The organism is Acidiferrimicrobium sp. IK (assembly GCF_025499425.1).
GTDB lineage: Bacteria > Actinomycetota > Acidimicrobiia > Acidimicrobiales > Palsa-688 > Acidiferrimicrobium.
Map to the genome: position 1 here is coordinate 342,920 of NZ_JAIMCB010000003.1, position 86,747 is coordinate 429,666.

Consider the following 86,747-nt stretch of genomic DNA (forward strand, 5'->3'; position numbering starts at 1 on the left):
CCGAACACCGGGTGTCGGCCTCGGAGAAGGGAAGCGAAGCGTTGTTCGATCTCGATGACCTGAAGAAGAACACTGCGAGGCTCGATGTGTCAGGCATCGACTTCGCCACGTTCGGGGACCAGCCGCTGTCGGCGGGAGGACTGCGGTGCCTGCGCTACATGCACGACGTGGAGTACCACACCGTCTGCTACATGCGCGACCTGCTTGTCACCAAGGCCCACCAGGACCACGAGATCGCCTCGTTCCTGACTTTTTGGTGCTTCGAGGAGTACTGGCACGGAGAAGCGATCGGGCAGGTCCTAAAGGCCCACGAGGAAGGAGCCCACGCCGAGCGGGTCCAGCCCCTGAGGGCCCGGATCCGGCGCCGGGAGGCGTTCAAGCCGTGGCTGCACTCGCTCGGCTCGATGATCGCGGGACGGGAGTGGCTGGCGGTGCACATGACTTGGGGCGCGGTCAACGAGTGGAGCACCCAGGCCGGCTACGCCCGGCTGATCGCCGCCGAACGCCACCCGGTCCTGACCGACCTCCTCAAGCGGATCATGCGCCAGGAGGGCCGTCACATCGACTTCTACGCAACCCACGCACGGGCCGCGCTGGCGTCGAGCGGCCGGGCCCAGCGTCTGGTCCGCTTCGCCCTCGAACGGGCATGGTCACCTGTGGGCGCCGGGGTGATGCCCGCGGAGGAAGTCGACCACCTGACCCGGTTCCTCTTCACCGGGTCGGACGGGATGGCCGCCGCGCAACGCATCGACCGCCAGATCGACCGCCTGCCGGGCCTGGGAGGCCTCTCTCTGCTCGAGCGCTCCATCACCGCCCGGGCCGCCTGAGCGCGCCGGCGGCCTGAGCGCGCTGCCTCCTGAGCGCGCCGCGGCCTGGTCGCGCCGCGACCTGATCGCCTGCCCGACGCCCCGCTGTAGCCTGGTCGGCGCTTTGGCCTCGACCTCCACCCGCTCCGACCTCCGTTCCGTCGCCCGCAGCCCGCTCGGGCCGCTGGTGGCTGTGGCCCCCGCCCGCCTGGGCGCCGGCCGGATCGCGAGCTGGACCGACAGCGGCGAAGCGGCAGGAGTGGCCTACCTGAACGGGCTGCGCCGGGCCGGCGCCCTCCCAGCCGTCGTCGGCGGCCCGACCGGCGCCGCCGCCGAAGCGATCCTGGCGCCCTTCGCCGGCGTGGTCCTGCTCGGGGGCGGCGACTTGGACCCGCTCCACTACGGCGAGTCCCCCCACCCGGCCACCTACGGCGTCGACGTCGAGAGGGACCACTTCGAGCTGGGCCTGGCCCGTCACGCGCTGGAAGCCGGGATCCCGCTGCTGGCGATCTGCCGGGGGCTCCAGGTGCTCAACGTGGCCATGGGAGGCACCCTCCACCAGCATCTCCCTGACCTCGACGGCGCTGACGTCCACGGCGTTCCGATCGGCGCCGGTGACCCCGCGCTCCACCGCGTCGACGTGGCGCCCGGCAGCCGCCTGGCCGCCATCGAGGGGCGCGGCGGGCGTCTCGACAAGTGCGTGTCGATTCACCACCAAGCCGTCGCCGAGGTTGGCGCCGGTCTGGTCGTCACCGCCCGCAGCGCCGACGGTGTAGTCGAGGCGCTCGAGACCCCGTCGTCGGCCGCCGGGTGGTGCGTGGCGGTTCAGTGGCACCCGGAGCGCTCGGCTGCGACCGACCCGGCCCAGCAAGCCATCTTCGACGCGTTCGTCGACGCCGCCCGCTGATCCGTGGGCACCCGGCGAGCACCCGCGGGACGGGCAGGACGGGAGTCCGGTCCCCGCCAGCCGGTACCCCGAGGCGCGGCTGCGCTCGAACGCGACTTGGACCAGCTCACGCTCCAGCTCGGCGACCGGGTGGCCGCCGGTGGTGACGCGCTCGGGCGGCTGCCCGACGGGCGGGTGGTGTTCTGCGAGGGCGGCCTGCCCGGCGAGACGGTCCGCATCGAGCTGGTGGCCCAGCGTCGGGACTTCGCGCGCGCTCGCGTCGTGGCGGTCGACGGCCCGTCTCCAGAGCGCGTCGTCGCGCCCTGCCCCCACGCCCGGGCCGGGTGCGGCGGCTGCCAGTGGCAGCACCTCGCGGTAGACGCCCAGCTGCGCCACAAGGTGGAAGTGGTCGCAGACAGCTGGCGGCGCCTGGCTCGCATGGAGCCTCCCGGGGGGCCACCGCCCCGGCAGGTCGACCCCGGCGGCTACCGGACCACGCTGCGCCTGGCCGTCGACGGAGACGGCCGCCCGGCCTACCGGCACCGCCACTCCAACGGGACCGTCGCCCCGGATCACTGTCTCGTGGCGCACCCGCTGCTCGAGGAGCTGATCAGCGGCGTCCGGCTCCGCCCGGGCCGGCCTCCGGAGCGACCCGCCGGGCGCGGCCGGGGTCAGCGCGACCCCCGGGCCCCGGAGATCGGCCTGCGCGTCGGCGTGGCAGGAGGGGAGCGTCTCGTCGTGCCCTCCGGCGGGGCGGTGGTCGTGGAGGCTCCCGTCGACGCGGTCGTCGTCGGCCCCAAGACCGAAGCGCACCTCCACGAGGACGTCGGTGGCCGGCGGTGGCAGGTGGGGGGACGGTCGTTCTTCCAGTCCGGGCCGCAGGCCGCCGGCCTGCTCGCCGAGACCGTCAGCGCGGCCGCCGGCCCGCTGGCGGCCAGCGACACGCTGGTGGACCTCTACGCCGGGGTCGGGCTGCTCGGAGGTGTGGCCGCGGCCCGCGCCGGGTGCCGGCTGGTCGCGGTCGAGTCGTCACCGGGCGCAGCCGCGGACGCGGCCGCCAACCTGGCCGACCTGGACGCCGAGGTGTTCGCCGGCGAGGTCGAGGTGTGGGAGCCGGTCCCGGCCGACGTGGTCATAGCCGACCCGGCCCGCTCCGGGCTGGGCCGCGCCGGCGTGGCCGCGGTGGCCTCCACCGGCGCCGGCCGCGTCGTGCTGGTGAGTTGCGACCCGGCGTCGTGCGCCCGGGACGCGGCGTTGCTGCGCGACGCCGGCTACGGCGCTACGTCGATGGCCATCCTCGACCTCTTTCCCCACACCTTCCACATGGAGGTCGTGACCGCCTTCGAGCGCCCGTAGGCTGGAGCGGTGCCCGAGCTGTGCCTCCTCGAAGTCCACGCCCACCCCGACGACGAGTCGTCCAAAGGGGCCGGGACCGTCGCCCGCTACCACGCCGAGGGAGTCCGCACCGTGCTGGTCACCTGCACCGGCGGCGAGGAAGGCGACATCCTCAACCCGGCCATGGACCGCCCGGGGGTCGTCGAGCGCCTGCCCGAGATCCGCATGGAGGAGCTTAAGGCGGCCACCGACATCATCGGCTACGACGAGGTGGTGATGCTCGGCTACCGGGATTCGGGGATGCCCGACAGCCCCGCCAACGCCAACCCGGCCAGCTTCGCGGCGGCGCCCCTCGACGAGGCCGTCGGCCGGCTGGTCGCGGTGATCCGGCGGGTCCGGCCGCAGGTTCTGGTCACCTACCCTCAGGACCAGTCGGGCTACCCCCATCCCGACCACCTCCGGACCAACGAGATATCGGAGGTGGCCTTCGACGCGGCCGGGGACCCGACCCGTTACCCGGACGCTGGCGAACCGTGGCAGCCCCTCAAGCTGTACTACGTCACCTGGTCGGTCCGGCGCATGGTCGCCCTGCACGAGAAGCACCTGGAGCTCGGGATGGAGTCCCCGGTCAGCGAGGAGCGCCTGGCGCGGGTGGGGGAGGTGCCGCCGCCGACGACGATCATCGACGTCAACGGCTTCAGCCGGGTGACCCGGGAGGCGCTGCTCGCCCACGCCACGCAGGTCGACCCGACGTCGAAGTTCTGGTTCGGGTTGCCGCCGGAGGTGATGGACGGGCTTCACCCCTTCGAGGAGTACACCCTGGCCCGGGACCTGACCGGGCGGCGGCCGCTGGAAGGCGTCGAGGACGACCTGTTCGCCGGGGTCCGCTCGACCCTCGACGGCTCACCGGCCGGCGGCTCACCTGTCGGCGGCGTCGCCAGGGAGGACCGCTGAGGTGGGGGAGGATCAAGCCGGCGATACGGTGGCGCCGCTCGACGAGCAGCTGCAGGCCGCGTTCGGCGCCCTGATCGAAGGCGCGACGCTAGGAGCGTCGGACCTCTCCGGGGCGCTCGCCCTGGTCGTACCGGCCAGCGCCGGCCGGCCGCGCCGGACGCGTTCGGCCCCGCCGGCCGGCACCGAGGGGTCCGGGGCCGCGGCGGAGACCGCTCAGGGCACCCTCGAGATCGAAGGAGGCCGGGTGGTCCGCTGGATCCCCGGGGTCGTCGCGCCAGATGCCGTCGCCACCCTCACCCTGCCCCTCGCCGACGCGCGGGCGCTGCTGGCCGGGGTCGAGGAGCCGAGCGTGCTGTTCATGCAAGGCCGGCTGAAAGCCGACGGGGACATGGCCGCGATCCTCGCTCTCCTCCGGGCTACCGCCGGAGACGGCTACGGTCGCGGGCGTGCCACGCTGGCGGCCTCCGACGGCCGCTGAGCGGGGCGTGCCCCCGGAGGGCCATCCGAACCCGGCGGCGGCTCCGAATGAAGAAGCGATGACCGCATCCCTGCTCGACGCCAGCGACGGCGCCCTGGTAGTCGCCATCGGTCGGTGGCGGGAGGACGCGCTCGCCGAGGCCTACCGGCGCCACGCCGGCGCGGTGTTCGGCTTGGCCCGGCGGGTCCTCAACGACCCGACCCGAGCCGAGGAGATCGTGCAGGAGGTCTTCTTGCGGCTGTGGAACGAGCCGGACCGCTTCGACCCCGAGCGAGGATCGCTGCGTAGCTACCTGCTGGCCCAGACCCACGGCCGGGCCGTCGATCTACTGCGCTCGGAGACCTCCCGGCGAGACCGCGAGCAGCGCGAGGCGCGCTCGGCCGCCGAGGCCGGCTACGACATCGAGCACGAAGTCTGGGACCTGGCGGTCGCCGACCGAGTCAAAGAAGCCCTCGCTACGCTGCCCGAGGACGAGCGCCAGGCCATCCACCTGGCCTACTTCGGCGGGCACACCTACCGGGAGGTGGCCGCACTGCTCAACGCTCCGGAGGGCACGGTGAAAAGTCGCATCCGGGTGGGCCTCAAACGCATGCGCAGCGAGCTCGGCGATGTGGGGGTGGGAGCATGAGCGACTCTCGGCCGGTGACCCACGAGGACATCCAGGCCCTGCTCGGGGCGTACGCCCTCGACGCGGTGGCGCCCGACGAAGCCGAGCTGGTCGCCCGCCACCTCGAGGTGTGCCCCCGGTGCCGGGCCGAGGTTCAGGAGCACCGGGAGGTGGCTGGCCTGCTCGGCTACGCCGGCCAGGAAGCCCCCGCCGGCCTTTGGGACCGCATCACCGCCAGCATGCAAGAGGCCCCGCCCGCGCTGCGCCTGCAGCGCGTCGGCGACGACGCCTTCCCCAGCGCTCCCGGCTCGGAGGGCGCCGCGGCGCCCGGCCGGGCTGCGGGTGGCGTCGCTGCGCGACCCCAGGGAGCGGGCGCCGGCGGACCTAGGGGCGGCGCGCGGTACCAGACGCTGCGGGTGCGGGCTCTGGCCGCCCTCGCGGTGGCCGCGGCGGTTGCCGTTGCGGTCCTCGGGGTGCAAGTCGCCCGCCTAGACCACCGGACCTCGACCATCAGCCACGAGGTCTCGCTCGGGACCCCGTCGATGAGCGCGGTCACCCAGGCCCTCTCCGTCCCCGGCGCCCGCAAGGTGATCCTCCGGCCCGTCGCCGACGGCCAGACCGTCAACGCGGTCATCCTCCCTGGAGGCCAGGGCTACCTCTACGACGCCAAGCTCAGCGCGCTGCCCTCCTCCCAGACCTACCAGCTGTGGGGGGTCACGGAGTCGGGCACGGTGTCCTACGGGCTTCTCGGCAGCACCCCGGCGCAGGTGGTCGGGTTCCGGGCCGGTGCCGGGATATCGGCGCTGGCCATCACCGCAGAGGTCGCGGGCGGCGTCGAGCGCTCCACCCACGCCCCGGTCGCGGCCGGCGCGGTGCCGGCGGTCTGACCCCCGCGCCGCGGGTCTGCCGGCGTTTCCTAGCGCGACGTCTGCCGGGTGGATCGCCGCTGATGGCGGCGGATCGCCAGATCGACGAGCTGGTCGACGAGATGCGGGTAGGGCACCCCGGACGCAGCCCACAGCCGGGGGTACATCGAGATCGGCGTGAACCCCGGAAGGGTGTTGATCTCGTTGAGCAGCAGGCGGCCGTCGACGTCGTAGAAGAAGTCGACCCTGGCCATCGCGTCGACTCGCAACGCCCGGCACGCGGCCACCGCGAGGAGGGCCATCTCGTCGGCGACATCCTCGGGGATCGGCGCAGGGACCAGAAGGTCGGCGGTTCCGGAGGTGTACTTGTCGTCGAAGTCGTAGAAGTCGTGGCTGGGTTTGATCTCCCCGACCGTCGAGGTGAGGAGGGGATCGAGGCCGAGCACGCCGATCTCCAGCTCCCGGCCCCGGATCTCCTCCTCGACTACCAGGTAGTCGTCGTAGCGGGCGGCCAGGTCCAGCGCTGCGACCAGCTCCCCGGGGTCCGCAGCCCGGGACACGCCGATGGTGGAGCCCATGTTGGCGGGTTTCACGTACACCGGCCACCCGAGGTCGGCCTCCACCTGCTTGACCAGGCCGGTCACCGCGTCGCGGTCGTGATCGGCGAGGCCGGCGGCGGCGACGCCCAACCACCGGGCCTGGGGCAGCCCGGCCCCGGCGAAGGCGGTCTTGGCCAGTGCTTTGTCCATGGCGGCCGCTGATCCGGCGACCCCGGCGCCGACGTAGGCCACTCCCGCCACCTCGCAGAGCCCCTGCACGGTGCCGTCCTCTCCCATCGGGCCGTGGAGGACGGGCCAGACCACCGTGGTGTGCGCGCCGTCGGCCTGCAACGCCCCGACCGGCTCGAGGGTCGCGGGGATGCGCTGCTGCGCAGCGTCAGCGGGCCATGAGCCGGGCGGCGGGAGGGACGGCAGCGGCCAGCTCCCCGCCAGCAGGACATCGGGTTCGGGCAGCGCGGCGGCGTCGTCGGGTAGGACGGCGAGCAGCGGCGTGGCGTCCACCCACCGGCCGTCGGTCCCGATACCGATGACCTCGATCTGATAGCGGTCGGGGTCGCAGGCGGCCAGGACGTGGCGGGCTGAGACGCACGACACCTCGTGCTCGGCGGAGCGGCCCCCGTAGAGCACGACCAGGCGTATCCGGCCGCCGGGCCGGGGACGGGGGACAGCGTCGACCATGGCCGACCACGCTACTGGCGTCGCCGGCCGGTCCATGGGACCCCGCCCGGTCTGGCGCGCCCGCACCCGCAGCACTGGCATGATCGAGGGCGCATGCGCTGGACCCTCCAACAGCTCGCCGACGCGGTGCACGGCCGGATCGAAGCCGAGCCCCCCGACCCCGACCCCGCTCAGGCCTACGGGCCGGTGACCATCGACTCCCGGGAGGTGACCGCCGGCGCCTTGTTCGTGCCGATCGTCGCCGAGCGCGACGGGCACCAGTTCATCGACGCCGCGCTCCAAGCCGGCGCCGCCGGCTATCTGTTCGTGCCCGGCCACCGAGCGCCCGGCCACCGAGCGCCCGGCCACCGAGCGCCCGGCCACCCAGCCCCCGGTCACCCGGAGCCCGGGCGCCGTGAACCCGGACCGCCTGCTTCGGGTCACGTCGAGCGCCCGGCGGCGGCCATCGCCGTGGCCGATACCGGCGCCGCGCTGCTCGACCTCGGCAGGGCCGCTCGGAGGCGTCTGGAAGGCCCGGTGGTCGGGATCACCGGCTCGGTCGGCAAGACCTCGACCAAGGACCTGGCGGCGGCCGCGCTCGGCGCGGCCCGGCGGGTCACCGCCAGCGCCCGGAGCTTCAACAACGAGCTGGGCGTCCCCCTAACCCTGGCCAACGCAGCCGATGACACCGAAGTGGCAGTCATCGAGATGGGGGCGAGGGGGGTCGGCCACATCGAGTTGCTCTGCGACATCGCCCGCCCCACCATCGCGGTGGTGACCGCAGTGGCCACGGTCCACACCGAGATGTTCGGCGGTCTCGACGCGGTGGCCCGGGCCAAAGGAGAGCTGGTCGAGTCCCTCCCGCCTTCGGGCAGCGCGATCTTGAACGGCGACGACGAGCGGGTCTCGGCGATGGCCGAGCGCACCGACGCGCAAGTGATCAGATACGGCGTCGCAGCCGAGTCGCGGACGCCGGGCCTCGACGTGGTCGCCGAGCAGGTCACCCTCGACGACGACCTCCGGGCCCGTTACGTGCTGCGCTCGCCGTGGGGGAGCACCGAGGTGGCCCTCTCGGTCCGCGGCGCCCATCAGGTGGGCAACTCGCTGGCGGCGATCGCGGTCGCGCTCCTCGTCGGCGTCGACCTCGACGCAGCCGTCGGGGCGCTGGCGACGGCGGCCGCGAGCCCGTGGCGGATGGAACTGGTGACCGCGCCGTCCGGGGCCCAGATCCTCAACGACGCCTACAACGCCAACCCCACTTCCACTGCCGCGGCCCTGCAGGCGCTGGCCCGTCTGCCCGCCTCCCGCCGCATCGCGGTGCTCGGAGCGATGGCCGAGCTCGGCCCCGACGGGCCCGGCGAGCACCGCCGCATCGCCGACTTGGCCGCCCGGCTCGGCATCGAGGTCATCGCCGTCGACACCCCCGATTACGGCCCCGCGCCCGTCGCCGGTGTCGACGGTGCACTGGCCGCAGTAGGGGAGTTGTCGCCCGGCGACGCGGTGCTGGTCAAAGCCAGCCGGGTCGCCGGGCTCGAACGCCTGGCAGCCGAGCTGTCGGACCCCGCCGGGCCGCCGCCTTGAGCGCGCCGCCCTGATCCCGCCACCGGGCGGCGGCGATCCCCCCGGCGGTCCAGCTCACAGGTCCGGGACCGGCAGCTCCAGGTTGGGGGCGATCAGGCCGCCGTCGACCTCGATCACCTTCCCGGTGAGGTAGCGCCCGGCGTCCGACGCCAGGTACACGGCCGCGGCGGCCACCTCCTCGGGCCGGCCCATGCGCCGCAGTGGCGTCGCCTTCTCCAGCGCGGTGCGTATCTCGTCGTTGGCGGCCACCACCTCGAGGGCATCGGTGTGCACCGCGCCGGGCGCGATGGCGTTGACCCGGATCTTCGGGCACAGGTCCATCGCCGACAGCCGGGTGTAGTGGGCCAGCGCGGCCTTGGCCGTCCCGTACGCCGCCAACGCCCGCCCAGGGAGGCGGCCCATCGTCGAGGTGATGTTGACCACCGCGCCGCCCCCGTGGTCGAGCATCACCGGAACGGCCGCGACGGTCAGGACGTGCGCGGTGAGCACGTTGAAGGACAACGCTGCGCTCAGCTCCGCGGCCGAGGTGTCGAGCAGCGCCTTGGGCATCGCCCCCCCAACGTTGTTGACCACGATGTCGAGGCGCCCGAACGCGTCGGCGGCTGTCGCGGCCAGCGCGGCGCACGCGTCGAGGTCGCTCAAGTCGGCGGCGACGACCACCGCCCGCCGCCCCAGCGCGGTGATCGACGCGGCCACTTCCTCCAAGTTGGCGGCGGTGCGCGCCGCGATCACCACGTCGGCGCCTGCTTGCGCGAACGCCAGCGCGGTGGACGCGCCGATGCCCCGCCCGGCGCCGGTCACCACCGCAACCTTGCCGTCGAGCCGGAACAGGTCGAGGATCATCGGCCCGACCGTACCGTCGTCAGCCGAGCGGGCCGCGCTCACAGCACCCGGAACGAGACGCTGGTCGGCCGGCGGACGTACGGGCCGTCGGCGTAGGTCACCCCTTCGGTGTCGACGTCGAAGTCCGGGCAGCGGCCCAGGAGCTCCTCCAGTGCGACCCGGGCCTGGAGTCGGGCCGCCGCCGCCCCGAGGCAGTGGTGAGCGCCGTGGCTGAACGTCAAGATGTTGCGCGGTCGACGCTCGACGTCGAGCTGGTCGGCGTCGTCGCCCCAGTGCTGCTCGTCCCGGTTGGCCGACGCGTAGAGCAGCAGGACCTTGCGGCCGGCCGGGATCGTGACATCACGGACCCGGACGTCCCCGGTGGTGGTACGGGCCAGGGCCTGCACCGGGCAGGTCAGCCGGAGCAGCTCTTCGATCGCGTCGGGCAGCAGCCCGGGGTGGTCGCAGAGCAACCGGCGCTGAGCGGGATGGTCGGCCAGCAACTGCACCGAGCCTCCAAGCAGCCCGGTCGTGGTGTCGTTGCCGCCGGTGACCATCGTGAAGGCGAACCCGAGCACCGCGTCGAGACCAGCGCCGGCAGCGACCATATCGGAGAGGGCGTCCTCGCCCGGATGGCCTTCGCGCCACGCCGCCAGCTGGGTGAAGTACGCGGCGAGGTCGGCCATCGCTGTCGAGGCCCGCGCCAGCGCCGCCGCCGGGTCGCCGGTGGCGTTGGCCGCGACGATCGCGTCGGTCCAGTCGTCGAAATGGTCCCGGTCGCAGCCGGGTACCCCCAGATAGTGGGCCACCACCATGCTCGGGAGCGGCTTGAACAGCGCGGCCACGATGTCGCCGCCGCCGGCATCCGCCAGGGCGTCGATCCGCGACCTCACGAACTCGCGAACCGCCGGCTCGATGCCCGCCACCCGCCGGGGGGTGAACCCCCTGGCGACCAGCCGCCGGAACGCGGAGTGGCCAGGCGGGTCCTGCATCACGAGCGGGGGGCTGTCGACCATGCCCAGCCGCTCCAGCTCCCCGTAGTTGGTCGTGAGACCGTCGGCGGACGAGTAGGTGCGCGAGTCCCGGGCCGCCCACAACACGTCGTCGTAGCGGCTGAGGACCCAGTAATCCCGGTCGGGGTGGCCCGGCGGCTCGACCCGCAAGACCGGGGCCTCCCGCCGCAGGGTCTGGTACATCGGCCACGGGGACCGCCAGGTGGCGGCGGAGGGAGGCACGTAGCGAGGGACGGCCAGCTGCTGCACCCCTCGATACTGGAACCGATCCTCATTCCCGTCAAGAACAAATATTGGTTGATCTACATACATTGGATGCGCTATACAAGTTCTGTGACCACCCAGGCGGACCGGCGGGCGGAGACCCGGCGCATGCTCCTAGAGGCGGCGGCCGATCTGTTCGCCGAGCGCGGCATCGAAGCGTCGAGCATCGATGCCATCGCGGCCGCCGCCGGGCGAACCTCCGGGGCGGTCTACGACCACTTCGGTGGCAAGGAAGGCCTCCTCTACGACCTCCTCCAGGAATGGGTGGACGACGTGGCGGCGGTGGTCGCCGTGGAGATGATGGAGGCCACCACCCTCGAGGAGCGCATGGCGGCCTTGTGGCGCAACGTCAAGCAGCCGCCCAAGGGCGGCGGCCGGTGGATGGCCCTCGAGCACGAGTTGTGGCGCTACGCCACCCGCGACGACGCCGCCCGCCAGCACCTGGCTCGCCGCTACCGGGTCGCCTGGGAGGGCACCGACGCAGCGGTGGCCGCCGGCGGCGACCCCGGCGCGGCGCGGATGGCCGTCGGGCCGGCGATCGTAGGCCTGCTCTTCGGCCTCGAGATGATGCGGCGGGTGGACCCCGCAGCGGTAACCGACGACATGGCCGTCGCCGCGCTGATGGGCGTGGCCCTGGCCGCCCGCCACCACGACAGAGCTCAACCATGACCGACAGCCGCTTTCGAGGAGGACTGGTAGATGCGCACCGCGATATGTGACCAACTGGGCGTGGAGTTCCCGATCTTCGCCTTCACCCATTGCCGCGACGTCGTCGTCGCGGTGGCCCGAGCGGGCGGTTTCGGGGTGCTCGGCGCGGTGGGCTTCAGCCCCGAGCAACTGGAGACCGAGCTGCGCTGGATCGACGAGCACATCGGCGATCGCCCCTACGGCGTCGACATCGTCATCCCCAACAAGTACGAAGGGATGGACGCCGACCTGACCGGCGACGAGCTGGCCGAGATGCTGCGCAAGATGGTGCCTGCCCAGCACCTCGAGTTCGCTCGCTCGCTGCTGGCGGACCACGGCGTGCCGCCGGCCGACGACGGCGACGCCCTGCGGCTGCTCGGCTGGACGGAAGCCACGGCCACACCGCAGGTGACCGTCGCCCTCGCCCATCCGAAGGTGGCGCTCATCGCCAACGCCCTCGGCACGCCGCCGGCGGACATGATCGCTCACATCCACGACGCCGGCCGCAAGGTGGCCGCGCTGTGCGGCTCGCCGTACCAGGCCCGCAAGCACGCCGACGCCGGGGTGGACATCGTGATCGCTCAGGGCGGTGAGGGGGGAGGCCACTGCGGCGACGTCGGTTCGATCGTTCTTTGGCCCCAGGTGGTCAAGGAGGTCGCTCCGGTCCCGGTGCTCGCCGCAGGCGGGATCGGGAGCGGCGCGCAGATCGCCGCGGCGCTGGCCCTTGGCTGCCAGGGGGCGTGGTCAGGCTCGCAGTGGCTGATGGTGGAAGAGGCCCACAACACCCCGGTGCAGCAGGAGACCTACCGACGGGCTACGTCGCGCGACACGGTCCGCAGCCGCAGCTTCACCGGCAAGCCGTGCCGGATGCTGCGCAATGACTGGACCGACGCGTGGGAGCGGGCGGACAGCCCCGACCCCCTGCCGATGCCGCTGCAGTACATGGTGTCGGGCATGGCGGTGGCGGCAACCCACCGCTATCCGGACCAGTCGGTGGACGTGGCGTTCAACCCCATCGGCCAGGTGGTCGGCCAGCTCGAGCGGGTCGAGAAGGCCGGCGCGGTGGTGCGGCGGTGGGTCGAGGAGTACGTCGACGCCGTCGAGCACCTCGACGCGCTCACCGCGGCCGCGCTGGCCCAGTAGTAGCGCCGGCGGCTGGATGCCCTCCCGGCTCACGCTCGCCCCGGCTCAGCGGTTCACCGCGGCGATCACGTGGTCTGCGTAGCGGTGGAGGGCATCGATCTTCTCGGCCAGGGTCTCGGTGTCCGCCTCGACGCCGTAGGGGTTGAAGCGGCTCATACCTCCAGTTACGTGGGTGACGCCCATGTCGGCCAGCCGCTTGACCCCGTCGGGGCTGAAACCCTCGGCGGAGGCTGCGTAGATGGAGAAAGGGAGGTGATCGCGGCCGTAGCGGGCCCGCAGCTCACCGAGGCGGGTGATGCAGCGGGCGAACTCGTCGTCGGGCATTCCGGCGGGCAGCCAGCCGTCTCCGAGGCGCGCCGCCCGCTCGAGGCTGCGCTCGTTGTGCCCGCCGATCAGGATCGGAACGTCCGCGCCCGGCTTCAGCTTGGTGGCGGGAAAGTCGAAGCACTCGCCGTGGTGCTCGTAGTAGTCGCCGGTGGCCAGGCCCCGCACCACCTCGATGCACTCCTCGAAGCGGCGGCCCCGGCCGGCCCACGGGACGCCGCACAGCTCGTAGTCATCGGGCCACGGGCTGATGCCGACGCCGAGCTCCAGCCGGCCGCCGGTCAGGGCTGCCACCGAGGTGGCCTCCTTGGCCAGGATCACCGGGTTGCGCACCGGGAGCTTCAGCACGAACGTGTAGCAATGCAGCGCCGTGGTCGCCGCGCCGATGGCCGCCGCCGCGACCAGCGGCTCGATGAACGGCTTGTTTTCCAGGAACTCCCGGGTCCCGTCGGGATTGTAGGGATAGCTGGAGTCGGAGACCTTCGGGTAGGCCAGGCTGTCGGCCAGGGCCACGCTGTGAAAGCCGGCGTCCTCCGCGGCCTGCGCCAGAGGAATCATAATCGCCGGGTCGATCATCGCTAAGGGCGTCGTAAAGTGCACACCAGGATGATAGAGCTATATGGGGAGAAGATCTATGCTCGGAATGGATAAATATCTGCCTCATCCGGCCCGTGATGCGGCCCGCCGATCGATGAACGCGGTGGAGGCCGGCGACCGGGCCGCGTGGCTGTCGTTGTTCACCCCCGACGCGGTCGTCGCCGACCCGGTCGGGCCGTCGCCTTTCGACCCGGCCGGCCTGGGCCACCATGGGCCGGACGCGATCGCCGGCTTCTACGACAACGTCATCGCCAAGGGTCGGATCTCATTCGCCATCCGGGAGTCGTTCGCGGCCGGGAATGAGTGCGCAAACGTCGGAACGATCACCACGAGATTCGACGACGGGTCGGCGGTCGAAGTGGACCTGGTATCGGTGTACACCGCGGACAGCGACGGACGGCTGGCATCGTTGCGGGCCTACTGGGAGATCGACAACCTCCGCTACCGCTAGCCCCCGAGCGGCACGAGCGACTGCAACTCGCTGTAGGCGTCGAGGCCCTCCCGGCCGAACTCCCGGCCGATCCCCGACGCCTTGAACCCCCCGAAGGGCGCCACGAAGTCCATCGTGTACTGGTTTACGCCGACGGTGCCGGTACGGAGGCGGCGGGCGACGTCCATGCCGGCAGCGCGCTCGGCGGTCCACACCGAGCCGGCCAGGCCGTACTCGCTGTCGTTGGCTATGCGGACCGCGTCGTCGAGGTCCTGGTAGGGGATGACCGTGAGCACCGGCCCGAAGATCTCCTCCCGGGCGATGCGCATCGTGTTGGTCGCGCCGGCGAAGACCGTCGGCTGCACATACCAGCCCCGCTCCAGGCCGGCGGGGCGCCCGGAGCCGCCGGTGGCCACCCGGGCCCCCTCCTCCTCCCCGAGGGCGATGTACTTGGCGACCCGCTCCCGCTGGCGCTGCGAGACCAGGGGCCCGATCTCGGTCGCCGGGTCGGCCGGGTCGCCGACGGTCATCCCGGCGACGGTCTCGGCGAGGGCGTCTACCACCGCGTCGTAGTTGGCCCGGCTGGCGAGGATGCGGGTCTGGGCCACGCACGCCTGGCCGCTGTTCATCAGCGAGGCGAACTTGAGGCCCTCCATCGTCGCGGCCAGATCGGCGTCGTCGAGGATGACCGCCGCCGACTTCCCTCCCAGCTCGAGGCTGCAGCGCTTCAGCTGCTGGCCGCACACCGAGGCGATGGCCCGGCCGGCGGCCGTCGAGCCGGTGAAGGCCACCTTGTCGACGCCGGGATGGGCGACCAGGTGGGCCCCCACTTCCCGGCCGGCCGGGACGATGTTGACCACCCCGGCCGGCACGCCCGCCTCGTGCAGCAACTCGGCGAGGAGATACGCGTCGAGGGGTGTCTCCGGTGCCGGCTTGAGCACGACGGTGCAGCCGGCCAGCAACGCCGGAGCCAGCTTGGACATGGTGACGAACTGCGGGACGTTCCAGGGGACGATGGCGGCCACGACGCCCACCGGAGCCCGCCGGACGGTGACGGGCGAACCGAGCACACCGCTGCGCTGCTCCTCCCACGGGTAGGACGCGGCCACGTCGAGGAACGTGGTCAACATCATCCACGGAGCCGGCGACTGGGCCAGCTGAGAGAACGAGGTCGGGGAGCCCATCTCGGCGGTGATCACGTCGGCCATCTCCGCCATCCTCCCGGCGTAGAGATCGGCGAAGCGACGCACGACCTCCATCCGCTCCTCGGGTGCTCTGGTCGGCCAGTCGGTCGAGTCGAACGCCTTACGGGCCGCGCCCACCGCGGCGTCCATGTCGGCCGCGGCGCCGGCCGGGACCGACGCGATGACCTCCTCGGTGTGGGGTGAAACCACCCGGAAGGTGTCCGCGGTGGCCGGCTTGGCCCAACCGCCGTCGATGTAGAAGGCGTCGTATTGCTCCACCCAGGCAGCTTGATCGGGGCGGCCGGGCCGCATCCAGCGAAACGTGCCGCTGACCGGGACGCCACCGCCCGACGGGGGCGCCGCCGCCGGCGCCGCTTGCTACGGTCCGCCGCGGTGGACCCGAGATACGACACCGGCGCCGAGGACTACCGACATCGGATCCGTGCGTTCCTCCACGATCACCTCCCGCCGGGATGGCAGGGGATCGGCGCGCTGGGCGCCGACGAGGCCGCCGCGTTCAGCGCCGAGTGGCGCAAAACCCTCCACGACCACGGGCTGCTGGCCGCGGCGTGGCCGAAGGAGTACGGGGGCGGTGGCATGACCGCGGTGGAGCAGGTGGTGCTGGTCGAGGAGCTGGTTCGCGCCGGCGCTCCGGGCGGCAACGCCAACGACGTGTTCAGCATCGGGATGGTGGGCAACACCCTCCTGGCGTGGGGAACCGAGGAGCAAAAGCGCCACTACCTGCCGCGGATCCTCTCCGGGGAGGACGTCTGGTGTCAGGGGTACTCCGAGCCCGGGTCGGGCTCGGACCTGGCCAGCCTCCGGTGCCGGGCCGAGCTCCACGACGGCGAGTGGATCATCAACGGGCAGAAGATCTGGACCTCCGCGGCCCACCTGGCCAACATGATCTTCGTGCTGGCCCGCACCGACGGGGAGCAGCGCCGGCACCGGGGGATCACCTTCCTGCTGGTCCCGCTCGACCAGCCGGGGGTGGAGATCCGCCCGATCCGCATGATGACCGGATCGTCGGACTTCAACGAGACGTTCTTCACCGACGCCCGCACGGCCGAGGGCAACGTCGTCGGCGCAGTGGGCGAGGGGTGGGCGGTGGCCATGACATTGCTCGGCTACGAGCGGGGCGAGGCCGCGGCCACCATGCCGATCGTGTTCCGAGACGAGCTGGACCGCCTCAGCGCGCTGGCCCGGGACCGCGGCGCCAACACCGATCCGGGGATCCGCCAACGCCTGGCCCGCAGCTACGCCAGGGTCGAGGTGATGCGGTACTTGGGTCTGCGGACCCTGACCGGCTTCCTCGCCGGCTCCGCCCCCGGGCCGGAGAGCTCGGTGTTCAAGGTGTTCTGGAGCGAGCACCATCAGGAGGTCACCGAGCTGGCGGTCGACATCCTCGGCCCCGACGCTCTGGTCCCCTCGGGCCGGTGGCCCGCCAACGCCTTCCAGAGTGACGACGTGGGAGCCCCCAACAGCTCGGCTTCGTGGGTGGGGACGTTCTTCAACGCCAGGGCCGGCACCATCTACGCCGGGACGTCGCAGATCCAGCGCAACATCATCGGCGAGATGGTCCTCGGCCTCCCCAAGGAGCCGGCCGCCCGATCCTGAAACAAATGATAACGCGTTGCCATCTAGGATATGGTTGGGGGCATGCAGACTGAGTGCGCGGTCCTGTGGGAGATGCACGAGGCGTGGACGGTCGAGCCCGTCGAGCTGGACCCGCCCCGAGCGGGGGAGGTCCTCGTACGGATGGTGGCATCGGGGATGTGCCACTCCGACGAGCACCTCCGCACCGGTGACCTGCCCGGGATCTACCCGATCATCGGCGGCCACGAAGGGGCCGGCGTCGTGGAGGAGGTGGGCCCCGGCGTCACGGTCGTCGCTCCCGGCGACCACGTCGTCTTCGGGTTCATCCCGGCCTGCGGGCAGTGCCCCTCCTGCGCCACCGGCCACAGCAACGTGTGTGACCTGGGGGCGTCGCTCATGGTCGGCCTCCAGCTGGACGGCACCTCCCGCCACCACGCCAGGGGACAGGACCTCTCGACGATGGTGTGCCTCGGCACGTTCGGGCGTCACACCGTGGTCAACCAGGCGTCGTGCGTCAAGATCCCCGAGGACATCCCGCTCGAGCTGGCCTGCCTGGTCGGCTGCGGGGTCACGACCGGATGGGGCTCCGCGGTCTACGCGGCTGGGGTGCAGCCCGGTGACAACGTGGCGGTCATCGGCGTCGGGGGCATCGGGGCCAACGCCATCCAGGGGGCCAGGCTGGCCGGCGCGGAGCGCATCTTTGCCATCGACCCGGTGGTCTTCAAGCAGGAGAGCGCGCCCCGCTTCGGCGCCACCCACACCGCGGCGTCGGTCGAGGAGGCCTTCGAGCTGATCCAGAAAGAGACCTGGGGTCGGATGTGCGACAAGGTCATCTGCACGATGGGCGTCGGGTCGGGCCAGCTCATGGCGTCGATCATGGCGCTGGCCGCGAAGCGGGGACGGGTGGTGGTAACCAACATCCACCCGGCTCTCGACAACGACGTCAACTTGAACCTGTGTGATCTCACGCTGATGGAGAAGCAGATCGTCGGCACGATCTTCGGCTCGGCCAACATCCGCTACGACATCCCCAAGCTCCTCGAGCTGTACCGCCAGGGTCAGCTCGACCTAGAGGGCCTGGTCACCACGACCTATCCCCTCGAGGACATCAACCGCGGCTACGAGGACATGCTCGCGGGAACCAACATCCGCGGGGTGCTGCGCTTCGAGTGAGCTTCACGCCGGGGCGGCCGGCGCCCGCCGAGCCCGGGGCTTGGCCTGCCGCGGGTCGAGCAGGAGGTGGCAGGCCCGCTCCAGGTCCTTGTAGACGTCGGCCATGGTGTAGCGGCCCGAGACCCAGTGCTGGAGCGAGGAGTTCCACACGTGGTCCAGGGTGATGCGGATGTCGGTGGCGGTAGCGGCGTCGACCTCGGTCATCGTCGACTCGAGGATACGCCCGAGCAGGTCGGAAGTCGCCCGGCGGTGATCCGCGGAGCGGGGGTCGTTGGAGTTGGCCGCGATGATGAACGCCTCTGCCAGGCGAGGGTCCCGCTCGAAGGCCCGGGTGGTCCGGCGGAAGAAGTCGTAGGCCCGCTCGGCCATGGTGGCGCCACGGAGCGGTCGGCGGTTCATCTGGGTCTCCACCTCCGACGTCCAGTACCCCCACGCCGCGGCGAGCAGCGCGTCCTTGGAGCTGAAGTAGCGGTACAGGGTGCCCAGGGAGATCCCTGCGTTGGCCGCCGTCTCGCGCATCTGGACCGCGTCGTAGCCGCCCTCGGCGGCCATCTTGATGGTGGTCTGCAGGATCCGCTCCCGGCGCTCGTTTTGCCGGGCCACCAGCCGGGGCCGGGCGGGGGCCGCTGGGGCGCTGGGCACCCCGGGCTGCTCCGGCGGGGTCTTGGGTCGTGCGGGCACGAACCCATTCTCGCAGACCGCGCCGCCGGCAGAGTCGACAAGTCGGTGCCGGCTGACTACATTCTCAGGTGAGAACGCGTTCCTAATCGCGTTCGTGATCTCGGGGAGGGCCTGGTGCGGATCGCGTACACCGACGAGCAGGAGGACCTCCGTCGCGAGTTGCAGTCGTACTTCGCCAAGCTGATGACCGATGAGGTCCGCGACGCCCTCTACTCGGGTACCGGCGACTACGGAGGCGGTGACCTCTACCGGTCACTGGTGCGCCAGATGGGACGCGACGGCTGGTTGGGGATCGGCTGGCCAGCCGAGTACGGAGGCCAGGACCGCTCGATGCTCGACCAGCTGATCTTCACCGACGAGGCCGCGAAGTTCGGGGCTCCCGTCCCGTTCCTCATGGTCAACTCGATCGCCCCGACGATCATGGAGCACGGCAGCGACGAGCAGCGCCGTTTCTTCCTGCCCCGCATTCTCGCCGGCGAGATCCACTTCTCGATCGGTTACTCCGAGCCCGACGCCGGCACCGACCTGGCCGCCCTGCGCACCCGGGCGGAGCGCGACGGCGAGGAATGGGTCATCAACGGGCAGAAGATGTGGACCAGCCTCATCCAGTGGGCCGACTACGTGTGGCTGGCGGCGAGGACCGATCCGGAGTTGCCCCGCCACAAGGGGCTGTCGCTGTTCGTGGTGCCCACTTCGGCGCCGGGGTTCAGCTGGACGCCGGTCCCGACCATCACCGGCACGACGACCAGCCAGACCTTCTACGACAACGTCCGGGTCCCCGCCGACGCTCTCATCGGTGAGCCCAACCGAGGGTGGGGGCTGGTGACCGGGCAGCTCAACCGGGAACGGGTGGCGCTCTGCTCGGCGGCGGGGCTCCAGCAATCCCTCGACGACGTCTTGCGCTGGGCCCGGGCCGCCCGGCTCCCAGACGGCCGGCGGGTCGTCGACCAGGAATGGGTCCGGCTCAACCTGGCCCGGGTCCACGCCAAAGTCGAGTTCCTCAAGCTCATCAACTGGAAGGTGGCGTGGGGCATCGACAAGGGGGTCAGCCCGGCCGACGCGTCGGCGACGAAGGTGTTCGGCACCGAGCTGTCCACCGAGGCCTACCGGCTGCTCATGGAGTGCATCGGCGACGACGCCTGCGTGGAGGCCGGGTCCCCCGGCGCGGTGCTTCGGGGTCGCATCGAGCGGTCGCATCGCTCCGCGCTGATCTTGACCTTCGGTGGGGGCACCAACGAGATCCAACGGGACATCATCGCGATGGTCGGCCTCGGCCTTCCCCGGGCTCCCCGCTAGCGCGCCCCAACGACCGGGATATCAGGGAGGGAGCACTCCACATGGACTTCGAGCTATCCGAGGACCAGCACACGCTGGTCGAACTGACCAGGCGGATCCTGCGGGACAAGGTCACCGACGAGGCCACGCGGGCTGCCGACGCCGAAGCGGACCGTTTCGATCGGGGCCTGTGGGCCGCGCTGGCCGACGCCGGCGTGATCGGCATAGCGCTGCCCGAAGCGGTCGGCGGCGGCGGCCTCGGCGTCATCGAGCAGACCCTGGTCCTCGAGGAGATGGGCCGAGCCCTGGCTCCGGTCCCTGTCCTGGCGTCGATCGTGATGGGCGCGGCCCCGGTGGCCCGCTTCGCCACGCCCGCGCAGCGCGAACGGTGGTTGCCCGGCGCCATCGACGGCACCTGCGTGCTGACGGCGGCGTTCGGCGAGGCCGGCCGCGGCGCCGGCGGCGGGATGCGCACCGACGCCCGCCGCGACGGGACAGGATGGCGGCTGACGGGAGCCAAGACCGCGGTGCCGGCCCTCCCGATCGCCGACGCGGTCGTCGTCCCCGCCGCGGTGGACGGCGGCGTGGCGGTGTTCTTGGTGGCGACCGACGCGCCCGGCGTCGGGGTCGAACGCCAGCGCTCGACGGGCGGCTGGAGTACCGGTGCGCTGACCCTCGACGGCGTGCGCCTCGAAGCCGACGCGGTGCTGGGCGGCGTCGAGCACGGCGCCGCAACCCGCCAGTGGATCCTGCAACGGGCGGTGCTCGGAGTGTGCGCCCACCAGCTGGGAGTCCTCGAGCAGGCGTTGGCGGCCACCGCCGAGTACGCCACCGGGCGGGTGCAGTTCGAACGGCCGATCGCCACCTTCCAGGCCGTCGGGCACCGGCTGGCCGACTGCTACATCGACGTCGAGGCCGCCCGGCTCACTCTGTGGCAGGCCGCCTGGCGGCTCAGCGAGGGCCTCGACGCCGGCGTGGAGGTGGGCGTGGCCAAGTACTGGGCGGCCGAGGCCGGCCACCGGGTGGGACACGCCGCGGTGCACATCCACGGCGGGATGGGAGTAGCGCAGAGCCACTCGCTGCACCGGTACTTCCTCGCGGCCAAGGCCAACGAGTTCCTGCTCGGCGGGGCCACCGAACACCTTCTCGGCGTGGGCGACGCTCTCGCCGCCAGCGACGCGCCGGCCGCCGGATAGCCCGCCCGCCTCGACCCCGCCCGCCTCGACCCCGATCCTGGACCCGAATTGATCCCGACCCCAAAGAGGAACCCGGCATGAGCCAACCCCACCTCCTGACCGAACGCGTCGGGGCCACCCTCGTCGTGACGATGAACCGGCCCGACGCCCGCAACGCGCTCTCCTCCGAGATGCTCGCCCTGCTCGGCGAGGCGTGGGACGAGGTCGACGCCAACCCGGCCATCCGCGTCGCGGTGCTGACCGGTGCCGGCGGCGCCTTTTGCGCCGGCGCCGACTTGAAGGCGATGACCGCCAAGCACCCGGGGGACTCTTTCGCCGCCGGCGATCAGGCGACCCGCGGCATCGCGGATGGGGTCATCAAGCCGCTGCTCAAGGGCTACCGGCTGCGCAAACCGCTGATCGCCGCGGTCGAGGGCGCCGCGGTGGCCGGCGGCACCGAGATCCTGCAGGCCACCGACATACGGGTGGCGGGGGAGAGCGCCCGCTTCGGGGTGTCAGAGGTGAGGTGGTCGCTGTTCCCCCTCGGCGGGTCCACCGTCCGGCTCCGGCGGCAGATCCCCTACACCCTGGCCGCCGACGTGCTGCTCACCGGACGCCACCTGACCGCCCGCGAAGCGCTGGCGATGGGCCTGATCGGGTACGTGGTCCCCGACGGCGGGGCCTTGGGCAGGGCGATGGAGATCGCCGAGGTAGTAGCCGCCAACGGCCCGGTCGCCGTGCAGGCGGTGCTCAAGGCCCTGCGCGAGACCGAAGGGCTCCCCGAGGACGAGGCGATGCGCGTCGAGAGCCGGATCGGCATGGAGGTGTTCATGAGCGAGGACGCCAAAGAGGGGCCGCGAGCGTTCGCCGAGAAGCGGGCCCCGGTCTTCCAGGGTCGCTGAGCTCTCCCGGCGCTCCCGCGCCGGGAGAGCTCAGCCGAGGACCGCGGCGGCGATCCGGCGAAGGTCGTCCACCGAGGTGGCGCCGACCACCAGCATCGTCACGCCGGCGTCCTCCCACATCGCCAGCTCGTCGCGGATGCGCGCCTCGGTCCCCACCAGGGAGATGTCGGCCGCCAGCTGGCGGGGGACCGCGGCGATCGCCTCGTCCCTGCGGCCCTGCAAGAACAGGTCCTGGACCACGTCGGCCTCCCGCTCGTAGCCCATCCGGGCGAACACGTCCTTGTGGAAGTTGACCTCCTTGGCTCCCATTCCTCCGATGTAGAAACCGAGCACCGGGCGCATCGCGTCGAGCGCGCCGTCGCGGTCGTCGGTGACCACCACCGAGCAGTTGGCCGCGATCTCGAAGTGATCGGCCGTCGAGCGGGCCGTGGGCCTGGCGAAGCCCTCGGCCAGCCAGGAACGGTACAGCGGGGCGGCCTTCGGCGAGTAGTAGATCGGGAGCCATCCGTCGGCGATCTCCGCGGCCAGCGCGACGTTCTTCGGTCCCTCGGCGCCGAGCAGGATCGGCAGGTCGGCGCGGCGGGGATGGGTGATCGGCCGCAACGACTTGCCCAACCCGAGCGACCCTTCCCCCCGGTAGGGCAGCGGGTAGTGGGGGCCGGGGCTGGTGACCGGAGCGGCCCTTGCCAGCACCTGACGGACGACGCCGACGTACTCCCTGGTGCGGGCCAGCGGCTTGGCGAAGGGCTGCCCGTACCAGCCCTCGACCACCTGCGGGCCTGACACCCCGAGGCCGAGCACCATCCGGCCGCCGGAGAGATGGTCGAGGGTGAGGGCGTGCATCGCCGTAGAGGCCGGCGTCCGGGCCGCGATCTGGGCGATGGCGGTACCCAGCTTTATCCGCGACGTCGCCGACCCCCACCACGCCAGCGGACCGAAGGCGTCAGACCCCCAAGACTCCGCGGCGAACACGGTGTCAAACCCGAGGGCCTCGGCCGCGGCCACCAGCGATCCGACCCCCTCGGGGGGCGACGCATGCCAGTAACCGAGCTGCAAACCGAGCTTCATCGCGTGTCCTCCCCGACTGCGGTCGGTCCCACCATAGGCCATCCTTGCCGAGAGAAATAGAATGTGTTCTACTCAAGGGGTGACTGAGCCCAGAGCGAGCGAGTCCACCCTCGAGTTCCCGTACATGCGGACGACCGGCCCGGTGATCGGCCCGTTCCTGCGGGCCTTGGCGCAGCGAAAGATTCTCGGCGTCAGGGACCGGCAGGGGCGCGTCGTGGTGCCGCCGGTCGAGTACGACCCGCAAACCGGCGAGGCGTTGGGCGAGGAGATGGTCGAGGTCGGCCCCGAGGGGACTGTCGAGGCGTGGACGTGGGTGGCCGAGCCGCTGGAGAAGCACCCCTTGGACCGTCCGTTCGCGTTCGCCTTGGTCCGGCCCGACGGCGCCGACACCGCGATGGTCCACGCCGTCGACGCCGGCGACGTCGCGGTGATGACCACCGGGATGCGGGTGGCGGCCCGCTTCAGCGAGGAGCCGGCGGGGCGCATCACCGACCTCGCGGCGTGGGAACCGGTGCGGTCGTGAGCGGCGCCGGAGCCAGCGCGGTGACCAAGGAGGACCTGGTGATGAACCATCTGGTCCGCCTGTCGTACCGGGAGGAGCTCTCCCCCAACCTGGACCGGTTCGTCGACGGGCTGCTCGAGGGCAAGCTGGTCGGTCAGCGGTGCCCGTCATGCGCGCGGATGTACGTTCCCTCCAAGGGGTACTGCCCGCTGTGCGTCGTGGCCATGGACGAGTCGGAGGCCGTCGAGGTCGCCCAGGTCGGTACCGTCACCGCCTTCACCGTCATCACGCCGGTGCCGTACTACGGCCAGCAGCAAGTCGATCCGTTCGTCTACGCGTCGGTGCTGCTCGACGGGGTCGACACGCCGATCACCGGGCAGGACATCACCGGGATCCCCCACGAGCAGGTCCGCTCGGGGCTGAGGGTCCGGGCGGTGTGGAAGCCGGTCGAGGAGCGCGACGTCAGCCACATCTCCAACCGGGGATGGGGTGGCCTGGACTCGGTGATCTCGTCGTTCGAGGCCACCGGTGAGCCCGACGCCAGCGAAGACAGCTACGAGGAGTACGCACTGTGACCGTCACCGATATCGCCGTCGTCGGAGTCGCCCAGAGCGCCTCCGTGCGCCGCAGCCGGCTGTCGGAGGCGCAGATACTGGTGCCGACGATCGCCGCCGCCATCGAGCAGGCCGGCATCGACCGCCGGGAGGTCGGCTTCACCTGCTCCGGCAGCTGCGACTACCTGACCGGCGGCCCGTTCGCGTTCGTGTCCAACCTGGAAGCGGCCGGGGCGTGGCCACCCATCGCCGAGTCCCACGTGGAAGCCGACGGGGCCTTCGCCCTCTACGAGGCCTGGGTCCGCCTGCAAGAAGGCGACATCGACGTCGCCCTGGCGTTCGGGTCGGGCAAGTCGTCGCCGTCGCAGCCCTCCGAGGTGTGGGCGCAGCAGCTCGACCCGTACTTCCTTGCGCCGCTCGGGCTCGACCCGCCCTCCCTGGCCGGGCTGCAGGCACGGGCGGTGCTCGACGCCGGCCTGGCCACCGAGCGGGACTTCGCGGAGGTGGTGGCCCGCAGCCGTCGCAACGCGGCGGGCAACCCTCACGCCCAGCTGCGCACCCCCGTAGACGTCGAGGCGCTCCTCTCGCAGCCCTACGTCCGCGACCCGCTGCGCCGCCACGACCTCCCCCCGATCTCCGACGGCGCGGCGGCGGTGGTCCTGGCCCGGGGGGACCGGGCGAGGCAGCTGTGCGAACGGCCGGCGTGGATCAAGGGCTTCGACCATCGAGTGGAGGAGCATCTCCCCGGCCTGCGGGACCTGACCCGCTCGGCGTCGACCAGCCTGGCCGCGGCCAAAGCCGGTTACGACGGCGGCCCGCTCGACGTCGCCGAGGTGTCGGCGACCTTCTCGCCTCAGGAGGGGATCTTGGTGCGGGCACTGGGCCTGGACGGGGACGTGGCGGTCAACCCCTCCGGCGGTCCGCTGGCCGCCAACCCGGTGATGGCCGTCGGGCTGGTCCGCATCATCGAGGCGGCGACGAGGATCATGGACGGACAGGCGCAGCGGGCCCTGGCCCACGTCACGGCGGGGCCGCTGCTGCAACAAAACTTGGTGTGCTACATGGAGGGCGAGCAGTGAAGCAGCCGGTCGCAGTCGTCGGGGTCGGCCAGACCCATTTCAAGAAGCGTCGGGACGACGTCTCGATCGCCGGGCTGATCCGCGAGGCGATCGACCGGGCGCTCCTCGACGCCCAGATGGAGCTTTCGGACATCGACGCGGTGGTCATCGGCAAAGCCCCGGACGCCTTCGAGGGCATCGTGATGCCGGAGCTTTACCTCGCCGGCGCCCTCGGGGCCGCCGGCAAGCCCCTCCTCCGGGTCCACACCGCCGGCTCGGTGGGCGGCTCGACGGTGATCGTGGCCGCCCACCAGGTGATCACGGGCATCCACTCCCGGGTGCTGGCCGTCGCGTGGGAGAAGCAGTCGGAGGGCAACGCCCAGTGGGGCCTGGCCGGCGGCCGGTCGCGAGGGATCGGCGCCGGCGGGGCGTTCGCTCCGTGGATGCGTGCCTACATCCACGACACGAAGGCGCCGGAGCACATCGGCTGGCAGGTCGCGGTCAAGGACCGCCGGGTGGCCGCCAAGAACCCTTACGCCCACCTGAAGATGCCGGACCTGACCATCGAGGAGGTCAGCGAGTCCCCGATGCTGTGGGACCCCATCCGCTTCCACGAGTCCTGCCCGTCGTCGGACGGCGCCTGCGCGCTGGTCATCGCCGACGAGCGCGTCGCGGGGTCGCAGTCGCGCACGCCGGCGTGGATCCACGGCTTGTCGGTGCGCAGCGAGCTGGCCCAGTTCCCCGGTCGCAACCCGGTCCGGGTCCGGGCCGGGGTCGAGTGCGCCCACGACGTCTACGACCAGGCCGGGATCACCGACCCCCGCCGGGAGATCGACATGGCGGAGCTGTACGTGCCGTTCAGCTGGTACGAGCCGATGTGGCTGGAGGGCCATGACATCGCCGGTCACGGCGAGGGCTGGCGGATGGTCGACACCGGCGAGACCGAACTGGGAGGCGCCTTCCCGGTCAACCCGTCCGGCGGGGTGCTCTCCACCAACGCCATCGGCGCCTCGGGGGCGGTGCGCTTCGCCGAGGCTGCGCTGCAGGTGCGGGGCCTCGCCGGCGAGCACCAGGTGGAGGGCGCCCGCACCGCGCTGGCCCAGGCGTACGGGGGTGCCGCCCAGTACTTCGCCATGGGCGTGTTCCGATCCACCCCTCCGGAGTAAGGCCTCGCGCTCCGGCGTGGGCGCTCCGGCTCCGCGGTGAAGTGTCCCCAGGGGCAGGGGCTCCGGAGTGGAGCCCGCGCCCCGAGTGGACCCTCAGGCCAGGCCCAGGACCCGCTCGGCGTTGTGCCGGAGGAACTTCGGCCACACGCTGTCGTGGAGCGGGACGGAGGGCAGTTCCCCGGCGATGCGCTCCAAGGACAGCCCCATCGGGAAGTACCCCGCGTAGAGGACCTTGTCCGCTCCCCGCGAGTTGGCGAAGTCCACCACGGCCTTCGGGTAGTACCGGGGCGCGAAGGCGCTGGTCGAGTAGTACAGGTTGGGCCACTTGAGCATCAACTTGACGATCAGATCGGTCCACGGCTCGCAACCGTGCCGGGTGACAAACACCAGCTCCGGGAAGTCGAAGCACACCTCGTCGATCAACTCGACGTGCTGGGGAGCGAACCGGAGACGGGGTCCCGGCACTCCGGCGCAGCAGAAGATCGGCAACCCGAGCTCGACGCACTTGGCGTAGATCGGGTACATGGTCTTGTCGTTGATCGCCACCTGGGGGAAGGTTCCCGCCGGGAAGGCCGTGACGGCCCGGATGCCGTGGGTCTCGTAGGCCCGGACGATGGCCCGTACTCCGTCCATCCCCGCGTTGGGGTCGCACGCGACGGAGCCGATGAAACGGTCCGGGTGTTTGGCCAGCGCCCGCTCGCCGGTGTCGTCGACGCCGCCCAGGCCGATCAGGCCCCGCTCCACGCCCCAGCGGTCCATCTCCCGCAGCGTGGTGTCCACGGGGTCCGGCGCGTTGCGCAGGGCCTTCTCGGGGACGTCTTTGAACATGTACTCGGCGGGGAACTCGAACTCCTCGCGCGACTGACGGTCTTTGGTCTGCTTGGTGATGAAGGCGTAGGTCTCGGCCATGTCGGCGTGAGGAAAGCCGATCATCGTGTCGATGATGCCGATGCCTTGCGGGAAGGCCATGATGGTCGTCAGCTCCAGTCCGGCGCCTGAGGGCTCAAGCGACCGTCGACAGCTCGGCGGCGGCCTTCAACAAAGCCTCGTTGGGGTCGGCGGGGAGGCGGTCGAGGGGCCGGGCCAGCTCCTCGTGGGTGGGACCGTGGACCGCGGCCAGCGGCGCCAGGGCGTCGAGGTCGAAGTCGTAGAGGCGAGCCGCATTTTCGCCGAGCACGGCGCGCAGCAGCTTCTCGGGGCGTCCAGGCAGCACCTGGCGCAGGTGCTCCCGGCTGAAGGGGTAGGTCCCCTCGTCGTGCGGGTAGTCCGAGCCCCACATGACCCGGTCATTGCCGATCCGCTCGAACGCCGCGACGTCGCTCGGCGTCGGCTGGGACACCCCCATCCACACGTTGCGGGCGAAGTAGCCGCTGGCGTCGAGGCTGAAGTTGAAGTCGTCCCCGAAACGCAACTCGCCGATCCGGCCGGTGGTGCGGACCTGCTCGATCGTGCGGTCGAGGCCGTCGAGCAGGGCCGGCACCCACGCGCAGCCGCTCTCGGTGACCGCCAGGCGCAGCCGGGGGAAGCGCTCGAAGATCCCGCTCAAAATGAACTGCACCAGCGGCCGCTGGGAGTAGAACGGCACCTCGCTGATGTAGAGCAGCATCGACGACGGATAAGCCCCGTAGTCGGGCACGCCGGTGCCGCCGTGCACGTTGATCGGCACCTCCAGGTCCTGGATCACCGCCCACAGCCGGTCGTACACCGGGTCGTAGAGCGGGGGCACCCACTTCGCGTCGGGAGGGATGTTCGGAAGCAGCAAGCCTCCTCGCAGGCCGTGCTCCTTGATGAAGTGGACGTCTTCGATGGCGTCGTCGATGTCGTTCAGGAAGATCTGGCCGATGCCGGCACGCCGTTCGGGGAAGTCGTGGCAGAAATCGACCAGCCACCGGTTGTGGGCCCGGATCCCGGCCAGGCGGTGCCGGTACTCGTCGGGCTTGGGCGGCGCCGCGAAGAGGACGAACGTCGGGAAGAAGGGAGGCACGGTGTTCGGGAAGATGACCTCGCCGACGATGCCGTCCTCGAGCTGCTGGGAGTTGCGCATGTCGTTGTCCCAGTTGCGGTACCGCCGGGTGTCACCGAGGTCCTTGAACGGGTTGCGGTACTTGTCCCGCCAGGCGTCGAAGTCGTCGCGAAGCGCCGGCTCGAGGTATTCCCGGTACGCCGAGTGGCTTCCGCCGGCGTGGCTGTCCGCGGTGATGACGGTGTAACGCACGTCCCCATCATACGAGAACGTGTTCTCGTATGCAACGAGTTACCGGTCGCCGCGCCGGGCGGCTACTGGACCGTGGCGTTGGCCAGCTGCCAACCGCTGCCGTGGCGGGTCAGGTCGATGACCATCCGGGCCCGCTGGGTGCTGGCCGGGTCCTTGCTGTTGGTGACCGCCTCGTTGAGGAACACGTACACGGTGGCCTTGGCCGAGGAGAACGCGCCGATGCCCGCGCCGACGACGGTCCCGGTGGAACCGGCCTTGTACTGGGCGAGCACCGAGCTGAGCGACGCGCTGTCGGTCTTGAAGTTCTTGAAGAACGCCGGCGTGGCCACCGCCTTGATCCGGTCGGAGTAGGCCCCGAAGCTGCTGTAGGAGTACGTGGCGATCAGCGCGGCGTCGGACTTGGCGGCGCTCAGCGCGCTCTGGCGGGCCGACGACAGGGCGTCGTCGTGGCGGACCTGCAGCCCTTCGACCACGACCGCGGCGGCCAGGGCGGCGATGACCGCGGCGGTGACGATCCGGGCGGCCCGGCGCCGGCGTCGGTGTACCGGCACCCACCTACCCGCGTCGCCGGCCTGCTCCCAGCGGGTCTGGAGGTCGTCGGCCGGAGGATCGGTGAGGTGCTCGCTGCCGGCCGCGACGACGGGCTCTTCTCCGAGGGACGCCTCGGACGCGGTGAGTGGCTCTCCGGTGATGGTCATTTTGCAACTCCCGGTACTTGGTTGGCTCCTCTTTGGAGGAGGTTGGGGGCGCTGGTGGTGCAGGTCCGGCCGAGCGTCAGCGTCGACTGGGTGGCGGTGGGTTCGGGGAAGCCCTGCGGGCCGGGCGTGTAGGTGCACACCGGCTCGCTGTCGTTGTAATCAAAGATGGCCTGTGCGCTCCCGTTGCGGACGATGGAGTGCACCGCGTTGAGAGTGCCGGGGAGCGCAGCCAGCAGCGCCTGCACCGCGGCGTTGTCGTCGGAGGTGACCGCCGATAGCGCCGCCCCGTTGGCTGTCAGCTGCTCGAGGACCGCGGTGTTGGTGGCCAGCAGCTGCTGGACCTGGGGGAGCGCGGCGGTCCCCTTGGCGATGAGGGCCTGCAAGTCGCTGTTGGACGCCTTCAACTGCGCGGTGAACGACGCCAGGTTGGTGCCGATCTCGGCGACGTCGGGGTTGGTGGCCGACGCGGTCTGCAGCAGGGTGTGGCCCTGGTCGATGACCGCGGAGGTCTGGGGCTGGACCGCTTGCAGCGTGCTGACCAGGGTCTCGCCGGCCTGGAGGATCGTGTGAAGCTGCGGCCCGGTGCCGCCGAGGGCCGTGGTCAAGGTGGCGAGCAGCTGGCTCAGATCGGCGGTGTTGATCGAGTTGGTGAACGACGCGGTGTTGCGCAGCAGCGTGTCGATGGTGACCGGCAGCGTCGTGGCCGACCGCGGGATCACGCTGCCGGAGTGCAGGTACGGGCCGCCGCCGCGGGTCGGGACCAAGTCGACGTATTGCTCCCCGACAGCGGAGAGGTCGTGGACCACCGCCGCGGTGGCGGCTGGAACCCGGGTCCCGGGATCCAGATCCGCGACCACGTCGACGCCGCCGGGCACCAGTCGCAGTGCCTTTACCCGCCCGACGTCCACCCCCCGGTAGGCGACGTAGGCGCCGACGAACAGGCCACCGCCCCGCCTCACCTGGACGGTGACGGGGAAGGGCTGGGCGCCGATGCGCACTTCGAGCACCGCGAAGATGATGTAGGAGAAGCCGGCGAGGAGGATGGCGACGAGCAGGGCGAGGCGGCCGGCCACGGCGCGGGTCATGGCAGCGACGCTCCCAGGATCGACCCGATGGCGCTTCCCGGCGGGCACTCGGAGGGTGGTGTCGGGGCGGTGCAGCCCAGGATCGGCGCCAGGGCCGGGATCGGCTCCGCGGAGGGGAAGGTGCCGGTGAAGTTGACGTTCAGCTGCACGTAGCCGTTCGGCGCGTCGCGTTCCACGGCTTTGGCCACCTGCGTGAATAGCGACGAGTCGGTCCCGAACTCGTTTTGGGCGCTCTGCAGGGACTGCAGCACCGGGACCGCCTGGCGCACGTCGTCGGCCAGCTGCTGGCCGCTCTCGGCGAGCACGTTGACGACGACCGGGGACAGGGAGTTGATGCCCTGCAGGAGCTGCTGCAGCTGCGAGTTGTCGGCGCTGACCGCGGCCGCCGCCGGTGGCAGCGTCTGCAGGGCGGTGGTGATCGCGCCGGTGCCGTTGTTGAGTTCGGTGACGATGGACCGGGCCGCGTCGAGCGCGGCGTCGAGGTGGGTGTCGTTGCCGGCTAGGGAACCGAGGACGGTGTCGAGATTGGCGATGAGCTGCTGGATCTGGACGTGGTTGCCGCCGAGGATCTGGTTGACGTCCTTGACCACGTCGTGGGCCTGCCCGAGCCCGCTGCCGTAGAGCACCGCGCCCAAGGCGGCAAGGGTGTCGGCGACGGTGGGGGCGGCGCTGGTCGACTCCTCGCCCAGGGTCGTGCCGGGCGTGAGCACCGCTTTGGTCTCGGTGGCGGGCGGGGTCAAAGCGACGTACTCGTCGCCGAGTGGGGAGGCGAACCTGACCTGGGCCGTCGTGCCGGCGGAGAGGGTGGTGCCGGGCGCGATCCGCAGCGTGAGGTGAGCCTTGAAGTCATGGGCCTTTATGGCTGTGACGTGACCGACGACGGCGTCGCCGAGGCGGACCTGGGCGTTGGGCGCCAGGTTCTGGACGTTGGAGAAGGTGGCGTAGATCGGGTAGCCGGACCCGGAGACCGATCCGAGCTGCGGCAAAGACTGGAAGCTGAGTCCGCACCCCGACACGAGGACGGCCGCGGCCGCCACCACAGCCGGTATCCGCGCCCGCCGGGCCGCGGCTGCGGGCCGGAGCGGGGGGTTCACGACGACCTTCCGGAGAGCAGAGCGGAGAGCGACAGGTCGGGTCCGGTGGCGCCGCCGGGCGGGATCCGGAAGCTGGCGACCCCGGCGCCGAACGCGCACACCGGGTCGATCACCGGTGCCTGCGCCTGCTCCACGCTCAACTGCACGGCCCGCTCGAGGAGGTTGCCGCAGATCTGCTGGGTCAGGCCGAGGCTGTTGCGGACCGGGTCGAAGCGCCCCATGATCGCCGGGCCGGTAGGGGTCTGGTGCACGGTGCGAGCCAGGTTCTGCAGGGCGAGCGGCGTGATGTGCAACGCCGAGGCCAGCTGCGACTGCTTGGCGGCCAACGTCGACGCCAGGGTCTCGAGGTTGTTGAGGCTGGCGCCGAAGTTGGCGCTGTTGGTCTGGACGAACGTCGAGACGTCGCCGAGCGCAGTCTGCAGGGCGTTCAACGCGTTGGCCAGGTCGCTGCGATCCCCGTTGAAGTCCGCGGCGACGGCGGCGAAGGTGTTGGTGAAGGACGTGTAGTTGCCCGCGTCGGCGGCCAGCGTGCCGATGAGAGTGCTCAGCTTGGTCAGGGTCTGGCTGAGCCCCGGCGCGTCGGCGGCCAGGTCGTTGACCGCGCTGCTCGTGGCGCCGATCGTGGTGTGCAGCGCCGACCCTTGGCCTCCGAGCTGGACGACCAGCTGGTGGACGAGGGTCGCCAGGGCGCCCTTCTGGTCGATGGCGCTCGGCCCGAGGGCGGTGAAGAGGGAGTTGAGCGATCCGAGGACCTGGTCGACCGACAGCGGTTCGATGGTGCGCGACTCGGGCAGGTGAGTGCCCGCGGCCATGACCGGCCCCCCGCTGTAGGCCGGCGCCAGCTCGACGAAGCGGTCGTTGACGACCTGCGGCGCCATCAGGACCGCCTTGGCCTGCGCCGGGACTTTGATGGCCGCGTTGACCTTCATCGTGATCTCGACGCCGAGCGGCTGCGGTTTGATGGCGGTCACCGTGCCGACCGGGATGCCGAGGACGTCGACGTGGTTGCCGACGTAGAGCCCGGGCGCCTCCGCGAAGGTGGCGGTGTAGACGGTGACGGGATGGCGCCGTCCCCGGACCAGCGCCAGGGTCCCGCCGGCGAGGACCACGACGACCACCGCGCCGGCGATGATCTTCACCAGGCGGGCGGTCACGGCTGGCACCCCGGCGACAAGAGGCTGTAGGGCGGTGTCACGCCCGGCTTGGTGCACTGGGCCACCAGGTGGTCGTCGACCAGCAGCGTCGGGGCGATGGCATCGAAGTACGGTCCTGAGCCGGTGGCGTTGGACAGGTAGGAGGCCAGGCCGCTCAACAGCGGCACGGCCTTGGCCAGGTTGCCCGAGTCGTTGGCCAGCACCCCGGAGACCGTCTTCAGGTTGGTCAGCAGGGCGGAGAGGTTGGCCTGCTTGTTGGTGATGATCTGGCTGACCGCGTTCGACAGGGCGGTGGTGGCGTCGAGGACCTGCTTGATGTCGCTCTGGCGCTCCTGCACGACCTGCAGCACCAAGCCGGCCTGTCCGATGAGGTCCACCAGCTGGCCGCGGTGGTCGTCGAGGGTGGCGACCACCTGGTTGGTCTCGTCGACCAGTTGGGCCAGCTCCGACTGGCGGTTGACGATCACATCGGAGAGCCGGCCCAGTCCCTTGATCACCGCGGCGGTGGCCGACGGGGTGGTGCCAGACAGGTCCTGGGAGACCACGGCCAGCGACTTGGCCAGCTGCCCCTCGTCGATCGAGCCGAGCGTGGTCCCCGCCTGGTCCAGTGTGGAGAGGATCGTGGCGGTGCCCGACGTCCGCCGCAGCGGGATGGTCGCACCGGGCCGGAGGACTCCCGGGCCGGCCGACGCCAGCTGCACGTACTCCTGGCCGAGCGGGGAGAGGATCTTCACGCTCAGCGTGGTGAGCGATCCGAGCTTCAGCCCGGAGCGGATGGTGAAGTCGAGGCGGACCCGGTCCCCGTCGAGGTGGAGGCCGGTGACCGAACCGACCCTCGTGCCCGCGACGGTGACCTGCTCGCCGGGCACCAGGGACCCGGCGTCGGCGAGCTGCGCGTGGTAGGCCGAGTCGTGGTGCAAGAAGCCGATCTTGGAGAAGTCGAGCGCCCCGGCGACGACCGCCAGCACCGCGATCAGCACCATCACGCCTACGTACCTGGGGTTGCGCTCGGCGAAGGGCTTCATGGCGCGCACGTCGCAGTGTGGGCGGAGGGATCCCCTTCGACGCCGCTCGGCGAGACGATGCCGCTCAGGTACGGGAAGTCCTTGATGCCGACCAGCGCGAACACCGAGTTGAGCGCGGACTGGACCGGGTCGGGCAGCAACGGGACGGGCGTGGGGATGGTGATGGCCAGGTTGCAGTAGTAGGCGTTGATGAAGGCGCCGTTTTGGACGACCTTCGCGGCGTGGGTGAGGACGTTGGGCAGCTCGTTGATCGCGGCGGTGATCTGCTGCTGGTTGGCGATCACCGACGAGCTCACCGAGTTGAGCGACGACACCGCGTTCTCGAGCGGCGCTTGCAGGGATCCGGTGAGGCCCGACAGCGCCGAGACGGCCCCGTTGGCGTTGGTCAGCGCCGACGAGAGCAGGCCCCGCTCGCCGCTCAGCTGGCCGCTCAGGGTGTCGAAGTTGGCTACCAGCTGGCCCAGCTGTCCGTTGTGGTCGGCGACGACCTTCAACAGCGACGTCAGGTTGTCGGCCACCGCGTTGATGACCTTTTGGTGGTCGGCCAGGTTGTTGGTCAGGGTCCCGGCCTCGTTGACGAGCGCGGCCAGGCTGCCGGACTGGCCCTGGAAGGTGCCGATGATGTTGGCGGTCAGCTGGTTGACGTCGTCGGGGGTGAGGGCCTGGAACAGCGGCTGGAACCCGTTGAACAGGTCGCTCAGGTCCAGGGCCGGCTTGGTGCGGGTCTCGGGGATGACGCTGCCGGCCCGGAGCGGCGCGGCCGCCGGGCCCGGGACCAGCGTCAGGTTGTGCTGGCCGAAGAGGTTCTCGAACTCGATGTCGGCCTGGGTGGTGCCGGTGAGGGTCTGGTTGGCGTCGACCGCGAAGGTGACCTCCGACTGGGTGACCCCGTGAAGGGTGACGCTTTGCACCCGGCCCACCTTGACGCCGGCGATGCGCACCGGGTCCCCGGCTTGCAGGTCGGACGCGTCGGCGAAGAGCGCGTGGAAGGTGTGCTTGTTGGAGACGTCGAGATTTAGGAGGCTGGCGACGACCACCGCCGAGAGCACCAGCGACACCACTCCGAACAGCGTCAGCCTGGTGAGCAGGCCGGGCAGCGGCAGCGACCGGGCGGTGGTCACGACGCCAGGCTCCCGAGCAGAGTACCCATGATCAGCTCTGACACCCCGGGCTGGGCCGGGGGTCGACCCTCGACGCCGGTCATCGCGGTGGCGGCTGCCTGCATCTGGGCCGCGGTGAGGGGAACCCCAGGGGTCGTCGCCGCGGCGCCCCCGCCCCCCGGGGCGCTGGCGCCCGACGCCGAGCCGGACGGCCCGGCCGCGCTCGACACGGAGCCCCCCGCCGCGCTCGCGGAGCCGGTAGGACAGTTGGGGCCGGGGTCGGCACCGTAGCGGGGGCAGTCGGCCGCGGTGTAGGTGGGCGGGTCCATCTCCGACGCGAACGCCGAGTGGCCGATCTGCTGGCGCTGCCTGGCGTTGAGCACCGGCAGGTCGGCGCCGGCGAGGAACGCGTAGTAGGGGCTCTCGGTGCGTTGGGTCACCGTCGCGGACAGGGCGGGCATGCCCGACGCGCTGAGCGCCGGCAGAAGGGCACTGGCGAGGCCGCGGAGCGCGTCGAGGGTGGTCGGGAGCACTCCCGGCTGCCCGTTGATGTCGCCGAGCAGGGGCGCCAGGTTGACGAGGAACTGGTGGACGGTGGTGCTGATCCCCGAGAGCAGGGTGGCGACGGTCGCCGACGTGCTGGCGCCGCTGGTCATCAGCTGGGCGATGGCCTGCTGCTCGTCGGTGAGGGTCTGGGCCACCGTCCCGGCGTTGCTGGCCACGTCGAGGAGGGCGGGCACCGACGCGCTGAGCCCGTCGAGCACCGGGGTGATCAGGTCGACGTCGCCTTCCAGGGTCGGCAGCTGCGGGGCCAGGCCGGCCAGGTAGCTGTCCAGCGCCCGGATGGCGCTGCTCACCGCCGGGCCCTGCCCGGCCAGCGCGCCCGAAAGAGCGGAGAGGGTCGTGTCGATCTCCGCCGGGTGCAAGCCGATCAGGAGGTTGTTGAGGTCGGTGAGGCTGCCCTGCAGCGACGACGAGCCGGTCCCGGGCGGGATGAGGCTCCCGGCCACCAGGTGGGCCGCCGCGGGGGCCGGGGCCTGCAGGATCACCGCCTCGGTGCCGAACAGCGACGACGGGGCGACCTGCGACACCACGTTGGCCGGGATGTGCCCGATGCTCGACGGCTTGATGCGCAGGGTCACCTCCACGGCGCCGTTGGCCAGGTCGCGCACGACCGGCCCGACCTTGCCGACCGGCACCTGTGCGTACTGCACCGGGGCGTTCGCGTCGACTGGCTGCCCCGGCGGCAGCACCGCCCGCACATCCACATACGAGCTGAACGCCCCGTTGAAGTCCTCCACGATGGTCACCACCGCCCCGAGCAGCACCGCGAGGAACGCCACACCGGCGATGAAGGCGGTGCTGCGACGGCGCTGAGCTCGGTGCCGGCTGGCGGCCAGCTCGGCGTCGTGGTCTCGCCGTGTGCCGGCGCCCGGAGCGGTGGGGGGGTCGAGGGCGATCATCCGGTGAGCTTTATGGCGCTGGTCGACAGGCCGTAGAAGAACATGGTGAGGAGGAGGTCCGACAGGGCCAGCGCGACGATGCTGGCCCGAATGGCCCGCCCGGTCGCGGTGCCGACCTCCTCGGGACCGCCCTTGGTCGTGTAGCCGTAATAGCAGTGGATGATGATGATGATGACGGCGAACACCACGACCTTGAGGACCGAGTCGACGATGTCGATCGGCTGCAGGAAGGCGTGGAAGTAGTGCTGGTAGGTGCCGGTCCCCTCGTGGGCCACCAGCGAGACGGTGAGCTGAGTGGCGAAGTAGGACCCTGACAGCGCGACCAGGTACAGGGGGATGACCGCCATGAGACCGGCAAGGATCCTGGTGGTCACCAGGTAGGGGAGCGACGGCACAGCCATGACGTCGAGCGCGTCGACCTCGTCGCTGATCCGCATGGCGCCCAGCTGGGCGGTGAACTTGCAGCCCATCTGGGACGCCAGGCCGAACCCGGTGATGAGGGGGATCAGCTCACGGGTGTCGCCGTACGCGGCGATCAGCCCGGACAGCGGAGCCAGCCCGATGATCTCTAGGCCCTGGTAGCCCTCCAGGCCGACCTCGATGCCGAGGAACGCGGACAGCACGAACACGACCAGCACGGTGCTGGCCGCGACCGCCAGCACCCGGCCGCCGAAGGTCACGTCGGCCAGCTGGCGGTACACCTCTTGGCGGTGACGGCGGGCGACGGTCGGTACCGAACGGGCCACCTGGTAGAGGAAGAACAGCAGGGCCCCGAACCACTGGACCTGGTCGGAGACCGCGGTCCGGGGGGCTCGGAGCCGGGCCAGGACCAGGCGGGTCCGCTCGGAGCGCCGCTCGCCGGGCGAGGGGATCGGGAGGAGGGGAGGGCTGACCGTCACGGGACCTTCAGAGGGACGATGACGAGGAAGATCTGGGTCAGCACCAAGTCGAGGGTGAACAGCGCCAGGCCGGTGACCACCACCGACTGGTTGACCGCCAGACCCACGCCGACGGGCCCCCGCCGGGCGTTGAGCCCCTTGAAGCAGGCGAGCACGCAGGCCACGAAACCGAACAGGAAGGCCTTGAGGGTCGACTCGATGACGTCCGCGCCCTGGGCGAAGGAGCTGAACGCCTCCAGGTAGCCGCCCGACGTGCCCTTCAGGATGTAGACGTCCGCGGCGTAGGCGGCGAGCAGCCCGGCGAAGGCGACGATCCCGTTCAAGAGGACCGCCACGATGACCCCGGCGAGGAGGCGAGGGGCGACGAGGCGTTCGACGGGGCTCACGCCCATCACTTCCATGGCTGAGATCTCGTCGCGGATGGTCCGCGATCCGAGATCGGCGCAGATGGCGGAACCCCCGGCCCCGGAGAGGATCAGCGCGGTGACGATCGGCGCGACCTCCCGTACGGTTGTCAGGGCGTCAACCGCGCCGGTGAACGACGTGGCGCCGACTTGGCTGGCCAGGCCGCCGACCTCGAGCACGATCACCGCTCCGAAGGGCACCGCGATGAAGATCGTCGGCAAGAACGAAACTGATATCAGCATCCAGCACTGGTCGAGGAACTCCCGCCACGCGAAGCGGCCTCGGATGACCGAGGTGACGGTGACGACGAGAGAGTCGAGGACCAGCGAGCTGATCGTGCCGAACGAGTCGAGCAGCCCCAGCAGATAGGCGCCCACGCTGGCGTCCTCGGCCCGATCCACAGCTGGTAGGAGGGCCGGACCGATCAAGACCGCCCATGTAATAGGGGAGATCCCGGCCAGATCCCGGGGTCCGCTCGGCGTGACAGGGCCACCGTCGTTGCGCCGGCTTACGCGATTGCCTATCTCCCCCATCTACCGCTCCCCCAACAGTGTCCGAGCGTTCGTGCTGGCCCTCGGCGTCCCGACCGCCTTTCCCCAGCGTCGGGCTCGCCCATGTGGTCGATTACTAGAATCTTATTACAGAAATCTGGTTGGGTGAAGGGCGCCTCACGTCCTGGCCGCCGGGCGGCGCTCCCGTCGGGCCGCGGCCCGGCCGGCCCGGCGGCCGAAGAAGGTGGCGTCGCCGAGCGACGTGCCGCTCACGTAGCCCCAAGCCGGGATGCCCGAGGTGGCCCGTCCCGCGGCGAAGAGGCCGGGGATCGGCCCGTCGCTGCCGACCACCTCGCCGTCGACGGTGGTGACCAGCCCCCCGAGGGTGAACACCGCGTAGGGCAGGGCGGAGAGGTCGATGGCCCCGAAGGGCGGGCGCAGAGGCCGGCACCACTCCGGACGCTTGTGGAAGACCGGGTCGCATCCACGGGCGGCGTGCTCGTTGTAGAGGGAGACGGTCGCCTGCAGGGACCCGGTGGGCAGCGACATCTCCGCCTCGAGCTCAGCGACCGATCCCGCGGCCCACGTCGGCCGGGCCCCCCACCTGTCGGCTTCGGGGACCGACTCGAAGATGGCCTCGTCCATCACCAGCGCCACCTTGGCGCCCTGGTGGAAGACCGCCGCTTGGCCGACCCGGCCGGCGTAGGTGTCCTCGTTGATGAAGCGCTGCCCGAACCGGTTGACCGCTATCGACGGGTACAGCAGCGCGGGCACGGTAGGGATAGCCGTCTGGGCCGCGTCCATGCGGCGGGTGAACCCGCCGGCGCCCTGCCCGAGGCGGATGGAGGACCCGTCGTCGCCGTCGGTCCCAAGCGGCATCTGCCCGCAGAGCTGCGGGGCGTGCAACGCCACCATGTCGGGGTTGGCCCCGAAACCGCCCGACGCCAGCACCACCCCCTTGGTGGCCCTCACCGCTAGCTCCTCGCCGAAGCGGCGGATCACCGCCCCGGCCACCGCTCCGTCGGCGTCCGACACCAGCGCCACCACCCGCCCGTCGAGCATGCTGGCCACCCCCGACTCCCGGCACTGGGCGGAGAGGTGCTCCATGAGCTTCCACCCGCCGGAGCGCCGCCCCGGCTTCTTGCCTGACATCTGCGGCACGTGGGCGCGGGGCGCGGGCGGCGCGATCTCGTTGAACGGCCAGGTGTTCTCGCCGCCGCTGTAGGTGAGACCGTCGTCGCCCGGCGGCTCCCAGCACGGCTCAGCGCAAAAGCTGGCCTTGAACGGCACCCCCATGTCGGCCAGCCACGTGAAGTGCTCGACGCTGCCCTCGCAGTACAGGTCGAGGCGCTCCTCGTCGATGCCGGGCCCGGTCGCGGCGGCCAGGAACGCGCGCATCGCCTCGGCGGTGTCCTCGAAGCCGCAGGCCTTCTGCACCGGCGTGCCCCCGCCCAGGTAGATCTCGCCGCCAGCCATGGCGCTAGCCCCGCCGGGGGCACCGGCGCGCTCCACGACGGTGACCTCGGCGCCGGCAGCCGCGGCGCCGATGGCCGCACTGGCTCCCGCCGCGCCGAAACCGACGACCAGCACGTCGGTGGTGGCGTCCCACGCCCGCACCGACGACGCCGGGCGGGGTGCGATGGGTGCGGTGCTCGACAGGGCGGGGATGGTGGTCGCTCCTTCGGTGCTGGCAGTTGCGGGTGGGCGGCGGACAGGATCGGCAGTCGAGGGGGTCAGCCCGCGACCGCGGCGTCGTCGCGCTTGAGGGCCAGGCCCCCCTCGAACGGTCGCGCCCCGAACGCCAGCATCGAGCGGTAGCCGGTCTCCCCGAGCGGCTGGTGCACGTCCTCCAGGCGAGGGCCGATCTCGGCCGCGACCGGCGTCAGGGCGTCCAGGTCGAAGCCGTAGACGCGGGCCGCGTTGCCGGCCAGGATCTTGCGGCACGATGCCTCGGGGACGCCCGACAGGGCCCACTGGATGGCCATCTTGGAGTGGGGGGTGGTGCCCTCCTCGTGGGGGTAGTCGCTTCCCCACATGAGGTGCTCGTCGCCGAGGAGCTTCAACGACCCCAGCTCCCAGGGGCTGAAGGCGCTGGCCCCGAAGTAGCAGTTGCGCCGCACGTACTCGGTCGGGGTGAGGGTCAGCTCGTCGACCGACGACCCCCCGAACATGCCGTAGGTCCGGTTGGCCGCGCTGGTCTTCATGGCAGGGACCATCGCCTCGAGGATCTGCAGCGACCCCTTGACGAACAACGTGCCCTGCTCGGTCGGAGCGAAGCGGAGCCGGGGGTAGCGCTCGAACACGCCAGCGAGGATCAAGTGGGGGACGGTGCGCTGCGCCCACGACGCCATCTCGGTGATCAGCACCGGGTTGGACGCCGGCTGGTCCATGGGCATCTCCGGGCTGCCGGTGCCGCTGTGTTGCACCACGGTCAGGTCGAGGTCCTGGCAGGCGGCCCAGATCGGCTCGTAGCGGGTGTGGAACAGCGGCTCCACGACGTCACCCGGCGAGACCGCGGGGACCAAGATGCCCCCGAAGCAACCCTGCTCGGCCGCCCAGCGGATCTCCCTCAACGCCTCGTCGATGTCGTGGGTGAACACCTGGGCCAGACCCCGCCGGCGGTGCGGCGACAGCGAGCAGAAGTCCACCTGCCAGCGGTTGTGGGCCCGGATGCCGGCCCAGCGAAGCTCCAGCTCGTCGCGCGTCTTCGGCAGCCGGATGGTCACGTTGGGCACCGTCGGGAAGAACGGCGGCACGGTGTTGGGGAACAGCAGCTCGGCGGCCACCCCATCCGCGTCGGCCTCCCGGAGGCGAAGGTCGCTGTCCCAGTTGCGCTTCGCGGTGGCGGTCATGAGGTCGTCGTAGGGGCTGACGTAGGACGCCGCCCACTCCTCGAACCGGTCGTGCAGGGCGGTGGGCAGGTACTGCTTGTAGTCGTGCATCTCCGCCCCGGCGTGGGTGTCGGCGGAGATGACCACGTAGCGGTCGATGGTGTCCCACGTGGTGCTCATGCCGTGATGCCTCCGTCCTGCGCGCTGGTCGCGTGCGTGTGGGTCCACCAGGTGTCGGTGAGTGTCAGGCCTGGTCGTTCCCGACTTTCCATTTCTTCGTAGACCCTCCGATATCCTGTCCGCCGTATCCGCCATTCCCCGTCTTGTTTGACCAGCTCGTCGCGGTAGTAAGCGGCGCCCCGGATGGTGACCTTGCCGCTTTGAGAGATGACCACGTCGTCGAGAGCCCAGGTAGCAGTGGCGGTGGCCGGCCCGGTCAGGTCGATCTCGGGGTGATGCACCCGGTGGCTGGTGATGGTGTCGGCGTCGCCGAGCGTCTGGCGCATGAAGCCGATGATCTCGTCGCGGCTGGAGAAGCACAGCCGCCCGCTGCTGAACGCAGCCTCCGCGTCCGGCGTGAGCGTCTCGGCCATCTCGTCCCACTGCTTGAGGTCCAGCGCCCGGATGTAGCGGTACTTGAGCCGGCAGATGGCGTCCACCTCGATGAGGTCCTGCGGGGTCATCGCCGCCCCCTCAAAGCAGCACGTCGATGGGGCTCTGGCCGAGGGTGGTCAGCGCATAGCTCTGCAGTGACCGGTCGACCGAGTTGGCGGTGTGGTGGCGCCCGGCGTGGGCGTCTCGCCACAGCCGCTGCATCGGGTGCTGGTCGCTGATCACCCCGGCGCCGCTGCGGTCGAACAGGTCGTCGATGGCGGCGATGGCCCGGGCGCTGCCTTGCACCTGGTCCCGGCGAGCCCGGCTGCGGTCGTCGATGCTGATCTGCTCGCCCCGGCTGGCTTTGGCGAACATAGAGGCGACATTGCCGAGCAGCTGGGTGCGGCAGGCGTCGATCTCGCTGGCCGCCCGCCCGAGGGCGGAGAGGGTGTGGGGATCCTCGCTGGCCTTCCCCCAGTTTTTCGACACCCGGACCCGGGTGGACTCGGTGCCCTCCTGAAGTACCCCCTCGGCCATACCGATGATCGACGCGGTGATGGCGTTAGCGAACATCGTCCCGAACGACAGGCGGTACAGCGGTGCGGTGTTGACCGCCAACCCCGGGCTCTTCCAGGAGAACATGTCGATCAGGTTGATGGCACGGTAGTCGGGGACGAAGAGATCCTCGATGATGATGTCGTTGCTGCCGGTGCCCCGCAGGCCCATGGTGTGCCAGGTGTCCTCGATGCGGTAGCCGGTGCGGGGGACCAGCACGTTCCACATCTCCGGGCTCTTGTCCTCCCCCCGGTCGAGCATCACGCCGAGGATCGCCCACTGGCAGTGGTCACAGCCTGAGGAGAAAGCCCAGCGACCGGTGAGGGTGAAGCCGCCGTCTGTTCTCGTCAGGCGCCCTCCGGGCATGTACGACGAGGACACCCACGTGTCGGAATCCTCGCCCCACACCTCCTGCTGGGCCCGGTCGTCGAATAGGGCGACCTGCCACGGGTGGACACCGACGACGCCGCACACCCACCCGGTGGACCCGCAGGCCGACCCGGCGGCCATCACGCCCTCGTAGAACCGGACCGGGTCTCCTTCGAGCCCCCCGTAGCGGCGGGGCTGGAGGATCCGGGTCAGGCCGGTCAGCTTCAGGTCCCGGATGGTCTCGTCAGGGAGCCGGCGGGCCGCTTCGGCCGCTCCGGCCCGCTCTCTGAGCGTCGGGAGGATGGCACGCAGGCGCTCGAGGGCCTCCGCGTCGGTCGTCGGGGCGTCGGCGGCCGACGACTGGGCCCCCGGCCGTTTGGCCTCCCCGACGGCCCCGGTCGTCGACGTTGCTGTGTCAACGCTCAATGGTCTCGTCTCCCCACTTTCCTGGTCGTGCCCGACCCCAGCCGGTACGTGACCTCCACTGTGCCCGCGCCCGGGGCGCGCCGTCCCGGCGGGCGTCCCGGTCAGCGGGACACCCGCCGGGGGGCGCCCGACGCCTGTCGGTACTGTCGCCTCGTGACCGCGACGACGACCGACGAGGCGTTCACCCGGACCAGCCGGGTCATCGAGGACGGCGACGACACCCTGCACTACCACGAGGCCGGATCCGGGCCGCCGCTGCTGCTGCTGCACGGGTCGGGCCCCGGCGTCAGCGCATGGTCGAACTTCGCGGCCAACCTCACGCCCCTGGCCGAGCACTTCCGGGTCATCGCCCTCGACATGCCCGGCTTCGGTCGCTCCGCGTTGCCGGCCCTCGACCGGGCCTATCCCCACATAGCCGCCGACGCGGTGGTCCGCCTCCTCGACCGTCTCGGCATCGAGCGCGTCGATCTCCTCGGCAACTCCTTCGGAGGCTACGTCGCGCTGCAGAGCGCGCTGCACGCACCTGAGCGGGTCGGCCGCCTGGTGCTGTTCGGTCCCGGCGGCCTGTCGGTGCCGACCCTCGCCCCGGACCCGAGCGAGGGGGCCCGTCGTCTGGGCGAGTTCATGATGGCCCCCAGCCGGGGTGCGATGGAAGCGTGGATCGACACGATGGTCGCCAACCGGGCGATGGTCGACGAGGCGCTCATCGACGACCGGATGGAGATGGCGCTTCGGCCCTCAGCCATCCCCAACGCCCTAGCCATCTTCGCGTCGCTCGCTGCCCACCCCGACCCGGTGCCGCTCTGGGCCCGCCTCGACCAGGTCAAGGCACCGGCGCTGGTCCTTTGGGGGCGCGACGACCGGATGATGCCGCTGGAGGGCGGCCTGTTCGGGTTCCGCCGGCTGCGCCGGGCCGAGCTGCACGTCTTCTCCAACTGCGGTCACTGGGTCCAAGTCGAGCGCAAGGCCGAGTTCGAGCGCCTAGTCATCGAGTTCCTGACCCGACCGGCCCGCTGACACCGCGGCCAGCCTCCCACCCCTCCCCGACGACAGAGGAGTCCCACACGATGCCCATCCGATCGCTCGGCTACTTGCGGTTGCGGACCGCGAAGCTCGAAGAGTGGAGGACCTTCGGCACCGACGTGCTCGGGCTGATGCCCGTCGAGGGTCGCACCCCCGGCGCGTTGCACTTCCGGATCGACGACCGGCCTCCGAGGCTGGTCATCCGCCCCTCCGACGGCCCGGGCATCGACGCGCTGGGCTTCGAGGTCGCCGACGACCGGGAGCTGGCCGAGGTGGTCTCCCACGTCAAGGGAGCCGGGATCGGGGTGCTCGACGGCACCGGAGACGAGGCCGCAGAGCGCTGCGTGCAGTCCTTCGTCCGGCTGCAGGATCCCAACGGGACGCCCGTGGAGGTGTACTACGGGCCGGTGCTCGACCACCGCCGCCTGGACACGCCGCTTGTCAGTGGCTTCGTGACCGGGGTGATGGGGATGGGGCACGCGGTGATCGCCGCGCCAGACATGGCCGCCTCCTACCGGTTCTGGACCGAGGTGATGGGCATGCGGATCCGCAGCTCGATGCGCCTGGCGATGGGCCCCGACACGACGATGTCCATCCGGTTCCTCGGTTGCAACCCCCGGCATCACACGGTGGCGCTCATGGAGTCGCCGTTCCCCGGCGACCTGGTGCACTTCATGCTCGAGGTCGAGACCATCGACGACGTGGGGATGCTCCTCGACCGCTGCGAGCAGCGGGGGGTGGCGCTGCAAGCCAGCCTGGGCCGGCACACCAACGACCGGGTCCTGTCGACCTACCTGGTCGGCCCCGAGGACGCGGCCGTTGAGATCGGCACCGGAGGGGTGCGCGTCGATGACGCCACGTGGACCACCGACGAGATCACCAAGGTGAGCTTCTGGGGCCACAAGTTCGTTCCGGCGGCCACGGCCAAGCTGAAAGGCTGAGCGGATCGCTCAGGCGTCGGCCGACGTGACCGCCCGGTCGAGAGCGTGGCGGGCGGCGATCCACCCGAAGACGATGGCCGGCCCGATGGTCGCCCCCGCCCCCGGATAGTCGTTGCCCATCACCGACGCGGAGGTGTTGCCCGTCGCGTACAGCCCGGGGATGACCGTGCCGTCCTCGCGCAGCACCCGAGCGTGCTCGTCGGTGGTCAGGCCGCCCTTCGTGCCCAGGTCGCCGGGGAGCAGCTTGATGGCGTAGAACGGCGGCTTGACCAGCTCGTTGAGGCACGGGTTGGGGAGCGTCGGGTCGCCGTAGTACCGGTCGTAGGCCGACCGGCCGCGGGCGAAGTCGGCGTCCACCCCGGCGCGCGCCGCTTGGTTGAACCGCTCGACCGTCTCGGCCAGCGTGTCGGCGGGCAACCCGGTCTTGGCCGCCAGCTGCTCCCACGACGACGCTTCGACGACGGTCCCGATGGCCTGCCACGACTTCGGGAACGGCTGGCCCGGAAAGATGCCGGCGAAGGTGTAGCGGCGCCTGGCCCGATGGTCCATCAAGAACCAGGCGGGGATGTGGCCGCCCCCGTCGTTGTGCCGGCGGATCTGCTCGTGGACGAAGGTAACGTAGGGCGCCGACTCGTTGGCGAAACGAACCCCGGACTGGTTGACGATGAGCGAGCCGGGAGTCGCCCGCTCCGACACCAAGCAAAACAGCCGTCCTTTCGGCAGCGGGATCACCGGCATCCACCAGGCGTCGTCCATCAAGTCGACCCCGGCGCCGGCGTCGGTCCCGGCTCGGATGCCGTCGCCCCGGTTGGTGGTCGCGCCCATGCTCCAGTCCTCGCTGACCGGGGCCAGGTGCTTGGCTCGCAGCTCCGGGTCGTGGTCGAAGCCGCCGGTGGCCAAAACGACGCCGTTGCGGGCCTCGACGCGCCGGTGCCCGGCGGGGGTGGCGACGACCGCGCCGGTGACCCGGCCCTCACCGTTGGTCACTAGCTCCCGGAGCGGGCTGTGCAGCCAGACCTCGCCGCCGGCGTCGCGAAGCGCCAGGCGTAGCCGGCCGACCAGGGCCTGCCCGCCGGTGACCATGTGGCGGTGCCGCAGCGCGTTGGCCAGCACCCGGCCCGCCCCCCGCAGCAGGGCCTGCTTGCCCAGCCAGGTCCTGGTGACCTGATTGAGGTCGTGGAAATCGGTCGCGGTGATGTACAGGCCGAACGGCGGCTTGAGGGGGCTCGGCGCCAGGGCAGCCTCGTCGGCGCCGAGGAGCCTGGTATCGAAGGGCAACGCCTCGATGCTGCGCCCGTCAGGGCGCCCTCCCGGACGTTCCGGGTGGTAGTCCGAGTACCCCCGACACCAGAAGAAGCGGAGATGCTCGCTGGCGCCCTCCAGGAACTCCAGCGCTCGCGGCGCGCCGTGCACGAAGGCGTCGAGGCGGGCCGCGGGCACCCGGTCACCGACGACCGCGTCGAGGTAGGCGCGCACCGACGCCGGGTCGTCAGCCCGACCGATGCGGGCCAGGGTGGGGTTCCCGGGGGCCCAGATGCCCCCGCCGGAGAGGGCCGTGGTCCCGCCGTAGTGAGAGGCTTTCTCCACGAGCAGGGTCTCGGCGCCTGCGGCGGCGGCGGCCAGGGCGGCGGTGAGGCCCCCCGCTCCGCTGCCCACCACCAGCACATCGACGGAGCGGTCCCAGCCCGGTGTGGCGTCCATGGCGAGGAACTTATGCCGGCCCCGGGACGGCCGGACCCAACCCGTCCCGTCCATCGGGATGGTCGCCGGGGGCGCCGCCGGCGCTCACATCCACTCGCCGGCGACGCCGTCCAGCCAGCGGCGCCACTTCTCGACATCCCACGGTCCGGTTGTGTCGTCGGCCCCGTCGTGGTCGCCCGGCGGCTGCTCCCGGCGGAACAGCTGGCTCCATATGTCCGCCGCGCAGCGTCGTACCAGCGGCACGCACTGGCTGATGTCGAGGGTGTGCGCCGGCCCGCTGACCGACACCGCGGCGATGGCCCGCCCCGCGCCGCGGATCGGGGCCGCGACGCAACGCACCCCCACCGCGTGCTCCTCGTCGTCGAGGGTCCAGTGCGTCGTGCGGGCCGTCACCAGCTGCTGCTCGAGGATGTAGGGCGCGGTGGTGGTCCGCCCGGTGAAGCGCTCCATCGGTGCTCGCAGCACCCGCTGCTGGACATCGGCGCCGCTGAAGCCGAGCAGCGACTTGCCCAGCGCGGTGCAGTGCACGGGGAGCCGGCCCCCGATCCGGGACGGCAGTGAGGGCGCCCTGTGCCCCCACACCTTGTCGATCACCAGCACGTCGTCACCCTCGAGCACTCCGAGGTGGACCGTGTGGCCCGACGCGGCCTGCAGGTCGTGGAGCCACGGCAGCGCCCGCTCCTTCACCGGGGTCCTGGCCGCGACCAGGCTGCCGACCTCGTAGAAGCGGGTACCGAGGCGGTAGCCGAGAGGGGTGCGCTCCAGCCACCCGCCTTCGAGCAGCTGCTCGGCGACGCGGTGCACCGTCGACTTGGGCAGGCCGCAGCGGTCCGTCAGCTCGTTGAGGCAAAGCGACGGGGTCGCTGCGTCGAACGCAGCGACGATGCGGGAGATCCGGTCGAGGACCGAGACGGGTTGGGCGCTTGGCGCCAGCTCTCTCTCCTGGATCACGCGACGGCTCCCCCGGTCAATTGACCCGCCTCTCGGCGCCGGACCAGTACCCGGCCCGCAACGCCTTCTTGTCGGGCTTGCCGAGCGCGGAGACGGGGATCGCCTCCACGAAGTCGACGGACTTGGGCGCGGCGACGGGGCCCTTGCGGATCTTCACCAAGTCGATCAATTCGCTGTCGGCGACGGTCGATCCTGCTTTCCTCACCACGACGGCCTTGACCGCCTCCCCCCACTTGTCGTCGGGGACGCCGATCACTGCGGCCGCGCTCACCCCCGGATGGGTGGTCAGCACGTCCTCCACCTCCCGCGGGAAGATGTTGAAGCCCCCGGTGACGATCATGTCCTTCTTGCGGTCCACGATGGTCAGGTAGCCGAGGTCGTCGGCCTTGGCGATGTCGCCGGTGTGCAACCATCCGCCGGCGAAAGCTTCCGCGGTCTGCTCCGGCTTGTTGAGGTACTCCTTCATGACCAGCGGGCCCTGCACGCAGATCTCGCCGGGCGCTCCGGGCTCGACCGGGTCTCCTGCGTCATCGAGGAGGGCCACGTCCAGCCACGGCACCGGGCGCCCGCAGCTCGCCAGGCGGTCCGGGTCTTCGGCGACGTGCTCTCTTTGGCGCAGCACGGTGATGGTCATCGGGCACTCGGCCTGGCCGTAGTACTGGAAGAAGATCGATCCCAGCCTTTCGATGCCCTCGGCGAGGCGGGTAGGAGACATCGCCGCTGCGCCGTAGTAGATCGTCTGCAGCGAGCGGAGATCAGCCTGGTCCAGCGACGGATGCCCGAGCAGGACATAGATCATCGTAGGTACGAGCATGGTGGCCGTGATGTGGTGACGGGCTATGGCGTCGAGGACCCGGTCGGGGTCGAAGTGGGGGAGCACAACCATCGAGCCACCGCGAAGCAGCGTCGGGATGAAGAACGCGGCGCCTGCGTGGCTGAGCGGGGTGCAGCACAAGAAGCGCATGTCGTCGGGCCAGTCCCACTCCGCCATCTGGATGTTGGTCATGGTGGCCATGCTCAGCTGCGTGCCCACCACCCCCTTGGGCTGGCCGGTGGTACCACCGGTGTAGGCCACCGAGTACGGAGCGCCGGGATCCGAGCGCGCCGGGCGCAGCCGCCGGGATCCGAAGCGGGCGGCGGCGGTCGGCAGGTCCTCGGCCGCGTCTGTGGGGGCCAGGGCGATGACCCGCTTCAGGGTCGGGACCCGCTCCTTGAGCGCCATGGCCCGCTCCTCGTAGGCGTCCGGGTCGTACCAGAGCGTCTCGATGCCCGCGTCCTCGAGGATGTAGGCGTGGTCGTCGAGGGAGGCCATCGGGTGCAGGGGGGTCCCGCGAGTGCCGGCGATCATGCCGGCACCGATCGTGAAGAGCACCTCCGGCCGGTTGGCCGAGAGCGTGGCGGTCGTGCTCCCGGGCGTCAGACCCCACGCCTCGTAGGCCTGGACGTAGCGGCTGATCTGGTCGGCCACCTCGGCTGCGGTTACGTCGCGGCCGTCGATGACCAAAGCCGCGGCCTGCGGGTTGCGGCTCAGGCCCCGGATGAGCAGGTCCGCACCGGACGCCGGCCGGTGCAGAGGCGTGGCGTTTAGGACCGATTCCTCAGCAAGCATGCGTGACCCTCCCTCTCGATGGCCCGAGTATAGTAAGAACACGTTCTCATGTTGTCTGCCATTCGGAGGCCGGGGTTGAGCGCGAGCCGTTCCTCGCACCACGACAGTCGGAGCGCTCCCACGGTGCCCGCCTTGCTGGCGGCCCGCGCCGCGGAGACCCCCGGAGCCGTCGCGGTGGTCGACGGCGACACCGTCCTCACCTACGGAGATCTCGCCGGTCAGGCCCGATCCTTCGCGGCGGGCCTGGTCGAGGCTGGTATCGCAGTAGGCGATCGGGTGGCGATCTGGGCTCCGAACTCCGCGGCGTGGATCGTGTCGATGCTCGGCATCTGGTCGGCGGGCGCGGTGCTGGTCCCGCTCAACACCCGGTACCGGGCTCGGGAGGCGGCGGACATCCTGAGGCGCAGCGGGGCCCGGATGCTGCTCAGCGTCGGGGACTTCCTCGGCCGGGACTACCCCGCGGAGCTGGTCGGCCACGACCTCCCGGCTCTCCGCGACGTCTTGGCGCTCGACGGGCGCGGCGAGGGCCCGGCGCCGGGAGGCCGGCGCCGGCGGTGGGAGGAGGGGTTATCCACCGACCCGGCCGCCACCGCCGAGGTCCTCCGGCGCGTCGAGACCCTCGCCGGCGCCGACGCGATGGACGTGATGTTCACGTCGGGGACGACCGGGCGGCCGAAGGGAGTGCAGGCCGCGCACGGTCCGGTCCTGCGGGCCTACCGGTACTACGCGGATGCCCTCGGCATCCGCGCCGATGACCGGTACCTGCTGGTCAACCCGCTGTTCCACTCGTTCGGATCCCGGGCCGGGGTGGTCGCCGCGCTGTGCGCCGGCGCCAGCATCTTCCCGGTGGCCACCTTCGACCCGGCCCGCGCCGCCGAGCTGATCGCCGGGGCCGGCATAACCGTGCTGCCCGGGCCTCCCACCGTCTACCAGTCCCTGCTCGCGTTGCCTGCCGGCACCAAGGCAACCTTGCGCTCCCTGCGCCTGGCGGTCACCGGGGCGGCCGCGGTGCCGGTAACCCTGCTGGCGAGGATGGCCGACGAGCTCGGCTTCGACACCGTCCTCACCGCGTATGGGCTCACCGAGTGCGGAGGGTTGGTGACCATGTGCCGGGCCGGTGACCCTCCCGAGGTGGTGTCGCGCACCAGCGGCCGGCCGATCCCCGGCGTCGAGATCGCCGTCGTCGACCCCGGCGGGCGCCGCCTGCCCGCAGGCGTCGCCGGGGAGGTGGTGGTGCGCGGCTACGTGGTGATGACCGGGTACGTGGACGATCCCGTCGCCACCAAAGAGGTCCTCGACGACGCCGGCTGGTTGCGGACCGGAGACGTTGGGGTGATCGACGAGGACGGCGGCCTGCGGATCACCGACCGCCTGAAGGACATGTTCATCGTCGGCGGGTTCAACGCCTACCCCGCGGAGATCGAGGCTGCGCTGGTCCGCCACCCGAGCGTGGCGGCCGCCGCGGTGGTAGGGGTGCCAGACACCCGCCTGGGCGAGGTCGGCCACGCGTTCGTCGTGGGCCGCCCCGGCTGTCACGTCGAAGCGGCCGAGGTCTTGGAGTGGTGCAGGGGGGAGCTGGCCAACTTCAAGGTGCCTCGCGCCGTCACGGTGGTCCCGGCGCTGCCTACCAACGCGTCAGGGAAAGTGGTCAAAGACGAGCTGCGCCGGCTGGCCGGCGCCGGAGCGGGAGGGGAGCAATGATCTGCGAGGGAAGGGTGGTGGTGGTCACCGGCGCCGGGCGCGGCATCGGGCGCCAGCACGCGCTGGAGCTGGGCCGCCAGGGCGCGGCGGTGGTCGTCAACGACCTCGGAGCGACCCTCCACGGGGAGGGCAGCACGCCGGGCCCGGCCGAGGAGGTCGCGGCCGAGATCACCGACGGCGGGGGCCGGGCGGTGGTCAACGGCGACGACGTGGCGGACTGGGCCGGCGCGCAGCGCATCGTCTCCACGGCCCTCGACGCGTTCGGGCGCCTCGACGCGGTGGTCAACAACGCCGGCTTCGTGCGGGACCGCATGTTCGCCAACGTCACCGAAGAGGAGTGGGACTCGGTGGTGCGGGTCCACCTGAAGGGGCACTTCTGCGTCGGGCGGGCCGCCGCCGCGTACTGGCGGGACCGGGCCAAGGCCGGCCACCGCCACGACGCTCGCATCGTGAACACCTCGTCGGGGGCCGGGCTGCTCGGCAGCGTCGGGCAGGCCGCGTACTCGGCGGCCAAGGGCGCCATCCTGAGCTTGACGCTGGTGCAGGCCGCGGAGCTCGGCCGCTACGGCGTGACCGCCAACGCCATCGCGCCCTCCGCCCGCACCAGGATGACCGAAGAGGTGTTCGCTGCGACGATGGCCCCGCCCGCGGCGGGAGGCTTCGACCCGATGGACCCGAGCAACATCGCGCCGTTGGTGGCGTGGCTGGCCTCGCCGCTGTCAGCGGGGGTGACGGGCCGGGTGTTCGAGGTGGAAGGCGGCCGCATCGGCGTCGCCGACGGGTGGCAGCACGGCCCGACCGTCGACCTGGGTCGCCGCTGGGACCCCGCCGAGGTCGGCGAAGGCGTCGCCGCGCTCCTGGCCAAGGCGCCCGCGCCCGCCCCGGTCTACGGGGCGGCGGGGTGACCCCCGACCTGGGGGCGTCGGGCGGGCGCCCGGCGGCGCAGGCCGGCCCCTACATAGCCGGCCACGGGCTTCTGGCCGGCAAGGTGGCGCTAGTGACCGCGGCCGCCGGGACCGGTATCGGCTTCGCCACCGCGGAGCGCTTCGTCGAGGAGGGCGCCACCGTGGTGGTCAGCGACGCCCACGAACGGCGGCTAAAAGAGACCGCCGACCGGCTGGGGGAGCTGGCCGGCACCCGTCCGCTGGCGCAGGTGTGCGACGTCACCGACCAAGCCCAAGTCGACGCCCTGTTCCAGGCCGCGTCCGACGCCCACGGGCGGATCGACGTCGTGGTCAACAACGCCGGGCTCGGCGGCACCGCCCCGATAGTCGAAATGACCGACGAGCAGTGGGACCGGGTCCTCGACGTGACCCTAAACGGCACCTTCCGGGCCGTGCGGGCCAGCCTGCTCCACATGCGAGCCCACGGCTCCGGGGTGGTGGTCAACAACGCTTCGGTGCTCGGCTGGCGGGCGCAGGCCGGGCAGGCCCACTACGCCGCGGCCAAGGCCGGGGTCATGGCCCTTACCCGCTGCGCGGCCATCGAGGCCGCCGAGTACGGGGTGCGGGTCAACGCCGTTGCCCCCAGCCTGGCCATGCACCCGTTTTTGGCCAAAGTCACCACCGACGAGGTGCTCGCGCAGCTCACCGCCAGGGAGGCCTTCGGGCGGGCCGCCGAACCGTGGGAGGTGGCCAACGTGATCGTCTTTCTCGCCAGCGACTACTCGAGCTACATGACCGGTGAGGTCGTGAGCGTGAGCAGCCAGCACCCGTGATCGACCTCGGCAACCTCCCCGGCGAGATCGGCGCGACGTTCGGTCCCAGCTCCGACCTGGAGGTCGCGCCCGGCGACGTCGCGGCGTTCGCCCGCGCCACCGGGGCGCCGGTGGCGCCCGGCGACAGGTCCGTCCCGCCGTTCATGCTGCTGGCGCTGGTCAACCGCTTCCTCCCCGAGCTGGTCGCGGTGGACGGCGCCAGCCGCGGCGTCAACTACGGGACCGGCCCGGTCCGCTTCCCGGCTCCCGCCACGGTCGGTGACGTCATCTTCGCCACCGCCTGCCTGCTCGACGCCTCCGACATCGAAGGGGGGGTGCAGGCCACCATCCGGGTGACCGAGCACTGCCGCGGCGGCGACGAGCCGGTGTGCGTGGCCGACACCATCTCGAGGTACCTGCGGTGAGGCCGCCCCGGGTCGTGGTGGTGACCGGCGGTGCCCGCGGGCTCGGCCTCGGTCTGAGCCAGGCTTTCGCGGCGGCGGGCGACACGGTGGTGGCCTGCGGCAGGCGGGCGCCCGGCCCGGCCTTCGACGCCGGCGAGTTCGTCGCCTGCGACGTCCGCCAGCCCGACGAGGTCGATGCCATGATCGCCGCGGTGGCCGACCGGCACGGCCGGGTGGACGTGGTGGTCAACAACGCCGGGGGAGCCCCCTACGCTCCGGCCGCGACCATGAGCCCGCGCCTGTTCGAGCGGGTCATCGGGCTCAACTTGAGCGGGCCGTTCTTCGTCGCCCAGCGGGCCAACCAAGTGATGCAGGGTCAAGAAGACGGCGGGTCGATCATCAACATCGGCTCGGCGGCGGCCGGCCGGCCGTGCCCCGGGACCGCGCCGTACAACGCGGCCAAGGCCGGCCTGGCCGTTTTGGGGCGGAGCCTGGCCATCGAGTGGGCGCCCAAGGTGCGGGTCAACACCGTCACCGTCGGTCTGCTGCTGACCGAGACGTCGGCTGGCACCTACGGCGAGGACCTCGCCGCAGTGGCGTCAACGGTGCCGATGGGCCGCCTCGCGGTCCCCGGCGACGTCGCCGCCGCCTGCTTGTGGCTGGCATCGCCGGGCGCCCGGTACGTGACAGGCGCAGACATCTCGGTGGACGGAGGCGGCGAGACCCCCTCGTTCCTCGCCGCCGTCGTCCGCGCGGAGGAGGTATGAGCGGGTGGATCTGACGTGGAGCGAGGAGGAGGACGCCTTCAGGGGGGAGGCCCGGGCCTGGCTGGAGGCCAACGTGCCGGACCCGCCGCTCCCCTCCGGCGACACGAGAGAAGGGTTCGCGGCCCACCTGGAATGGGAGCGGCGCCTCTTCGCCGGCGGGTGGGCGGCGGTCTCCTGGCCGCAGCGGTACGGGGGACGCGACGCCACGCTGTGGGAATGGCTGATCTTCGAGGAGGAGTACTACCGGGCCCGCGCCCCGCAGCGAGTGACCCAAAACGGCATCTTCCTGCTGGCGCCGTCCGTGTTCGAGTTCGGCACCCCCGAGCAGCAGGACCGGATCCTGCCGCGCATCGCCGCCGCCGAGGACCTGTGGTGCCAAGGGTGGTCCGAGCCCGGCGCCGGCAGCGACCTGGCCGGCATCACCAGCCGGGCGACGCGCTGCGAGGGAGGTTGGCGCCTCGACGGGCAGAAGCTGTGGACCACCCGCGGGGCCTTTTGCACCCATCTCTTCGGGCTGTTCCGCTCCGACCCGGCGGCCGAGCGCCACCGCGGCCTCACCTATTTCCTCGTCCCGCTCGACGCCGAAGGGGTGCGGGTGCGAGGGTTCGGCCGCCTAGACGGCGACGAGGGCTTCGCCGAGGTGTTCTTCGACGACGTGTTCGTCCCCGACGACGCGGTCCTCGGCGACGTCGACCAGGGGTGGTCGGTGGCCATGGCCACGACCGGCTCCGAGCGGGGCCTGACCCTCAGATCCCCCGGCCGGTTCAGCGCGGTGGTCGAACGGCTGTGCCGCCTGTACCGGGCGTCGCCGGCCGGCGCGGCCCGGCGCGAGCGGGTGGTGCAAGGCTGGATGGACGCCGAGGCGTACCGCCTCTTCACGCTGCAGACTGTCACCTCGATCGTGGAGGGCCGACCGCCGGGAGCGGAGTCCAGCCTGAACAAGCTGTGGTGGTCGGAGATGGACGTCCGCCTCCACGAGACAGCCCTCGACCTGCTCGGCGACGCCGCCGAGCTCGACGGCGAGTGGATGAGAGGCTTCGAGTTCGCGCTGGCAGGCCCGATCTACGCGGGCACCAACGAGATCCAGCGCAACATCGCCGCCGAGCGCCTGCTCGGCCTGCCGAGGAGCTGACATGCGATTCGCCCTCGACGACGACGCCCTCGAGGTCAGCGCCGCGGTGGCGTCGTTTTTGACCAAGGAATGCCCGCCGGAGCTGGTCCAAGCCGCGTTCAACGCCGGCGGCCAAGGGCCCGCCGACGACCTGGCCCGCTCGCTGGGCGAGATGGGTGTCCTCGGGATGCTGGCCCCCGCCGGCGCTGGGGGCGCCGGCCTGTCGATGGTGGCCGCCGCCGCGGTGCTGGCCGAGGCCGGCCGGGCGGCCGCGCCGCTTCCCTTGACCGAGACCATCGCGCTGGCCGTCCCGCTGCTCGCCTCGGCCGGCGACCCCACCGGCATCCTCGAGCGCGTCGCCCTCGACGACGAACGGGTCGCGGTCGCCCCCTGCGGCGTGGCGCCCGGCGCCAGCCGGGCCGGCTGGTTCCTCGTCGGTCCCGACCCGGTCCTGTACCGGCGCGACGAGGTGACCCTCGAGCGGCTCGACTCGGTAGACCGGACCCGCGACCTGGCGACGGTCACTCCGGCCGGCCCCGGGATCGTCCTCGAGGGGCGCGGCCCCGGCATGGTCGAGCGCGGCGCCGCGGCGGCGGCCGCCACGCTGCTCGGGCTGGGCCGGGGGATGCTCGACCAGACCGTCGCCTACGTGAAGGACCGCCAGCAGTTCGGCCGGCCGATCGGCAGCTTCCAGGCGGTCAAGCACCGCCTGGCCGACGCTCTACTCCTCCTCGAGCTCGCCGCGCCGCCGGTGTGGGCCGCGGCCCACGCCCTCGACACCGCCTCGCCGGACCTGCCCCGCGCCGCGTCGCTGGCCAAGGCGATGGCCTCCGACGCGGCCACCGCCACCGCCAGGGCGGCCCTGCAGGCGCACGGCGCCATGGGCTACACCGACCAGCATCCCCTTCACCTGTGGCTGAAGCGGACCTGGTGCCTGGCGGCCAGCCACGGAACCGCCCGCTGGCACCGCGACCGCATCGCCGCAGCTCTGCAGCTGTGACCGCAACCCCAAGAACATGGAGCGTGCCATGACCAGTCCCGGGCCCGAGGCCTACATCGTCGACGCCGTCCGCACCCCGGTCGGCCGCCGGGGAGGCGGGCTCGCCGGCGTCCATCCCGCCGATCTGGGAGCCGCCGCCCTCTCGGCCCTGATGGAGCGCACCGGCATCGACCCCGCCGCGGTGGAAGACGTCGTCTTCGGGTGCGTCGACACCGTCGGCCCCCAGGCCGGCGACATCGCCCGCACTTGCTGGCTGGCGGCCGGCCTCCCCGACGAGGTGCCCGGAACGACGGTCGACCGTCAGTGCGGCTCCTCGCAGCAGGCCCTCCACTTCGCGGCGCAGGCGGTGATGAGCGGCACTTCGGATGTGATCGTGGCCGGAGGCGTGCAGCACATGAGCGCAGTGCCGATCAGCACCGCGATGCTCGCCGGCGCCCCGCTCGGTTTCCCCGACCCCTTCACCGGCTCGGTCGGTTGGCGCAACCGCTACGGCACGCAGGAGGTCTCGCAGTTCCGGGCCGCGGAGATGATCGCCGAGAAGTGGGATCTGAGCCGGGACGCCATGGAGGCCTTCGCCCTCGAGTCGCACCGGAGGGCGGTCGAAGCGACCGACGCCGGCCGCTTCGAGGGGGAGATCGTCGCCGTCGGCGGGGTCAGCGCCGACGAGGGGCCCCGCCGGATGGATCCCTCGTCGACCGCCAAGATGCGCTCCCTGCCGCCGCTCACCGCCGACGGGCGCCTGACCGCGGCGCTGTCCAGCCAGATCTCCGACGCGGCCGCCGCCTTGCTCGTCGTCAACGAGCGAGGACTGCGAGACCACGCGCTGGTGCCCAGGGCCCGCATCCACCACCTGAGCGTTCGTGGGGACGACCCGGTGTGGATGCTGACCGCCCCCATCCGCGCCACCGCCCACGCCCTCCAGCGCAGCGGGCTGTCGATGGGCGACATCGACGTGGTCGAGATCAACGAGGCGTTCGCCTCGGTCGTGATGGCGTGGCTGGCCGAGACCGGCGCCGACCCGGCGGTGGTCAACCCCAATGGCGGCGCCATCGCCCTCGGCCACCCTCTCGGCGCGACCGGTGCCCGGCTGATGACGACCCTGCTCGGCGAGCTGGAACGAAGCGGCGGTCGCTACGGCCTGCAGACGATGTGCGAGGGCGGCGGCCAAGCCAACGTCACGATCATCGAGCGGCTCTGAGCGAAGCGGTCGAGGCGACGTTCAAAGCGCGACGCGAGCCGGGCCCCCGAGCCGCTCGAGCGTTGCCTCTGCTTCGGCGACGATCGATCCGACGACCTCCGCCACGGTCGGCAGCTCCCGCAGCGCCCCGACGACCTGGCCGGTCGGGAGGACGCCGGCATCCAGCCGGCCGTCCACCAGCGCAGCCTTCGTCAGCATGGGGGCGTTGGCGGCCATCGCCACCTGCGCCCAGCTCAGGTCGCCGTTGCGTTTCATGGCCAGCCCTTCCCTGAACAGCGCCGGCAGCGGCGTGGAGGTCAGCCGGCGCAACGCCAGCGCGTTGCGGACCGCCCGAGCGGCCGCCCCGAATCCGGGCCGGTCGCCGAGGCCGTCGACCAGCGCGGTCTTGATCACCCGTTGGGGCGCCCCGTCGATGGCCTTCGTCACGACCGTGTCGGTCAGCCCGGCCTGCAGGTAACGAGCCTTCACGTCGTCTGGGACCGTGCTCTCCTTGGTAAGGAGAAATCGGGTTCCCATCGCGATGCCCGCCGCGCCCCAGGCCAGAGCCGCCACCAGCCCCCGCCCGTCGTAGAAGCCGCCGGCGCCGAGCACCGGCAGGTCGACGACGCGGCACACCTGGGGCAGCAGCAGGCTGGTCGGGATGGCGCCGGTGTGGCCGCCGCCCTCGTGGCCCTGCGCGATCACTGCGTCGACGCCGAGGGCGGCCACCTTCTCGGCGTGGCGGGGCGCGGCGATGGTGGGCATGGTCACCACTCCGGCGTCGCGCAGCCTGCCGATGAGCGCCGCGTTGGGAGCCTGGGCGAAGCTGGCGACGCGCACCCCGCGCTGGATCATGATCCCGACTATCCGGTCGATGTCGGCGTGGTCGGAGCGGAGGTTGACGCCGAAGGGCGCATCGGTGCGTTCTTGCACGCTGGCCACCGCCCGGTCCACCTCCGGGACCGACATGGTCGCCGACGCCAGGATGCCGAGACCGCCAGCCGCCGAGGTGGCCGCCGCCAGCCGGGCGCCGGCCACCCATCCCATCCCGGTCTGGACGATCGGGTAGCGGACGCCGAGCAGGTCGCAGATCGGCGTGTGCAGCCGAGCCGCCGCGTGGTCGCCGGCGGGGTGGTCACCGGCGGGGTGGTCGCCGCTCACGCGCTCACCACGACGCACGAACCGTGGCCGAAGAGCCCCTGGTTGATGGTCAGGCCGACCGCTGCGCCCTCCACCTGCCGGCCCGGCGCCTGCCCTCGCAGCTGCCAGGTGATCTCGCACACCTGAGCGATCGCCTGCGCCGGTACCGCCTCACCGAAGCAGGCCAGACCGCCGGAGGGGTTCACCGGTATCCGACCGCCGAGGCTGGTGGCGCCGTCGCGCAGCAGCTTCTCGGCCTCACCCGGCGCGCACAGGCCGATGTCCTCGTACCAGTCCAACTCCAACGCGGTGGACAGGTCGTAGACCTCCGCCACGTCGAGGTCGCCGGGTCCCAGGCCGGCCTCCTCGTAGGCGGCCGCGGCGATCGAAGGCCGAAACCCGGTCTCGGGCGGGGCCACCGCAGCCGCCGAATCGGTGGCGATGTCGGGCAGGTCGAGAGCGACGTTGGGGAAGCGCGGTGTCACCGTCGACACCGAGCGGATGGTCACCGGCCGGGTGGTGTGGCGCCGGGCCACCCTGTCGGAGGCCAGGACCACCGCAGCAGCCCCGTCCGAAGTGGCGCAGATGTCGAGGAGTCGCAGCGGGTCGGCCACTACCGGCGACGCCAGGACCTCCTCCGCGGACACCGCCTTGCGGTACCGGGCGTTCGGGTTGGCCAGGCCGTGAAGGGAGTTCTTGGCCTTCACCGCCGCGAAGTCCTCGCACGACGCGCCGAAGGCGTCGATGCGCCGCCGGGCGTAGAGCCCGAAGAACGCCGGGTTGGTGGCGCCGATCAGCTTGAAGCGCAGCCAGTCCGGGTCGTCCCAGCGCTCCCCGCTGTTGGGGGCCAGGAACCCCTTGGGGGTGGTGTCGGCGCCGACGACCAGCGCGACGTCGGACAGGCCGGCGAGGATCCTCGTGCGGGCCGCCTCGATCGCCGACGCGCCCGACGCGCACGCCGCGTAGCACGTCGCGACCCGAGCGCCGTTCCAGCCCAGCGCCCGGGCCATCGTCGAACCGGCGACGTAGCCCGCGTAACCGTTTCGGACCGTCTCCCCTCCAACCACGAAGTCGATGTCCTGCCAGGCCACGCCGGCGTCGTCGAGAGCCGCGTTGGCCGCCGCGACGCCGTACTCCACGAACGGTCTGCCCCACTTGCCCCACGGGTGCATGCCCACCCCGAGGACGGCTACCCCGTTGCTCACGCTCCACCACCTCCCAGTGGCGCGACGGGACGCCACTTCCACACCGTGCGGTCCACTCCCTCGACCCGCTCGAGGACTTCGGTGACCACCTCTACGGTCGTGCCCACCGACAGGTCGTCCACCCCGTAACCCGAAGCCACCTGGCCGAGGATGATCAGCCCCTCGCGTTCCAGGCGGACGGCGGCGATGGCGAAGGGCACGTGCTCCCCGCTGGGCGGCTGGTACGGCGGCGGTGGCTGGTAGCGGGCGTCGGTGTAGCTCCAGACCGTTCCCCTCCGGGCCAGCTCGACGGTCTCGAGGCGGTCGGAGCGGCACGCCGGGTTGGCGCACCACGCCGCGGTGGGAGGGAAGTGGTACGTGCCGCAGGCGCCGCAGCGTCGCCCCAGCAGCGCGGGGGTGGCGCCGCTCGTGAACCAGTCGATCGCCGGGACGGTGGCCGAGGCTGTCACCGGACCTCCCTGTCGCGAAGGCCGTCTGGGTCGATCACCGTGCGGATCAACCGAAGGTCCTCTGCTGTCGGGGCCCTCGTGACGGTGACCTCCGGGGCGGTGGCCAGCGGGAACCCGGTGGCGGCGGCGACCTCCTCGGGCTCGACGCCGGGGTGGACGCTGACCAGGCGCATCCGGTGTTCGGGGCCACCGAAGTCGAGCACCGCCAGGTTGGTGACCACCCGGCGCAGGTCTAGGTACTCGGTGGCGGCCCGCCCGGCGGCCGCCGCTCGGTCCCAGCCGACGCCGCTCACGACGTCGACCTTCTCCACGAAGACCCGGGGGGAGTGCACGGGGATCCAGTAGCTGGTCGCGTGGTTGACGGTGTTGCCCGGCGCCCCCCGGAACCCCAGCAACTGGGCCTTTGGTCGCTGGTAGTCGGCGCCGATCGCCGCGAAGTTCTGGTTGCCGTACGGATCGATCTGGCTCGCGCCCATCACCACGTGGCGTCGCCCGGACCACACGATGTCGAACATCGAGCGGTACGGGTTGTAGTACTCGACAACCTTGCCCGACGGCCACCCGAACGCCTCGTCTCCGGCCACCAACGCGGCCTCGCCGTCGGTGACCATCAAGTCGGGCTCGAAGGTGGCCCGAGCCAGCCGCCCGGCGATCATCGGCACGGTCCCGATCGGGTTGGCGACGATCTCGCCGTCCCCCCGGAAGCATTCGGCCAGCGCCACCACGCACTGCTCGGCTCTGGTCGCCGCGGCGACCTCGGTGCCGCCCACTAGCGGGCCACCTTGGCTGCGAACTCTTCGCTGCTCACATCGATCCACTCCTTGCGGAAGACTTCCCAGGCCCCCCGGTCGGCGGCGCTCGCCGCGTAGGTCTTCTGCAGCTGCTCGTCGCGCTCGTAGTCGGGTGTGCAGGACGTGAACCACGCCCCGCCTGGCCGCTCGATGACCCCGTCGACCATCATGCGCCCGATCCGCAGCCGCAGCTCGGTCCCGGCCTCGGCCAGCAGGTCCGGCGTGGCGACGATGCGCTCGACGGATACGAACCGTCGCGCCGGCGCGGCCCGCAGCAGCAGATCGTCGAAGTACAGGTCGGGCCCGAGAAAGCTGGCGTTGCCCCGCGAGTCGGCCCGGTTGAGGTGGCAGATCGCCGCGTCGAGGGTTAGCGCCGGCACCGCGACCAGCTCGGAGTGGTCGGCGAAAGGGGAGCGGACCAGGGCCAGGCGGGGGTTGAGCCGCACCAGGTCGCTGCCCAACCCGACCCTGGTCGGCAGGAACGGGACCCGCCACGCCGCCGCCTGGAGAGCGAGGACGAACATCCCCTCATCCCACGGCTCGTCGAGGATCGCCCCGTCCTGGCGGGCCTGGCGGAAGTGCGGCTCGAGCGGTATCGAGTCGAGCGACGCGAACGGGTAGACGGCCCGCGCTACCTTGCCGGCTGCACACAGCAGGCCGAGGTCGGGCCCGGCGAAGCTGACCACCGTGAGGTCCCGCAGCGAGCTGCGGGCGATCGCCGCGACCATCGACATCGGCTTGCGCCGGCTGCCCCACCCTCCGATGCCGATGCACATCCCGTCCTCGAGCTGGGCGACCACCGCCTCCTCGTCGATGATCTTCGATCTCATCGCGACGTGCCCTTGACGAAGGCGTCCCGGTGCTCGTCGGCCACCCCGGTCAAGTTGAGCTCGAAGGTGAAGCCCTGCTCGAAACGGTAGGAGCGCTTCACGTCCTGGGTGTCGATACCGTTGAGCGCCTCCTTGGCCGCCCGCATGACCTGCGGCGACTTGGCTGCGATGCTGGCGGCGACCCGCAGGGCCGCGGACCGCAGCTGGTCTTTGGGGACCACCTCGAGCACCGAGCCCCACGCGTGCAGCTCGGCCGCCGTCGCGTTGGTGGCGGTGTACACCATCGCCCGCATCTTGTGCTGCGGTACCAGCCGGGCCAGGTGGGTCGCCGCTCCGAGCGCCCCGCGGTCGACTTCGGGCAGACCGAAGTAGGCGTCGTCCGACGCCACGATGACGTCCGCGTTGCCGGCCAGGCCGATCCCCCCGCCGAGGCAGAACCCGTGGACCGCGGCGATCACCGGGACGGCGCAGTCGTAGACGGAGGCGAACGCGGCGTAGCAGCCCCGGTTGGCGCCGACGAGCGCATCGAAGCCGTCGGTTTGCTGCATCTCCTTGATGTCCACCCCGGCGTTGAAGCCCCGGCCCTCCGCCCGCAGCACCACGGCGCGCACGGAGGGGTCCTCGCCCGCCTCGTGGACCAGGCGGGCCAGGGTGAACCAGTCCTCTACTCGCAGGGCGTTCACCGGCGGGCACTCGACGATCACCTCTGCGACGCCGTCGGCGCCGAGGTCAGCTCGTACGGGCATCGGATCCCCCTGTGGGCTTGCGCCCGTTCCTCGCCGGCCCGGTCGCCTTGGCGGCGCCGGCGGTCTTGGCGGCGCCGGCGGTCTTGGCGGCGCCGGCTGGTGTGGCAACGCCGGCTGGTGTGGCGGCGCCGGCGTCGCTGAACTCGAGGATCAGCCGGCTGGCTCGCTCGATGCGGTCATAGGCTTCAGCGATCGACTGCACCCCCACCGCCCAGCGGCGTAGCTGCAAGTCGAACACCGCAGCCGCGACGCGTACCACTTCGACCACCACGTCGGCGGGCAGGTCGCGCAGGGCCTCGGCGTAGACCGCCAGGTTGGCAGCGCTGTTGCGGGTGAAGATCTCCCTGGCGAAGGTGTCATCCGACGCCTCCAGCATCATCACCACCTTCGCCAGCTGCGGCCACGCCTGGAACGCCCGCATCGACCGCTGCAAGACGTCGCTCAACCGCGACGCGTTGGTGGCGCCACGAAGGGGACGCCGCTCCACGCTGCGCCGCAGGTCCCGAGCCCACAGCGCCAGCGCCTCCGCGAAGAGGTGGTCTTTGGACTGGAAGTAGCGGTACACCGTCCCGATGGCGACCTCTGCTTCGATCGCTACGTCTCGCATCTGGATCTGGGTGTGATCCTGGTGGCGCAGCAGCGCCAGGCTGGCGGTGATGATCCGCTGCCGCCGGTCCTGCTGGGCCGGCGACAGGGTGTGCGGCAGTGGTGGCACGAGCAAGCGGGTGCTGCTGCGTTGCGACACGGCGTGAGCCTCCCCTGGGGATCTGCGGTGCAGCGCAGTCCGCGGCCCGCTCCTGGAATCAGGTTCTAGTCTACTTCGACGCCGGCGAATACCCCGGCTGCGGTGTGTGGACGGCAATTTTCGACCTGCTCGTAGCGAGGAGATGAGAACGTGATCTAGTATTGTGCTGCCGTCGGTTCAGCCACAAGGGGAGATCGCTATGCCGCCGTCAGTTGTGCCCGAAGGATTCGACGTCACCGATCCCGATCGCATCAAGACGGAGGTCCCGTTCGAGCAGCTCGCTGCGCTGCGGGCCGCCGCCCCGGTGTGGTGGAACGCCCAGCCCCGTCGGATCGGCGGTTTCGACGACGAGGGGTTCTGGCTGGTGACCCGCCACGCCGACGTCAAGGAGGTCTCGCTCAAACCCGAGATCTACTCCAGTTGGGCCAACACTGCGATCGTCCGCTTCGACCCGGGGATCACCCGCGACGAGATCGAGATGCAGCGCCTGATCATGCTCAACGCCGACCCGCCCGACCACACCAAGCTGCGGCGCATCGTGTCCCGGGGCTTCACGCCGATGGCCATCCGCAAGATCTCCGACGCGCTCGCGGCGCGCGCGGAGCGCATCGTCCACGAGGCGAAGGAGAAGGGCGAAGGCGACTTCGTCACGATGGTTGCGTCCGAGCTTCCCCTCCAGGCCATCGCCGAGCTGATCGGCGTGCCCCAAGAAGACCGGTCGCGCATCTTCACCTGGTCCAATCAGATGATCGGCTACGACGACCCCGAATACGACATCGATCCGATGGTCGCGTCCGCCGAGCTGATCAACTACGCAATGGAGATGGGTTCCGACCGGGAGCGCAACCCCCGAGAGGACGTGGTGACCAAGCTGATGCAGGCGGACGTCGACGGTCGGGGCCTGACCCCCGACGAGTTCGCCTTCTTCGTCCTGCTGCTCGCCGTGGCAGGCAACGAGACCACCCGCAACGCGATCACCCACGGGATGATGGGGTTCTTCCAGTTCCCTGACCAGTGGGAGCTGTACCGCAGCGAGCGACCGGAGACGACGGCCGACGAGGTCGTTCGCTGGGCCACTCCGGTCATGACCTTCCAGCGCACCGCGATGACCGACACGGTGCTCGGCGGAGTCGACATCAAAGCCGGCCAGCGGGTGGGGATGTGCTACAGCTCAGCCAACTTCGACACCGACGTGTTCGAGCACCCGGAGCGCTTCGACGTGACCCGCGCGCCCAACCCGCACGTCGGCTTCGGCGGAGGCGGCCCCCACTACTGCCTGGGCGCCAACCTGGCCAAGCTGGAGATCAACCTGATCTTCAACGCGGTGGCCGAGCACATGCCCAACATCCGTCCGGCCGGCACCGCCAGGCGGCTCCGTTCGGCCTGGATCAACGGGATCAAAGAGCTCCCCGTGTCCTTCCGGTGACCCCCGTCGCGGGCCGCTTCGCCGGCCAGGTCGCGCTGGTCACCGGCGCGGCGTCGGGTATCGGCCGGGCTGTCGCCCTCCGCCTGGCCGCGGAGGGCGCATCGGTGGGATGCCTCGACATCGCCCCCGCCGTCAAGGAGACTGCGGCCGAGATCGCCGCGAGCGGCGGCTCGAGCGTCGCTGTGATCGCTGATGTGACCGACCAGCCCTCGGTGCGTGGCGCGCTACAGGAGGTGGTAGACGCCTTCGACGGATTGGACGTGTGCTGCAACGTCGCGGGGATCGGACGGTTCTGCCCGACCGAGCAGCTGGCTCTTGAGGAGTGGCAGCGGGTCTTGGCCGTGAACCTGACCGGTACGTTCCTAGTCGCCCAAGCCGCGTTGCCCCATCTCGTCGACCGCGGCGGGGTGATCATCAACACCGCGTCGACATCGGCGATGCAGGCGCAGCCCTATCAGGCCGCGTACTGCGCGTCCAAGGGCGGCGTGCTCATGCTCACCAAGGCGCTCGCCCTCGAGTACCTCGACCGCCGGCTACGGGTCAACGCCATCGCCCCCGGAGGGGTGGACACCCCGGTCCTGGCCAGCTTCGCCGACGCCCCCGAAGGCGTCGACCTCTCCAGGATGACGCGGTACATGACGCCACTCGGCTTCGCCCAACCAGAGGACCTGGCCTCGCTGTACGCCTACGTGGCGTCTGCTGAGGCCCACTACATGACCGGTGCCGTGGTCACGATGGACGGCGGCATCACGGTCTGAGAGCTGCTCCGGGCAACCGCGCCGGGCAACCCAGGCTGTTGTAGCGCCACCATCTGGGGTCCAGCCGTGGGGCGCCTTGCTGTCGGGGCGTCTTGCCGTCGGGGCGTCTTGCTGTCGGGGCGTCTTGCCGTTGGGGCGTCTTGCCGTTGGGGCGCCCGGTACTCGGGCTCGCTCAGTCCTTGAGCGCTGGGGCGCTGACCTCGGTCGCGGGCCCGGTGGTCGCCACCTTCTTGGCCCAGGTGTAGTCCGGCTTTCCGCTCGGCGAGCGCACGATCTCCTCGACCAGGTGCAGCTGGCGTGGCAGCTTGTAGCCGGCGAGGTGACCCCGGAGGTGGTCCTGCAGCTCCGGCAGGGTCGCGGCGTGCCCGGGGCGCAGCTGGACGATGGCCGCGACCCGCTCACCCCACCGTTCGTCGGGGACACCGATGACAGTCGCGTCCCAGACACCGAGATGGGACTTGAGCGCGGTCTCGACCTCCTCGGGGAAGATCTTCTCGCCTCCCGAGTTGATGCTCACCGATCCCCGCCCGAGCATGGTCACGGTGCCGTCCGCCTCGACTCGGGCGTAGTCGCCCGGGATCGCGTAGCGAACCCCGTCGACGACGGGGAAGGTCGCGGCGGACTTCACCGGGTCGTTGTAGTAGCAGAGCGGGATGTGCCCGGTGCGGGCCACCATGCCGATGACCCCCGAGCCTGGTGGCACAGGCCGGAAGTGCTCGTCGATCACCAGCGTGCCGGTGAGGCTGGTCACGGTGGGCCCGCCGCTCATGCGCTGGCCGGCCGACGCGTAGGAGACGCCCTGAGCGCCTCCTTCTGACGACCCGATGGAATCGGTGACGACGATCGTGGGGAAGCGATCGAAGAACTGGTCCTTCACCGACTGGGAGAACAGCGCCGCGGTCGAGGTGACCGCGACCAGCGACGACGTGTCGTGGTCGGCGCCGGGAACGTCGAGTGCCTCGATGAGCGGCCGGGCCATCGCATCACCGGTGATGAACAACACGTTCACCCGCTCACGTTCGACCATGCGCCAGATGTCGGTGGCGTCGAAGTGATCGAGGAGGACGACGCGGTTGCCCTTGAACGCCTGCCCCATCACCCCCCACTGGCTGGCGCCGTGCATCAGCGGTGCCAACGGAAAGAACGTGACCGGGCCCTGCTCGGCGGCCTCCTGGACGAGCTCGGCGGGGCTCGAGTAGCGCACGTTGGTCATCGGGTTCAGCCCGCCGCCGAGGGCGTAGAACACGTCCTCGTGGCGCCACACAACGCCCTTCGGCAGGCCGGTAGTGCCGCCGGTGTAGAGAATGTAATGGTCGTCGCCGGAACGGGCGGGGAAGCCGCGGGCATCGGAGCCGGCAGCCAGGGCCGCCTCGTAGTCGGCGGTTGGGGTGACCGGGTCTTCGATTCCGCTGCCGTCCTCGATGCGGATCAGGCCGACATCGCCGAGCACGTCGGTGACCTCTGCGACCCGGGGCCCGAATCGACGGGCGTACACCAGGGCGTCGAGATCAGCGTTGGAGAAGATGTGGCGAAGCTCGCCAGCCACGTACCGGTAGTTGACGTTCACCCACACAGCCCGCAGCTTGAACACCGCCCAGAGCGTCTCCACCCACTCCAGGCAGTTGTAGGCGTAGATACCGACATGGTCGCCGGGGCCGATGCCGTTGTCGGCGAGGAAGTGGGCCAGCCGGTTGGCTCGGCGGTCCATCTCCCTGTAGGTCCTCCGCCCGTGCTCGGTGACGAGGTACTCCCGGTCGGGGAAGGTGTCGACGGCGAGCTCGAAGATGTCTGCCAGGTTGGCCTCCACGGGACGAGTAGAACACGTTCCCCGTAAGCGGACAACGGCGACGAAGCTGCGCGTCCCGTCAGGCGGGACGGCACGGTTGGCCGCGGCGGGTGCGGCCTCCATCCTTGGGGTCATGGCATCTGCGAGCGCCACGTCGAACCTCCCGGTCTGCCCCACCCGCATAGAGGTGGGCTCAGAGGCCGGGTTCCGGGACATGCTCGGCCACTTCGCGTCCGGTGTCGTCGTGGTGACCGCGTTCCACCAAGGCGAGCCCGTCGGCATTACCTGCCAGTCGTTCTCGTCGCTGTCGCTCGACCCTCCGCTGGTGCTGTTCTGCGTGGCCCGAAGCTCGAGGACCTGGCCTCGGCTGCGCGCCGCCGGTCATCTGGCGGTCAACATTCTCCACGAAGGCCAGGAGCACGTGGGGCAGGCGTTCGGCCGCTCGAGTGCGGACAAGTTCGCCGGTGTCCAGTGGACGGCGGCGCCGGGCGGCGCGCCCCACCTCGATGCCGCTCTCGGTTGGATCGACTGCACCCTCGAGGACGTCCACGACGGAGGCGACCACTTGATAGCGGTGGCCCGAGTGCACGCAGGCGCAGTGGGGGTGGTGGGCGGCCCGCTGGTGTACTTCAGGGGCCGCTACGAGCGGTTGGGCGTCGCTGCGGGCGGGCGTTGAGCCGGTGGTCGAAGGCGTGTCCACACCCAAGGCGGCGACGGCGACGACCCTTCGGTGGGCCGAGGACGAGGAGCTAGAAGAGGAGGACCGGGCCCGGCTGACCGGCCCTGGGGCGGTCTTCGAGATGGTCGACCTGGAGGTGCTCGGCACAACCGTGCGGGGGTTCGCCCGGCGCCCCCGGTCGGTGGCGGAGATGCTTCTGGACGCCACCGAACGGTTCGGGGAGCGACCGTTCCTGGTATTTCCGGCCCGGTCGTTGAGTTTCGCCGGCCTGGCCACCGCCGCCCGGTCGATCGCCGGCGCGCTCAGGGATCGCTACGGCGTGGGTCCGGGCGACCGGGTCGCCATCGCGGCCGCCAACGTCGTGGGGCAGCCTCTGACCGCGTGGGCGGTCGCCATGCTCGGCGGGGTCGTGGTCGAGCTGAACGGCTGGTGGACCGGGGAGGAAATGCACGCCGCTATCGCGCTGACCGAGCCCGTGGTGGTGGTCGGCGACCGTCGCCGTCTCGAGCGCCTCGACCCGGCCCGGGTCGGCTGCCCGCTCCTGTCGATGGAAGACCAGCTCCCGGCGCTAGAGGGTCACCCGCCGATCGACGTGGACCCGGCGGTCGTCGGCGAGGACGACCCGCTCGCCATCCTGTTCACGAGCGGCACCTCCGGGCGGCCCAAAGGTGTGGTGCTGTCCCACCGAGCCCACGTCCATATGGTGATGCAAGCCAGCCTGCAGGGGGCCAAGGCACTTGCCGCCGGTCGTCTCCGGCCACCGGCGGCGAACGTGACGGTCGGGGTCTCCCCGATGTTCCACGTCTCGGGCTTCACGACCCAGGTGATCGGCGGCGCCTACACGGGGGCTACTTACGTGTACCCGCCACCGGGACGGTGGGACGAGCGAACCCACCTCCGCTTGACCGAGGGGTACCGAGCCACCGCTTGGTCGCTCGTGCCGACGCAGCTGTGGCGCCTGCTCGAGTGCCCTGAGCTCGATTCGTTCGACCTGTCCAGCCTGACTCGCATCGGCGGCGGCGGCGCGACCTTCGACCCCGAGCTGTGGCGGCAGGTCCGGCGTCGCCTGGGGCCGGGCGTGCGCATGGCCACCGGGTACGGGATGTCGGAGACCTGCGGGTCTGGCACCCACCTCGACGGCACCGACGCCGACGAGCACCCCGACTCGCTAGGCCGACCGGGGCCGGGCAGCGAGATCCGGGTGGTCGGCCTCGACGGCCGGCCGCTGCCCGACGGAGAGGTCGGCCAGATCTGCCTGCGGGGCCCGGCGACCATGGTCGGCTACTGGGCTGACCAGGAGGCGACGGACCGGGCGCTCGACGCCGACCGTTGGTACCGGACCGGGGAGTGGGGCCACATCGACGGGGGACTGCTGTACCTAGACGGCAGAGGATCGGAGCTCATCGTGCGCGGCGGCGAGAACGTCTACCCCATCGAGATCGAAAACGTGCTCCTGGCCCACCCCGACATCGTCGAGGCGGCGGTCGTCGGAGTCGCGCATCGGACGCTCGGGGAGGAGGTCGCCGCGGCCGTCGTGGCCCGGCCCGGAGCCAGGCTGGAGCGGGCCGAGGTGAGGGCGTGGGTCGCAGCCCACCTGGCGGCGTTCAAGGTCCCCTCCCAGGTGATCCTCGCCGACAGCCTGCCGCGCAACGCGGCGGGGAAGGTGCTCAAGCGACTCCTCGTCTCGTCCCTGGCGTCGGGCTGAGGCTCGCCGAGCGTGGGACCGGTCCAGCCCTCACGCCCTGAACACCTGCACCGGTCAGCCTTGTGAGCCCAGAGCTGACTGGATGAGCGAGGTATCTACCAGCGAGCCGTAGCTGGGGGCAGTTTTGACCAGACCGCCGGCGGTGTTGACCTTGACCTCGGCTTGATACCCGGCCTGGTTGAAGGCGGGGCTCGCCGGGATTTCGCTCTTCAGGACCCCGACCAGGGAGGTGGCGACAGCGGTCGACAGCCCGGTGTCATACGACTGGAGTACTGGCACGAGAGCCGAATCGCTGGTGGTGTGGATGTACTGTTCTGCCTCAGCGATGGCCCGGATGAACGCCTCGATGGCCGGCTTCTTCGACGAGGCCTTCGAGGCCGTTGTGTACACCGTGCCGTTCGTGGCGCCGGCTAGCCCAGGCACATCACCGTTGGTCGGGGAGATGTAGATCTGACCGACGTGGAGGGCCTCGGCCAGCTGACCTACCGGCTGGAAGAATGCCAAGGCGTCCACCTCATGGCTCTTCAAAGCGTCGACCGCCGCGCTGTTGCTCGACCCCAGGTTCACCAGGGTGGCCTGGGTGGAGGCGTCTTTGCCGATCAGATGGAAGAGGTAGTCGATGAGCGCTTGGGTGCCGCTGCCGGGACCGGTGATCCCGATCTTCTTGCCGACCAGCGCCTGGATGCGGGAGTCCACCGGGGCGGTGGCCGGGGCGCCTGCGAAATTCGTTCCCACGATGATGTCGACGTAGTAGGAGTTCACCAGGTCCGCGATCAGCTTCGGGCTCTGCCCGGCGTTGGCGAGGTTGAACGCGTCGGTCATCACCCCCGCTCCCACGTCGATGCTCCCGCCGACCAGAGCGGCGGCCACTTTTGCGCCGGTGCCGAGCAGCGGCGGGTTAGGGACCGTCAGGTGTTCGGCACTGAAGTAGCCCTCCTTTTGGGCTACGTACACCGGGAAGAACGCGACCGACTTGCTGATTTGGCCCACGTTGAGGGTCTGCACAGGAGGATTGGTGCCCTTGGAGGTCACGTTGGTGCCCGTTGTGGAAGCGGTGGACGACGACCCGCAAGCGCCGACGGACGCAGCGATAAGCGCCAAGCCGCCCGCCAGGGAAGCGCCGCGAAGACGAGCGTGGTTGGACATGGAAGATCCCCCTGTGATTGTGGTTTAGATGGCGGAGCTAAACCGGCGCAGCGCGCTGGTTGTCAGTGTTCGTCGTCGGCCGGTCGCCAGCGATCCGTCCAGCGTCCGAGGATGTTGACCAGTGCGTTCAAGATGGCGGCGATCACCGTCAAGGTGACAAGTGCCGCGAACACGCCGGCGGTGTTGAGAGTCGAGGCCGAATCGTTGATCAAATAGCCGAGGCCCTTATTCGATGCGACCAGCTCACCGATAACCGCGCCTATCAGTGCGTATGGAATAGCCACCCGCAGCCCAGTCAGGACCCCCGACATGCTGGCCGGCAGGATGACCTTGCGGATCAGCTGCGCCCTGGAGCCACCCATCAGGCGGACTGCGTCGATTAGTCCGGTGTCAACCTGCTTGATGCCGGCCGCGGTGTTTATGAACACCAGGAAGAACACGGTGGTGGCGGCCAGGATTACCTTCATCTGCAGACCAATCCCAAACCACACTATAAACAGCGGGGCCAATGCCACCTTGGGGACGGCATAAAGGGCCATGATGAACGGGTCCAGCACCGATGAGAGCGCCCGAAGGGAAGACAGGCCGAAACCAACCAGCACTCCTGCGGCTGCTCCCAGGACGTAGCCGAGCAATATCTCCTTTATGGTAATCCAACTGTTACTCCAGAGCGTTCCGGCATCGGCCCAGACCACCAGCTGATGCCACACCAGAGTCGGCTTGCTGACGAACAGGAGACTTATTAGATGGCCGGCCATCAGCTGCCAGCCGATGATTGCTGCGGCCAGAACCCCGAGGCGAGCGGCGAAAATCAAGACCTTCTGGCCGTGACGCTGGCGCCAGCTGAGCGCCTCTGTTATCTGCAGAGGGGCGCCGATGGCTCGGCTCGGCTCATGTTGCAGGAATGACGTCATCGCGTCCTCCTTTCAGAGCGCGGTTCAGCTGGCGGTGCATGTTTACGAAGTCGGGGTCGACTCTTATGTCGTCCAGGTCGCGGGGCCGCTCCAAGGGGACCGCCACGTCCAGGCGCACCTGGCCTCGCTCGCCGAGTACCACCACTCGGTCGCCGAGGACGAGGGCCTCCTCGATGTCGTGGGTCACAAACACCACGCTGCGGCCGCTGCCTTGCCAGAGACGGAGGAGCTCCGCCTGCATCTCGGCTCGCAGCTGAGCATCCAGCGCTCCGAACGGTTCGTCGAGGAGCAGCAGACCGGGATCAGAGATGAGCATCCTGGCCAGGGAAGCGCGGCGGCGCATGCCGCCTGACAGCTCGCGAGGGTAGTGACCCTCGTGGCCTTTCAGGCCGACCATTTCGATCAGCTGGTCGGAGCGGCGCTTGCGCTCCGCACGCTCGACTCCCCGCAGTTCCAGCGGCAGTTCTATGTTGCGGTGTAGCTTCCGCCACGGCATCAAGGTGTCGGACTGCGTCAGGTAGCCAACGCCCGGGCACGGCCCGCTGAGCGCCGCTCCCCGTAGGAGGATCTGCCCGGAGCTGGGCCGGCTGAGTCCGGCGAACAGGTTGAGCAGCGTCGACTTGCCGCAGCCGCTGCGGCCGAGCAGGGCCACGAAGGTGCCCTCCTTGACTACCAGGTCGCAGGACTCGAGTGCCACGATCCGGTGGTTGTCCTTGGCGAACAATTTGGCGACCTGGCGGGCTTCAAGGACGGGCGGCATGCTTCTCGTCCTCGTCGCGCAGACCGTACAGGTCATAGCTCAGCTGGCCGGTCTTGTACTTGTCGAGCAGGCCGTTCTCCTTGTCGACCCGGGAGCGGGCCTTGGTCATCAGGGTTTCTATGTCTTGATCGGGCATCGTCCAACCGCCGTCGGAGTCGAGGACGAGCCAGTCACCTGGCCCGACCACGCAGCCGCCGAGGGCGACGGGCACGTCAATGGCGCCTCGGGCCGCCTTGACCGCGCCGCGAGCTGACACGAACCGGGTCCATACAGGTAGGCCCAACTCGCGCAGCCTGTCCACGTCACGCACCGCCGCATCCACGAGCACCCCGGCGGCACCGCTGTGCTGGGCCTGCGTGGCCAAAAGCTCTCCGAAGAGGGCCACCGGCTCCGGTCGGGGCATGCGCAAGACCATCACGTCACCAGGCTCGACACGGGCTATCAGCTCGTGCACCGCCCTGTTGTCTCCCTGACCGCAGGCCGCGATGCGGGCCGGCCCGGCGACCGACTGTCCGGGTAGCAATGCGGTTAATGGAATGTCCAGCAGCCCGACTCGTCCGGCGGCCTCGTAGCACGTGGCCACCCCCAGAGCGGCCAGTTCTTTGCTCCGGGACGCGAGGGTCACAGGAGGCTCACCACTTGAGGGGTGATCCGCTGGAACGCCTCGGCGTAGCCGATGCTGCTGTCCCCGGTTACCTTGCGGGCGTGATTGCCGCGGTGCCCGGCGCGCTCCGTGTAGTACTGCTGCAGGTACTTCTGGGCTTCCATGGCCTCCATGGCTCGACGTTTGGTCTCGAAGCTGGCGGTGATGTCCACGAACGTGGTGGGGATGAACCCGCAAAGCTCCGGCTGGTGCGGCTCGAACAGGAAGAACTGCGAAGGCGGCACTGTCTCGAACGCGCTCGCCACTCCCGCACCGGAGCTGAGCAGGCGCGCCCGGCGGGTGGCCTCGTGGGCCACCGGGTGGTCGGGGTTGAACGGGTCAACCGCGGGGTGGGTGATCACCACCTCCGGTCGCAGTCGCCGGATCACGTCCCGCAGCCGTTCGAGGGCCGCGTCGTCGACCACCAGCGGGTAGTCGCCCAGGTCCATGCACACCAACTCGGCGCCGACGAGGGCAGCCGCCTTCTCGGCTTCCGACCGGCGAATGTCCTTGACCTGCTGCTCGGTCTGCTCGGGAAGCTTCCACAATTCCCCGGACTCGCCCCGTTCGCCAAACGAGAGGGCGACGACCACGGAGGTTCCACCGGCCGAGGTGTTGTTGGCGACGACCCCGCCGGCCCGCCACACGAAATCTGCGCTGTGGGCTCCTACTACCAGCAGACGGACCCCGCTCACGCCGCCTCCTTCGGGGTTATGAGCCTGGTCGGGTTCTCCACTGTCATCAGATGCACCTCGTCCTCGTCGAAGCCCGCCCCGAGCAGGTGGTCGGCCATCAACGCCAAGCCGTCTTCCACCGGCGGGTTGAACGGCTGGCCCAGGTCGCTGGAGAGGAAGGAGCTGGCTACCCCGGAGGTGCGGATGTTGGCGATCATCTCGGCCCACTCCACCTTGCCGGTGTAGGGGGTGGTGAAGCACCTTTCCAAGAAGGCTCCCCGCTCGGCGAGCTCCCGCTGGTCGTGACCAGACAGGCGCTGGCTGGTGAATTCCGGGTGGGTGACGATGATCCGTTGCACGCCCGCTTCGTTGGCGGCTCGGACGACCGACATGATCTCGTCCCGGCTGAGGTGGCCGGTGCCGAGAGCAAGGTCGTAGCGGGCCATGATCTGCAGCACGCTGATGACCTCGGGAAGCACCTCGCCGCCCTCGTCGACCACCGATACGGGGGAGGCGGCGATGCCGCGCTCGAGCAATTCGGATTGCAGCTGGGCCCACATCGGAGGCTTGGCCCCTTCCGGGTCTGCTGCGGTGCAGGTTCTTTGGTTGTGGCTATCCACGGTCGGCATCCACACGATGCGGGCGCCTTCCCGAGCGGCAATCTCGACCGCCACCGGATTGATGCCGCCCACCGACCCGTTCAATGTAATGGCGCCGTAGACAGCAACACCGGGAACCGCACTGCGTACCGTGGCGGCTCGCTCGGCGGTTGGGACGTAATGGGACTTGAGCACGAAGCCGCCCAAGCCCTCCTCCCGGTGGCGTTTGGCGAGGTCGAAGTCGGTCACTCGGCGGCGCATTACGTCAGGCGCCACGTGCACGTGCAGGTCCACGGCCCCCGTCACCAGGTTGCGGGCGCGTTCGCTCGGACGCGGATGTCCTTCGTCAGTCATCTAGTTCCTATCGCTCCTCGAGAGATCAGAGCGAGACGGGATGCTCCGGAAGCCGGTGACGTTCTCGTCCCCCCGGTTGGTCACCCTAGGAGTCGCTGACAGGATTGTCAACAGTTCTGTCGATAATATGATTGGCATCTCGCCGGTACGCTCGTCGGCGAACTACCAAGGGGGACCCATGGAAGAGTCGACGCCAGCCGGGCCCGTATCGGCCCCTAGTCCCGGCACGTCGCGCGCAGCAGCCGGGCCCATCGTGGCGGTGCTGGGTTTGGGTGAGGCGGGCAGCGAGATTGCTGGTGGACTGGTGGCAGCCGGTGCCACGGTGCGTGGCTACGATCCCCGGGTCCGTCCGGGACCGGGCCTGATCGCCTGCTCCAGCGAGGCCGAAGCCTCCACGGGAGCCGACCTGGTGCTGAGCGTCAACAGTGCCCACGACGCCCTCGACGCCCTCCGGGCCGGGGTGGAAGCTCTGCCACCCGTCGCTGTGTGGGCCGACCTGAACACCGGTTCGCCTCGCCTCAAGGAGCGACTCGCCGCCCTGGCCGCCGACCACCGCCGGTCATTTGCCGACGTGGCGCTGATGTCACCGGTGCCCGGGCGGGGATTGCGAACCCCGATGCTTGCGTCCGGGCACGGCGCCAGCGGTTACTCAGCGCTGCTGACGCCGCTCGGAGCGAACATCGAGGTACTACAGGGCGCGGCCGGCGTAGCCGCTGCCCGTAAGCTCCTGCGCAGTGTGTTCTACAAGGGAATGGCCGCCTCGGCGGTGGAAGCCCTAGCCGCCGCTCGGCGGACCGGCCAGGAGCAATGGCTCAGAGCCCACATTTCCGAGGAACTAGAACAGGCGACAGCCGAGACGTTGGTGCGCTTGGAGACCGGGACTTACCGCCACGCCCGTAGGCGCAGCGAAGAGATGCGCGCCGCCGCCGAGCTCCTGCGCGACTTGGGTATAGCTCCTCACATGAGCGCGGCCAGTGCCGCGCTATTGGGCGACCTCTTGCAGACCACGGCGGATTCGTGATGAAAGACGCCGCCCAGCAGGTACCCGCCGCCCCCGAAGACACCGCACCTGGTAACGGTGATGCCGCTAACGACCCGACGTCGGAGGTGGTGGAAGCCATCCGCCGGGCCATCCTCGAGGGCGAGTACGCGCCCCGCGAACGGCTGGTGGAAGCGGAACTCTCCAAGCGGTTTTCCGCCAGCCGATTCTCCGCTCGGGTGGCCCTGCAGCAACTGGCGTTCGAGGGTCTGGTCGAGCTGCAGCGCAACCGCGGCGCGAGTGTGCGTGCGGTGTCGATTCCCGAAGCCATCGAGATCACTCAGGTGAGGGCGGTGCTGGAGGGCTTCTGCGCCGCTCGCGCGGCCGAGCTGGCCAGCGACGAAGAGATCGTCGCTCTGCAGGAGACGACGGCCGCTATGCGTCGGGCCGTGGACGAGGGGGCGATGATGACCTACAGCGGGCTCAACGCCAAACTGCACTCCCAGATACGAACCATCGCCGCCAACCCCACTTGCGCCCGGCTCCTCGAGCAGATGCGGGCGCAGATGGTCCGTCACCAGTTCGTGCTGGCCCTCCAGCCCGGCCGGCCGTCCGTGTCGGTGAACCAGCACATCGCCGTGGTCAACGCGATCGCCGCCCGCGACAGCGATGCCGCCAGCCGCGCCATGCACGAGCACCTCGCCAGCGTCCTGTCAACGCTGCAGAGCTTGCCCCACAGCCGGGTGCATTGAACCTGGCCTCAGGACCCGACGGTCACGGTCCCGGTCATGTAGGGGTGGATACCGCAGATGTAGGGGTAGGTCCCGGCCTTGGTGAAGGTGTGGGACCAATGGTCCCGGGAGGAGTTGGCCAGCAGTAGAGGGCTCACCGGGATCCCGCCGGCGCTGAACTTGACGTCGTGGGCCGCTACGTCACGGTTGACCCACGTCACCGTGGTACCCACTGCGATGGTCAGGGCCTTGGGGGAGAAGGCAAAGTTGTTGATGGTGACGGTAGGGCCGCCGGCCGTCGTGCCGCCCGCAGCGGTGCCCGAGGTGGCGGTGCTCGGGGTGGCGGTGTTCGGGGTGGCGGCCGGCGAGCCCGACGACGACCCGCCGCAGCCGGTGACCGCCAATGCTGCTGTCGCGCCGAGAGCGGCCAGCGCGCACCGGGACGTGCGGCGGCGGGGTCTGGGCGGGCGGGACGTCGCCGGGGCAGCGGTCATCTTCGTCCTCTCTGCAGATCGCGGATGGCCCGGTACCCGATGGTGGTGACCCCGACGCGCCGGGCCAGGGTGCGCAGAGACGCGCCGTCGAGGGCCAGGTCGTGGTCGTCGACTCGGGCCGGCCAGTCCGGCGCGATTGCCCGCAGTTCCGGGCTGTCGACCGCCGGTCGCAGAACGACCTCGGTCACTCCGGGCTGCATCTCGCTGAGCAGTCGTTCGAGAACCCGACGGGCGCTGGCGGTCCGGTTCACCCTCACGACCTGGTCCGGGCTGAACACCCCTTCGTCGGCCGCCAGGGACCGGAAAGGGAACCCGGCCTGGCGTTCCGCGCTCGCTGGGGGCATGCGCAGCGGAAGGCGGAACTCGACGGCCAGATCCAACGCGACATCGAAGAACTCCGGCCTCAAGTCGAGCGCGCCGAGGTGGGCGCTCAGGTGGCTGATGTCGAAGCCCCAGTAGATGGCCCTCTCGATCTGCGCCCGGCACTCGCGGCGGACCTCCTCGGTGTCGGCGTGATCCCAGAGGTCGTCGAGGGTCCGCGGGAACCCGCCGTCCCCGTCGAGCAGCGACGGGCAGTAGGTCGTCGGGCCCCACCGGTAGAGGTCGTACTCGGCGTTCAGGGTGAGATGAACCCCGACGTCCTCTCCCCGGTAACGCGACGCCGCCTCCCGGGACCACGGCCCCGGGACTACCAACCCGGCCGCGGTGGCCATCCCCTCGCGCAACGCGCCGTACACCCCTGCGTTGTGCGCCCAGCTCACGCCGAGCTCGTCGCAGGTGATGATCAGCAGTGAGGCATCGGAACGAAAGCCGAGGGCCTCCGCGAGCGCGGTCATCGGCGGTGAGGGATGCTCAGCGCTCGATGAGGGTGCCGGTCCCCAGACCGCCACCGCAGCACATCGACACCAGGCCCTTGTGCCCGCCGGTGCGCTCGAGCTCGTAGAGCGCCTTGGTGAGGAGGATGACGCCGGTCCCGCCGAGGGGATGGCCCAGCGCGATGGCGCCGCCGTTGGGGTTGACCGCCGCCGGCCTCGGACCGGTCTCTTTCTCCCAGGCCAGGACCACCGACGCGAACGCCTCGTTGATCTCGGCGACGTCGATGTCGTCCATGCTCCATCCGGAGCGCTGGAGGAGCCGGGCGCTGGCGTCGATCGGGCCGGTCAGCATCAGTACCGGGTCGACGCCGACGAGGCAGGTCTCCACGATCCGGGCCTTGGGGGTCAATCCCAGCTGCGAGGCCCGCTCTGCGGTCATCATCAGCACCGCACCGGCGCCGTCGGAGATCTGCGATGAGCTGCCCGCAGTGTGCACGCCGTCAGGACGGGCGACGGGCTTGAGGGACGCCAGCGCTTCAAGTGACGTGTCGCGGAGGCCCTCGTCGCGGGTGACGGTCCTGGTCTCGCCGGTCGGCGCGCCGCTCTCGTCGAGCACCGGCGCTTCGATCGGCACGATCTGCCCGTCGAAGCGGCCTTCGGCCCACGCCTGCGCGGCTTTCTGCTGGGAGGCCAGACCGAAGCGGTCGGCGTCCTCCCGGCTGATTCCCCACTTGTCGGCGATGCGCTCGGCGCCCTCGAACTGCGAGGTGAACTCGAACCGGGAGAAGTAGGACTTCGGGACGGCTCGGCCCAGGCCGAGCTCCTTTTTCGAGTTGGAGCCGATCGGGATCCGGCTCATCGACTCCACGCCGGACGCGATGGCAACGTCGATCACCCCCGCGGCGATCATGGCTGCGGCCAGGCCGGTCGCCTGCTGGCTGGACCCGCACTGGGTGTCGACGGTGGTCGTGGCCACCGTTTCGGGTAGCCCGGCGGAGAGCCATGCGGTCCGCCCGACGTTGAACGACTGCTCGCCGACTTGGCTGACGCAGCCGGTGACCATCTGACCCACCGCCGACGGATCGATGCCCGTTCGCTCGACGAGGCCGGTCAGCACGGCGCCGAGCAAGTCGGCGGGGTGCACGGTGGACAGCCCTCCGTTGCGGCGGCCAACAGGGCTACGGACGGCATCGACGATCACGACCTCAGACATGCTCGGTACCCTACCGTTCGGCCGCGCCGAGCGGCCTGCCGGGAGGGCGCCCGACGACCGCGGCGGGGGCAGCGCCCGACGGTGCCTTGCCCGCCAGCGCCGCGCCGCGCCGGTAGCGGCCGGTGGCGAGGACCGACCCGGCCAGGATGAGAGCGGCGCCGAGCAGCGTGGACCACCCGGCCCGCTCGCCTAGGAACCCGACGCCGAGGGTCACCGCGACCACCGGGTTCACGTAGGTGATCACCGTCGCTCGGACCGGGCCGATCTCCCGGATGAGGGCGAAAAACAGCAAGAACGCGGCTGCGGTGCACACCACGCCGAGGACCGCCACCGAGGCGATTACCCGCCAGCCGGGAAGGTGCCCGGGCAGCCGGGCGACGCCAGCGGGGGCGTAGAGCACCGCGCAGAGGAGCAGGGACGCGGCGACCACGCCGAGCGCCGGCAGGTCGCTGAGGTGGCGGGCGAGGATCGCGGGCCCGGCCGCGTAGCCGACCACGACGACACCGACCTCGGCGATCGACGCCGCCGCGGCGCCCGACAGGTCCAGCCCGGCGAGCACGACCACACCGGCCAACCCCACCGCGAGCCCTGCGACCTGCAGGCGGCTCAAGCGGTCGCGGGTCGCGGACCCGAGGGCGATGACCGCCCCGACGAGCGGGACCGCCGCGACGAGGAGCCCCGACAGCGAGCTGGGCAGCCGCTTCTCCGCCTGGGAGAGAAGGCCCCAGGGGATCGCCAGCTCGACGATGGTGTAAGCCACCAGCGGACGCCAGCGGCGGGCGACCACCGTGACGTCGCCTCTCCTGAGGGCGATGGGAAAAAGGAGCAGTGCGCCCAGACCGGTGCGGGCCATCACCAGCGACGCCGGCGTGAAGTCCCTCACCGCGACCTTGATCAGCAGGTAGGGAATTCCCCAGATGATCCCCATCGCCCCGAAGAGCAACCAGCCTCGCCGGGTCACGGCCGAAGAGCTTACGGCCAGGCGCCTGCGGGCCGGACTGGAATTCCCTGCGCCGGGGAAGGACAGCCGGCGGAACCGTGTTGCACGAGGGGAGACGGCCGCCGCTTGGCTCAGCGACCCGAGAAAATGTCACACCCTCCGAGGAGGATGGTCACATGGCACAGCAGCTCCCGTTGATCGAGTCCCGGACCGACACCGACAACACCCGTCCGAGCACTGCGCGGCGCGCCACCCGGAGCGGCGCGGGGCCCCGGCCCGGTTCCCAGTCACGGGCCTCGCGCGGCGCCCGGGCATTCGCAGTGCGCCCCGGGGTCACCGACGGCACCGGGGTGCTCATCGAGATCCCCGCGGTGGACTGGCACATCGACGAGCACACCAAAGAAGTGGGGCTGGCCGGTGTGGCCGCCGCCCGCCAGGCCCTAGCCGCTGCAGCCGGCCGGGGCCCCCGTCTCCACGGGCGGCCCGCCGCGGCCTGAGCGGACGCAGCGCCCAGGGTCCCGGCCCCGGTGGTTGGCTAGCCTCCGGCTGTGACCTACGGCATCACTGTCCCCTTCGACAACGTCCCCTTGGCCGAGCACCGCGAGTGGTTCGAGGAGCTGGTCGACTTGGGCTACACCGACGTGTGGTCGTCGGAGGCGGACGGGACCGACGCCTTCACCCCCTTGGCTCTCGCCGCCGCCTGGACGCCATCCCTCCGGCTCGGCACCGCCATCGTCCCCGCCTACACCCGCGGACCGGCGCTTCTGGCCCAAAGCGTCGCCGCGCTGGCCGAGGCCGCGCCTGGCAGGTTCGCCTTCGGCATCGGCACGTCCTCCAACGTGATCGTCGAGTCGTGGAACGGGATGGAGTTCACTGAGCCCTACAAGCGCACCCGCGACTCGGTCCGGTTTCTCAAGGCGGCGCTGACCGGTGAGCGCGTCGACGAGGAGTACGACACATTCCGGGTGCGGGGCTTCCGCCTGGGCCGCCCGCCGGCGGTTCCGCCGACCATCCTGGTAGCTGCTCTGCGCCCGGGGATGCTGCGCCTGGCCGGCAGGGAGGCCGACGGCGCGATCATCAACTGGCTCGGCGCCGACGACGTGCCCCGCGTCGTGCCGGAGGTCGGGGCGGGCAAGGAGATCGTGGCCCGGATCTTCGTGTGCCCCTCCGAGGACACCGAGACCGTGCGAGGCCTGGGCCGGAGGGTCATCGCCGCCTACCTCAACGTGCCGGTGTACGCCGCGTTCCACGAGTGGCTGGGCCGGGGCCCGCAGCTGGAGGGTATGTGGAAGGCCTGGCAGGCCGGTGACCGAAAGGCCGCCTTGGCTGCCATCCCCGACGAGGTGGTCGACGCCTTGGTGCTGCACGGCTCCCCCGAGCAGGTCCGCGCCGGCGTGCAGCGCTACGTCGATGCGGGTGTCACCACCCCGGCGCTGGCGTTGCTGCCTTTCGGTATCGACACCCGGCAGGCGGTGCGGGACCTCGCTCCTCGCTAGCCCCTCGGGCCGGCGCCGCTACGGGCCGTCGGGCGGCGCGAGCGGGTCGTCGAGGAGGCAGAGCTGCTCGCAGCGCCCGGCCCGCTCGGTGAGCGGCTCCCACGCCACGCCGCCGCGAGGGCCGGCGCAGCGGACGTGAAGCCGCTCGACGGGGAGGCTGCGCGACGCGCCGCGGGCGTCGACGACTCCGATGCTGCCGTCACACTCGCGTCGGGTGACGGTGCCGGCCAGCCACCGGCTGCCGTTGCCGGGCCGCCATCTCACCGCCTCCCCGGGGCAGAGCCCGAGGATGGCCAGCTCCTCGTCGCTGCGGTCGGCAGGGGGGCCTGCGGTCGTCTTGCGCCGCGTCCGGTCCGGCGCCACCCGCACCCGATGGTCAGGGGTGTGACGCGCCGGCGACCGGTGGAAGGGCCCCGTCCCCGCGGGGGGCGTGCCCGGGCTGCCGCTACCGACCCGCTCTCGGGCCGGGTCCCGGCCGGTCTCGGCCGGCCCGGACCGGCCAGGATCGGAGGGGGTAGGGCAGAAGACGGCCCGATCGAAGGCCCCTTGCTCGGGGGCGGCCCGGTCCGCCATTGCCGGCTACCAGCCGCCCGAACGCGACAGCACGAAATCCCCGGCGCTGGCCCCGACCGCGCTCGACACCCGGAGGGTCAGCTCCTCGCTGTGGGACCCGAAGCAGCCCGGCTTCTGGACCGTCGCCGTCGCGGCCTGGCCGTCGATGCTCGTCGCCGTGGCGACCACCGACGACCCGTGAAGCACGTCCAGGCGGTCGGCGACGTGCGCCGGCGACGTGAGCTCCACCCGGAGGGTGTCGGAGCACAACGAGAACAGATGACCGTCCACCTTGGTGGTGAAGGTGTCCACCGCGCCGGCGGGGACCAGGTTGGCGGTGATCGGCTTGGCGGCGGTCAGGACCTGGCTTCCGGTGTAGTCCGAGCGGGCTTCGCATCCGTCGGCGGCCAGCGCGTCGAGGTCGTACCAGCCCGGAAGGCACCGGTAGCCGTCGGTGTGGGGGGCCGGGGCCGCGCCGCACGCCTGGTACACCAGCGGCTGGCACGCCGGGGCGGTGCCGGGGACGCCGGCCACGTGGCGGGCCGCGGCGTTGCCGGAGCCGCCGGTGAGGGCGATCGCCGCCACCGCAGCCACCGCCAGCATCCCCGCCGACGCGCACACCGCCGCCGCGACCCGGCGCCGACGGGACCACGGGCGGGGTCCGTCCCCGCCGAGAAGGGCCCGGCGGCCCCAGCGCCGACCGTCCCGTCGCCGGCGGCGGCTGCTGGTCGGGTCTGGTGCGGCGGCGCCGAGCTCGGTGCCTTCCAAGCCGCCGAGCACGGCCGCGGCGCTGGGCCGGCAGGCCGGGTCAGGGTGGAGCATCGCGGCCAGCGGCGCCCGCAGCACGGTGGGCACCGTCGCGGGCAGTGGGATGTGCTCGCCGCGCGCGGCCCGGGCCAGGACCGCGTCCGGCGGTCCGGCGCCCCACGGGGTCTGCCCCGTCGCGGCGAACAGGAGGGTGGCGCCGAGAGAGAACACGTCCGAAGCCGGGCCGGCGCTCTCCCCCCGGGCCTGCTCGGGGGCCATCCAGTGCGGAGTGCCGACCACCGTCCCGGCCACGGTCAAGCCGGCGGTGAGGTCACGGCTCACCGCGACGCCGAAGTCGGCCAGCGCCGGGCGCCCGGCGTCGTCGAACAGCACGTTGCCCGGCTTGACGTCCCGGTGGGTCACCCCGGCCCGGTGCGCTGCGGCCAGCCCCTCGAGCAGCGCCCGGCCGGCGGCGACCACCTGCGCCGGCGGGAGCGGCCCGCCGAGGGCGACCCGGTCGGCGAGGCTGCCGGCCAGCGCCGGCATCACGATGACCACGTCGGTCCCGTCGTCTTCCACGTCGAGGACCGGCACGATCGACGGGTGGTGCAGGGCGGCGAGGATCTCCGCTTCCCGCCGCAACCGCCGGCGGGCGGTCTCCATCTCGAGCGCCGAGCCGCCCAGCGGCAGGCGTTTGCGGGCCACCCGGGTACCGTCCTGGGTGACTGCCAACTCGACCACCGCCATGGCGCCCCGGCCGAGCAGGCCGACGACCTCGTAACGCACCGCCGCATCCTACGGGCCGGGCGGTCGCTGCAACGGCCGGCCCGGTCCCGGCCCTACACGGGCAGCTGCGTCGCCTTGAACTCGTTGAGCTCCGGCCACCCCGTGACCATGTCCACGATCCGGTTCATGGTGGACGTCGCCTTGGCCGCGTCGCCGTCAGCCCGGTCGAGCAGCCGTACGAACACCGCCCGGTCGCCGTGGATGAACGTAGGAACGCCGAACACCTCGAGCTGGTCGACCCCGGCGGTGTGCTCCTTGCGGGCCACCTCCACCGGCCATCCGTCGTCGATCTCTGCCATCACCGCCGCGGCGTCGACCCCGCAGCCGGCGAGGACCTCGGAGACGACCTCCCTCTTGCGGGTGTCGAGCGAGTGAGCGTGGCGGGCCTCGAACAGCGCCCGGTGCACCGCAAGGAATTTCTCGGGTTGCCGGTCGCGTACCACGATGCCGGCGTAGTTGACGACCATGCCCGGGTACTTCTCCGGCTCGTCCCACACCGACGGCTGGCCCGCCTCTATGTGGGGCTGGTCGAGGGAGAACGCACGGAACTCGACGTCCCAGTCCGCGCCGGCCTCGAGGGCGGTCAGCAGGTGGTCGTGGGCGTTGCGGGCGAAGGGGCAGCGGTAGTCCCAGGTGACAGCGAAGGCGACCATGGACGGTCCAACGACACCGGAGCCTCGGTCATTCCGTCAGCCGCGTTCGCCGTCGACGGCGCTGGACGTGTCGGGTTCGTCCTCGACCAGCGCCAGGCGGGGCGCGGGCGCCGCCACCGGCCGGATCGGCACCATCTGGCGGGTCAGCTCGCCGAGTAGCGCCCCGAGCAGCGCCCCGCCGACGACGTCGGAGGCGTGGTGGATCTTCACGTGGACCCTCGACGCGGCGACGATCACGGCCAGCCCGTAGTAAGCGGGCCACCACGGGTCGTCGTCGCGAAGCAACGCCGCAGCGAAGAACGCGGCGGTGGCGTGACCGCTCGGGAAGCTGCTGGTCCTCGGCTGGCGGAGGTAGAGGGCTCGGGGTCCGTCGTGCACCGGCCGGCGGCGGCGGAACATCCATTTCACCGGTCCGTTCACCAGCGCCGACTCGATGCCCAAACCGGCGGACGCCCGTACCAGGCGCCGGCGCCAGTTGGCGTCGCGCCTGCGCAGCGCTTGGATGCCGGCGATGACCAGCCACACCAGGCCGTGGTCCCCGACCGCGCTGGCCGCGTAGAACACCGCGTCGGGCACCGGCCGTCCTCGCAGCCGCTCGGAGAACCACCGGTCGACGACCTGGTCGAAGTCGACGATCCAGCCGTCCTCGGGCAGGGCGATCGATGGGGGGACCCACTTCCAGCGCTCCGGGTCGGCCATCCGGTTGGCCGACGACGCCAGCGCCGCGGTGGTCCTGGCCACCGCCGGTCCGAGCCGCCCGTCGGGCGCCGGCCCGGCGGTGGCAGCAGGCTCGCCGGCCGCGGGTGCCCCTTCATGCAGGGTCGCCGCTGGGACCGGAGCGGGGCGCTCGGGGGCTCCGTCGGGGGGTGTGACAGGGGTCGTGTCAGGTCGACGCACGGACCTCACCCTGCCATCCCCGCCACCCGCGAGGCGAGGCGCCCCACGGGTGTCACCTCCGTCACGCCGGCAACGGCAGCGGCGTGGCGGGAGCCGGGAGCGCAGCGCCGGGCCGGGGGACCAGCGACAAGTCCCCGCCTACCGCGGGGCAATAGGCCCGGTAGGCGCACGTCGCGCACAGCCGGCCCGGCTTGGGGCGGAAGTCCTCCCGCTCGCAGGCCCGCTCGACCGCCGACCACACCGCGGTGGTCTGCTGGCGCAGGCCCCGGATGGACTGCTCCGAGGGGACCGTCGAGATGGCGATCGGCTCCCGCAGGTGCAGCAGCTGGACCCTGGCTGGCCGCCGGCCCAGGACCGCCTCGCACAAGAACGCGTAGAAGTGGACGCCGACCAGCTTGGTCTGCTCGTAGGCCTCCGACGGCGCCCGGCCGGTCTTGTAGTCGGTGACCACCAGCTCTCCGTTGGCGTCGAGCTCGAGGCGGTCGATGATCCCTCGCAGGTGCAGCGTGCCGAGGTGGACCGACAAGAACAGCTCAGTGCCGAGAACCTGAACGTCGTTGGGGTCCTCGAGGGTGAAGTAGTTGTCGAGCAGGACCGCGGCGTCGGCGACGAACGCGGCCCGCTCCTCGGGGGTGAGGGCCAGGTCGGCCAGCTCCGGACCGTCGAGGACCTCCGGCACGGCCCGCTCCAGGGCGGCGTGAGCCGCTCCCGGTGTCCGCTCGCCCGGGTCGTGCTCGAACATCAGCAGCTGCAGGGCCCGATGGACCAGCGTGCCCTTGGCTGCGTAGGGCGACGACGGCTCGGGGAGACGGTCGATCGCCGAGAGCCGGAACGCCAGCGCGCAGTCCTTGAACGACGAGACCTTCGACGGCGACAGCGATGTCGGCAGCGGGAGGGTCACGCCAGCCAGGCTAACGAGCAGGTGTGACAGCGGCGGCGATAGCGTCCGCGACGAGCTGCGGGTCCTCCATCGGCCCGAAGTGGCCGAGGGTGGCGAAGTGCTGGCTGCGACCGGCGGGGAGCCGCTCGGCGATGAGGTCGACGATGCTTCCGGGGCCGCCGGGCGGACCGAGGTCCCCGCCTGCGACGGTCACCGGGATCTGGACCTCGCCGAGGCGGGAGAAGATGTCGGTTCGGGGGGCGCCCTCATAGACCGTTGCTTCCTCCGGTCCGGGCAGGCGCAGCGTTACCGAGCCGTCCGGCTGGTCGGCGAACCCGTGCGCGACGTAGGCCTCGACGATGCCGGGCGCCAGGATCGACAGCGGCGCCTTGGAGCGAAAGTTGGCGACCGCGGCGTCCGCCGAAGCGAAACGCGTTCGCCGGCGCCGGGCCCCGTCGGCCAGGGTGGGCGGCCCTCCCAGGCGGCCCCCGGGGGGGATGACGATCGGCTCGAAGCAGTGCAGCGCGGAGAACGTGCCCGGACGGCGCTGCTCGGCCATCAGCAGCGCTGCCCCTCCGAGGGAGTGGCCGGCCGCCACCGGGCGTTCGAGGCCGAGGGCGTCCACCACCCGGTGCAAGTCGGAGGCGAAGCTCGACCAGTCGAGGTACGAGCGGCTCGGCGAGGGATCCGAGGTGCCGTGACCCCGCTGGTCGAGCGCCCACACGCGATGCCTGGACCGCAGGGCGGCGGCGGCGCCGATCCAAGTCCAGGCGTGAAAGCCGGTGGCGTGCACCAAGAGGATCGGCGGCCCGGAACCCCCGAAATCCCAGGTGGCGACCTCGACGCCGTCGGCGCCGGCCACTCTGGGCCCGGGCCGGGGCGGGTCGGGGACCAGGGAATCGAGAGTCGTCACCGCCCGCCGACGGTAGGGGCGGTGCCGCCGACAGGCAAAAATGAGCGGCGGCGGACCGGGGTACGGTGCCTGGATGGACGAGGTGGAAGCGGTCCGGGAAGCCAACCAGCGGTACTACCGGGCCTTCGAGTCGTCGGACCTCGACTCCATGTCAGCGGTCTGGGAGCACAGCGCCCGGGTGGTGTGCACCCATCCCGGCTGGTCGACCCTGCGCGGGTGGGGGCAGGTCGCGTCGTCGTACTTCGCGCTGTTCCAAAACGGTGGGCACACCCAGTTCGTGCTCACCGAGGAACGCCCGGAGGTCGGCGCAGACACCGCGTGGGTGTCGGTGGACGAGAACCTCCTCGGCGACGACTCCGGGGTGACCGTCGCCTGCCTCAACGTGTTCGTCCGCCACGAGGACGGCTGGCGGATGGTCGCCCACCACGGCTCGGTCGTCCACGCGGCGACGGGCGGGCTGGCGGGGGCCTAG

General features: G+C 71.2%; 88 protein-coding genes. 39 read left to right on the forward strand and 49 right to left on the reverse strand.

What is annotated here, in order from left to right:
* The first annotated feature begins 11 nt into the window (after positions 1-11).
* The 7 genes from K6U06_RS07215 to K6U06_RS07245 all read left to right on the forward strand — a co-directional run bounded on the left by K6U06_RS07215 (position 12) and on the right by K6U06_RS07245 (position 5,953).
* On the forward strand, positions 12-827 hold the full coding sequence (locus tag K6U06_RS07215) for a hypothetical protein (protein ID WP_262321232.1): 816 nt from the start codon (positions 12-14) through the stop codon (positions 825-827).
* A gap of 103 nt (positions 828-930) precedes the next feature.
* Complete coding sequence (locus K6U06_RS07220; RefSeq protein ID WP_262321233.1) at positions 931-1,713, forward strand: gamma-glutamyl-gamma-aminobutyrate hydrolase family protein; 783 nt, start codon at positions 931-933, stop codon at positions 1,711-1,713.
* Between the two features lie 96 nt (positions 1,714-1,809).
* A complete protein-coding gene (locus tag K6U06_RS07225) occupies positions 1,810-3,048 on the forward strand; it encodes a class I SAM-dependent RNA methyltransferase (protein WP_262321234.1) in 1,239 nt (412 codons plus the stop codon).
* Between the two features lie 9 nt (positions 3,049-3,057).
* Positions 3,058-3,981 carry a mycothiol conjugate amidase Mca gene (gene mca, locus K6U06_RS07230; RefSeq protein ID WP_262321235.1) on the forward strand — a complete coding sequence of 308 codons (924 nt, stop codon included), beginning with the start codon at positions 3,058-3,060 and terminating at the stop codon, positions 3,979-3,981.
* 1 nt (position 3,982) lies between these two features.
* Positions 3,983-4,459, forward strand: coding sequence for an SCP2 sterol-binding domain-containing protein (locus K6U06_RS07235; RefSeq protein ID WP_262321236.1), 477 nt, complete (start codon positions 3,983-3,985; stop codon positions 4,457-4,459).
* Between the two features lie 58 nt (positions 4,460-4,517).
* The gene (locus K6U06_RS07240) at positions 4,518-5,087 is read left to right on the forward strand and encodes a sigma-70 family RNA polymerase sigma factor (protein WP_262321237.1); all 570 of its coding nucleotides are present in this window, start codon (positions 4,518-4,520) and stop codon (positions 5,085-5,087) included.
* Positions 5,084-5,953 (forward strand): anti-sigma factor domain-containing protein, encoded by an 870-nt coding sequence (locus tag K6U06_RS07245; protein WP_262321238.1) that lies wholly within the window; start codon positions 5,084-5,086, stop codon positions 5,951-5,953. Before K6U06_RS07240 ends, K6U06_RS07245 begins: the two co-directional genes overlap by 4 nt.
* Before the next feature lie 29 nt (positions 5,954-5,982).
* Here K6U06_RS07245 and K6U06_RS07250 read toward each other — a convergent pair whose 3' ends face one another.
* A complete protein-coding gene (locus K6U06_RS07250; RefSeq protein ID WP_262321239.1) occupies positions 5,983-7,170 on the reverse strand; it encodes a D-alanine--D-alanine ligase family protein in 1,188 nt (395 codons plus the stop codon).
* Positions 7,171-7,263: 93 nt separating this feature from the next.
* Here K6U06_RS07250 and murF point away from each other — a divergent pair, with 93 nt between their 5' ends.
* A complete protein-coding gene (gene murF / locus K6U06_RS07255; protein ID WP_262321240.1) occupies positions 7,264-8,730 on the forward strand; it encodes a UDP-N-acetylmuramoyl-tripeptide--D-alanyl-D-alanine ligase in 1,467 nt (488 codons plus the stop codon).
* Between the two features lie 54 nt (positions 8,731-8,784).
* On the opposite strand, the gene K6U06_RS07260 is transcribed toward murF, so the two are convergent.
* Both K6U06_RS07260 and K6U06_RS07265 read right to left on the reverse strand, forming a co-directional pair.
* Positions 8,785-9,573 carry an SDR family oxidoreductase gene (locus K6U06_RS07260; protein ID WP_262321241.1) on the reverse strand — a complete coding sequence of 263 codons (789 nt, stop codon included), beginning with the start codon at positions 9,571-9,573 and terminating at the stop codon, positions 8,785-8,787.
* Positions 9,574-9,611: 38 nt separating this feature from the next.
* Positions 9,612-10,814 carry a cytochrome P450 gene (locus K6U06_RS07265; protein WP_262321242.1) on the reverse strand — a complete coding sequence of 401 codons (1,203 nt, stop codon included), beginning with the start codon at positions 10,812-10,814 and terminating at the stop codon, positions 9,612-9,614.
* Positions 10,815-10,898: 84 nt separating this feature from the next.
* On the opposite strand from K6U06_RS07265, the gene K6U06_RS07270 reads away from it, so the two are divergent.
* Together K6U06_RS07270 and K6U06_RS07275 are read left to right on the forward strand one after the other, a co-directional pair.
* Positions 10,899-11,498, forward strand: coding sequence for a TetR/AcrR family transcriptional regulator (locus K6U06_RS07270; RefSeq protein WP_262321243.1), 600 nt, complete (start codon positions 10,899-10,901; stop codon positions 11,496-11,498).
* A 30-nt stretch (positions 11,499-11,528) separates the two neighbouring features.
* Positions 11,529-12,659: a nitronate monooxygenase gene (locus K6U06_RS07275; RefSeq protein WP_262321244.1), complete on the forward strand. Its 1,131-nt coding sequence runs from the start codon at positions 11,529-11,531 to the stop codon at positions 12,657-12,659.
* A 45-nt stretch (positions 12,660-12,704) separates the two neighbouring features.
* Here the strand turns inward: K6U06_RS07275 and K6U06_RS07280 are convergent, their stop codons facing one another.
* The gene (locus K6U06_RS07280; RefSeq protein ID WP_262321245.1) at positions 12,705-13,583 is read right to left on the reverse strand and encodes a TIGR03619 family F420-dependent LLM class oxidoreductase; all 879 of its coding nucleotides are present in this window, start codon (positions 13,581-13,583) and stop codon (positions 12,705-12,707) included.
* 43 nt (positions 13,584-13,626) lie between these two features.
* On the opposite strand from K6U06_RS07280, the gene K6U06_RS07285 reads away from it, so the two are divergent.
* The gene (locus K6U06_RS07285) at positions 13,627-14,031 is read left to right on the forward strand and encodes a nuclear transport factor 2 family protein (protein ID WP_262321246.1); all 405 of its coding nucleotides are present in this window, start codon (positions 13,627-13,629) and stop codon (positions 14,029-14,031) included.
* On the opposite strand, the gene K6U06_RS07290 is transcribed toward K6U06_RS07285, so the two are convergent.
* On the reverse strand, positions 14,028-15,473 hold the full coding sequence (locus K6U06_RS07290; RefSeq protein ID WP_262321247.1) for an aldehyde dehydrogenase: 1,446 nt from the start codon (positions 15,471-15,473) through the stop codon (positions 14,028-14,030). The two genes, K6U06_RS07285 and K6U06_RS07290, sit on opposite strands and share 4 nt — an antisense overlap.
* 114 nt (positions 15,474-15,587) lie before the next feature.
* Here K6U06_RS07290 and K6U06_RS07295 point away from each other — a divergent pair, with 114 nt between their 5' ends.
* Complete coding sequence (locus K6U06_RS07295) at positions 15,588-16,811, forward strand: acyl-CoA dehydrogenase family protein (protein ID WP_262321248.1); 1,224 nt, start codon at positions 15,588-15,590, stop codon at positions 16,809-16,811.
* Positions 16,812-16,853: 42 nt separating this feature from the next.
* Positions 16,854-17,963 (forward strand): NDMA-dependent alcohol dehydrogenase, encoded by a 1,110-nt coding sequence (locus tag K6U06_RS07300; RefSeq protein WP_262321249.1) that lies wholly within the window; start codon positions 16,854-16,856, stop codon positions 17,961-17,963.
* A gap of 3 nt (positions 17,964-17,966) precedes the next feature.
* Here the strand turns inward: K6U06_RS07300 and K6U06_RS07305 are convergent, their stop codons facing one another.
* Positions 17,967-18,644, reverse strand: coding sequence for a TetR family transcriptional regulator (locus K6U06_RS07305; RefSeq protein ID WP_262321250.1), 678 nt, complete (start codon positions 18,642-18,644; stop codon positions 17,967-17,969).
* 114 nt (positions 18,645-18,758) lie between these two features.
* Here K6U06_RS07305 and K6U06_RS07310 point away from each other — a divergent pair, with 114 nt between their 5' ends.
* The 3 genes from K6U06_RS07310 (at position 18,759) to K6U06_RS07320 (ending at position 21,996) form a co-directional block, all read left to right on the forward strand.
* Positions 18,759-19,940 carry an acyl-CoA dehydrogenase family protein gene (locus K6U06_RS07310; protein WP_262321251.1) on the forward strand — a complete coding sequence of 394 codons (1,182 nt, stop codon included), beginning with the start codon at positions 18,759-18,761 and terminating at the stop codon, positions 19,938-19,940.
* Between the two features lie 41 nt (positions 19,941-19,981).
* The gene (locus K6U06_RS07315; protein WP_262321252.1) at positions 19,982-21,115 is read left to right on the forward strand and encodes an acyl-CoA dehydrogenase family protein; all 1,134 of its coding nucleotides are present in this window, start codon (positions 19,982-19,984) and stop codon (positions 21,113-21,115) included.
* 77 nt (positions 21,116-21,192) lie between these two features.
* Positions 21,193-21,996, forward strand: coding sequence for a crotonase/enoyl-CoA hydratase family protein (locus K6U06_RS07320; protein WP_262321253.1), 804 nt, complete (start codon positions 21,193-21,195; stop codon positions 21,994-21,996).
* Positions 21,997-22,026: 30 nt separating this feature from the next.
* Here the strand turns inward: K6U06_RS07320 and K6U06_RS07325 are convergent, their stop codons facing one another.
* Entirely contained in the window at positions 22,027-23,064 is a 1,038-nt protein-coding gene (locus tag K6U06_RS07325) for an LLM class F420-dependent oxidoreductase (RefSeq protein WP_262321254.1), read from the reverse strand.
* 79 nt (positions 23,065-23,143) lie between these two features.
* Between K6U06_RS07325 and K6U06_RS07330 the strand changes: the two genes are divergently transcribed.
* From K6U06_RS07330 to K6U06_RS07345, 4 genes are read left to right on the forward strand one after another with little or no spacing between them, the layout of a single operon-like run.
* Positions 23,144-23,587, forward strand: a complete 444-nt coding sequence (locus tag K6U06_RS07330; protein ID WP_262321255.1) for a Zn-ribbon domain-containing OB-fold protein — start codon at positions 23,144-23,146, stop codon at positions 23,585-23,587.
* A complete protein-coding gene (locus tag K6U06_RS07335; protein WP_262321256.1) occupies positions 23,584-24,141 on the forward strand; it encodes a Zn-ribbon domain-containing OB-fold protein in 558 nt (185 codons plus the stop codon). The genes K6U06_RS07330 and K6U06_RS07335 overlap by 4 nt, the downstream gene beginning before the upstream one ends.
* Positions 24,138-25,199, forward strand: coding sequence for a lipid-transfer protein (locus K6U06_RS07340; protein WP_262321257.1), 1,062 nt, complete (start codon positions 24,138-24,140; stop codon positions 25,197-25,199). Before K6U06_RS07335 ends, K6U06_RS07340 begins: the two co-directional genes overlap by 4 nt.
* Complete coding sequence (locus K6U06_RS07345; RefSeq protein ID WP_262321258.1) at positions 25,196-26,344, forward strand: thiolase domain-containing protein; 1,149 nt, start codon at positions 25,196-25,198, stop codon at positions 26,342-26,344. Before K6U06_RS07340 ends, K6U06_RS07345 begins: the two co-directional genes overlap by 4 nt.
* A 93-nt stretch (positions 26,345-26,437) precedes the next feature.
* Here the strand turns inward: K6U06_RS07345 and K6U06_RS07350 are convergent, their stop codons facing one another.
* From K6U06_RS07350 to hsaA, 15 genes are all read right to left on the reverse strand, one after another.
* The gene (locus K6U06_RS07350; RefSeq protein WP_262321259.1) at positions 26,438-27,313 is read right to left on the reverse strand and encodes an amidohydrolase family protein; all 876 of its coding nucleotides are present in this window, start codon (positions 27,311-27,313) and stop codon (positions 26,438-26,440) included.
* Positions 27,314-27,347: 34 nt separating this feature from the next.
* Positions 27,348-28,559, reverse strand: coding sequence for an amidohydrolase family protein (locus K6U06_RS07355; RefSeq protein ID WP_262321260.1), 1,212 nt, complete (start codon positions 28,557-28,559; stop codon positions 27,348-27,350).
* A 62-nt stretch (positions 28,560-28,621) separates the two neighbouring features.
* On the reverse strand, positions 28,622-29,257 hold the full coding sequence (locus tag K6U06_RS07360; protein ID WP_262321261.1) for a hypothetical protein: 636 nt from the start codon (positions 29,255-29,257) through the stop codon (positions 28,622-28,624).
* Positions 29,254-30,342, reverse strand: a complete 1,089-nt coding sequence (locus tag K6U06_RS07365) for an MCE family protein (RefSeq protein ID WP_262321262.1) — start codon at positions 30,340-30,342, stop codon at positions 29,254-29,256. The genes K6U06_RS07360 and K6U06_RS07365 overlap by 4 nt, the downstream gene beginning before the upstream one ends.
* Entirely contained in the window at positions 30,339-31,436 is a 1,098-nt protein-coding gene (locus K6U06_RS07370; protein ID WP_262321263.1) for an MCE family protein, read from the reverse strand. The genes K6U06_RS07365 and K6U06_RS07370 overlap by 4 nt, the downstream gene beginning before the upstream one ends.
* Complete coding sequence (locus K6U06_RS07375; protein WP_262321264.1) at positions 31,433-32,599, reverse strand: MCE family protein; 1,167 nt, start codon at positions 32,597-32,599, stop codon at positions 31,433-31,435. Before K6U06_RS07375 ends, K6U06_RS07370 begins: the two co-directional genes overlap by 4 nt.
* A complete protein-coding gene (locus K6U06_RS07380) occupies positions 32,587-33,615 on the reverse strand; it encodes an MCE family protein (RefSeq protein ID WP_262321265.1) in 1,029 nt (342 codons plus the stop codon). The genes K6U06_RS07375 and K6U06_RS07380 overlap by 13 nt, the downstream gene beginning before the upstream one ends.
* Entirely contained in the window at positions 33,612-34,736 is a 1,125-nt protein-coding gene (locus K6U06_RS07385) for an MCE family protein (protein WP_262321266.1), read from the reverse strand. Before K6U06_RS07385 ends, K6U06_RS07380 begins: the two co-directional genes overlap by 4 nt.
* Entirely contained in the window at positions 34,733-36,178 is a 1,446-nt protein-coding gene (locus tag K6U06_RS07390; protein WP_262321267.1) for an MCE family protein, read from the reverse strand. The genes K6U06_RS07385 and K6U06_RS07390 overlap by 4 nt, the downstream gene beginning before the upstream one ends.
* Entirely contained in the window at positions 36,175-37,077 is a 903-nt protein-coding gene (locus K6U06_RS07395) for an MlaE family ABC transporter permease (RefSeq protein WP_262321268.1), read from the reverse strand. Before K6U06_RS07395 ends, K6U06_RS07390 begins: the two co-directional genes overlap by 4 nt.
* Positions 37,074-37,883, reverse strand: a complete 810-nt coding sequence (locus K6U06_RS07400; RefSeq protein WP_262321269.1) for an MlaE family ABC transporter permease — start codon at positions 37,881-37,883, stop codon at positions 37,074-37,076. The genes K6U06_RS07395 and K6U06_RS07400 overlap by 4 nt, the downstream gene beginning before the upstream one ends.
* A gap of 267 nt (positions 37,884-38,150) precedes the next feature.
* Positions 38,151-39,632, reverse strand: a complete 1,482-nt coding sequence (locus K6U06_RS07405; protein WP_410051004.1) for an FAD-dependent oxidoreductase — start codon at positions 39,630-39,632, stop codon at positions 38,151-38,153.
* Between the two features lie 74 nt (positions 39,633-39,706).
* Positions 39,707-41,032 carry an amidohydrolase family protein gene (locus K6U06_RS07410; protein ID WP_262321270.1) on the reverse strand — a complete coding sequence of 442 codons (1,326 nt, stop codon included), beginning with the start codon at positions 41,030-41,032 and terminating at the stop codon, positions 39,707-39,709.
* A complete protein-coding gene (locus tag K6U06_RS07415) occupies positions 40,981-41,487 on the reverse strand; it encodes a nuclear transport factor 2 family protein (protein ID WP_262321271.1) in 507 nt (168 codons plus the stop codon). Before K6U06_RS07415 ends, K6U06_RS07410 begins: the two co-directional genes overlap by 52 nt.
* 10 nt (positions 41,488-41,497) lie before the next feature.
* Positions 41,498-42,748: a 3-hydroxy-9,10-secoandrosta-1,3,5(10)-triene-9,17-dione monooxygenase oxygenase subunit gene (gene hsaA / locus K6U06_RS07420; protein ID WP_262321272.1), complete on the reverse strand. Its 1,251-nt coding sequence runs from the start codon at positions 42,746-42,748 to the stop codon at positions 41,498-41,500.
* Between the two features lie 153 nt (positions 42,749-42,901).
* Here hsaA and K6U06_RS07425 point away from each other — a divergent pair, with 153 nt between their 5' ends.
* Positions 42,902-43,765 (forward strand): alpha/beta fold hydrolase, encoded by an 864-nt coding sequence (locus K6U06_RS07425; protein WP_262321273.1) that lies wholly within the window; start codon positions 42,902-42,904, stop codon positions 43,763-43,765.
* Between the two features lie 50 nt (positions 43,766-43,815).
* Complete coding sequence (locus K6U06_RS07430) at positions 43,816-44,712, forward strand: VOC family protein (protein WP_262321274.1); 897 nt, start codon at positions 43,816-43,818, stop codon at positions 44,710-44,712.
* A 9-nt stretch (positions 44,713-44,721) separates the two neighbouring features.
* Here the strand turns inward: K6U06_RS07430 and K6U06_RS07435 are convergent, their stop codons facing one another.
* The 3 genes from K6U06_RS07435 to K6U06_RS07445 all read right to left on the reverse strand — a co-directional run bounded on the left by K6U06_RS07435 (position 44,722) and on the right by K6U06_RS07445 (position 48,973).
* Complete coding sequence (locus tag K6U06_RS07435) at positions 44,722-46,413, reverse strand: FAD-dependent oxidoreductase (RefSeq protein WP_262321275.1); 1,692 nt, start codon at positions 46,411-46,413, stop codon at positions 44,722-44,724.
* 84 nt (positions 46,414-46,497) lie between these two features.
* Positions 46,498-47,364 (reverse strand): IclR family transcriptional regulator, encoded by an 867-nt coding sequence (locus tag K6U06_RS07440; protein WP_262321276.1) that lies wholly within the window; start codon positions 47,362-47,364, stop codon positions 46,498-46,500.
* A gap of 16 nt (positions 47,365-47,380) precedes the next feature.
* Positions 47,381-48,973 carry an AMP-binding protein gene (locus K6U06_RS07445; RefSeq protein WP_262321277.1) on the reverse strand — a complete coding sequence of 531 codons (1,593 nt, stop codon included), beginning with the start codon at positions 48,971-48,973 and terminating at the stop codon, positions 47,381-47,383.
* A gap of 123 nt (positions 48,974-49,096) precedes the next feature.
* Here K6U06_RS07445 and K6U06_RS07450 point away from each other — a divergent pair, with 123 nt between their 5' ends.
* From K6U06_RS07450 to K6U06_RS07485, 8 genes are read left to right on the forward strand one after another with little or no spacing between them, the layout of a single operon-like run.
* Positions 49,097-50,674 (forward strand): FadD3 family acyl-CoA ligase, encoded by a 1,578-nt coding sequence (locus tag K6U06_RS07450; RefSeq protein WP_262321278.1) that lies wholly within the window; start codon positions 49,097-49,099, stop codon positions 50,672-50,674.
* Positions 50,671-51,579: an SDR family oxidoreductase gene (locus tag K6U06_RS07455; protein ID WP_262321279.1), complete on the forward strand. Its 909-nt coding sequence runs from the start codon at positions 50,671-50,673 to the stop codon at positions 51,577-51,579. Before K6U06_RS07450 ends, K6U06_RS07455 begins: the two co-directional genes overlap by 4 nt.
* Positions 51,576-52,391 carry an SDR family oxidoreductase gene (locus tag K6U06_RS07460; RefSeq protein WP_262321280.1) on the forward strand — a complete coding sequence of 272 codons (816 nt, stop codon included), beginning with the start codon at positions 51,576-51,578 and terminating at the stop codon, positions 52,389-52,391. The genes K6U06_RS07455 and K6U06_RS07460 overlap by 4 nt, the downstream gene beginning before the upstream one ends.
* Positions 52,388-52,795, forward strand: coding sequence for a hypothetical protein (locus K6U06_RS07465; protein ID WP_262321281.1), 408 nt, complete (start codon positions 52,388-52,390; stop codon positions 52,793-52,795). Before K6U06_RS07460 ends, K6U06_RS07465 begins: the two co-directional genes overlap by 4 nt.
* On the forward strand, positions 52,792-53,541 hold the full coding sequence (locus tag K6U06_RS07470; RefSeq protein ID WP_262321282.1) for an SDR family oxidoreductase: 750 nt from the start codon (positions 52,792-52,794) through the stop codon (positions 53,539-53,541). Before K6U06_RS07465 ends, K6U06_RS07470 begins: the two co-directional genes overlap by 4 nt.
* A 4-nt stretch (positions 53,542-53,545) precedes the next feature.
* Complete coding sequence (locus tag K6U06_RS07475) at positions 53,546-54,673, forward strand: acyl-CoA dehydrogenase family protein (RefSeq protein WP_262321283.1); 1,128 nt, start codon at positions 53,546-53,548, stop codon at positions 54,671-54,673.
* A gap of 1 nt (position 54,674) precedes the next feature.
* Positions 54,675-55,652: an acyl-CoA dehydrogenase family protein gene (locus tag K6U06_RS07480; protein WP_262321284.1), complete on the forward strand. Its 978-nt coding sequence runs from the start codon at positions 54,675-54,677 to the stop codon at positions 55,650-55,652.
* Between the two features lie 28 nt (positions 55,653-55,680).
* Positions 55,681-56,850 (forward strand): acetyl-CoA C-acetyltransferase, encoded by a 1,170-nt coding sequence (locus K6U06_RS07485; RefSeq protein ID WP_262321285.1) that lies wholly within the window; start codon positions 55,681-55,683, stop codon positions 56,848-56,850.
* A gap of 21 nt (positions 56,851-56,871) precedes the next feature.
* On the opposite strand, the gene K6U06_RS07490 is transcribed toward K6U06_RS07485, so the two are convergent.
* The 7 genes from K6U06_RS07490 to K6U06_RS07520 are packed head-to-tail and all read right to left on the reverse strand — an operon-like array spanning position 56,872 to position 62,735.
* On the reverse strand, positions 56,872-57,990 hold the full coding sequence (locus K6U06_RS07490; RefSeq protein ID WP_262321286.1) for an NAD(P)H-dependent flavin oxidoreductase: 1,119 nt from the start codon (positions 57,988-57,990) through the stop codon (positions 56,872-56,874).
* On the reverse strand, positions 57,987-59,174 hold the full coding sequence (locus tag K6U06_RS07495; protein WP_262321287.1) for a lipid-transfer protein: 1,188 nt from the start codon (positions 59,172-59,174) through the stop codon (positions 57,987-57,989). Before K6U06_RS07495 ends, K6U06_RS07490 begins: the two co-directional genes overlap by 4 nt.
* Positions 59,171-59,623 (reverse strand): Zn-ribbon domain-containing OB-fold protein, encoded by a 453-nt coding sequence (locus K6U06_RS07500; RefSeq protein WP_262321288.1) that lies wholly within the window; start codon positions 59,621-59,623, stop codon positions 59,171-59,173. The genes K6U06_RS07495 and K6U06_RS07500 overlap by 4 nt, the downstream gene beginning before the upstream one ends.
* Positions 59,620-60,393, reverse strand: a complete 774-nt coding sequence (locus tag K6U06_RS07505; RefSeq protein ID WP_262321289.1) for a CoA-transferase subunit beta — start codon at positions 60,391-60,393, stop codon at positions 59,620-59,622. Before K6U06_RS07505 ends, K6U06_RS07500 begins: the two co-directional genes overlap by 4 nt.
* The gene (locus K6U06_RS07510; protein WP_262321290.1) at positions 60,393-61,244 is read right to left on the reverse strand and encodes a CoA transferase subunit A; all 852 of its coding nucleotides are present in this window, start codon (positions 61,242-61,244) and stop codon (positions 60,393-60,395) included. The genes K6U06_RS07505 and K6U06_RS07510 overlap by 1 nt, the downstream gene beginning before the upstream one ends.
* The gene (locus K6U06_RS07515; RefSeq protein WP_262321291.1) at positions 61,241-61,990 is read right to left on the reverse strand and encodes an enoyl-CoA hydratase family protein; all 750 of its coding nucleotides are present in this window, start codon (positions 61,988-61,990) and stop codon (positions 61,241-61,243) included. The genes K6U06_RS07510 and K6U06_RS07515 overlap by 4 nt, the downstream gene beginning before the upstream one ends.
* Positions 61,974-62,735 (reverse strand): TetR family transcriptional regulator, encoded by a 762-nt coding sequence (locus K6U06_RS07520; RefSeq protein ID WP_262321292.1) that lies wholly within the window; start codon positions 62,733-62,735, stop codon positions 61,974-61,976. Before K6U06_RS07520 ends, K6U06_RS07515 begins: the two co-directional genes overlap by 17 nt.
* A gap of 199 nt (positions 62,736-62,934) precedes the next feature.
* On the opposite strand from K6U06_RS07520, the gene K6U06_RS07525 reads away from it, so the two are divergent.
* Together K6U06_RS07525 and K6U06_RS07530 are read left to right on the forward strand one after the other, a co-directional pair.
* Positions 62,935-64,161: a cytochrome P450 gene (locus tag K6U06_RS07525; protein ID WP_262321293.1), complete on the forward strand. Its 1,227-nt coding sequence runs from the start codon at positions 62,935-62,937 to the stop codon at positions 64,159-64,161.
* Positions 64,158-64,919 carry an SDR family NAD(P)-dependent oxidoreductase gene (locus tag K6U06_RS07530; RefSeq protein WP_262321294.1) on the forward strand — a complete coding sequence of 254 codons (762 nt, stop codon included), beginning with the start codon at positions 64,158-64,160 and terminating at the stop codon, positions 64,917-64,919. Before K6U06_RS07525 ends, K6U06_RS07530 begins: the two co-directional genes overlap by 4 nt.
* A 172-nt stretch (positions 64,920-65,091) precedes the next feature.
* Here the strand turns inward: K6U06_RS07530 and K6U06_RS07535 are convergent, their stop codons facing one another.
* Entirely contained in the window at positions 65,092-66,726 is a 1,635-nt protein-coding gene (locus K6U06_RS07535; protein ID WP_262321295.1) for an acyl-CoA synthetase, read from the reverse strand.
* 112 nt (positions 66,727-66,838) lie between these two features.
* Between K6U06_RS07535 and K6U06_RS07540 the strand changes: the two genes are divergently transcribed.
* Positions 66,839-67,381, forward strand: coding sequence for a flavin reductase family protein (locus K6U06_RS07540; RefSeq protein ID WP_262321296.1), 543 nt, complete (start codon positions 66,839-66,841; stop codon positions 67,379-67,381).
* Positions 67,382-67,397: 16 nt separating this feature from the next.
* Positions 67,398-69,089, forward strand: a complete 1,692-nt coding sequence (locus K6U06_RS07545) for a class I adenylate-forming enzyme family protein (RefSeq protein WP_262321297.1) — start codon at positions 67,398-67,400, stop codon at positions 69,087-69,089.
* Positions 69,090-69,143: 54 nt separating this feature from the next.
* Here K6U06_RS07545 and K6U06_RS07550 read toward each other — a convergent pair whose 3' ends face one another.
* From K6U06_RS07550 to K6U06_RS07575, 6 genes are all read right to left on the reverse strand, one after another.
* Positions 69,144-70,235, reverse strand: a complete 1,092-nt coding sequence (locus K6U06_RS07550; protein WP_262321298.1) for an ABC transporter substrate-binding protein — start codon at positions 70,233-70,235, stop codon at positions 69,144-69,146.
* 62 nt (positions 70,236-70,297) lie between these two features.
* A complete protein-coding gene (locus K6U06_RS07555; protein WP_262321299.1) occupies positions 70,298-71,149 on the reverse strand; it encodes an ABC transporter permease in 852 nt (283 codons plus the stop codon).
* Entirely contained in the window at positions 71,127-71,909 is a 783-nt protein-coding gene (locus K6U06_RS07560) for an ABC transporter ATP-binding protein (protein WP_262321300.1), read from the reverse strand. The genes K6U06_RS07555 and K6U06_RS07560 overlap by 23 nt, the downstream gene beginning before the upstream one ends.
* Positions 71,893-72,534 (reverse strand): RraA family protein, encoded by a 642-nt coding sequence (locus K6U06_RS07565; protein WP_262321301.1) that lies wholly within the window; start codon positions 72,532-72,534, stop codon positions 71,893-71,895. The genes K6U06_RS07560 and K6U06_RS07565 overlap by 17 nt, the downstream gene beginning before the upstream one ends.
* Positions 72,531-73,247, reverse strand: coding sequence for a PIG-L deacetylase family protein (locus tag K6U06_RS07570; RefSeq protein ID WP_262321302.1), 717 nt, complete (start codon positions 73,245-73,247; stop codon positions 72,531-72,533). Before K6U06_RS07570 ends, K6U06_RS07565 begins: the two co-directional genes overlap by 4 nt.
* Complete coding sequence (locus tag K6U06_RS07575) at positions 73,244-74,179, reverse strand: DUF6282 family protein (protein WP_262321303.1); 936 nt, start codon at positions 74,177-74,179, stop codon at positions 73,244-73,246. Before K6U06_RS07575 ends, K6U06_RS07570 begins: the two co-directional genes overlap by 4 nt.
* Positions 74,180-74,432: 253 nt before the next feature.
* Here K6U06_RS07575 and K6U06_RS07580 point away from each other — a divergent pair, with 253 nt between their 5' ends.
* The gene (locus K6U06_RS07580) at positions 74,433-75,200 is read left to right on the forward strand and encodes an NAD(P)-dependent oxidoreductase (RefSeq protein ID WP_262321304.1); all 768 of its coding nucleotides are present in this window, start codon (positions 74,433-74,435) and stop codon (positions 75,198-75,200) included.
* Positions 75,200-75,910, forward strand: coding sequence for a GntR family transcriptional regulator (locus tag K6U06_RS07585; protein WP_262321305.1), 711 nt, complete (start codon positions 75,200-75,202; stop codon positions 75,908-75,910). The genes K6U06_RS07580 and K6U06_RS07585 overlap by 1 nt, the downstream gene beginning before the upstream one ends.
* 8 nt (positions 75,911-75,918) lie before the next feature.
* Here K6U06_RS07585 and K6U06_RS07590 read toward each other — a convergent pair whose 3' ends face one another.
* The 4 genes from K6U06_RS07590 to K6U06_RS07605 are packed head-to-tail and all read right to left on the reverse strand — an operon-like array spanning position 75,919 to position 79,372.
* Positions 75,919-76,383: a plastocyanin/azurin family copper-binding protein gene (locus K6U06_RS07590; protein ID WP_262321306.1), complete on the reverse strand. Its 465-nt coding sequence runs from the start codon at positions 76,381-76,383 to the stop codon at positions 75,919-75,921.
* A complete protein-coding gene (locus K6U06_RS07595; RefSeq protein ID WP_262321307.1) occupies positions 76,380-77,219 on the reverse strand; it encodes a ChbG/HpnK family deacetylase in 840 nt (279 codons plus the stop codon). The genes K6U06_RS07590 and K6U06_RS07595 overlap by 4 nt, the downstream gene beginning before the upstream one ends.
* 16 nt (positions 77,220-77,235) lie before the next feature.
* Positions 77,236-78,411, reverse strand: coding sequence for a steroid 3-ketoacyl-CoA thiolase (locus tag K6U06_RS07600; protein ID WP_262321308.1), 1,176 nt, complete (start codon positions 78,409-78,411; stop codon positions 77,236-77,238).
* 10 nt (positions 78,412-78,421) lie between these two features.
* The gene (locus tag K6U06_RS07605) at positions 78,422-79,372 is read right to left on the reverse strand and encodes a DMT family transporter (protein WP_262321309.1); all 951 of its coding nucleotides are present in this window, start codon (positions 79,370-79,372) and stop codon (positions 78,422-78,424) included.
* A 155-nt stretch (positions 79,373-79,527) separates the two neighbouring features.
* Here K6U06_RS07605 and K6U06_RS07610 point away from each other — a divergent pair, with 155 nt between their 5' ends.
* Both K6U06_RS07610 and K6U06_RS07615 read left to right on the forward strand, forming a co-directional pair.
* Positions 79,528-79,848: a hypothetical protein gene (locus tag K6U06_RS07610; RefSeq protein WP_262321310.1), complete on the forward strand. Its 321-nt coding sequence runs from the start codon at positions 79,528-79,530 to the stop codon at positions 79,846-79,848.
* A 51-nt stretch (positions 79,849-79,899) separates the two neighbouring features.
* Entirely contained in the window at positions 79,900-80,847 is a 948-nt protein-coding gene (locus K6U06_RS07615; RefSeq protein ID WP_262321311.1) for an LLM class F420-dependent oxidoreductase, read from the forward strand.
* Positions 80,848-80,865: 18 nt separating this feature from the next.
* On the opposite strand, the gene K6U06_RS07620 is transcribed toward K6U06_RS07615, so the two are convergent.
* From K6U06_RS07620 to K6U06_RS07645, 6 genes are all read right to left on the reverse strand, one after another.
* Positions 80,866-81,210: a hypothetical protein gene (locus tag K6U06_RS07620; protein ID WP_262321312.1), complete on the reverse strand. Its 345-nt coding sequence runs from the start codon at positions 81,208-81,210 to the stop codon at positions 80,866-80,868.
* A 216-nt stretch (positions 81,211-81,426) separates the two neighbouring features.
* A complete protein-coding gene (locus K6U06_RS07625; protein ID WP_262321313.1) occupies positions 81,427-82,932 on the reverse strand; it encodes a serine/threonine-protein kinase in 1,506 nt (501 codons plus the stop codon).
* A 53-nt stretch (positions 82,933-82,985) separates the two neighbouring features.
* The gene (locus tag K6U06_RS07630) at positions 82,986-83,585 is read right to left on the reverse strand and encodes a DsbA family protein (RefSeq protein WP_262321314.1); all 600 of its coding nucleotides are present in this window, start codon (positions 83,583-83,585) and stop codon (positions 82,986-82,988) included.
* 36 nt (positions 83,586-83,621) lie between these two features.
* Positions 83,622-84,482, reverse strand: coding sequence for a phosphatase PAP2 family protein (locus K6U06_RS07635; RefSeq protein WP_262321315.1), 861 nt, complete (start codon positions 84,480-84,482; stop codon positions 83,622-83,624).
* 61 nt (positions 84,483-84,543) lie between these two features.
* Positions 84,544-85,383: a RecB family exonuclease gene (locus K6U06_RS07640; protein ID WP_262321316.1), complete on the reverse strand. Its 840-nt coding sequence runs from the start codon at positions 85,381-85,383 to the stop codon at positions 84,544-84,546.
* A gap of 10 nt (positions 85,384-85,393) precedes the next feature.
* On the reverse strand, positions 85,394-86,275 hold the full coding sequence (locus K6U06_RS07645; RefSeq protein ID WP_262321317.1) for an alpha/beta fold hydrolase: 882 nt from the start codon (positions 86,273-86,275) through the stop codon (positions 85,394-85,396).
* A gap of 73 nt (positions 86,276-86,348) precedes the next feature.
* Between K6U06_RS07645 and K6U06_RS07650 the strand changes: the two genes are divergently transcribed.
* Positions 86,349-86,747: a nuclear transport factor 2 family protein gene (locus K6U06_RS07650; protein ID WP_262321318.1), complete on the forward strand. Its 399-nt coding sequence runs from the start codon at positions 86,349-86,351 to the stop codon at positions 86,745-86,747.

Coding starts and splice junctions, on each gene's coding strand:
- K6U06_RS07550 (WP_262321298.1), bottom strand. CDS start 70,235: ATGTCCAACCACGCTCGTCTTCGCGGCGCTTCCCTGGCGGGCGGCTTG.
- murF (WP_262321240.1), top strand. CDS start 7,264: ATGCGCTGGACCCTCCAACAGCTCGCCGACGCGGTGCACGGCCGGATC.
- K6U06_RS07510 (WP_262321290.1), bottom strand. CDS start 61,244: ATGAGATCGAAGATCATCGACGAGGAGGCGGTGGTCGCCCAGCTCGAG.
- K6U06_RS07435 (WP_262321275.1), bottom strand. CDS start 46,413: ATGGACGCCACACCGGGCTGGGACCGCTCCGTCGATGTGCTGGTGGTG.
- K6U06_RS07480 (WP_262321284.1), top strand. CDS start 54,675: ATGCGATTCGCCCTCGACGACGACGCCCTCGAGGTCAGCGCCGCGGTG.
- K6U06_RS07240 (WP_262321237.1), top strand. CDS start 4,518: ATGACCGCATCCCTGCTCGACGCCAGCGACGGCGCCCTGGTAGTCGCC.
- K6U06_RS07285 (WP_262321246.1), top strand. CDS start 13,627: ATGGATAAATATCTGCCTCATCCGGCCCGTGATGCGGCCCGCCGATCG.
- K6U06_RS07415 (WP_262321271.1), bottom strand. CDS start 41,487: ATGACCCCGCAGGACCTCATCGAGGTGGACGCCATCTGCCGGCTCAAG.
- K6U06_RS07360 (WP_262321261.1), bottom strand. CDS start 29,257: ATGACCATCACCGGAGAGCCACTCACCGCGTCCGAGGCGTCCCTCGGA.
- K6U06_RS07320 (WP_262321253.1), top strand. CDS start 21,193: ATGAGCCAACCCCACCTCCTGACCGAACGCGTCGGGGCCACCCTCGTC.
- K6U06_RS07430 (WP_262321274.1), top strand. CDS start 43,816: ATGCCCATCCGATCGCTCGGCTACTTGCGGTTGCGGACCGCGAAGCTC.
- K6U06_RS07600 (WP_262321308.1), bottom strand. CDS start 78,411: ATGTCTGAGGTCGTGATCGTCGATGCCGTCCGTAGCCCTGTTGGCCGC.
- K6U06_RS07350 (WP_262321259.1), bottom strand. CDS start 27,313: ATGGCCTTCCCGCAAGGCATCGGCATCATCGACACGATGATCGGCTTT.
- K6U06_RS07560 (WP_262321300.1), bottom strand. CDS start 71,909: ATGCCGCCCGTCCTTGAAGCCCGCCAGGTCGCCAAATTGTTCGCCAAG.
- K6U06_RS07540 (WP_262321296.1), top strand. CDS start 66,839: ATGGCATCTGCGAGCGCCACGTCGAACCTCCCGGTCTGCCCCACCCGC.
- K6U06_RS07555 (WP_262321299.1), bottom strand. CDS start 71,149: ATGACGTCATTCCTGCAACATGAGCCGAGCCGAGCCATCGGCGCCCCT.
- K6U06_RS07300 (WP_262321249.1), top strand. CDS start 16,854: ATGCAGACTGAGTGCGCGGTCCTGTGGGAGATGCACGAGGCGTGGACG.
- K6U06_RS07380 (WP_262321265.1), bottom strand. CDS start 33,615: ATGAAGCCCTTCGCCGAGCGCAACCCCAGGTACGTAGGCGTGATGGTG.
- K6U06_RS07260 (WP_262321241.1), bottom strand. CDS start 9,573: ATGATCCTCGACCTGTTCCGGCTCGACGGCAAGGTTGCGGTGGTGACC.
- K6U06_RS07575 (WP_262321303.1), bottom strand. CDS start 74,179: ATGACTGACGAAGGACATCCGCGTCCGAGCGAACGCGCCCGCAACCTG.
- K6U06_RS07390 (WP_262321267.1), bottom strand. CDS start 36,178: ATGATCGCCCTCGACCCCCCCACCGCTCCGGGCGCCGGCACACGGCGA.
- K6U06_RS07365 (WP_262321262.1), bottom strand. CDS start 30,342: ATGACCCGCGCCGTGGCCGGCCGCCTCGCCCTGCTCGTCGCCATCCTC.
- K6U06_RS07590 (WP_262321306.1), bottom strand. CDS start 76,383: ATGACCGCTGCCCCGGCGACGTCCCGCCCGCCCAGACCCCGCCGCCGC.
- K6U06_RS07595 (WP_262321307.1), bottom strand. CDS start 77,219: ATGACCGCGCTCGCGGAGGCCCTCGGCTTTCGTTCCGATGCCTCACTG.
- K6U06_RS07630 (WP_262321314.1), bottom strand. CDS start 83,585: ATGGTCGCCTTCGCTGTCACCTGGGACTACCGCTGCCCCTTCGCCCGC.
- K6U06_RS07650 (WP_262321318.1), top strand. CDS start 86,349: ATGGACGAGGTGGAAGCGGTCCGGGAAGCCAACCAGCGGTACTACCGG.
- K6U06_RS07275 (WP_262321244.1), top strand. CDS start 11,529: ATGCGCACCGCGATATGTGACCAACTGGGCGTGGAGTTCCCGATCTTC.
- K6U06_RS07515 (WP_262321291.1), bottom strand. CDS start 61,990: ATGCCCGTACGAGCTGACCTCGGCGCCGACGGCGTCGCAGAGGTGATC.
- K6U06_RS07325 (WP_262321254.1), bottom strand. CDS start 23,064: ATGAAGCTCGGTTTGCAGCTCGGTTACTGGCATGCGTCGCCCCCCGAG.
- K6U06_RS07250 (WP_262321239.1), bottom strand. CDS start 7,170: ATGGTCGACGCTGTCCCCCGTCCCCGGCCCGGCGGCCGGATACGCCTG.
- K6U06_RS07445 (WP_262321277.1), bottom strand. CDS start 48,973: ATGCTTGCTGAGGAATCGGTCCTAAACGCCACGCCTCTGCACCGGCCG.
- K6U06_RS07610 (WP_262321310.1), top strand. CDS start 79,528: ATGGCACAGCAGCTCCCGTTGATCGAGTCCCGGACCGACACCGACAAC.
- K6U06_RS07525 (WP_262321293.1), top strand. CDS start 62,935: ATGCCGCCGTCAGTTGTGCCCGAAGGATTCGACGTCACCGATCCCGAT.
- K6U06_RS07315 (WP_262321252.1), top strand. CDS start 19,982: ATGGACTTCGAGCTATCCGAGGACCAGCACACGCTGGTCGAACTGACC.
- K6U06_RS07485 (WP_262321285.1), top strand. CDS start 55,681: ATGACCAGTCCCGGGCCCGAGGCCTACATCGTCGACGCCGTCCGCACC.
- K6U06_RS07245 (WP_262321238.1), top strand. CDS start 5,084: ATGAGCGACTCTCGGCCGGTGACCCACGAGGACATCCAGGCCCTGCTC.
- K6U06_RS07455 (WP_262321279.1), top strand. CDS start 50,671: ATGATCTGCGAGGGAAGGGTGGTGGTGGTCACCGGCGCCGGGCGCGGC.
- K6U06_RS07585 (WP_262321305.1), top strand. CDS start 75,200: ATGAAAGACGCCGCCCAGCAGGTACCCGCCGCCCCCGAAGACACCGCA.